Origin of the sequence: Streptomyces sp. UG1 (assembly GCF_049974585.1) — a bacterium.
In the GTDB taxonomy this organism is placed as follows: Bacteria; Actinomycetota; Actinomycetes; order Streptomycetales; family Streptomycetaceae; genus Streptomyces.
Genome location: NZ_JBNGGG010000006.1, coordinates 1 through 113,290, shown reverse-complemented (window position 1 = coordinate 113,290; position 113,290 = coordinate 1). Strand labels below are relative to the sequence as shown.

The 113,290-nt window shown below is 68.5% G+C and carries 113 protein-coding genes and 2 tRNA genes; 61 read left to right on the top strand and 54 right to left on the bottom strand.

From position 1 onward, the window contains the following. The first annotated feature begins 54 nt into the window (after positions 1 to 54). A complete protein-coding gene (locus ACP4J3_RS08770) occupies positions 55 to 423 on the top strand; it encodes a cyclophilin-like fold protein (RefSeq protein ID WP_426532126.1) in 369 nt (122 codons plus the stop codon). A gap of 11 nt (positions 424 to 434) precedes the next feature. On the opposite strand, the gene hisC is transcribed toward ACP4J3_RS08770, so the two are convergent. Further along, on the bottom strand, positions 435 to 1,514 hold the full coding sequence (gene hisC, locus ACP4J3_RS08765) for a histidinol-phosphate transaminase (protein WP_426532124.1): 1,080 nt from the start codon (positions 1,512 to 1,514) through the stop codon (positions 435 to 437). A gap of 452 nt (positions 1,515 to 1,966) precedes the next feature. Here hisC and ACP4J3_RS08760 point away from each other — a divergent pair, with 452 nt between their 5' ends. The 3 genes from ACP4J3_RS08760 (at position 1,967) to ACP4J3_RS08750 (ending at position 5,463) form a co-directional block, all read left to right on the top strand. Next, positions 1,967 to 3,079, top strand: coding sequence for a LacI family DNA-binding transcriptional regulator (locus ACP4J3_RS08760; RefSeq protein ID WP_194043899.1), 1,113 nt, complete (start codon positions 1,967 to 1,969; stop codon positions 3,077 to 3,079). Between the two features lie 242 nt (positions 3,080 to 3,321). Beyond that, positions 3,322 to 4,398, top strand: coding sequence for a metallophosphoesterase (locus tag ACP4J3_RS08755; protein WP_426532122.1), 1,077 nt, complete (start codon positions 3,322 to 3,324; stop codon positions 4,396 to 4,398). A gap of 192 nt (positions 4,399 to 4,590) precedes the next feature. Beyond that, a complete protein-coding gene (locus ACP4J3_RS08750) occupies positions 4,591 to 5,463 on the top strand; it encodes a hypothetical protein (RefSeq protein ID WP_426532120.1) in 873 nt (290 codons plus the stop codon). A gap of 147 nt (positions 5,464 to 5,610) precedes the next feature. Here ACP4J3_RS08750 and thiC read toward each other — a convergent pair whose 3' ends face one another. Further along, positions 5,611 to 7,413: a phosphomethylpyrimidine synthase ThiC gene (gene thiC / locus ACP4J3_RS08745; protein WP_426532118.1), complete on the bottom strand. Its 1,803-nt coding sequence runs from the start codon at positions 7,411 to 7,413 to the stop codon at positions 5,611 to 5,613. Between the two features lie 547 nt (positions 7,414 to 7,960). On the opposite strand from thiC, the gene ACP4J3_RS08740 reads away from it, so the two are divergent. Next, a complete protein-coding gene (locus ACP4J3_RS08740; protein ID WP_426532401.1) occupies positions 7,961 to 9,493 on the top strand; it encodes a YibE/F family protein in 1,533 nt (510 codons plus the stop codon). A gap of 360 nt (positions 9,494 to 9,853) precedes the next feature. On the opposite strand, the gene ACP4J3_RS08735 is transcribed toward ACP4J3_RS08740, so the two are convergent. The 4 genes from ACP4J3_RS08735 to ACP4J3_RS08720 form a co-directional block, all read right to left on the bottom strand. Then, complete coding sequence (locus ACP4J3_RS08735; RefSeq protein WP_426532116.1) at positions 9,854 to 10,291, bottom strand: SsgA family sporulation/cell division regulator; 438 nt, start codon at positions 10,289 to 10,291, stop codon at positions 9,854 to 9,856. Positions 10,292 to 10,388: 97 nt separating this feature from the next. Next, entirely contained in the window at positions 10,389 to 11,186 is a 798-nt protein-coding gene (locus ACP4J3_RS08730) for an IclR family transcriptional regulator (protein WP_426532114.1), read from the bottom strand. A 258-nt stretch (positions 11,187 to 11,444) separates the two neighbouring features. Further along, entirely contained in the window at positions 11,445 to 11,657 is a 213-nt protein-coding gene (locus ACP4J3_RS08725; RefSeq protein ID WP_426532112.1) for a DUF5326 family protein, read from the bottom strand. Between the two features lie 161 nt (positions 11,658 to 11,818). Next, positions 11,819 to 12,136: a cupin domain-containing protein gene (locus ACP4J3_RS08720; protein WP_194043891.1), complete on the bottom strand. Its 318-nt coding sequence runs from the start codon at positions 12,134 to 12,136 to the stop codon at positions 11,819 to 11,821. Between the two features lie 60 nt (positions 12,137 to 12,196). Here ACP4J3_RS08720 and ACP4J3_RS08715 point away from each other — a divergent pair, with 60 nt between their 5' ends. From ACP4J3_RS08715 to ACP4J3_RS08695, 5 genes are all read left to right on the top strand, one after another. Then, positions 12,197 to 12,574, top strand: a complete 378-nt coding sequence (locus ACP4J3_RS08715) for a phage holin family protein (RefSeq protein WP_426532110.1) — start codon at positions 12,197 to 12,199, stop codon at positions 12,572 to 12,574. Positions 12,575 to 12,581: 7 nt separating this feature from the next. After that, positions 12,582 to 13,073: a low molecular weight protein-tyrosine-phosphatase gene (locus tag ACP4J3_RS08710; RefSeq protein ID WP_426532108.1), complete on the top strand. Its 492-nt coding sequence runs from the start codon at positions 12,582 to 12,584 to the stop codon at positions 13,071 to 13,073. Beyond that, a complete protein-coding gene (locus ACP4J3_RS08705) occupies positions 13,070 to 14,218 on the top strand; it encodes a cystathionine gamma-lyase (protein ID WP_426532106.1) in 1,149 nt (382 codons plus the stop codon). Before ACP4J3_RS08710 ends, ACP4J3_RS08705 begins: the two co-directional genes overlap by 4 nt. Before the next feature lie 230 nt (positions 14,219 to 14,448). Next, a complete protein-coding gene (locus ACP4J3_RS08700; RefSeq protein ID WP_426532104.1) occupies positions 14,449 to 15,354 on the top strand; it encodes a LysR family transcriptional regulator in 906 nt (301 codons plus the stop codon). 157 nt (positions 15,355 to 15,511) lie between these two features. Beyond that, positions 15,512 to 15,994 (top strand): NUDIX domain-containing protein, encoded by a 483-nt coding sequence (locus ACP4J3_RS08695; RefSeq protein WP_148000301.1) that lies wholly within the window; start codon positions 15,512 to 15,514, stop codon positions 15,992 to 15,994. Positions 15,995 to 16,027: 33 nt separating this feature from the next. Here the strand turns inward: ACP4J3_RS08695 and ACP4J3_RS08690 are convergent, their stop codons facing one another. Further along, positions 16,028 to 17,629, bottom strand: coding sequence for a globin domain-containing protein (locus ACP4J3_RS08690; protein WP_426532101.1), 1,602 nt, complete (start codon positions 17,627 to 17,629; stop codon positions 16,028 to 16,030). Between the two features lie 415 nt (positions 17,630 to 18,044). After that, positions 18,045 to 18,677, bottom strand: coding sequence for an HAD family hydrolase (locus ACP4J3_RS08685; RefSeq protein ID WP_426532099.1), 633 nt, complete (start codon positions 18,675 to 18,677; stop codon positions 18,045 to 18,047). Between the two features lie 266 nt (positions 18,678 to 18,943). Between ACP4J3_RS08685 and ACP4J3_RS08680 the strand changes: the two genes are divergently transcribed. After that, positions 18,944 to 19,807, top strand: a complete 864-nt coding sequence (locus tag ACP4J3_RS08680; RefSeq protein WP_426532098.1) for a GNAT family N-acetyltransferase — start codon at positions 18,944 to 18,946, stop codon at positions 19,805 to 19,807. A gap of 86 nt (positions 19,808 to 19,893) precedes the next feature. Here the strand turns inward: ACP4J3_RS08680 and ACP4J3_RS08675 are convergent, their stop codons facing one another. Further along, positions 19,894 to 20,316: a GlcG/HbpS family heme-binding protein gene (locus ACP4J3_RS08675; protein WP_426532096.1), complete on the bottom strand. Its 423-nt coding sequence runs from the start codon at positions 20,314 to 20,316 to the stop codon at positions 19,894 to 19,896. A gap of 106 nt (positions 20,317 to 20,422) precedes the next feature. Next, complete coding sequence (locus ACP4J3_RS08670; RefSeq protein ID WP_426532094.1) at positions 20,423 to 21,634, bottom strand: MFS transporter; 1,212 nt, start codon at positions 21,632 to 21,634, stop codon at positions 20,423 to 20,425. 141 nt (positions 21,635 to 21,775) lie between these two features. Between ACP4J3_RS08670 and ACP4J3_RS08665 the strand changes: the two genes are divergently transcribed. Continuing rightward, entirely contained in the window at positions 21,776 to 22,234 is a 459-nt protein-coding gene (locus ACP4J3_RS08665; protein ID WP_426532092.1) for a MarR family winged helix-turn-helix transcriptional regulator, read from the top strand. A 9-nt stretch (positions 22,235 to 22,243) separates the two neighbouring features. Beyond that, entirely contained in the window at positions 22,244 to 22,696 is a 453-nt protein-coding gene (locus ACP4J3_RS08660; protein WP_426532090.1) for an N-acetyltransferase family protein, read from the top strand. 43 nt (positions 22,697 to 22,739) lie between these two features. Here ACP4J3_RS08660 and ACP4J3_RS08655 read toward each other — a convergent pair whose 3' ends face one another. Further along, positions 22,740 to 24,131, bottom strand: coding sequence for a serine hydrolase domain-containing protein (locus tag ACP4J3_RS08655; protein ID WP_426532088.1), 1,392 nt, complete (start codon positions 24,129 to 24,131; stop codon positions 22,740 to 22,742). Positions 24,132 to 24,359: 228 nt separating this feature from the next. Here ACP4J3_RS08655 and ACP4J3_RS08650 point away from each other — a divergent pair, with 228 nt between their 5' ends. Continuing rightward, positions 24,360 to 24,926: a dihydrofolate reductase family protein gene (locus ACP4J3_RS08650; protein ID WP_426532087.1), complete on the top strand. Its 567-nt coding sequence runs from the start codon at positions 24,360 to 24,362 to the stop codon at positions 24,924 to 24,926. Between the two features lie 28 nt (positions 24,927 to 24,954). On the opposite strand, the gene dnaB is transcribed toward ACP4J3_RS08650, so the two are convergent. Then, on the bottom strand, positions 24,955 to 26,433 hold the full coding sequence (gene dnaB / locus ACP4J3_RS08645; RefSeq protein WP_426532085.1) for a replicative DNA helicase: 1,479 nt from the start codon (positions 26,431 to 26,433) through the stop codon (positions 24,955 to 24,957). Between the two features lie 459 nt (positions 26,434 to 26,892). Between dnaB and ACP4J3_RS08640 the strand changes: the two genes are divergently transcribed. Continuing rightward, a complete protein-coding gene (locus ACP4J3_RS08640; RefSeq protein WP_426532083.1) occupies positions 26,893 to 28,230 on the top strand; it encodes an MATE family efflux transporter in 1,338 nt (445 codons plus the stop codon). 160 nt (positions 28,231 to 28,390) lie between these two features. Here ACP4J3_RS08640 and rplI read toward each other — a convergent pair whose 3' ends face one another. The 4 genes from rplI to rpsF form a co-directional block, all read right to left on the bottom strand. Continuing rightward, positions 28,391 to 28,837, bottom strand: a complete 447-nt coding sequence (gene rplI / locus ACP4J3_RS08635; protein WP_194043864.1) for a 50S ribosomal protein L9 — start codon at positions 28,835 to 28,837, stop codon at positions 28,391 to 28,393. Between the two features lie 18 nt (positions 28,838 to 28,855). Next, entirely contained in the window at positions 28,856 to 29,092 is a 237-nt protein-coding gene (gene rpsR, locus ACP4J3_RS08630) for a 30S ribosomal protein S18 (protein ID WP_003949403.1), read from the bottom strand. A 57-nt stretch (positions 29,093 to 29,149) separates the two neighbouring features. Next, on the bottom strand, positions 29,150 to 29,740 hold the full coding sequence (locus ACP4J3_RS08625) for a single-stranded DNA-binding protein (RefSeq protein WP_426532081.1): 591 nt from the start codon (positions 29,738 to 29,740) through the stop codon (positions 29,150 to 29,152). Between the two features lie 78 nt (positions 29,741 to 29,818). Continuing rightward, positions 29,819 to 30,109, bottom strand: coding sequence for a 30S ribosomal protein S6 (rpsF, locus tag ACP4J3_RS08620; protein WP_426532079.1), 291 nt, complete (start codon positions 30,107 to 30,109; stop codon positions 29,819 to 29,821). Positions 30,110 to 30,372: 263 nt separating this feature from the next. On the opposite strand from rpsF, the gene ACP4J3_RS08615 reads away from it, so the two are divergent. From ACP4J3_RS08615 to ACP4J3_RS08605, 3 genes are all read left to right on the top strand, one after another. Then, the gene (locus ACP4J3_RS08615; RefSeq protein WP_426532077.1) at positions 30,373 to 30,678 is read left to right on the top strand and encodes a hypothetical protein; all 306 of its coding nucleotides are present in this window, start codon (positions 30,373 to 30,375) and stop codon (positions 30,676 to 30,678) included. Positions 30,679 to 30,898: 220 nt separating this feature from the next. After that, entirely contained in the window at positions 30,899 to 32,017 is a 1,119-nt protein-coding gene (femX, locus tag ACP4J3_RS08610) for a peptidoglycan bridge formation glycyltransferase FemX (RefSeq protein ID WP_426532075.1), read from the top strand. Between the two features lie 98 nt (positions 32,018 to 32,115). Then, on the top strand, positions 32,116 to 33,147 hold the full coding sequence (locus tag ACP4J3_RS08605; protein WP_194043849.1) for an alanine racemase: 1,032 nt from the start codon (positions 32,116 to 32,118) through the stop codon (positions 33,145 to 33,147). Positions 33,148 to 33,265: 118 nt separating this feature from the next. On the opposite strand, the gene ACP4J3_RS08600 is transcribed toward ACP4J3_RS08605, so the two are convergent. After that, the gene (locus ACP4J3_RS08600; RefSeq protein WP_426532072.1) at positions 33,266 to 34,765 is read right to left on the bottom strand and encodes a glycosyltransferase family 87 protein; all 1,500 of its coding nucleotides are present in this window, start codon (positions 34,763 to 34,765) and stop codon (positions 33,266 to 33,268) included. A 195-nt stretch (positions 34,766 to 34,960) separates the two neighbouring features. Beyond that, positions 34,961 to 37,573 carry a transglycosylase domain-containing protein gene (locus tag ACP4J3_RS08595; RefSeq protein ID WP_426532071.1) on the bottom strand — a complete coding sequence of 871 codons (2,613 nt, stop codon included), beginning with the start codon at positions 37,571 to 37,573 and terminating at the stop codon, positions 34,961 to 34,963. Between the two features lie 352 nt (positions 37,574 to 37,925). Here ACP4J3_RS08595 and ACP4J3_RS08590 point away from each other — a divergent pair, with 352 nt between their 5' ends. The 3 genes from ACP4J3_RS08590 to ACP4J3_RS08580 all read left to right on the top strand — a co-directional run bounded on the left by ACP4J3_RS08590 (position 37,926) and on the right by ACP4J3_RS08580 (position 41,172). Then, entirely contained in the window at positions 37,926 to 38,609 is a 684-nt protein-coding gene (locus tag ACP4J3_RS08590; protein WP_426532069.1) for a PadR family transcriptional regulator, read from the top strand. A gap of 44 nt (positions 38,610 to 38,653) precedes the next feature. Continuing rightward, positions 38,654 to 39,736: an inositol-3-phosphate synthase gene (locus ACP4J3_RS08585; protein ID WP_426532067.1), complete on the top strand. Its 1,083-nt coding sequence runs from the start codon at positions 38,654 to 38,656 to the stop codon at positions 39,734 to 39,736. A gap of 158 nt (positions 39,737 to 39,894) precedes the next feature. Then, a complete protein-coding gene (locus ACP4J3_RS08580; protein ID WP_426532065.1) occupies positions 39,895 to 41,172 on the top strand; it encodes an MFS transporter in 1,278 nt (425 codons plus the stop codon). Between the two features lie 117 nt (positions 41,173 to 41,289). Here ACP4J3_RS08580 and ACP4J3_RS08575 read toward each other — a convergent pair whose 3' ends face one another. Continuing rightward, positions 41,290 to 42,756, bottom strand: a complete 1,467-nt coding sequence (locus ACP4J3_RS08575; RefSeq protein WP_426532063.1) for a CCA tRNA nucleotidyltransferase — start codon at positions 42,754 to 42,756, stop codon at positions 41,290 to 41,292. Between the two features lie 269 nt (positions 42,757 to 43,025). On the opposite strand from ACP4J3_RS08575, the gene ACP4J3_RS08570 reads away from it, so the two are divergent. From ACP4J3_RS08570 to trxA, 7 genes are all read left to right on the top strand, one after another. After that, positions 43,026 to 45,431 (top strand): DUF6049 family protein, encoded by a 2,406-nt coding sequence (locus ACP4J3_RS08570; protein WP_426532061.1) that lies wholly within the window; start codon positions 43,026 to 43,028, stop codon positions 45,429 to 45,431. A gap of 49 nt (positions 45,432 to 45,480) precedes the next feature. After that, a complete protein-coding gene (gene murJ / locus ACP4J3_RS08565) occupies positions 45,481 to 47,712 on the top strand; it encodes a murein biosynthesis integral membrane protein MurJ (RefSeq protein WP_426532059.1) in 2,232 nt (743 codons plus the stop codon). Positions 47,713 to 47,849: 137 nt separating this feature from the next. Next, positions 47,850 to 49,568 (top strand): protein kinase family protein, encoded by a 1,719-nt coding sequence (locus ACP4J3_RS08560; RefSeq protein WP_426532057.1) that lies wholly within the window; start codon positions 47,850 to 47,852, stop codon positions 49,566 to 49,568. A 31-nt stretch (positions 49,569 to 49,599) separates the two neighbouring features. Beyond that, entirely contained in the window at positions 49,600 to 50,340 is a 741-nt protein-coding gene (gene sigM / locus ACP4J3_RS08555; RefSeq protein WP_426532055.1) for an RNA polymerase sigma factor SigM, read from the top strand. Further along, positions 50,337 to 51,266, top strand: a complete 930-nt coding sequence (locus tag ACP4J3_RS08550; RefSeq protein WP_426532053.1) for an anti-sigma factor family protein — start codon at positions 50,337 to 50,339, stop codon at positions 51,264 to 51,266. Before sigM ends, ACP4J3_RS08550 begins: the two co-directional genes overlap by 4 nt. 171 nt (positions 51,267 to 51,437) lie before the next feature. After that, a complete protein-coding gene (gene trxB / locus ACP4J3_RS08545; protein WP_426532051.1) occupies positions 51,438 to 52,406 on the top strand; it encodes a thioredoxin-disulfide reductase in 969 nt (322 codons plus the stop codon). Between the two features lie 41 nt (positions 52,407 to 52,447). Then, the gene (gene trxA, locus ACP4J3_RS08540; RefSeq protein WP_031484651.1) at positions 52,448 to 52,780 is read left to right on the top strand and encodes a thioredoxin; all 333 of its coding nucleotides are present in this window, start codon (positions 52,448 to 52,450) and stop codon (positions 52,778 to 52,780) included. Positions 52,781 to 52,850: 70 nt separating this feature from the next. On the opposite strand, the gene ACP4J3_RS08535 is transcribed toward trxA, so the two are convergent. From ACP4J3_RS08535 to rpmH, 9 genes are all read right to left on the bottom strand, one after another. Then, positions 52,851 to 53,468: a GNAT family N-acetyltransferase gene (locus ACP4J3_RS08535; RefSeq protein WP_426532049.1), complete on the bottom strand. Its 618-nt coding sequence runs from the start codon at positions 53,466 to 53,468 to the stop codon at positions 52,851 to 52,853. A gap of 318 nt (positions 53,469 to 53,786) precedes the next feature. Further along, positions 53,787 to 54,881, bottom strand: coding sequence for a ParB/RepB/Spo0J family partition protein (locus ACP4J3_RS08530; protein ID WP_426532047.1), 1,095 nt, complete (start codon positions 54,879 to 54,881; stop codon positions 53,787 to 53,789). Then, positions 54,878 to 55,948, bottom strand: a complete 1,071-nt coding sequence (locus ACP4J3_RS08525; RefSeq protein ID WP_426532399.1) for a ParA family protein — start codon at positions 55,946 to 55,948, stop codon at positions 54,878 to 54,880. Before ACP4J3_RS08525 ends, ACP4J3_RS08530 begins: the two co-directional genes overlap by 4 nt. Before the next feature lie 329 nt (positions 55,949 to 56,277). Further along, positions 56,278 to 56,994 carry a 16S rRNA (guanine(527)-N(7))-methyltransferase RsmG gene (rsmG, locus tag ACP4J3_RS08520; RefSeq protein WP_426532045.1) on the bottom strand — a complete coding sequence of 239 codons (717 nt, stop codon included), beginning with the start codon at positions 56,992 to 56,994 and terminating at the stop codon, positions 56,278 to 56,280. Positions 56,995 to 57,119: 125 nt separating this feature from the next. Next, on the bottom strand, positions 57,120 to 57,632 hold the full coding sequence (locus ACP4J3_RS08515) for a protein jag (RefSeq protein ID WP_426532043.1): 513 nt from the start codon (positions 57,630 to 57,632) through the stop codon (positions 57,120 to 57,122). Between the two features lie 15 nt (positions 57,633 to 57,647). Further along, positions 57,648 to 58,916: a membrane protein insertase YidC gene (gene yidC / locus ACP4J3_RS08510; protein WP_426532041.1), complete on the bottom strand. Its 1,269-nt coding sequence runs from the start codon at positions 58,914 to 58,916 to the stop codon at positions 57,648 to 57,650. Between the two features lie 3 nt (positions 58,917 to 58,919). Further along, positions 58,920 to 59,273, bottom strand: a complete 354-nt coding sequence (gene yidD / locus ACP4J3_RS08505; RefSeq protein WP_426532039.1) for a membrane protein insertion efficiency factor YidD — start codon at positions 59,271 to 59,273, stop codon at positions 58,920 to 58,922. Continuing rightward, positions 59,270 to 59,641 carry a ribonuclease P protein component gene (gene rnpA, locus ACP4J3_RS08500; protein ID WP_426532037.1) on the bottom strand — a complete coding sequence of 124 codons (372 nt, stop codon included), beginning with the start codon at positions 59,639 to 59,641 and terminating at the stop codon, positions 59,270 to 59,272. Before rnpA ends, yidD begins: the two co-directional genes overlap by 4 nt. 21 nt (positions 59,642 to 59,662) lie before the next feature. Then, a complete protein-coding gene (gene rpmH, locus ACP4J3_RS08495) occupies positions 59,663 to 59,800 on the bottom strand; it encodes a 50S ribosomal protein L34 (protein WP_003956500.1) in 138 nt (45 codons plus the stop codon). Between the two features lie 384 nt (positions 59,801 to 60,184). Between rpmH and dnaA the strand changes: the two genes are divergently transcribed. The 9 genes from dnaA to ACP4J3_RS08450 all read left to right on the top strand — a co-directional run bounded on the left by dnaA (position 60,185) and on the right by ACP4J3_RS08450 (position 73,254). Further along, positions 60,185 to 62,101 (top strand): chromosomal replication initiator protein DnaA, encoded by a 1,917-nt coding sequence (dnaA, locus tag ACP4J3_RS08490; RefSeq protein WP_426532034.1) that lies wholly within the window; start codon positions 60,185 to 60,187, stop codon positions 62,099 to 62,101. Positions 62,102 to 62,981: 880 nt separating this feature from the next. Further along, positions 62,982 to 64,112 carry a DNA polymerase III subunit beta gene (gene dnaN, locus ACP4J3_RS08485; protein ID WP_194049536.1) on the top strand — a complete coding sequence of 377 codons (1,131 nt, stop codon included), beginning with the start codon at positions 62,982 to 62,984 and terminating at the stop codon, positions 64,110 to 64,112. A 290-nt stretch (positions 64,113 to 64,402) separates the two neighbouring features. Then, positions 64,403 to 65,278 carry a phosphogluconate dehydrogenase (NAD(+)-dependent, decarboxylating) gene (gene gnd / locus ACP4J3_RS08480; protein WP_426532032.1) on the top strand — a complete coding sequence of 292 codons (876 nt, stop codon included), beginning with the start codon at positions 64,403 to 64,405 and terminating at the stop codon, positions 65,276 to 65,278. Between the two features lie 124 nt (positions 65,279 to 65,402). Then, complete coding sequence (recF, locus tag ACP4J3_RS08475; RefSeq protein WP_426532030.1) at positions 65,403 to 66,524, top strand: DNA replication/repair protein RecF; 1,122 nt, start codon at positions 65,403 to 65,405, stop codon at positions 66,522 to 66,524. Further along, positions 66,521 to 67,069, top strand: coding sequence for a DUF721 domain-containing protein (locus ACP4J3_RS08470; RefSeq protein ID WP_426532028.1), 549 nt, complete (start codon positions 66,521 to 66,523; stop codon positions 67,067 to 67,069). Before recF ends, ACP4J3_RS08470 begins: the two co-directional genes overlap by 4 nt. A 453-nt stretch (positions 67,070 to 67,522) precedes the next feature. Beyond that, positions 67,523 to 69,595, top strand: a complete 2,073-nt coding sequence (gyrB, locus tag ACP4J3_RS08465; RefSeq protein ID WP_426532027.1) for a DNA topoisomerase (ATP-hydrolyzing) subunit B — start codon at positions 67,523 to 67,525, stop codon at positions 69,593 to 69,595. Positions 69,596 to 69,637: 42 nt separating this feature from the next. Next, positions 69,638 to 72,244 carry a DNA gyrase subunit A gene (gyrA, locus tag ACP4J3_RS08460; RefSeq protein WP_426532025.1) on the top strand — a complete coding sequence of 869 codons (2,607 nt, stop codon included), beginning with the start codon at positions 69,638 to 69,640 and terminating at the stop codon, positions 72,242 to 72,244. Between the two features lie 18 nt (positions 72,245 to 72,262). Further along, the gene (locus tag ACP4J3_RS08455; RefSeq protein WP_426532024.1) at positions 72,263 to 73,066 is read left to right on the top strand and encodes a DUF3566 domain-containing protein; all 804 of its coding nucleotides are present in this window, start codon (positions 72,263 to 72,265) and stop codon (positions 73,064 to 73,066) included. Between the two features lie 111 nt (positions 73,067 to 73,177). Further along, positions 73,178 to 73,254 (top strand) — tRNA-Ile (locus tag ACP4J3_RS08450). A gap of 55 nt (positions 73,255 to 73,309) precedes the next feature. On the opposite strand, the gene ACP4J3_RS08445 is transcribed toward ACP4J3_RS08450, so the two are convergent. From ACP4J3_RS08445 to ACP4J3_RS08400, 10 genes are all read right to left on the bottom strand, one after another. Further along, on the bottom strand, positions 73,310 to 74,467 hold the full coding sequence (locus tag ACP4J3_RS08445; protein WP_426532022.1) for a tyrosine-type recombinase/integrase: 1,158 nt from the start codon (positions 74,465 to 74,467) through the stop codon (positions 73,310 to 73,312). Continuing rightward, positions 74,467 to 74,655: a helix-turn-helix domain-containing protein gene (locus ACP4J3_RS08440; protein WP_426532020.1), complete on the bottom strand. Its 189-nt coding sequence runs from the start codon at positions 74,653 to 74,655 to the stop codon at positions 74,467 to 74,469. Before ACP4J3_RS08440 ends, ACP4J3_RS08445 begins: the two co-directional genes overlap by 1 nt. Beyond that, positions 74,652 to 76,043: a replication initiator protein RepSA gene (gene repSA, locus ACP4J3_RS08435; protein WP_426532018.1), complete on the bottom strand. Its 1,392-nt coding sequence runs from the start codon at positions 76,041 to 76,043 to the stop codon at positions 74,652 to 74,654. Before repSA ends, ACP4J3_RS08440 begins: the two co-directional genes overlap by 4 nt. 7 nt (positions 76,044 to 76,050) lie before the next feature. Further along, positions 76,051 to 76,233, bottom strand: coding sequence for a hypothetical protein (locus ACP4J3_RS08430; RefSeq protein ID WP_426532396.1), 183 nt, complete (start codon positions 76,231 to 76,233; stop codon positions 76,051 to 76,053). Positions 76,234 to 76,323: 90 nt separating this feature from the next. After that, complete coding sequence (locus tag ACP4J3_RS08425; protein ID WP_426532016.1) at positions 76,324 to 76,629, bottom strand: SpdD protein; 306 nt, start codon at positions 76,627 to 76,629, stop codon at positions 76,324 to 76,326. A 14-nt stretch (positions 76,630 to 76,643) separates the two neighbouring features. Then, complete coding sequence (locus ACP4J3_RS08420) at positions 76,644 to 76,799, bottom strand: hypothetical protein (RefSeq protein ID WP_389443966.1); 156 nt, start codon at positions 76,797 to 76,799, stop codon at positions 76,644 to 76,646. A 15-nt stretch (positions 76,800 to 76,814) separates the two neighbouring features. Further along, the gene (locus ACP4J3_RS08415; RefSeq protein ID WP_208783122.1) at positions 76,815 to 77,003 is read right to left on the bottom strand and encodes a mobile element transfer protein; all 189 of its coding nucleotides are present in this window, start codon (positions 77,001 to 77,003) and stop codon (positions 76,815 to 76,817) included. Between the two features lie 20 nt (positions 77,004 to 77,023). Further along, on the bottom strand, positions 77,024 to 77,689 hold the full coding sequence (locus ACP4J3_RS08410) for a DUF2637 domain-containing protein (RefSeq protein ID WP_426532013.1): 666 nt from the start codon (positions 77,687 to 77,689) through the stop codon (positions 77,024 to 77,026). A 78-nt stretch (positions 77,690 to 77,767) separates the two neighbouring features. Beyond that, positions 77,768 to 79,108 carry an FtsK/SpoIIIE domain-containing protein gene (locus ACP4J3_RS08405; RefSeq protein ID WP_426532011.1) on the bottom strand — a complete coding sequence of 447 codons (1,341 nt, stop codon included), beginning with the start codon at positions 79,106 to 79,108 and terminating at the stop codon, positions 77,768 to 77,770. A 2-nt stretch (positions 79,109 to 79,110) separates the two neighbouring features. Continuing rightward, on the bottom strand, positions 79,111 to 79,440 hold the full coding sequence (locus ACP4J3_RS08400; protein WP_043433451.1) for a hypothetical protein: 330 nt from the start codon (positions 79,438 to 79,440) through the stop codon (positions 79,111 to 79,113). Positions 79,441 to 79,602: 162 nt separating this feature from the next. Between ACP4J3_RS08400 and ACP4J3_RS08395 the strand changes: the two genes are divergently transcribed. The 3 genes from ACP4J3_RS08395 to ACP4J3_RS08385 all read left to right on the top strand — a co-directional run bounded on the left by ACP4J3_RS08395 (position 79,603) and on the right by ACP4J3_RS08385 (position 83,527). After that, positions 79,603 to 80,394 (top strand): GntR family transcriptional regulator, encoded by a 792-nt coding sequence (locus tag ACP4J3_RS08395; protein WP_426532008.1) that lies wholly within the window; start codon positions 79,603 to 79,605, stop codon positions 80,392 to 80,394. After that, entirely contained in the window at positions 80,394 to 81,059 is a 666-nt protein-coding gene (locus tag ACP4J3_RS08390) for a YdcF family protein (protein WP_426532006.1), read from the top strand. The genes ACP4J3_RS08395 and ACP4J3_RS08390 overlap by 1 nt, the downstream gene beginning before the upstream one ends. Before the next feature lie 1,724 nt (positions 81,060 to 82,783). After that, positions 82,784 to 83,527, top strand: a complete 744-nt coding sequence (locus tag ACP4J3_RS08385; RefSeq protein WP_426532004.1) for an ATP-binding cassette domain-containing protein — start codon at positions 82,784 to 82,786, stop codon at positions 83,525 to 83,527. 113 nt (positions 83,528 to 83,640) lie between these two features. Here ACP4J3_RS08385 and ACP4J3_RS08380 read toward each other — a convergent pair whose 3' ends face one another. After that, entirely contained in the window at positions 83,641 to 84,018 is a 378-nt protein-coding gene (locus ACP4J3_RS08380) for a DUF6344 domain-containing protein (RefSeq protein WP_426532002.1), read from the bottom strand. Between the two features lie 337 nt (positions 84,019 to 84,355). Between ACP4J3_RS08380 and ACP4J3_RS08375 the strand changes: the two genes are divergently transcribed. Beyond that, positions 84,356 to 84,484, top strand: coding sequence for a DLW-39 family protein (locus tag ACP4J3_RS08375; protein WP_003999697.1), 129 nt, complete (start codon positions 84,356 to 84,358; stop codon positions 84,482 to 84,484). Between the two features lie 308 nt (positions 84,485 to 84,792). Next, a complete protein-coding gene (locus tag ACP4J3_RS08370; RefSeq protein ID WP_426532000.1) occupies positions 84,793 to 86,067 on the top strand; it encodes a hypothetical protein in 1,275 nt (424 codons plus the stop codon). 100 nt (positions 86,068 to 86,167) lie between these two features. On the opposite strand, the gene ACP4J3_RS08365 is transcribed toward ACP4J3_RS08370, so the two are convergent. Next, complete coding sequence (locus ACP4J3_RS08365) at positions 86,168 to 87,961, bottom strand: serine/threonine-protein kinase (RefSeq protein WP_426531998.1); 1,794 nt, start codon at positions 87,959 to 87,961, stop codon at positions 86,168 to 86,170. Positions 87,962 to 88,137: 176 nt separating this feature from the next. After that, on the bottom strand, positions 88,138 to 88,686 hold the full coding sequence (locus ACP4J3_RS08360; protein ID WP_194043786.1) for a helix-turn-helix domain-containing protein: 549 nt from the start codon (positions 88,684 to 88,686) through the stop codon (positions 88,138 to 88,140). A gap of 181 nt (positions 88,687 to 88,867) precedes the next feature. On the opposite strand from ACP4J3_RS08360, the gene ACP4J3_RS08355 reads away from it, so the two are divergent. From ACP4J3_RS08355 to ACP4J3_RS08340, 4 genes are all read left to right on the top strand, one after another. Next, positions 88,868 to 88,940: transfer RNA gene (locus ACP4J3_RS08355), tRNA-Ala, on the top strand. Between the two features lie 162 nt (positions 88,941 to 89,102). Next, positions 89,103 to 89,387: a hypothetical protein gene (locus ACP4J3_RS08350; RefSeq protein ID WP_426531996.1), complete on the top strand. Its 285-nt coding sequence runs from the start codon at positions 89,103 to 89,105 to the stop codon at positions 89,385 to 89,387. Beyond that, on the top strand, positions 89,369 to 89,782 hold the full coding sequence (locus ACP4J3_RS08345; protein WP_426531994.1) for a DNA-binding protein: 414 nt from the start codon (positions 89,369 to 89,371) through the stop codon (positions 89,780 to 89,782). Before ACP4J3_RS08350 ends, ACP4J3_RS08345 begins: the two co-directional genes overlap by 19 nt. 322 nt (positions 89,783 to 90,104) lie before the next feature. After that, positions 90,105 to 90,236 (top strand): hypothetical protein, encoded by a 132-nt coding sequence (locus ACP4J3_RS08340; RefSeq protein ID WP_426531992.1) that lies wholly within the window; start codon positions 90,105 to 90,107, stop codon positions 90,234 to 90,236. 19 nt (positions 90,237 to 90,255) lie between these two features. Here ACP4J3_RS08340 and ACP4J3_RS08335 read toward each other — a convergent pair whose 3' ends face one another. Next, positions 90,256 to 90,912, bottom strand: coding sequence for a response regulator (locus ACP4J3_RS08335; protein ID WP_426531990.1), 657 nt, complete (start codon positions 90,910 to 90,912; stop codon positions 90,256 to 90,258). Between the two features lie 6 nt (positions 90,913 to 90,918). Further along, a complete protein-coding gene (locus ACP4J3_RS08330) occupies positions 90,919 to 93,327 on the bottom strand; it encodes a sensor histidine kinase (protein ID WP_426531988.1) in 2,409 nt (802 codons plus the stop codon). A gap of 43 nt (positions 93,328 to 93,370) precedes the next feature. Between ACP4J3_RS08330 and ACP4J3_RS08325 the strand changes: the two genes are divergently transcribed. The 3 genes from ACP4J3_RS08325 to ACP4J3_RS08315 all read left to right on the top strand — a co-directional run bounded on the left by ACP4J3_RS08325 (position 93,371) and on the right by ACP4J3_RS08315 (position 94,866). Further along, positions 93,371 to 93,997, top strand: a complete 627-nt coding sequence (locus ACP4J3_RS08325; protein WP_426531986.1) for a hypothetical protein — start codon at positions 93,371 to 93,373, stop codon at positions 93,995 to 93,997. Positions 93,998 to 94,081: 84 nt separating this feature from the next. Continuing rightward, a complete protein-coding gene (locus ACP4J3_RS08320; RefSeq protein ID WP_426531984.1) occupies positions 94,082 to 94,369 on the top strand; it encodes a DUF4333 domain-containing protein in 288 nt (95 codons plus the stop codon). After that, positions 94,366 to 94,866 (top strand): hypothetical protein, encoded by a 501-nt coding sequence (locus ACP4J3_RS08315; protein ID WP_426531982.1) that lies wholly within the window; start codon positions 94,366 to 94,368, stop codon positions 94,864 to 94,866. The genes ACP4J3_RS08320 and ACP4J3_RS08315 overlap by 4 nt, the downstream gene beginning before the upstream one ends. A gap of 307 nt (positions 94,867 to 95,173) precedes the next feature. Here the strand turns inward: ACP4J3_RS08315 and ACP4J3_RS08310 are convergent, their stop codons facing one another. The 3 genes from ACP4J3_RS08310 to ACP4J3_RS08300 all read right to left on the bottom strand — a co-directional run bounded on the left by ACP4J3_RS08310 (position 95,174) and on the right by ACP4J3_RS08300 (position 97,631). Beyond that, positions 95,174 to 95,614: a hypothetical protein gene (locus ACP4J3_RS08310; RefSeq protein ID WP_426531980.1), complete on the bottom strand. Its 441-nt coding sequence runs from the start codon at positions 95,612 to 95,614 to the stop codon at positions 95,174 to 95,176. A gap of 299 nt (positions 95,615 to 95,913) precedes the next feature. After that, positions 95,914 to 96,798 (bottom strand): alpha/beta hydrolase, encoded by an 885-nt coding sequence (locus ACP4J3_RS08305; RefSeq protein ID WP_426531978.1) that lies wholly within the window; start codon positions 96,796 to 96,798, stop codon positions 95,914 to 95,916. Then, positions 96,795 to 97,631, bottom strand: a complete 837-nt coding sequence (locus tag ACP4J3_RS08300) for an MBL fold metallo-hydrolase (protein ID WP_426531976.1) — start codon at positions 97,629 to 97,631, stop codon at positions 96,795 to 96,797. Before ACP4J3_RS08300 ends, ACP4J3_RS08305 begins: the two co-directional genes overlap by 4 nt. Before the next feature lie 51 nt (positions 97,632 to 97,682). Here ACP4J3_RS08300 and ACP4J3_RS08295 point away from each other — a divergent pair, with 51 nt between their 5' ends. Then, positions 97,683 to 98,060: a winged helix-turn-helix transcriptional regulator gene (locus ACP4J3_RS08295; protein WP_426531974.1), complete on the top strand. Its 378-nt coding sequence runs from the start codon at positions 97,683 to 97,685 to the stop codon at positions 98,058 to 98,060. 150 nt (positions 98,061 to 98,210) lie between these two features. On the opposite strand, the gene ACP4J3_RS08290 is transcribed toward ACP4J3_RS08295, so the two are convergent. Continuing rightward, positions 98,211 to 98,381, bottom strand: coding sequence for a hypothetical protein (locus ACP4J3_RS08290; RefSeq protein ID WP_426531972.1), 171 nt, complete (start codon positions 98,379 to 98,381; stop codon positions 98,211 to 98,213). A gap of 384 nt (positions 98,382 to 98,765) precedes the next feature. Next, entirely contained in the window at positions 98,766 to 99,038 is a 273-nt protein-coding gene (locus ACP4J3_RS08285) for a hypothetical protein (RefSeq protein WP_426531970.1), read from the bottom strand. Between the two features lie 126 nt (positions 99,039 to 99,164). Between ACP4J3_RS08285 and ACP4J3_RS08280 the strand changes: the two genes are divergently transcribed. Continuing rightward, positions 99,165 to 100,604 carry an MFS transporter gene (locus ACP4J3_RS08280; RefSeq protein WP_426531968.1) on the top strand — a complete coding sequence of 480 codons (1,440 nt, stop codon included), beginning with the start codon at positions 99,165 to 99,167 and terminating at the stop codon, positions 100,602 to 100,604. 127 nt (positions 100,605 to 100,731) lie between these two features. Continuing rightward, positions 100,732 to 101,592 (top strand): helix-turn-helix transcriptional regulator, encoded by an 861-nt coding sequence (locus ACP4J3_RS08275; protein ID WP_426531966.1) that lies wholly within the window; start codon positions 100,732 to 100,734, stop codon positions 101,590 to 101,592. Between the two features lie 25 nt (positions 101,593 to 101,617). Here ACP4J3_RS08275 and ACP4J3_RS08270 read toward each other — a convergent pair whose 3' ends face one another. Both ACP4J3_RS08270 and ACP4J3_RS08265 read right to left on the bottom strand, forming a co-directional pair. Further along, positions 101,618 to 102,427 (bottom strand): 3-oxoacyl-[acyl-carrier-protein] synthase III C-terminal domain-containing protein, encoded by an 810-nt coding sequence (locus ACP4J3_RS08270; protein ID WP_426531964.1) that lies wholly within the window; start codon positions 102,425 to 102,427, stop codon positions 101,618 to 101,620. A gap of 33 nt (positions 102,428 to 102,460) precedes the next feature. After that, on the bottom strand, positions 102,461 to 102,589 hold the full coding sequence (locus tag ACP4J3_RS08265; RefSeq protein WP_426531962.1) for a hypothetical protein: 129 nt from the start codon (positions 102,587 to 102,589) through the stop codon (positions 102,461 to 102,463). Between ACP4J3_RS08265 and ACP4J3_RS08260 the strand changes: the two genes are divergently transcribed. Then, positions 102,580 to 103,074 carry an FAD-dependent monooxygenase gene (locus tag ACP4J3_RS08260; protein ID WP_426531960.1) on the top strand — a complete coding sequence of 165 codons (495 nt, stop codon included), beginning with the start codon at positions 102,580 to 102,582 and terminating at the stop codon, positions 103,072 to 103,074. The two genes, ACP4J3_RS08265 and ACP4J3_RS08260, sit on opposite strands and share 10 nt — an antisense overlap. A 115-nt stretch (positions 103,075 to 103,189) precedes the next feature. Here ACP4J3_RS08260 and ACP4J3_RS08255 read toward each other — a convergent pair whose 3' ends face one another. Continuing rightward, positions 103,190 to 103,903, bottom strand: a complete 714-nt coding sequence (locus ACP4J3_RS08255) for a DUF5324 family protein (RefSeq protein ID WP_426531958.1) — start codon at positions 103,901 to 103,903, stop codon at positions 103,190 to 103,192. Positions 103,904 to 104,230: 327 nt separating this feature from the next. Here ACP4J3_RS08255 and ACP4J3_RS08250 point away from each other — a divergent pair, with 327 nt between their 5' ends. Beyond that, positions 104,231 to 104,764 (top strand): peptidylprolyl isomerase, encoded by a 534-nt coding sequence (locus ACP4J3_RS08250; RefSeq protein ID WP_426531956.1) that lies wholly within the window; start codon positions 104,231 to 104,233, stop codon positions 104,762 to 104,764. 102 nt (positions 104,765 to 104,866) lie between these two features. Next, a complete protein-coding gene (locus ACP4J3_RS08245) occupies positions 104,867 to 105,751 on the top strand; it encodes a rhomboid family intramembrane serine protease (RefSeq protein ID WP_426531954.1) in 885 nt (294 codons plus the stop codon). Positions 105,752 to 106,065: 314 nt separating this feature from the next. Here the strand turns inward: ACP4J3_RS08245 and crgA are convergent, their stop codons facing one another. After that, a complete protein-coding gene (gene crgA / locus ACP4J3_RS08240; protein ID WP_426531952.1) occupies positions 106,066 to 106,320 on the bottom strand; it encodes a cell division protein CrgA in 255 nt (84 codons plus the stop codon). 141 nt (positions 106,321 to 106,461) lie between these two features. Between crgA and ACP4J3_RS08235 the strand changes: the two genes are divergently transcribed. From ACP4J3_RS08235 to ACP4J3_RS08215, 5 genes are read left to right on the top strand one after another with little or no spacing between them, the layout of a single operon-like run. After that, complete coding sequence (locus ACP4J3_RS08235; RefSeq protein ID WP_426531950.1) at positions 106,462 to 107,238, top strand: DUF881 domain-containing protein; 777 nt, start codon at positions 106,462 to 106,464, stop codon at positions 107,236 to 107,238. Between the two features lie 19 nt (positions 107,239 to 107,257). Further along, a complete protein-coding gene (locus ACP4J3_RS08230) occupies positions 107,258 to 107,965 on the top strand; it encodes a class E sortase (RefSeq protein ID WP_426531948.1) in 708 nt (235 codons plus the stop codon). Positions 107,966 to 107,982: 17 nt separating this feature from the next. Continuing rightward, entirely contained in the window at positions 107,983 to 108,180 is a 198-nt protein-coding gene (locus tag ACP4J3_RS08225; RefSeq protein ID WP_426532420.1) for a hypothetical protein, read from the top strand. Beyond that, positions 108,177 to 108,815, top strand: coding sequence for an aminodeoxychorismate/anthranilate synthase component II (locus tag ACP4J3_RS08220; protein ID WP_426531946.1), 639 nt, complete (start codon positions 108,177 to 108,179; stop codon positions 108,813 to 108,815). Before ACP4J3_RS08225 ends, ACP4J3_RS08220 begins: the two co-directional genes overlap by 4 nt. After that, a complete protein-coding gene (locus tag ACP4J3_RS08215; RefSeq protein ID WP_426531944.1) occupies positions 108,812 to 110,008 on the top strand; it encodes a class E sortase in 1,197 nt (398 codons plus the stop codon). The genes ACP4J3_RS08220 and ACP4J3_RS08215 overlap by 4 nt, the downstream gene beginning before the upstream one ends. On the opposite strand, the gene ACP4J3_RS08210 is transcribed toward ACP4J3_RS08215, so the two are convergent. After that, positions 110,001 to 111,233 (bottom strand): RNA-guided endonuclease InsQ/TnpB family protein, encoded by a 1,233-nt coding sequence (locus tag ACP4J3_RS08210; protein WP_426531942.1) that lies wholly within the window; start codon positions 111,231 to 111,233, stop codon positions 110,001 to 110,003. The genes ACP4J3_RS08215 and ACP4J3_RS08210 overlap by 8 nt on opposite strands. Before the next feature lie 172 nt (positions 111,234 to 111,405). Between ACP4J3_RS08210 and ACP4J3_RS08205 the strand changes: the two genes are divergently transcribed. Continuing rightward, positions 111,406 to 112,152: a class E sortase gene (locus tag ACP4J3_RS08205; protein WP_426531940.1), complete on the top strand. Its 747-nt coding sequence runs from the start codon at positions 111,406 to 111,408 to the stop codon at positions 112,150 to 112,152. A gap of 133 nt (positions 112,153 to 112,285) precedes the next feature. On the opposite strand, the gene ACP4J3_RS08200 is transcribed toward ACP4J3_RS08205, so the two are convergent. Further along, positions 112,286 to 113,290 (bottom strand): restriction endonuclease (locus ACP4J3_RS08200; protein WP_426531938.1); only part of this gene is annotated, 1,005 nt, incomplete at its 5' end.

The following is a 113,290-nucleotide window of genomic DNA, read 5'->3' as shown; positions in this document are numbered from 1 at the left end:
CCCATGGCGCCGCAGGACTTTCCAAGCGCTTCAACATCTTGTTGAATTCGCGCCATGCAGATACGGATCTCATGGCCTGCGGGGCACCTCACCGCACGCCTGGACGACACTCCGACCGCACAGGCTCTCGCCAAGGCCCTGCCGATGGCCTCCACCGCCCACACCTGGGGCGAGGAGGTGTACTTCGACACAGGAGTGTCCGTTTCACGTGAAACGGACGCACGACAGGTCGTCGAGCCTGGCACGGTCGCCTTCTGGACCGACGGCGACGCACTCGCCCTCCCCTACGGCCCCACGCCGATCTCGCAAGGCGACGAGTGCCGCCTCGCGAGCCCGTGCAACATCCTGGGCCGTCTCGACGACGACCCCCGACTGCTGGCAACGGTGCGCGACGGCGACCCCGTGCGCGTGGAACTGGCTTAACCGGCGGACGCCTAGAGCTCCTTACGGAACCCTTCCGCCACCTTCAGGAAGATGTCGTTCGCCTCGGCCTCCCCGACCGTCACCCGCACACCCTCGCCCGGGAACGGCCGGATCACCACTCCCGCCTGCTCACAGGCCTGAGCGAAGGCGACCGTGCGCTCCCCCAGCCGCAGCCACACGAAGTTGGCCTGGGTCTCGGGCGCTGTCCAGCCCTGAGCGCGCAGCCCGTCGACCACGCGGTTGCGCTCGCACACCAATGACCCGACCCGGCCGAGCAGTTCGTCCTCGGCACGCAGCGAGGCGATGGCCGCGTCCTGCGCGAGCTGGCTCACCCCGAAAGGCACCGCCGTCTTGCGCAGGGCCGCCGCGACCGGCTCCTGGGCGACCGCGAAGCCGACCCGGAGGCCGGCGAGACCGTAAGCCTTGGAGAACGTCCGCAGGACACAGACGTTCGGCCGCTCGCGGTAGATCTCCACCCCGTCCGGCACCTCGGGGTCGCGGATGAACTCGCGGTACGCCTCGTCCAGCACCACCAGGACGTCACCGGGCACCCGGTCGAGGAACCGCTCCAGCTCGGCCCGCTTCACGACCGTGCCCGTCGGGTTATTGGGATTGCAGACGAAAATCAACCTGGTGCGGTCGGTGATGGCGGCGGCCATCGCGTCCAGGTCGTGCACCTCGCCCTCAGTCAGCGGCACCTTGACGGATGTGGCACCGCTGATCTGCGTGATGATCGGGTACGCCTCGAAGGACCGCCACGCGTAGATGACCTCGTCGCCGGGTCCGGCGGTGGACTGCAGGAGCTGCTGGGCGACGCCGACCGAGCCGGTGCCGGTGGCCAGATGGGAGAGCGGGACGCCGAAGCGCTCGGACAGCTCGTTCATCAGAGCCGTGCACATCATGTCCGGGTAGCGGTTGAAGGACGAGGCGGCGGCCGTCACGGTCTCCATCACGCCGGGCAGCGGCGGATAGGGGTTCTCGTTGGAGGACAGCTTGTAGGCCACCGGGCCACCGGCCGCGGCAGGCTTGCCCGGCTTGTAGGTGGGGATACCCTCCAGCTCGGCGCGCAGCTTGGGGCTCGTCTCGCTCACCGCAGTCCTCCTCGCGACCACCGGCGGCCCATCACCACCGCCGGCTCCAATACTTCTCACCTTATGAGGATTCCGCGCCAATGCGTACAGGTGAGGAAGGGCCGATCCACGCAACCGCGGCGGAACCCCCTGCTGACCTCACCTGTCACACCTGCATCACGGGCATCGTCGTACGAAGGCGTACGAATCGGGGGGCGCGCCATACATATATCTACGCGCCGGTGGCTCACGCCGTAGCGCGCATCCCCCGTGAAGGTGAGTTGAGACCTCTTCGAAACATCGGACACTTGGCAGGCCCATGCGCGCCGACAAGTCACGTCTTGCCATTGGATCGTTCAACTCCCTTGCTTTCAAAGGGATTTGACGGCGGATGACCTTGCAGAAACGTGCCTGTCAACGATTGCATATGCGTCCGCACTACCCCACCGCATGAGCCCTACTATCGGCTCGCCATGACAGCAGCAGGGAAGCACCAGGTGAGCCGCGCGGAAACCTCACGTCGAGGAAGTCGGCCCGGTCGGGCGGGCATCAGAGACGTGGCGGCCGCCGCCGGGGTCTCCATCACGACCGTCTCCGACGCCCTCAACGGCAAGGGCCGGCTCCCCGACGCCACCCGACGCCATGTCCGCGAGGTGGCCGACCGGCTGGGCTACCGGCCCTCGGCCGCCGCCAGAACACTCCGTACCGGCAAGTCGGGACTCATCGGCCTGACCGTGACGACCTATGGGGATGAACCTTTCACCTTCACCGAGTTCGCGTACTTCGCCGAGATGGCCCGCGCCGCCACCTCGGCCGCGCTCGCCCGCGGCTACGCCCTCGTGATCCTCCCCGCGACCTCGCGCCACGACGTCTGGTCCAACGTCGCCCTCGACGGCACCGTCGTCATCGACCCGTCCGACCAGGACCCGGTCGTCAGCGAACTGGTCAGACAGGGCCTCCCGGTCGTCTCCGACGGCCGCCCCGCCGGCTCGCTCCCGGTCACCGCCTGGGTCGACAACGACCACGAGGCCGCCGTACTCGGCATCCTCGACCACCTCGCCGACGCGGGCGCCCGCCGGATCGGCCTGCTCACGGGCACCACGACGGACACGTACACCCATCTGTCGACCACCGCGTACCTGCGCTGGTGCGAGCGCGTCGGCCAGGACCCGGTGTACGAGGCCTACCCGGCGCACGACCCATGCGCGGGCGCCGTGGCCGCCGACCGGCTGCTCGCCCGCCCCGACCGGCCCGACGCGGTCTACGGGCTGTTCGACCCGAACGGCACCGACCTGCTCGCCGCCGCCCGCCGCTACGGTCTGCGCGTACCGGACGACCTGCTTCTGGTGTGCTGCAGCGAGTCCACGGTGTACGCCAACACCGAGCCGCCCATCACCACGCTCTCCCTGAAGCCGCGCCGCATCGGCACGGCGGTGGTCCAGCTCCTCATCGACGCCATCGAAGGGCTGGAGTCGGAGCAGACGGTCGAGCAGGTGATACCGACCGAACTGATCGTGCGTACCTCGTCCCAGCGACGTCCGCCGCGTACCACGGTCAGCCCGCCCCGGTCCCCCGAGGACCGCTAGGAGCACGCCGGGACACGGCACAGCATGGCCGGGGGAACGCGCCGAGCGCGCTCGGCGCGTGGTCGAAGCCCTGCCCAATCGGGGCGAAAGCCGCGTTGAACAGGAGTCCTGCTCCGATTCACCACCCCTGGGTCATCACATGGCGCGATCGGCATTCCTATGATGGGCCCACGACACCCGCGGGCCGCTGCGACCAGGCAGTCCGATGCGGTGCAGATGCGGCGCGATGGTGGAGGGGTCTGATGACTCAGGGGGCCGGTCAGGGACCCGAGGTGGAGCGCACGGCGACGTTGCGCGACTTCCGGGTGCCCGCGTACGTCCACGAGGCCGGTCCGTACGCCCACAGCACGCACCCGGGCGAGGTCGCCCCGCCCCTCGACGAGACCTACCCCGAGGGGTACACGCCCACCGAGCGCGACCTCCCGGTGATCAACCGCGGTGACACGGTGCAGGTCGCCGTCGACCCCGCCGCCCTGCCGACCCCGCAGTCCACGGCCGGTCCCGGCCCGCTGTTCGTCGTCGGTGATGTGCACGGCTATCTCGACGAGCTGGTGGCCGCCCTGAAGGAGAAGGGCCTCATCGACTCGGCGGGGAACTGGTCCGCGGGCACCGCCCGGCTGTGGTTCCTCGGCGACTTCACCGACCGCGGCCCGGACGGCATCGGCGTCATCGACCTGGTGATGCGGCTGTCCGCCGAGGCCGCCGCGGCCGGCGGCTACTGCAAGGCCCTGATGGGCAATCACGAGCTGCTGCTGATCGGTGCCAAGCGCTTCGGCGACACCCCCGTCAACTCCGGCGCGGGCACCGCCACCTTCCAGGCGGCCTGGCTGCTCAACGGCGGCCAGAAGACCGACATGGACCGCCTCCAGGACCACCATCTGCAGTGGATGTCCCGGCTGGACGCCATGGAAGCGGTCGACGGCCATCTGCTCGTGCACTCGGACACCACCGCCTATCTCGACTACGGCGACTCGATCGAAGCGGTCAACGACACCGTCCGCGAGACGCTCACACGCAACGACGCCGACGAGGTCTGGGACCTGTTCCGCAAGTTCACCAAGCGCTTCTCCTTCCGCGACGAGGGCGGCGCCGACCATGTGCGCTCCCTGCTCGATACGTACGGCGGCACCCGCGTCGTTCACGGCCACAGCCCCATTCCGTATCTGCTGGGCGAGGTCGGCTCCGAGGACGACGAGGACGGCAACGGCCCCGTGGTCGAAGGACCGCACGTCTACGCCGAGGGCCTCGCCATCGCGATGGACGGCGGCGTGACCATGGCCGGAAAGCTGCTGGTCCAGCAACTTCCCCTGGATATCTGAACGTTCACCGGGCAGACGTCCCCCACCACGCAGGGACGGAGGACGGCGCAGGCCAGGCCCCAATTTTGGCAAACCCCCTGTCACCGTGTGCCGTCACCGCTCTACCATCGGCTTATCCGTAGCAGGCTCCCCTCCGTTTCTGCCCGACGGCTCGTTGGCATGCGAGCCCCAAGCCCTACGGAGCATCGGGGGATGCACATGAACAGCGTTCCGCAGCACCTGCACAGTGAGGACCGCCAGGAGTACGAGCGGATCCTCGATGAGGCGCTGCGCTCCGCACCACACCGCCCGGAACTGGCCGCTGTGGGACAGCGGCTCAACCCCGAACAACTGCGCACCATGGCGCTGAACGCCACCGCACTCATCACCGCGGCCGCGGCGACCGAGTACCAGCACTACGTGAAGGTCCGCGAGGAACTGCGCCGGCCGGCGCCGTCCACCCCGTCTTCCGCCCGCGATTCCGGCTCCACCGAGTCGGGCACGGGCGGGATGGGGCTCGCCACCACCATGGGAGAAGTCGCCGAGACGGCCGGCCCCGGTGTCGTCGCCGTGGTCGCCGTCCTGGCACCCGTCCTCGCCGGCACCGCCGCGGCGATCTTCCTGCTCGTCGGCTACATCCTGAAGATGTTCAACCCCGAGCCGGCGTTCGCCCAGACGATGCTCACCACCGGATGGGTGTTCGGCGCCGTCGCGGCGGCAGCGATCCTGGTCGCCGCCGTCGGTCTGCTGCTCACCGCTCTGCGCAACCGGCCGGCCTTCGTCTCCGGGCCGTACGGCGAGCTGAGCGAGGAGGTGGCCCGGGCCAGGGAAGCCTGGCGCGAAGCCCTGCTGGAGCGCGGCATCCTGCCCTTCCTGCGGGAGGCACTGGCCGACCCCGGCACGGCGGCGGTCCTGCACCGCACACCACCGTCGACACCGGCGGGCCGGATGCCGAACCTCGGCTACGGCCGCCCCGGTTTCAGCAGCCCGGACGACGGACCACCCTCCACCGGCTCCCGTCCGAGCTTCAGCAGCCCGGACTACACGAGCCCGGACTTCGGAGGGCCGGACCACAAGCCGGAGTAGCCCCTCGACTTGCGCCCCCGCCGTGCGAAGGCCCCCCACCGGGGACCCTCGCCTCGACGGAGCCCCCGGGGAGATCTCCTCGGGGAGGCGCAAGCCGAACAGCACGCCCGGCAGCGGGGCATGGCGCCCTGGGTCAGGACGTCGACGTCAGTCCGCGATCGGCAGGTACACCCGGTTGCCCGCCGCCGCGAACTCCTTCGACTTCTGAGCCATGCCCTCCTCGATCTCCGCCTGGCTGTCGCCGTGCCGACGGCGAATGTCCTGGGAGATCTTCATCGAGCAGAACTTCGGCCCGCACATGGAGCAGAAGTGGGCCGTCTTGGCGGGCTCCGCCGGGAGGGTCTCGTCGTGGAACTCCCGTGCCGTGTCCGGGTCCAGGGCGAGGTTGAACTGGTCCTCCCACCGGAACTCGAAGCGGGCGTCGGACAGCGCGTCGTCCCACTCCTGCGCTCCGGGGTGCCCCTTGGCCAGATCGGCCGCATGAGCAGCGATCTTGTAGGTGATGACGCCCGTCTTGACGTCGTCACGGTTGGGCAGCCCCAGGTGCTCCTTGGGGGTGACGTAGCAGAGCATCGCCGTGCCCCACCAGGCGATCATCGCGGCACCGATGCCGGAGGTGATGTGGTCGTACGCCGGTGCGACGTCGGTGGTCAGCGGGCCGAGCGTATAGAACGGAGCTTCATCGCAGATCTCCTGCTGAAGGTCGATGTTCTCCTTGATCTTGTGCATCGGGACGTGTCCCGGGCCCTCGATCATGGTCTGTACGTTGAAACGCTTCGCGATCTGGTTGAGTTCCCCGAGAGTTCGCAGTTCGGCGAACTGCGCCTCGTCGTTGGCGTCCGCGATCGAGCCGGGCCTGAGGCCGTCGCCCAGCGAGTAGGTGACGTCGTACGCGGCGAGGATCTCGCAGAGTTCCTCGAAGTTCTCGTACAGGAACGACTCCTTGTGGTGCGCCAGGCACCACGCCGCCATGATCGAGCCGCCGCGCGAGACGATGCCGGTCTTGCGGTTCGCGGTGAGCGGTACGTACGGCAGGCGCACGCCCGCGTGGACCGTCATGTAGTCCACGCCCTGCTCGGCCTGTTCGATGACCGTGTCCTTGTAGATCTCCCAGGTCAGCTCCTCGGCACGGCCGTCGACCTTCTCCAGCGCCTGGTAGAGCGGCACCGTGCCGATGGGCACGGGGGAGTTGCGCAGCACCCATTCACGGGTGGTGTGGATGTTGCGGCCGGTCGACAGGTCCATGACCGTGTCGGCGCCCCAGCGGGTCGCCCAGGTCATCTTCTCGACCTCCTCCTCGATGGAGGAGGTGACCGCGGAGTTGCCGATGTTGGCGTTGACCTTCACCAGGAACCGCTTGCCGATGATCATCGGCTCGATCTCCGGGTGGTTGACGTTGGCGGGCAACACCGCCCGGCCCGCGGCGATCTCCTCGCGGACCACTTCGGGGGAAACGTTCTCCCGGATGGCCACGAACTCCATCTCGGGGGTGATCTCGCCGCGACGTGCGTAGGCGAGCTGCGTGACCGCCTCGCCGTCCCGGCCCCGGCGCGGCTGGCGCGGCCGTCCGGGGAAGACAGCGTCGAGGTTGCGCAGACCGCCGCGCGGCGAGGTGTGCTTGATGCCGTCGTCCTCGGGACGGACGGGACGGCCCGCGTACTCCTCGGTGTCGCCGCGGGCGATGATCCAGTTCTCCCGCAGCGGGGCCAGCCCCCTGCGGACGTCGGTATCGGCGAGTGGATCGGTGTACGGGCCCGATGTGTCGTACAGCGTGACCGACTGCCCGTTGGTGAGGTGCACCTGGCGGACCGGCACTCGCAGATCGGGGCGTGAGCCCTCGACGTATGCCTTGTGCCAGCCGATGGACTTCCCGGCCTCCGGGGACGGTTCGCCCTGAATGGGCTGTTCGTCCTGGTTGGAGGCAGGCGTGCGTGCGTCCTTGATGGTCATGAGACCTACTCCCTACGCCGGCATTACCCGGTAACAGGTTCGGCGGTCGACGCAGCCGTATCCGTCTGCCGACGTTTCGTGGGAAACATCACTCGAGATGGGTGATGTTTCATGTGAAACATCGCTGGGACGGAGGTCAGCGCCCTCTCAGCCCGGTGCTCCGAGCTCCCGCGTGTACAAAGGTGGCTCCACGCTAGCGTCAATTCGGGCGCGGTGAACAGAGGGCCCCGGTCGTTCTTGCGATGATCGGTCGGTGACCACGACGCATGAACCTCCGTACCCACCGCCCGAGCCATCCCGTGGCTCGGGCTCCGGAAGCGGCCCCGGAAACGGTCCCGCGCGTGGCAACGGCCGTGCAGACGGCCGGGGTTCAGGGGCTCCCGGAGGCAGATACGACGGTGGATACGGCCGTGGTGCCACGAGCGGCCCCGACGATCTCGCGGCGGAAACCGGAGGCTGGGGCGAGCACGGCACCGGAACCGGTGGCATGCCACAGCCCCGGGGCGGGGCGGGAGCCTGGCATGAACCCGACCCCAGGCCGGGCGGCATGCGGGAGCGCGGGAGTGGCGTCGGCGGCGGGCACGAGCACGGACCCGGCCCGGGTGGTCCGCACGGTCGCGGTGCCGACTCGGGTGGCTCATCGGGCCAGGGGGCCGGCCCCGGCGATGGGCCCGGGTCCGACTCCGGCGGTGGTCATGGTCGCGGCTCCGGATCCGGCGGGTGGCGGGGCGGCGGTGCCGGTGAAGGGCCTGGGCACGGGCACTCGCACAGCCATGCCCACGGTCCGGCGGCCCCCGTCTCCCAGCATCTGCGCAAGGTCATCGCGGCGGTCCTGATCCCGTTCGCCGCGGCGGTGGTGGTGGGGCTCGCGGTGCTGTGGCCGGGCGGTGCCCCGCCGCACGAGCGCACCGGGGTCGGCTTCGACCGGCAGACACAGCAGGCCACGGTCACCAAGGTGGTCGAGCTGAGCTGCAAGGACGTCAACGCCTCGGGAGTGCCGCCGACCGGCGACACCTCCACCGCCGAGGGGTCCTCCGCGGTGCAGCAGGAGAACGGCACCTGCAAGAAGGCGACGATCCGCGTCGACAGCGGCAAGGACAAGGGCCGTACGTTCACGGAGATCGTGCAGCCCGACCAGTCACGGCAGTTGCACGAGGGCCAGGAGGTCGTGGTCGCCTACGAGCCCTCCGCACCCAGGGATCTCCAGTACTCGGTCACCGACGTCAACCGGCGTGTTCCGTTGTCGGTGCTCGCCGGGATCTTCGCACTCGCCGTCGTGCTCGTCGGGCGGCTGCGGGGCGTCATGGCGCTGATCTCGCTGGCCATCAGCTTCCTGGTGCTCAACTTCTTCATCCTGCCCGCGATCCTGCAGGGCTCGAACCCGCTGGTCGTGGCCGTGGTGGGGGCGAGTGCGATCATGCTCATCGCCCTCTATCTGTGCCACGGCCTCTCGGCCCGGACATCGGTCGCGGTACTCGGCACGCTGATCTCGCTGCTGCTGATCGGCATCCTCGGCTCGCTGTTCATCGACTGGGCCGCGCTCACCGGCAACACCGACGACAACACCGGTCTCATCCACGGGCTGTATCCGTCGATCGACATGAGCGGTCTGCTGCTCGCCGGCATCATCATCGGTTCGCTGGGTGTCCTCGACGATGTGACGGTCACCCAGACGTCCGCGGTCTGGGAGCTGCACGAGGCCAACCCGACGATGGGCTGGCGCGGGCTGTACCGGGCGGGTATCCGCATCGGCCGCGACCACATCGCGTCCGTCGTCAACACCCTCGTCCTCGCCTACGCGGGCGCCGCACTGCCGCTGCTGCTGCTCTTCTCGATCGCGCAGAGCGGCGTCGGCACGGTCGCCAACAGCGAGCTGGTCGCTGAGGAGATCGTGCGCACGCTGGTGGGCTCCATCGGCCTGGTCGCGTCCGTGCCGGTCACCACGGCCCTCGCGGCCCTGGTGGTCTCGGCCGACCGGCCGGAGAAGGGCGCGGTGCCGACCGGCGCCCAGCCGGGTGCGACGGGCGCCCAGCCGGGTCCGGCGGCGCGCGGCGGGCGAGGACGACGGCGGAAGCGGTGACGCCCGGCTGAAAGCAGTGACGCCGGCTGAAAGCAGTGACGCTGGGGGCGCGGTGACGCTGGGGGCGACACCGGAGAACCGTGGCGCGGAGCCGACAGAGGGACCGTGACCGTGACGGGGAATCGCCAGGAGAAGCAGTGGCGCGGAGCCGACAGGGGATAGCGGTGACAGCGGCCGAAGCGATGCCGACGGAGGTGTGGACGGCGGAGGCACCGCCGGCCAAGGGGCGCCGATCCGGTCCGGCCGACTTCGCCCATCCGGCGGAGCGCGCATCACACGCGGCGCGAAGGAAGCGCTCCCACGCGCCCCTTGTGCGCCGCTGAAGCGTTACGCCACCCCCACTCGCACCGGAGTAACGCTTCAGCCGGCGCTCTGCTCCTCCGCCAGGATGCGGTCCAGAGCCTCGTCCAGGTGGGCGTCGAAGTCGGCGAGCGCGCCCTCCTGCCCGAGCGGCACCAGCTTGTCGGTGCGGTCCAGGAAGGCCACCAGCGGCGCCACAGAGGAGCGGAACAGCGCCTGGTCGGCACCCACCTGAAGCCGGATCAGCACGTCACCCAGCGTGTCGGAACCGGCCGGCGAGACCCGTACATCACCCTCCCCGCACGGTCTGCCCACCCCGTCGACCAGCAGCTCCCGGCCGAAGGCCCAGGTCACCGGGGCATCGCCGGGCAGGTGGAAGGTCAGCCGTACCGCATAGGGATCACAGGTCTCGTAACGCAACTCCACCGGGATGCGGAAGGAGAGCTCCTCGGAGACGAGAAAGCTCATCATGACCTCTGCCTGTACGGACTCGCGCATCGCCTACCCCGTCGGTTGCCTTCGACTGGCCGGGACCGGACCCCGAGCCTGATGGAATCTTGCTGAACGTACACGAGAGATCACAAGGAGTGAGTTTTCAGATACTGATAGAGATCGCCAGTGACCCCAGGAGCCGCCCGATCTCGTCCTGCAACTGCCGTGCCGCCGGCAGCAGCCGGTCGGCCTGTTCGACGGGCAGGGAAATGGCCATCGTCGCGGCCGTGGTGCCCACCGTGATGGGGATCGCCGCGCACACCGTGCCCAGTGCGTACTCCTGACGCTCGGTCACCGGCTCCATCCTGCGCATCTGTTCCAGACGGCGGAGCAGCGTGCGGCTGTCGCGGACGGTGTACGGGGTGATGGACTGCACGGGATGGCGCTCGAGGTGATCGCGCCGGGCGTCCTCGTCCAACTGGGACAGCAGGCACTGGCCGATGGCGTGTGCATGGCCGGTCTCGCGGAAGTCGGCCCATTCCTCGACCGCCGGATTGCCGGGGGTGTCGGAGACGCACATGACCTCGATATCGCCGTCGCGGTACTGGGCGTAGTACACGGGGACCCCGATGGCGTCACGGCATCGGGCGAGCGCGTCGGCGACCGTGCTGCGACGTTTCTGCTCGGCTCCGCTGCTGCTCAGCCGCACAGCTGCCTCGCCGAGGAAGAACAGGCCCTTGTCGCGGCGCAGATAGCCCTCGTGCACCAGCGTGCGCAGGAGGTGGTACGCCGTGGGCAGCGCCAGCCCCGTCTCGCGGGCCAGTTGCTTGGCCGGGGCGCCGTATGCGTGCCCGGCGACGCATTCCAGCAGGCGCATCGCGCGCTGGACGGATCCGATGAGTGTCGCGGAGTTCGACTGCTCGGAGGGTTCCCGGGAGGCCTGCCGCGGTACCTGGGGCACGGAGGAGCAGGGCCGTCCGGGGGGTGAGTGGGGTTCTGAGGGTGCGGTGTCTACCGTGGCCAAGGGTCACTCCCGAAGCGAGGGGGGCAGCCCGTGCTGGGGAACACGGGTGGGGGTGTACGCCGCTCGCGGGGTCTTCCCCGCGTCGATTTCCGGACTCTATTGGTCCGCCACCGCCCGCAGACGCCCTGTCCGGAAAACTTCCCTCGCCCGAGGGAACCGGTGATTCCTGTTACCGCCCACCGGTCCCCACGGACCTCACCAGTCGCTGCGGGACGAAGAGTTCGACATGAACTTCCGTACGACGTAGATCAGTCCACCGACCAGCGCCACGAAGACCAGGAGCTTGAAGAGCAGTCCGATCACGAACCCGACGACGCTGGCTATCAGCCCGCCGAACACGACCAGGGCGATGACCGGCACCGCAATCCACTTCACCCACCACGGCAATCCTGCGAAGATCTCACGCATCGCCCTCGTCCTACCTCTCCGCCCGTCCTGTGCCGGGTCCTGATGTCCGCGAATCTGCTGATTCCCTGCACTCGATGCTAGAACCGGCAGGTGCCCGCGCGGGGGCCTCGCAGCCCTTGTCCTCCCCTGATCGATCCCCTAGGGAACCCCGAGGCCGAAGGTCAGCTCTCGGGCGGAGAGAACACCACGAGCACCCGCAGGTCCTCGCTGATGTGGTGGAACTTGTGGGCGACGCCGGCCGGCACGTACACCACACTGCCGCGCGCCACCTGCGTGGTCTCCATGCCGACGGTGATCTGGGCACGGCCGCTCACCACGAAGTAGACCTCGTCCTGGTTGTGCGGCTTCTGTGGATCGTGCTCACCGGCGTTGAGCGCGTACAGGCCCACCGACATGTTCTGCTCCCGCAGAAACTGCAGGTAGGCGCCCTCATTGGCGGCGCGCTCCGCCTCCAGTTCGTCCAGCCGGAATGCCTTCATCGCTGTTGTCCGCCTTCATCCCAGTGCTCATGGCCGAGCTCGTCTGCCACGATCAGACACATGAAGAATTTCGTAGTCAAGACGATCGCCAACGCGGGTGCCCTGGCGGTCGCCGTCTGGCTGCTCGACAAGATCACTCTGACCGGTGACAGCACGGGCAAGAAGATCGGCACCCTGCTCCTCGTCGCACTGATCTTCGGCCTGGTGAACTTCCTGGTCAAGCCGATAGTCAAGCTCCTGAGCCTCCCACTGCTCATCCTGACGCTCGGCCTGTTCACGCTGATCGTCAACGCGCTGATGCTGCTGCTGACCTCGTGGCTCGCCGACAAGCTCGACCTGAGCTTCCACGTCGAGGGCTTCTGGACGGCCGTGCTCGGCGGCCTGATCATCTCGATCGTCTCCTGGGCGCTGAACGTCGTCCTGCCCGACGGGGACTGAGCCTCCGATGACCTACCGCGTCTGCTTCGTCTGCACCGGCAACATCTGCCGCTCGCCGATGGCCGAGTCCGTCTTCCGCGCCCGCGTCGAGGAGGCCGGGCTCGACGGCCTGGTCGCGGTCGACAGCGCCGGCACCGGCGGCTGGCACGAGGGCGACCCGGCCGACCCGCGCACCGTCTCCGTGCTCGAGGAGCACGGCTACGGCAGCGGCCACACGGCCCGGCAGTTCCAGCCGTCCTGGTTCGCCCGCCTCGATCTCGTCGTCGCCCTCGACTCCGGCCACCTCAAGGCCCTGCGCCGCCTCGCTCCCTCGCCGCAGGACGCGGCGAAGGTACGGCTGCTGCGCTCCTACGATCCCGCAGCGGGCGACGACCCCGATGTGCCGGACCCGTACTACGGCGGCCGGGACGGCTTCGAGGAGTGCCTGGAGATGGTGGAGGCGGCGAGCGCGGGGCTCCTCGCCGCCGTCCGTGAGCAAGTGGAGGGACAGGCGGCATGAGCGACCCGGGCCCTGAGGGCCTGCCTTCCGGCGACGGCACGCGCGCGGTGCGGGCCGGCCTGCCCGAGCCGGTCAAGCACGAGCCAGCCCTGCCGGGCCCGGTGTTCGCCGCCCACTACCACCTGCCGGGCGAGCCCACGGGGCCGTACACCTACGGACGTGACGAGAACCCGACCTGGAGCCGTCTGGAGCGCGCCATCGGCGAGCTGGAGGCGCCTGGGGAGGACAGCGTCGAGACGCTGGTCTTCGCCTCGGGCATGGCCGCCATCTCGTCGGTGCTCTTCTCCCGACTGCGGGCCGGGGACACGGTCGTCCTGCCCTCCGACGGCTATCAGGCGCTGCCCCTGGTGCGCGAGCAGTTGGAGGCGTACGGCATCGAGGTGCGCACGGCACCGACCGGCGGGGACGCCCAGCTCGGCGTCCTGGACGGCGCGCAACTGCTGTGGATCGAGACGCCGTCCAACCCCGGCCTCGACGTGTGCGACATCCGACGGCTCGTCGCAGCGGCACACGCGCGTGGCGCCCTCGTCGCCGTCGACAACACGCTCGCCACGCCGCTCGGGCAGCGGCCGCTGGAGCTCGGCGCCGACTTCTCGGTGGCCAGCGGCACCAAGCAGCTCACGGGACACGGCGACATACTGCTGGGATACGTCACCGGACGCGACGCCGAGGCCATGGCCGCCGTACGGCGCTGGCGCAAGATCGCCGGGGCGATCCCGGGTCCCATGGAGGCGTGGCTCGCGCACCGTTCCCTCGCCACCCTCCACCTGCGCGTGGAGCGGCAGAACGCCAATGCCCTCGCGGTCGCCGAGGCCCTGCGGGACTGGCCGGAGGAGCTCGGGGTGCGCTATCCGGGGCTCCCGGGCGACCCCTCGTACAAGATCGCCTCGCAGCAGATGCGGCGCCCCGGGTGCGTGGTGTCCTTCACCCTGCCCACGCGCGCGCGTGCCGAGCGGTTCCTGGACGTCCTGCGGCTCGTCGACGACGCGACCAGTTTCGGCGGCGTCAGGTCCACGGCCGAACGGCGCGGACGCTGGGGCGGCGATGCCGTACCGGAGGGCTTCATCCGCATGTCGGTCGGTGCCGAGGATCTCCAGGATCTGGTGGCGGATGTGCTGCGCGCACTGGACGAATCGGCCGAGTGACCGGGGCTTCCCCGCGTCGGTCGGTGTCCCGATACGTGGAACGGGCGGTCCGAGCCTCCCCCCTCGTGGCTCGGACCGCCCTCGGTTCTGCGCGCGAAGAACCGCGCGAACAAGGCTAGTTGACTCTCTGTCAGTGTCCAATCACAGTAGCGACAGCGACCTATCGACTTATTTATAGTTGGGCCCTGCCCTGGGGGTGGGGAGAAGGGCGGGGACTGGGAGGGTAAGGCATGGATCTGGCCTTGTTGCGCACCTTTGTGACCGTGCACCGGGCCGGCTCCTTCACCCGCGCCGCCGCGCTGCTCGGACTGTCGCAGCCGGCCGTGACCGCGCAGATCCGCACCCTGGAGCGACAGTTGGGTCGCCCCCTGTTCCTACGGCAGGCCCGGGGAGTGACGCCCACGACCATCGGCGACGAACTCGCTCACAAGGCCGCACCGCATCTCGACGCCCTGGTGGAGATCACCGAGACGGGACTCGACGACGAGTCCTCCTTACGATCCGTGCACCTCGCCGGCCCTCCCGAGTTCACCGCCGAGCGGGCGCTGCCCGCGCTCACCGAACTGACCGGCGAGGACGGCCAGGGCTTCGCCCTGCGCGCATCCTTCGGCAACGCCGAGGAGACCCTGGAAGGGCTGGCCGCCGGGCATCACGATCTGGCCATCAGTACGGCCCGTCCGCGCGGCGCTCTGCTCACGGCGACTGCGCTCTGCGACGAGGAGCACGTCCTTGTCGCCTCCCCTCGCTGGGTCGACCGGATCGGCGCTGGGCAACTGCGTCACAAGGGGGCGCATGCGCTGGAGGACGTCCCGGTCGTGGAGGTGCACGAGTCCCTCCCGTTCGTCTCCCGCTACTGGGCCTCGGTCTACGACTCCCGTCCGGCCGCCCCCGGCACCGTGATCGTCCCCGACCTCCGCGCGGTCCTCGCCTGCGCGGTCGCTGGGGCGGGGCTGGCAGTACTGCCCCGCTATCTGTGCGCGGACGCGCTGGAGCGCGGCGAGGTCGTCGCCCTGCACGATCCGCCGGTGCCGCCGCTGCGGACGTACTTCCTGGTGGTCCGCACGGGCACGCTGGCGATGCCGCATATCGCGCGGGCTCACGAGTGGCTGCTGCGAGCGGCTGTGGACTGGGCCTGAGCAGCGGCTTCGGACCGGGCCTGACCAGCGGCTTCGCGAGCCGGCGGGCATGGGTTTCAGCGGGCCCGAGCAAGGCTTTCGAGACCGTCACACCATGAGCTCGGCCGGTGACGTTTCGCAATGTTTCACGTGGAACCAGCCGGGCCACATTTCTCCCATGACCGTCCGACCCGTGGTCAAGCGCACCGCCCGCGCCGTTCTGCTGGACGGCGACGACCTGATCCTGATCAAGCGCACCAAGCCCGGCATGGATCCCTACTGGCTCACGCCCGGTGGCGGGGTCGAGCCGACGGACTCCACCGTCGTCGACGCCCTGCACCGCGAGGTCTATGAGGAGCTCGGTGCCAAGATCACCGATGTGGTGCCCTGCTTCGTCGACACCGTCGAGCACATCGGCGAGGACGGCGGGGCGACCGGTGTGAAGGTGCAGCACTTCTTCGTCTGCCGACTGGGATCCATGGACACGTCCTTGCGGCACGGACCCGAGGTGGACGAGCCCATCGGCGAGTACGAGATCGTGCGCGTGCCGTTCACCCGGGTCGGAATCGCCTCCGTCCATCTCGTGCCGCTGTCGCTGCGGCACTACCTCGACGGAAACATCGAGGGCGTCCGCGCCATGCACGCCCCCGACCTGGGCTGACCACCGACCGCGGTACCGCCGTCGGCATGCAGGTCAGTTGGCGGCGACGAGTTCCTCCACCGAGTCATGGCGTATGCGCTCGGACGGGATGCCGATGTCTCGCAGTACGTCGACACCGCTGCGGATCATGCCGGGCGGGCCGGAGACATAGGCGTCGTACCCGGTCCAGGGCCCGTACTGTCGTATGGCGTCGGGAAGCTGGAGCAGTCCGTGCCGGTCCACGACCGGACGGATCTCCAGCCAGGGGTGGGACTGCTTGAGCCTCAGCATCGTGTCGATGTCGTACAGGTCCTGGTCGGTGCGTGCGCCGTAGAAGACCTCGACCGGCCGCCGCTCGCCGTGTTCGGCCACGTCCTCGACCAGTGCCTTGATGGGCGCTATGCCGGTGCCTCCGCCCAGGCAGAGCAGACCGCTGTCGGTGGTGTGGTCCACGGTCATCGAGCCGCCCGGCGGACCGAGCCGGATGATGTCGCCCGGCCGGGCGCGGTGCACCAGCGCGTTGGAGACCCAGCCGGCGGGGACGGCCTTCACATGGAACGTCAGCAGGCCGTCGGAGCGGGGCGCGGAGGCGAAGGAATAGTGCCGCCAGATCCTGGGCCACCAGGGGGTCTCCAGGCTGGCGTACTGCCCGGCGAGGAACGGATAGGGCTGGTCGGGGCGGACGGTGATGACGGCGATGTTCGACGTTCTGAGGTCGTGCGTCACGACCTCCGCGTACCACCAGGCGGGGGCGCGCAGTTCGTCCGCCGCCGCCGCGTCGATCATGACCTGCGAGATCGTCGTGTAGGCGCGGACCCAGGCAGCCTCCATCTCGCCGTCCCAGACACCGCCGGCGTACTTGCTGAGCGCGCCGATGAGGCACTCACCGACGGCCGGGTAGTGCTCGGGCCGGGTGCCGTACTTGCGGTGACCGCGGCCGAGGTTTTGCAGGTAGTCGACGAGAACCGGGGTGTTGTCGATGTGCTCGGCGGCGGTGAGCAGGGCTTTGAGCAGCCGGTCGCGCTGGGTGTCCATCGCGGCCGGGAACAGGGAGCGCAGGTCGGGGTGGCGTACGAAGAGCAGGGCGTAGAAGTACGACGTGACCTTGTCGGCCACGGGGGCGACCTCCGCCATCGTCCGACGGATCAGGATGGCGTCCGGGGAGGCGGGCTGGGCCGGGGCGGGGCGCTGGGCCGGGACGTGCGGCTGCGGGGCGGGTTGTGCGAGAGAGGTCGGCGGCGCGGGTGAGGCCTGGAGTGCTTGGCCAGGGGCCAAGGTGGTGGCTGCGTGCGGCGCTTGGCCTGGAGGCGGGGCGGTGGTGGCAGCCTGTGGTGCCTGGACCGGCATCGAGGCGGAGGCGGGAGTGCGGGGTGCTTGCCCTGGCGTGGTGGCGGGCGCGGGCGTCGAGGGCGCGGGCGGTATGTGACCCGATGTGGGCGGTTCGGGGGTCGGTATCGCGGCCGGGGTCGACGGGGGTGCGTCGTCGCCGTTGGCCGAAGCCGTCCTGCCCACCGGACGCAGCGCGGCCAGGCGTTGGCCTTCGACCGTCTCCGGTTCGCTGCCCTGGGTCGTCGCCGGCTGCTTGCGCGGCGTGAACCAGCCGTCCCCGCCGCCGGAAGTGCCGTTGTCGGCCGACGTGGTGGTCGGAGCGTCCATGGTGTGCCTCGCCTCGAACATCTCTCGGTCGGTCTGCGCACTTCCTCGGTCGGAAGGTGCCTGCTTCCCCCGTTATGCCTTGCAATCCCCGTTCGTTGCCGCGATCCAATACGGCCACATTCAACCCACATTCACACCGTGTACGGACAAGTAGGGCGAGAGTGTGACATTGGCCGCAGTACTCTCGCCGCAGCCTCCCATCGCACGCCGGCGCCCGGACTCCATAACCGAGAATGCGGGTCTTCGATCTCTCCGTCCCATTAGGCTGCTTTGCCTTGCGCTCGGTCCACGCCGGGAGCTTGCATCACAGCTCGGACACGAACCGGAGTCGACCCTACCGGCCGTCGCCCCGATCACAAGTCCCGCCTTCCTTCGTCACGAAAGGGGAGAGGGGACGAACGGCCAATTCCTTCGATTACCGGCCGCTGCGCACCAGTTCATAGGCTTCCCACAGATCCATCCCCATGTAGGAGTGCGTCGCGAGTCCGGCCAGATGCCGGTCCGCGTTGACCGCGACGGATACCGGGACGACTCCGAACAGCGCCTTGTCCGACAGCGAGTCGCCATAGGCAACGCATTCGTCCCGCGTCACCCCGAACTCCGCACAGAGCAGATCGGCGATGTGAACCTTCGCCTCGGCGCTGAGGACTCCGGCCGGATCGACGGGCTCGGTGAACGGCACGGCCGGAAAGCGGGAACCGTACGCCGCGTGTGCGCCCCAGCCCGTCAGCCGCTCCACGAAGAAGGAGGGCGAGAGCGAGACGACGGCGCAGTAGTCGCCCTGTCCCCTGATCTCCGCCCAGACCTCACGGATTCGGGCCAGCCAAGGAGCACCGTCGAAGGCGGCCACCACATGGGCCTCGGTGAGGTCGGCCCAGAGCGCGTACACCCGCTTCGCGTACTCCGGAGGGCCGATCAGCCCTGCCGAGATCTCCCGGTCGAGCGCAACGGTCTCCTCCTCCAGCCCGAGCTGTCGTGAGATCTCCACGGGCGCGGATGTTCCATGCAGGAGCGTGCCGTCCAGATCGAAAAGATGAAGTCTCGCCATGGGGGTTGAGGCTAATGGCGTGTGCCCTCGGTCCTTCGGGCGGAGATCCCACGAGATCGACGCTCGCTGCTGGCTGATGGCTGTCCGCCGTTGGCCGTTGGCTATTCACCGTTGGCCGTTCGCTGTTCGCTGTTCGCCCATGTTTCACGTGAAACACCCAGCATCTGCCGGCACACTTTGCGGTCGGCCATGACATGGCCAAAAGCTCGTACGTCTCCCTGGAAACAGGTGGACGACCAGGGCAGTCGTCAGACAGCCTGACCTGCGTGCCGACTCCTTCCCCCGCCGCTCTGCCCATCCGCCGTCTGACGCCTCGCGACCTCACCGCCTGCGCCGACTTGTCCGAGGACCGGGGTTGGCCCCGTGAGGAACACAAGTGGGGGTTCCTCCTCACAGCCGGGAAGGGCTACGGCATCGACGACCCCGCCGGTGGACTCGTCAGCGCCTGCGTCGTCACGGAGTACGGACCGCAGGAGCGCCCCGACCTGGGAGCCATCGGCATGGTCCTGGTCGCCGAGCGCCATGCCCGCCGAGGCATCGGACGCCGGCTGATGCGTCACGTCGTCGACGCGATGGGCACAACACCACTGACGCTGCACGCGACGCCGTACGGACAGCCGCTCTACGAAGAACTCGGCTTCAAGGTCGCCGGCCGGGCGGAGATGCTGCGCGGGCACTTCACAGGTACCTCGGCACCCACGATCACCACGCGTGCGGTCACCGCCGAGGATCTCGGCGCCATCGTGCGGCTCGACGAGGAGGTGTTCGGCAGCGATCGCACGCACATCATCACGCGGCTGCCCGCCTTCGCCGACCAGCTCCGCGTCGCCGAGGAGCACGGGCGGATCATCGGGTACGCAGGTGCCTGGCCCAACATGGAAACGCAGGTCGTGGGCCCTCTGATCGCCCGCGACACCGAGACCGCGAAGGCTCTCATCGCCTCCCTCGCCGCCCACACCGACCGCCCGCTGCGCACCGACATCGACGTACGCCATGAGGAGCTGCTGGCGTGGGCGAAGGGGCACGGTCTGGCCTCCGTCGCCTTCAACTCGGTCATGACGTACGGCATCCCGGAACTGCCGGGCGACTGGACCCGGCGTTTCGCTCCGCTGACGGTGGCGGCGGGCTGAGGCTGCTCGACGGCAGGCTGGAGCGCGCAGAGATAACGCCGGGCCACATCGGGGACCGGCGTCACCTCATCGATCGGAAGGTACGGTCAGGCAAGCGCCTCGATGGCGGTCGTCGCGAACCGGTGATCCTGCTCCGGCGCGCCGCCGCCGACACCGATCGCTCCGATCAGCCGGCCGTCCCTGTGGAGCGGCACACCGCCCGCGATGAACAGCAGTGGCCGGTCCAGCGCGGTCGGCAGGGTGTGGAAGAGCGCGCCGGGCTGTACGGCCTCGACGAGATCGGCGGTCGGGGCGCCGAGTTGGAGTGCCGTGTAGGCCTTGCGGGTGCTGGTCTCCCCGGAGATCAGCACGGCTCGGTCGTCCCGCCGGAAGGCGAGCAGATGGCCTCCGGCATCCAGGACCGTGACGCTGACGGTCACCCCGGCCTCCTCGGCGGCCCGGTGTGCGGCGGCGACGAGGAAGTCGGCGTCCTGGGTGGTCAGGGGGGCGACTGCGGTGGCGGTGCTCATGGGGGCTCCTTGCGGTTTCGTGCTGAGGTGGAACGGTGTGGTGCCGACGTGGACTGTCACGGGTCCGGATGTGCGAGGGCGGCCCTGACCCCGCACGGGGGTCGGCTCAGTGGTGTATGGCGGCTCGCTGCTCGGCGGGCACGGTGCCGGTGACGACAGTGCTGGAGGCGGCTTCATCACGGCGCTCCAGCACGGCCGAGAGGAATGCCAGCAGCAGCGCGGCCGCGGCGAGGGCGGCGCCGACCCAGTTGGGGGACGTGTAGCCGAAGCCGGCCGCGATGACGAGGCCGCCGAGCCAGGCGGAGAGCGCGTTGCCGAGGTTGAAAGCGCCGATGTTCACGGCCGAGGCCAGCGTCGGAGCACCGTGTGCCTGGTCCAGGACGCGCTTTTGCAGCGGGGGGACGGTGGCGAAGCCCAGGGCGCCGATCAGCGTGATGGTGACGGCCGCGAGGATCTTGTTCTGCGCCGTGAGCGTGAAGAGCGCGAGCACGACGGCGAGGGCGCCCAGGGAGACGTAGAGCATGGGCATCAGCGCGCGGTCGGCGTACTTGCCGCCGATCAGGTTGCCGCCGACCATGCCGAGCCCGAAGAGGACCAGGAGCCAGGTGACGGAACCGTCGGCGAAGCCGCCGACGTGGGTCATCATCGGCGCGATGTAGGTGATGGCCGCGAATACACCGCCAAAGCCGAGGACCGTCATCGCCATGGCCAGCAGGACCTGGGCGTTCTTGAAGGCGGCCAGCTCATGGCGCAGCCGTACGCCCTGCGGCTTGGGCATGTCGGGGACCAGCTTGGCGATGCCGGCCAGGCCGATGACGCCGAGAGCGGCGACGATGCCGAAGGTGACGCGCCAGCCGGCGGACTGGCCCACGAACGTGCCCAACGGGACGCCGACGACATTGGCGACGGTCAGGCCGGTGAACATCATCGCGATGGCTCCGGCCTTCTTGTCCGGAGCGACCAGATCGGCCGCGACGACCGACCCGATGCCGAAGAAGGCACCGTGGGCGAGCGAGGCGACCACGCGGCCGATCAGCATGACGGAGAAGACCGGCGCGACGGCGGACAGCAGGTTGCCGGCGATGAAGAGCCCCATCAGCAGCATCAGCATCTGCTTGCGGGAGACCTTGGTGCCGAGCACGGTCATCAGCGGAGCGCCGAGAACCACACCGAGCGCGTAGCCGGTCACCAGGAAGCCGGCGGTGGGGATGGAGACCCCGAAGTCACCCGCGACCTCGGGCAGCAGGCCCATGATCACGAACTCGGTCGTTCCGATTCCGAAGGCCCCGATCGCGAGGGCCAGAAGCGCGAGAGGCATGGAGAGGTGACACCTTCCGAGGATTGCAGGGGCGCTTTACGCTCGAAGACAATAGTTGCATACGCGCTATATCTGCAAGCGCCGACTATTGCGTCTCTGCTCTATCCTGGCTTCAAGCCGCTCCGGGACGGAGGAATCGACATGACAGCGACGGAGCCCGCGCTCACCGCCCTCGCCCAGGGCTGGTGCGCCCTCTCCCTGCTGCACAGCAGGATCGAGACGCACATCGAGCGCGCCCTGCAGGCCCGGCACGACCTGAGCGTGCGCGAGTACTCCCTGCTCGATGTCCTCAGCCGCCAGCACCACGGCGAAGGCGGCCACCTCCAGATGAAACAGGTCGCCGACGCCGTCGTCCTCAGCCAGAGCGCCACCACCCGCCTCGTCACCCGGCTCGAAGACCGCGGCCTGCTCTCCCGCTACCTCTGCCCCACCGACCGCCGCGGCATCTACACCGACGTCACCGAAGCCGGCCTCGAACTCCTCCACCAGGCCCGCCCCACCAACGACACCGCCCTGCGCGAAGCCCTCGACGAAGCCGCCAAGAACCCCGAACTGGCCCCCCTGGTCCGAGCCGTCGAGACACTCCGCGCGCCCGCATAGGGTGCAGACATGGGAGATCTTGAGATACGGCCCGCTGTCGCCGACGACATCCCCGCGATCGTCGGCATGCTCGCGGACGACCCACTGGGCGCCCAGCGTGAGTCCCCCGACGACCTGACCCCCTACCTGGCCGCGCTCGAGCGGCTCAGCAGCGATCCGAACCAGCACCTGGTCGTCGCCGTCCGCGAGGGCCGCGCCGTCGGCACCCTCCAGCTCACGGTCATTCCCGGGCTGTCACGGCGCGGCTCCACCAGGTCGATCATCGAAGCCGTCCGCATCCACGCCGACGAGCGAGGCAGCGGCCTGGGCACGCAGCTCATCGAGTGGGCCATCGACGAATCCCGGCGACAGAACTGCCAGTTGGTGCAGCTCACCTCCGACAAGAGCCGTACGGACGCCCACCGCTTCTATGAGCGGCTCGGTTTCACCGCCTCGCACGTGGGCTTCAAGCTCCCGTTGTGAAAGAAGCGCCTGTTTCACGTGAAACAGGCGCTTCGCCGGACCTTCAGAACGAGTCGCTGCCGCGCCAGCCATCGGGATCCACACCGCCCGGCACGGCAGCCCCCTCGTCGTACGGCTGACGGGTGAAGACGAACGAGCCGAGGTCCAGATGGTCCACGGTTCCGTCCGGGCACCGGACGGCCTTCAGGAGCTCGCCCGCGTAGTAGCCCTCCAGACCCGTCCATGTGCCGTCGCCGTTGACGCGGAACCGCGAGCGGCGCCCCTTACCGGACAACGGCTCCAGCGAGACGAGTCCGTCCGCGGTCAGCCTCAGGGCGAAGGCGTACGTCCCCCAGTACCAGGGTCCCGCCAACTCCAGGACCGCCGTGTCGACCTCGGGCATCGGCCGCCAGGGCTCGGGAATCCGCGGCTCGGCCTCAGCGACGATACGGACCAGGTCGGCGGCGACAAGGGAGACCGGCGGGCCGGAGGTGCAGTTGGCCAGCACCACGGCCGCGACATCGTCCTCCACGCTGAGAGTCAGACTCGCGAGGAAGCCCGGCAACGACCCACCGTGCCCGAAAAGGAGCCGTCCGTCCCTGCGCTGGACCTGCACGCCCAGACCGTATGCGGCACCATCCACCACGTCGACAGCCTCGGGCGGCGCCGCAGGCGTCCGCATCTCCAGTACGCTCTCAGCGCTCAGCACCCGGTCGTCGCCCCGGGCAAGAAAGGCGGCGAACCGCGCCAAGTCAGCTGTCGTCGACCACAGTTGCCCAGCCGGCGCCATCCGCCCGAGGTCCTCGACAGGTTCGGGAAGCATCGCATCGGCCCAGGGATGCACCGCCCAGCCTCCCGCGTGCGGCTCCTGCGGTCGCGTACTCGTACGCTTCAGGCCCAGGGGTTCGAGCACTTCACGCCGGAGTACCTCCTCCCACGGAGCGCCACGCAGCTTCTCCACCAGCGCACCCAGCAGCGTGTAGCCGGGGTTCGAGTAGTGGAACCGGCGGCCGGACGGATGCAGGAAGGGCTGCTCGCCCACGACGTCGGACAGTTCGGGCCGCAGGGATCCGGAGGTCCGTTCCCACCATGGGCCGGGTGACTCGGCCGCCAGCCCACTGGTGTGCGCGAGGAGTTCAACGATGGTGGCCTCCCCCACGCCGGTGCCCGGCAGATGCTTCTCCAGCGGATCACCGAGATCGAGCAGGCCCTCGTCACGCAGTCTCAGAACGAGAACAGCGGTGAAGGTCTTGGTGATCGAGCCGATGCGGTACTGCACGTTCTCGTCCGGGGCATGCCCCTCCAGCGAGGTACGCGAGCCGTGCCACACGGTCCGCCCGTCCCGTACGACGGCGGCGACCAGCGAGGGCGCACGCCCTTCGGCCTGGGCCACGGCGATGCGGTGCAGCAGCGCCCGGCGTGTGGTGGGAAGCAGCTCTTCCTGAGGTGTCGTCATGCCTCCAGTCCACCCGGTGGCCGCTCGGGAGTCGAGCGCATATCCCCCAAGGAACTGTGGCGTCTCGCCGCTCGTGACGCCGAGATCAGGCGGCTTGCCCGTGTCGGCCGAGCACACCACGCTGAGCCCCGAGCACGAGGACTAGCGGCGAGCCCAGATCGCGCACCGATGAGTCTCCCGCGCCACGCTGGTCTATACGCCGGACACCCACGGACGGAAGGCTGGACCATGCGGAAACTGATCTACGGCATGAACCTGACCCTGGACGGCTATATCGCCGCGGTCGGCGACGACATCGGCTGGAGCGGACCGCCGAGCCCCGAGCTGTTCCAGTGGTGGCTCGACCACGAGCAGGCGAGTGGCCTGTCGCTGTATGGGCGCAAGCTCTGGGAGACGATGAGTTCCTACTGGCCGACCGGCGACCAGCAGCCCAACGCCACCCCGGCGGAGATCGAGTTCGCGCGGAACTGGCGGGACACCCCGAAGGTGGTGTTCTCCTCGACGATCGACAAGGTCGACTGGAACACCCGCCTGGTCACCGGCGACGCAATCGCCGAGATCACCCGGCTCAAGGCCGAGGACGGCGGCCCGATGAACATCGGCGGCGCAACGCTCGCCGGTGCGGCCATGCGCGCCGGGCTGATCGACGAGTACGTGATCGCCACCCATCCGGTCCTGGTGGGCGACGGCACGCCGTTCTTCACCGCGCTGGACAGCTGGGTGAACCTGAACCTGGTGGAGACGCGGACGTTTCCCGGCGGCGTGGTCCTGACCAGGTACGAGACGAGGCGCTGAGCAGCTTCCCGCTGTCTCGCGGGGGCGGTCAGGTCTGCGCCATGTCCACGAACCGCGAGTAGTGGCCCTGGAAGGCGACCGTGATCGTCGCCGTCGGGCCGTTACGGTGCTTGCCCACGATGATGTCCGCCTCGCCGGCGCGCGGTGACTCCTTCTCGTAGGCGTCCTCACGGTGCAGCAGGATCACCATGTCGGCGTCCTGCTCGATGGAGCCGGACTCACGCAGGTCGGACACCATCGGCTTCTTGTCCGTGCGCTGCTCGGGACCACGGTTGAGCTGCGAGAGCGCGATCACCGGGACCTCCAGCTCCTTCGCCAGGAGCTTGAGGTTACGGGACATGTCCGAGACCTCCTGCTGACGGCTCTCGGCACGCTTCGAACCACCGGACTGCATCAGTTGCAGATAGTCGATGATCACGAGCTTGATGTCATTGCGCTGCTTCAGCCGACGGCACTTCGCGCGGATCTCCATCATCGACAGGTTCGGGGAGTCGTCGATATAGAGCGGCGCAGCGGTGACCTCGGGCATCCGCCGCGCCAGCCGGGTCCAGTCCTCGTCCGTCATGGTTCCGGAACGCATGTGGTGCAGGGCCACGCGTGCCTCGGCCGACAGCAGACGCATCGCGATCTCGTTGCGCCCCATCTCCAGGGAGAAGATGACGCTCGCCAGGTTGTTCTTGATCGACGCCGCTCGCGCGAAGTCCAGCGCGAGGGTGGACTTACCCATCGCGGGGCGGGCCGCGATGACGATCATCTGACCCGGGTGCAGACCGTTGGTGAGCGAGTCGAGGTCCGTGAAGCCAGTGGGCACACCGGTCATCTCACCGGTGCGCGAGCCGATCGCCTCGATCTCGTCGAGCGCGCCCTCCATGATGTCGCCGAGCGGCAGATAGTCCTCGCTGGTGCGCTGCTCGGTGACCGCGTAGATCTCGGCCTGGGCGCGGTTGACGATCTCGTCGACGTCGTCGTCGGCGGCGTATCCCATCTGTGTGATGCGGGTGCCGGCCTCGACCAGGCGGCGCAGCACCGCGCGCTCATGCACGATCTCCGCGTAGTACTCGGCGTTAGCCGCCGTCGGCACCATCTGGACGAGGGTGTGGAGATACGAGGCGCCGCCGACCTTGTTGATCTCGCCGCGCTTGGTCAGCTCGGCGGCGATGGTGATGGGGTCGGCCGGCTCACCCTTGGCATAGACGTCGAGGATCGCCTGAAAGATCGTCTCGTGCGCGGGCTTGTAGAAGTCGTGGCCCTTGATGACCTCGACGACATCGGCGATGGCGTCCTTGGACAGGAGCATGCCGCCGAGGACGGACTGTTCGGCGTCGAGGTCCTGGGGCGGGACCCGCTCGAAGGCCGAACCGCCGCCGTCCCACTCTCCGCTGTCCCGACCGCGGTCATGCTGATCGTCGCGTCCTCGACCACCGTCGCCGCGCCGGCGGGAGGCGGGCAGACGATCACTGGGGCCGCTGTCGGCCCACGGGTCGTCCAAGGGCTCGGAAATACTCACCGAGCCACCTCCTCCCGTCCGCCGAGCGGACCTCGCCGTGCCCCTCTGTTCTACGGCACGCCACTGACAAATAAGAGGCCCAACTCCGGTTCTGGCACGTCGGTTTTGTGACGCTTTCACGGCCGACGAACGGAGCGGGCGCCGGACCACGGTAGGCCCGCGGGCACCGTCAGCCAATCTGGTTATCCACAGGCCATGTGGACGACGGCCCGGATGCTGTGGAGAACTCCACAAAACCTGTGCACGACCCGGTGGACAGCCCTGTGAACAAGCCTGGCGAGACTCGCAAGGACCGGCCTTGACCTGCGACTTTGCCGTCCACCGGCTGTGCAGAAGAAAAACTTCCCCAGTCGGACCAAGATCGCTTCGAACGGTGCACGAAAGCGCACGACGCGAGACCAGGAGTAAGGGTCAGTAAGGGATTGCATCTCTTACCTGTGGACGATTAGATTGGTGGCCATGACACAGGCTCCCGCGAGACCCAAGGCCGTCCGGCGACAGCACGATCGAGAGATCGTCGCTCTGGCCGTTCCGGCCTTCGGCGCACTCGTCGCCGAGCCACTCTTCGTCATGGCCGACAGTGCGATCATCGGCCATCTCGGCACGGCACAGCTCGCTGGGCTCGGGGTCGCCTCGGCCCTCCTCATGACAGCCGTCAGTGTCTTCGTCTTCCTCGCCTACGCCACCACCGCTGCCGTCGCCCGACGCGTCGGCGCCGGCGACCTCCAGGCCGCCATCCGCCAGGGCATGGACGGCATCTGGCTGGCCCTCCTCCTCGGCCTCACCGTCGTCGCGGTCGTCCTGCCCACAGCGCCGTTTCTCGTGGAACTCTTCGGCGCCTCGGACACAGCGGCCCCGTACGCAACCACCTACCTACGGATCTCGGCACTCGGCATCCCGGCCATGCTCGTCGTACTCGCCGCCACCGGAGTCCTGCGCGGCCTACAGGACACCAGGACCCCGCTCTACGTCGCCGTCGCGGGCTTCATCGCCAACGCCGCCCTCAACGCGGGCCTCGTCTACGGCGCCGGCCTCGGCATCGCGGGTTCCGCATGGGGCACCGTCATCGCCCAGTGCGGCATGGCCGCGATCTATCTCATGGTCGTGGTCCGCGGCGCGCGCGAACACGGCGCCTCTCTGCGTCCCGACGCGGTCGGGATAAGGGCCTCCGCACAGGCCGGAGTGCCCTTGCTGGTCCGCACCCTCTCACTGCGGGCGATCCTGATGATCGCGACGGCCGTCGCAGCCCGCCTCGGGGACGCCGACATCGCCGCGCACCAAATCATCCTGTCGCTGTGGAGCCTGCTCGCCTTCGCCCTGGACGCCATCGCCATCGCCGGTCAGGCCATCATCGGCAGGTATCTCGGCGCCGGTGACGCCGAGGGCGCCCGGGCCGCCTGCCGCCGCATGGTGGAGTGGGGCGTCGCGGCCGGCGTCGTCCTAGGCCTCCTCGTGGTGATGAGCCGGCCGCTCTTCCTGCCGTTGTTCACCAGCGATTCGGTCGTCAAGGATGCTGCCCTGCCCGCCCTTCTCGTGGTGGCGCTCTCCCAGCCGATCTGCGGCGTCGTCTTCGTCCTGGACGGCGTTCTGATGGGAGCGGGCGACGGCCCCTATCTCGCCTGGGCCATGGTGCTCACCCTGGCGGTCTTCACTCCGGTCTCGCTGCTCGTCCTTGTGGTCGGTGGCGGCCTCACGGCAATCTGGGCCGCAATGACGCTGATGATGACGGTGCGCATGCTGACGCTCTGGCTGCGCTCCCGATCGGGCCGCTGGATCGTCACGGGCGCGACGCGCTGACTGTTTCACGTGAAACACGCTGTTCCACGTGAAACCGACGCGGCCCCTGCTCCGGGATCCGCCTCCGCTTCCTGGTACGCGGCCGTTCGCTGCACAGTGAAGGGGCCGTACCCCAGCGGGTACGGCCCCTTCATTCAGCTACTCAAGCCGAGCGCAGCGATCAGGCCGCGATGACCTCGATGTTGACCTTGGCGGCAACCTCGGGGTGCAGACGCACGGACGTCTCGTGGGCGCCCAGGGTCTTGATCGGCGCGCCGAGCTCGATGCGGCGCTTGTCGACCTCGGGGCCACCGGCAGCCTTGATCGCGGACGCGATGTCGGCCGGAGTGACGGAACCGAAGAGACGACCGGCGTCGCCGGAGCGGACGGCCAGACGGACCTTCACACCCTCGAGCTGGGCCTTGACAGCGTTGGCCTGCTCGATGGTCTGAATCTCGTGGATCTTGCGAGCACGACGGATCTGCTCGACGTCCTTCTCGCCACCCTTGGTCCAACGGATAGCGAACTTCCGCGGGATCAGGTAGTTGCGAGCGTAACCGTCCTTGACGTCGACGACGTCGCCCGCGGCACCGAGGCCGGAGACCTCGTGGGTGAGGATGATCTTCATGTGTCGGTCACCCTTCCCTTAGCGCGCGGTGGAGGTGTAGGGCAGCAGCGCCATCTCACGGCTGTTCTTGACGGCCGTGGCGACGTCACGCTGGTGCTGCGTGCAGTTGCCGGTCACGCGGCGGGCACGGATCTTGCCGCGGTCGGAAATGAACTTCCGCAGCATGTTCGTGTCCTTGTAGTCCACATACGTGACCTTGTCCTTGCAGAAAGCGCAGACCTTCTTCTTCGGCTTGCGCACAGGCGGCTTCGCCATGGTGTTTCTCCTGTGTGATCAAGAAGTTTGGGTGCGGCCCACCCCAGACCCGAAGGCCTAGAAGGGGGGCTCTTCCGAGTAGCCGCCGCCACCGCCGCCGGAGTTTCCACCCCAGCCGCCGCCACCGCCGCCGCCCTGGTTGCCACCGGCGGGAGCGCCGGTCGCCCACGGGTCGTCGGCGGGAGCACCGCCGCCCTGCTGGCCGCCACCGGGGCCACCGCCCCAGCCGCCGCCACCCTGGCCGCCACCGCCGCCGTAACCGCCCTGGCCACCGCGGGCGCCACCGGAGGTCTTGGTGACCTTCGCCGTGGCGTTCCGCAGGCTGGCGCCGACTTCCTCGACGTCCAGCTCGTAGACCGTGCGCTTGACGCCCTCACGGTCCTCGTAGGACCGCTGCTTCAGCCGGCCCTGCACGATGACGCGCATGCCTCGCTGGAGCGACTCGGCGACGTTCTCCGCCGCCTGACGCCAGACCGAGCAGGTCAGGAACAGGCTCTCGCCGTCCTTCCACTCGTTCGTCTGACGGTCGAAGGTGCGGGGAGTGGACGCGACACGGAACTTCGCGACCGCCGCACCGGACGGGGTGAAGCGCAGCTCGGGGTCATCGACAAGGTTGCCGACGACCGTGATGACGGTCTCGCCTGCCATGGGGGAACCTCTCGGCGGGTTTGCTCTGGCTGCTTGGTTGCTGCTACTCGAATCCCGAGATCAACTGAGCGGGAGAGCTCAGTGGGTCTCGGGGCGGAGGACCTTGGTCCGGAGGACCGACTCGTTCAGGTTCATCTGGCGGTCGAGCTCCTTGACGACCCCAGGCTCGGCCTGCAGGTCGATGACCGAGTAGATGCCCTCGGGCTTCTTCTTGATCTCGTACGCGAGACGACGACGGCCCCAGGTGTCGACCTTCTCCACCTTGCCGTTGCCCTCGCGGACGACGGAGAGGAAGTTCTCGATCAGGGGGGCGACAGCGCGCTCCTCCAGATCAGGGTCGAGGATGACCATCACCTCGTAGTGACGCATGTGGAACCCACCTCCTTTGGACTCAGCGGCCACGGTCGTTCCGTGGCAGGAGGGTTGTGATGCGTACGCAACGGTATCGGCCGCCACTGACAATCGGGGGTGACCTCGCGGTTCCCCGAGCTGGCCCGGGCAGACACCGGTGCAGACGCTACACAGTACCCGCACACCGGCGTCCGGTTGAAATCCGGCCGCCGTCGCCCACAATCTGTACACATCGGGTGTGTATGGCGCTACGATGCGCCGCCTTCCGCAGGAGGTGCCCTATGGCACAGGCAATGCGACCCAACACCGTCGGAGGCCTTTTCGCCACGGACGGAAAGCCTCACCCTCTCCAGGACACCCTGCTCGCGGTGACCCTGGTGCTGGGCATCACGTCCTTCGTCACAGCCCAGTTCCACGACCTGAACCTACTCACCTCGTGGACCGGTCTGGTAGGCATCCTGACCGGTGCGTACGGCCAGTGGATCTCGGTGACGACCCGTGAGCGGTTCGGTCTGATCCTGGGCCTCGGTGCCTCTGGAGTCGGCTTCTTCCTCGGTATGGCGCACGGCGGGCTCTTCGGCGGCTGACGCCTGCCACCGCTCCCTCCTCGCGCCGGCCGCGGAGACCGCGCCCTCCGAACACCGGTAGAACACCGCATAGAACGCCCTCGAACGCTCCGGCGGCTCACAAGACCGGAGCGAAGCTGTCGTACGCCCAGTCGGGGCGCTCCCAAGGCGCAGTAGGCTTCGGCGCGAGAGCCGGAGCCCCTGTACCCATGGGGACACACCAGCCCGAGGAGCGCCCCGAATGAGCCTGACCCTGAGGACGATCAGTCGCGAGCAGCATCTGGCATACATCCAGAGCCTGCCGTCGGCGAGCCACATGCAGGTCCCGGCCTGGGCGGACGTGAAGGCCGAGTGGCGCTCGGAGAGCCTCGGTTGGTTCGACAGGAGCGGTGAACTGGTCGGCGCCGGCCTCGTCCTCTACCGCCAGCTTCCCAAGATCAAGCGCTACCTCGCCTATCTGCCCGAGGGCCCGGTCATCAACTGGTTCGCGCCGAATCTGACCGAGTGGCTGGAACCGATGCTCGCGCATCTGAAGAACCAGGGCGCTTTCTCCGTGAAGATGGGCCCGCCGGTGATCATCCGGCGCTGGGAGGCGGGCTCCATCAAGCAGGGCATCCAGAACCCCGACGTGAAGCGGCTGCGCGACATCGAGGCCGACTTCATCGAGCCGCGCGCCTTCGAGGTCGCCGACAAGCTGCGTCGTATGGGCTGGCAGCAGGGCGAGGACGGCGGGGCCGGCTTCGGCGACGTACAGCCCCGCTATGTCTTCCAGGTGCCGCTGGCCAACCGATCCCTGGAAGAGGTCCACAAGAACTTCAACCAACTGTGGCGGCGCAACATCAAGAAGGCCGAGAAGGCCGGCGTCGAGGTCGTCCAGGGCGGCTACCAGGACCTCGAGGAATGGCAGCGCCTGTACGAGATCACGGCCGTGCGCGACCACTTCCGGCCCCGCCCGCTGTCGTACTTCCAGCGCATGTGGACGGCCCTCAACACCGAGGACCCCAACCGCATGCGGCTGTACTTCGCCCGCCACGAGGGCGTGAACCTGTCGGCGGCGACCATGCTGATCGTCGGAGGCCATGTCTGGTACTCCTACGGCGCTTCCGACAACATCGGCCGTGAGGTCCGGCCCTCGAACGCGATGCAGTGGCGGATGCTGCGCGACGCCTACGCCCTCGGCGCGACCGTCTACGACCTGCGCGGCATCTCCGACTCGCTGGACGAGACCGACCACCTCTTCGGCCTGATCCAGTTCAAGGTGGGCACGGGCGGGCAGGCCGCCGAGTACCTCGGCGAATGGGACTTCCCGCTGAACAAGCTGCTCCACAAGGCGCTCGACATCTACATGTCGCGTCGCTGACCTCTCGTTCTCTGCTTCGATACCGTCCATAGCTGCACTGTCGATAGCTTCCACATCTCTGATACACCGCAGCCACGAGAAAGGTTCCAGGTCCGGCCATGGCGCTCACGCTCTACGTCGACACCGCGCGCTGGCGGGCGCATCACAAGCACGTGCAGGAGCAGTTCCCGGGCCTCGTCCCGGTCTGCAAGGGCAACGGCTACGGCTTCGGACACGAACGCCTCGCGGAGGAGGCCACCCGGCTGGGCTCCGAGGTCCTCGCCGTGGGCACGACGTACGAGGCCGCGCGCATCAAGGACTGGTTCGGCGGTGATCTGCTGGTTCTGACGCCGTACCGACGCGGCGAGGAGCCCGTGCCGCTGCCCGACCGTGTCATCCGCTCGGTGTCGTCGGTGGACGGCGTGTACGGCCTCGTGGGCGCCCGTGTGGTCATCGAGGTGATGTCCTCGATGAAGCGGCACGGCATCAGCGAGCAGGACCTGCCGCAGTTGCACGCCGCCATCGAGAACGTCCGGCTCGAGGGCTTCGCCATCCATCTACCGCTTGACCGCACCGACGGCTCGGACGCCGTCGAGGAGGTCATCGGCTGGATGGACCGGCTGCGCGCCGCCCGCCTGCCGCTGCACACGATGTTCGTCAGCCACCTCAAGGCCGAGGAACTCGCCCGCCTGCAGCAGCAGTTCCCGCAGACCCGCTTCCGCGCGCGCATCGGCACCCGGCTGTGGCTGGGGGACCACGAGGCCACGGAGTACCGCGGCGCGGTCCTGGACGTCACGCGCGTGTCCAAGGGCGACCGCTTCGGCTACCGGCAGCAGCGGGCGGCCTCCGACGGCTTCCTGGTGGTCGTAGCGGGCGGTACGTCGCACGGGGTGGGTCTGGAGGCCCCGAAGGCCCTCCACGGCGTCATGCCGCGCGCCAAGGGCGTCGCCCGGGCCGGCCTCGCCACGGTCAACCGGAACCTTTCTCCCTTCGTGTGGGGCGGCAAGCAGCGCTGGTTCGCGGAGCCGCCGCACATGCAGGTCTCGATCCTGTTCGTCCCCGCGGACGCCCCCGAGCCGAAGGTCGGCGACGAGCTGGTCGCCCATCTGCGGCACACCACCACGCAGTTCGACCGGCTCGTCGACCGCTGACAGCCCCGCCCGGCAACCGAACGGCCGTCGGCGACACCGCAACGACGAAAGGCCGTACACGGCCCCCTTCCGTATACGGCCTTTCGCGTACGCCCCTACGCCCCTACGCCCTGTTCGCTCAGAGCGAACCGCCGGGCGCCCCTCGGCCGCCCCACTCCACCTGCGGCTCCTCGAAGTGGGCCGCATGCCGCGGCGGACGGGCCGCGTGACCGAGCACGAACACGTCCTCGGCCTTGTCGAGAACGCCGCCCGAGGGATCGTCGTCACCTGTCCGGCGTACCGGATCGCGCTCCGGCATGAGGATGTCCCGCACCACGACGGCACACAGGTACAGCGTCCCCAGCAGATGGACGCCGATGGCCCAGTGGTAGCCGTCCGGCGGCAGTCCCTTGTGGGCGTCCCCGCTGGTCGTGTACGCGAGGTACAGCCAGATCCCGAGGAAGTACGCCACCTCGCACGCCTGCCAGATGAGGAAGTCCCGCCACCTCGGCCGGGCCAGCACGGCCAGGGGCACCAGCCACAGGACGTACTGCGGCGAGTAGACCTTGTTGGTGAGGATGAACGCCGCGACGATCAGGAAGGCCATCTGCGCGAAGCGTGGACGTCGCGGCGCGGTGAGCGTGAGCGCGGCGATGCCGGCGCAGCACAACAGCATCAACAGCGTGGCAAGCGTGTTGACGGTCTCGGTGCTCAGTGGATCGTTGGAGTTCTGGGCCATGATCAGCCAGAAGGAGCCGAAGTCGACGCCCCGCTCCTGGCTGAACCGGTAGAACTGCGACCACCCGTCCCAGGCGAGGAGCATCACCGGAAGGTTCACCACCAGCCAGGCGAGGACGGCGCCGCCCAGCGCCTTGCCGAAGTCGCGCCACTTGCCCGCGCGCCAGCACAGGACGAACAACGGGCCGATCAGGAAGACGGGATAGAGCTTCGCGGCCGTGGCGAGCCCCAGCAGGATGCCGAAGGCGAGGGAGCGGCCGCGCGACCACATCAGCATCGCGGCGGCCGTCAGGGCGACGGCCAGCAGGTCCCAGTTGATGGTCGCGGTCAGCGCGAAGGCGGGCGCCAGGGCGACCAGCAGGCCGTCCCAGGGGCGCCGGGCGTGCGTGCGGGTCACGCAGACGGCGATGACGGCCGCGCACACCATCAGCATCCCGGCGTTGACCATCCAGTACCACTGCTCCTGGTGCTGAATGGTGCCGCTGCCCGTCGTGAGCCAGGAGGCGACCTCCATGAACACACCGGTCAGCACCGGGTATTCGAGGTACTCCATGTCGCCGGGGAGCTTGTCGAAGTACGGCACGAGTCCATCGGCGAAGCCGCGCCCCTGGTAGAGGTGCGGGATGTCCGAGTAGCAGGCGTGTGTGTACTGCGAGCTGGCGCCGAAGAACCAGGCGCCGTCGTAGCAGGGCGCCTTCTGGACCAGCCCGAGAGCGAACATGCCGATCGCCACCAGCGCCACGATCCGCACGGGAGTCCACCAGGACGTCCCGAGCAGGGCGCGCCGTCCGATGGGACCACCGATCAGCTCGCTCCCGTTCGCGGCGACCTCGTCCTCCTTGGTCGGCCGCACCAGGTCCGGCTCGTGCACGCTCGTGGGCGTCGTCTCTGCACTGGGCATGGGGCACATCCTGCCGTACCTGTCTGAGAACGGTGCGAGGACGACGGGGGTGTGACGGCCGAGTGTTTCACGTGAAACCGACGTTTCACGTGAAACAGGCCGCCGCCCGAGCCCTCCGTCCAAGCGCCAAAGGCCGGTGGCCGGCACCCATCTGTGGGTGCCGGCCACCGGCCTTCTCACATCTGATCGTGTCGATCAGCCTGAGGGTCCACCGAAGATGCCTCCGCTGCCGTTGCCGTTGCCGTTACCTCCGCCGTTGTCCTCCTCCGTCTCCGTAGGCGTCGGCGACGAGGTCACGCCTCCGTCCGTACCGCCGCTGTCCGAGCCTCCGATGTCATTGCACTGGAAGCCGAAGCAGGTTTCGGTAGGCGTCGCCGTCGGCGACTTCTCCGGCTTCGAGGGCTTCTCCGTCGGTGTCGGACTCTCCTCGACAGTCTCGGTGGGCGTCGGCGCCACGGTCGGGGTCGGAGTGTCGTTGATGATCTCGCCGATGGGCTCGGCCTCCGGGAAGGGCTCGAGGGTGCCATAACTCTTCATGGCCTCGGCCATGTAGTCCTTCCAGACCTGCGCCGGGATGTCACCACCGTGGATGGAGGGCACGTCACCGGTGCCGTTCATGGACAGCAGCTTGCCCTTGTCGGGATCCGTCCGGAACAGGGTCACAGCCGTGGACAGCTCCCTGGTGTACCCGACGAACCACGCCGACTTGTTCTCATCGGTCGTACCCGTCTTGCCGGCCACCGGGAACCCGATGTCCGCGACCTTCTTACCGGTGCCGTTCTTGACCACGTTCTCCAGGACGTCCGTCACGTTGTTCGCGACGTTCGCATCCATGGCTTTCTGCTCCTCCGGGGCATCAAACCCGTCGAGCGGCTGACCGTCCTTGATCACCTTGGTGACCGAGTACGGCTCGAGGTGCATGCCCTCGTTGGCGAAGCTGCCGTACGCGTCGGCCATGCGGATGGCGCTGGGGGTCGACGTACCGAGCGAGAAGGACACGTTCCTGAGGTTGGCCTTGTCGAAGAAGTTGGACGTGATGCCCATCTTGTTCGCCATCTCCCGGGTCTTGGACAGACCGACGTCGATGCCAAGCTGCGCGAACGGGCTGTTGATCGACTGCTCCATGGCCTTCCTGAGTGTCACCTCACCCCAGGCCGTGGTGCCCTCGTTCTTCTGCCGGAACGGCTTTCCGTCATTACCCATGATCGGGTCGCCGTTCTGGTCCTTGATCTCCAGGAGGTCGTTGCCGTTGTACTTGGCCAACGGCGAGAGCGGCTCCGGCGTCGTCTTGTAGGTCCCGTACTGCATCGCGGAGGCCAGCACGATCGGCTTCCAGGTCGAGCCGACCGGCACACCCAGGGTGTTGGCGTTGTTGGAGTAGTGGCCCTTGTCGTAGCCCGCGCCGCCGTACAGCGCGACGATCGCTCCGGTCTTGGGGTCGACCGACGCCCCGCCGAACTGAACGTGCTTGTCCTTCTCCCGCTTCTCGGGTTCGAGGAAGCTCTTCCGCGTCTTCTCGACGGCCGCAGCCAGCTCGTTGACCTTGTCCTTGTCGAAGGTCGTGTAGATCCGGTAGCCGCCCTTCTCCAGATCCTCGGGGGACAGGCCCGCCTTTTTGGCGACGTACTCCTTGGCGATGTCGATCAGATAGCCGGACTGCCCGGACAGGTTCGAGCTCTGCTTCTTGAGCGTGGGGAAGTCGCCGACCTTGGCACGGTCCTCCGGGGTCATACGCCCCACCTCGACCATGCGGCCCAGGATCCACGACCAGCGGTCCTTGGCACGCTTGATGTTGGCCTCCGGCGTAGCACCAGCTCCCACACCACCGTCGGGGTTGTAGAAGTTCGGGCCCTTCAGCACCGCCGCGAGGAAGGCGCACTGCGAGGGGGTGAGCTTCTCGGCGTCCACGCCGAAGTACGCCTGGGCCGCCGCCTGGATGCCGTATGCGTTCCGGCCGTAGTAGGCGATGTTGAGGTAGTTGGCCAGGATCTCGTCCTTCGACATCTGCTGGCCGACCTTGATGGAGATGAACAGTTCCTTGAACTTACGGGAGAGCGTCTGTTCCTGGCTCAGGTAGGCGTTCTTCACGAACTGCTGGGTGATGGTCGAACCACCCTGCGTCTCGCCGCCCCTCGCCATGTTGAGAACGGCTCGTGCGATACCCGCCGGGTCGATGCCGTTGTCCTCGTAGAAGGACGCGTTCTCGGCGGAGACCACCGCGTCCTTCATCTCCCTCGGGATCTTGGCGTCAGGCACGAGTTGGCGGTTCGTCTGGCCACCGGTCGCCGCCATCTGCTTGTTGTTGGACCAGTAGAAGACGTTGTTCTGCGCCTTGGCCGTGTCCTGGGCCTTCGGGATGCCCACCATGGCGTACCCGATGCCCGCCGCGGCGACCAGACCGCCCATGAAGGCGAGGAAGACGCCCGTGACCAGTCGCCACGACGGCACCCAGCGCGCCAGGCCGTACTTGCCCGCGCGCGGATAGTCGATGAACCGCTTCCTGTCCGGCGGCGCCCCACGCCCTCTGCCGCCGCCGGGAGCCGCCCGACGGCCACCCCTGGCCGGTTCGGCCGCTCTGCGGCGGCTGCCGCCGCTTCTCTGGGCCGCGCGTCGTGCTTCGGCGCGGCCGCCGTAGGGACGTTCCTCGCTCACCGAACCGGCGGAACCCGACCCGTACGAGTCGGAGGGAGACCCGGTGGCGCCACGCGGTGCCGCTCGGCGGCCGGAGGACAAGCCGGCCTGACCGCGTCGGGCCGCGGCACGTCCGCCTCCCTGCGGCTGCGGCGGTTTGCGACGGTGCTCGCTCATCGAACGACTACTCCTCGGGCAGGCGCACCCCTGGGCGCCTGTCAACGGCGGCTGATTTCCGGTCCCCCCGGAGTACGGATGCGGTCGGTTCCGCATTCACCCGTACTGCACCGAGGATGACGACGCTCACGGGCGTCACTCGGTTCCCAGTGCTTTTCATGGCGCACAGACTACGCACCGCCAAACCCCACCTAGCCCAGAACTTCACCCCAAATCAGGCAACTCGCTCCACATGAATCCTTGATGTGACCCCGTTCACCGTCCCCCCACTTGTCGCGTCCGGAAGGCCGTTCTATCGTCGTGATGTATCGAGTCGATACATCAGCGCGACATACGACGAGGAGGCGAGGGGATGAGCCGACGTGCCGGAATCCTCGAGTTCGCCGTACTCGGACTGCTGCGCGAGTCCCCGATGCACGGCTATGAGCTGCGCAAACGACTCAATACATCACTGGGCGTGTTCCGGGCCTTCAGCTACGGCACGCTCTATCCCTGCCTCAAGACGCTGGTCGCCAACGGCTGGTTGATCGAGGAACCGGGGAACACCGCCGAGGACGCGCTCGCCGCACCACTCGCGGGCCGTCGCGCCAAGATCGTCTACCGGTTGACGGCAGAAGGTAAGGAGCACTTCGAGGAATTGCTCTCCCAGACCGGGCCCGACGCGTACGAGGACGAGCATTTCGCTGCCCGATTCGCCTTCTTCGGACGCACACCACAGGACGTGCGCATGCGCGTGCTGGAGGGACGCCGCAGCCGGTTGGAGGAGCGCCTGGAGAAGATGCGCGCCTCTCTGGCACGCACGCGGGAGCGCCTCGACGACTACACGCTCGAGCTTCAGCGCCACGGGATGGAGTCCGTGGAGCGCGAAGTGCGCTGGCTGAACGAGCTCATCGAGAGCGAGCGGGCCGGGCGGGACCTGAAGGGTTCCGCCTCCGGGGGGTCCGACTCGCGGGACACCACATCTGGAGCGCCGGGCGGCCTGCCCCGGCCGGGGGACGATCCCAGGCCGGATACGCCCGACGACACCGCCACGTGAGCGCCCACTCAGGGCCTCACTCGTACACACAGGGAGCAACCGGAATGGGTTCGGTTCGCGTAGCCGTCGTCGGCGTGGGCAACTGCGCCGCGTCGCTGGTTCAGGGAGTCGAGTACTACAAGGCCGCCGACCCGGCGTCGAAGGTACCCGGCCTGATGCACGTGCAGTTCGGCGACTACCACGTGCGCGACGTCGAGTTCGTAGCCGCCTTCGATGTCGACGCGAAGAAGGTCGGCCTCGACCTCGCGGATGCCATCGGCGCCAGCGAGAACAACACCATCAAGATCTGCGACGTGCCCCGCACCGGCGTGACCGTCCAGCGCGGCCACACCCTCGACGGCCTGGGCAAGTACTACCGCGCCACCATCGAGGAGTCCGCCGAGGAGCCGGTCGACGTCGTCCAGGTCCTCAAGGACAAGCAGGTCGACGTCCTCGTCTGCTACCTGCCCGTGGGCTCCGAGGACGCGGCCAAGTTCTACGCCCAGTGCGCCATCGACGCGCGTGTCGCCTTCGTCAACGCCCTGCCGGTCTTCATCGCCGGCACGAAGGAGTGGGCGGACAAGTTCACCGAGGCGGGCGTCCCGATCGTCGGCGACGACATCAAGTCCCAGGTCGGCGCCACCATCACGCACCGCGTCATGGCGAAGCTGTTCGAGGACCGCGGTGTCATCCTCGACCGCACGATGCAGCTCAACGTCGGCGGCAACATGGACTTCAAGAACATGCTCGAGCGCGAGCGCCTGGAGTCCAAGAAGATCTCCAAGACGCAGGCCGTCACCTCGCAGATCCCCGACCGGGAGCTCGGCGAGAAGAACGTCCACATCGGCCCGTCCGACTACGTCGCCTGGCTCGACGACCGCAAGTGGGCCTACGTCCGCCTCGAGGGCCGCGCCTTCGGTGACGTCCCGCTGAACCTGGAGTACAAGCTCGAGGTCTGGGACTCCCCGAACTCCGCCGGCGTGATCATCGACGCCCTGCGCGCCGCGAAGATCGCCAAGGACCGCGGCATCGGCGGCCCGATCCTCTCGGCGTCCAGCTACTTCATGAAGTCCCCGCCGGTCCAGTACTTCGACGACGAGGCCCGCGAGAACGTCGAGAAGTTCATCAAGGGGGAAGTCGAGCGGTAGCTCGACACAGCGCAACGCGGTAGCTCGACACAGCGCAACGCGCTGGCTCTACCGGCCACAGCGCGCCAAGGCTCGCTCAGAAACGCTCCTGCCAGAGCTGCCGAGGGCCCCCGGGTTGTAGCGCCCGGGGGCCCTCCCCATATGTGAGGCTGTGCCCCATGTCCGTCGTACGCGACCTGCGGGTCCTGCTGCGCTTCCGGAACTTCCGGCGCCTGCTGGTCGTACGCCTGTTCTCGCAAGGAGCCGACGGCGTCTATCAGACCGCGCTCGCCACGTACGTCGTCTTCTCCCCGGAGCGACAGACCTCGGCCGCCGCGATCGCCTCCGCCATGGCGGTACTGCTCCTGCCCTACTCCCTGATCGGCCCCTTCTCCGGTGTCCTGCTGGACCGTTGGCGGCGCCGTCAGGTGCTGCTGTACGGCAGCCTGCTGCGCACTGTGCTGGCCACGGCCACCGCCGCCCTGATCGTCACCCAGGTCCCGGACTGGCTCTTCTACGTCTCCGCCCTGTGCGTCACCGCCGTCAACCGCTTCGTCCTGTCCGGCCTGTCCGCGGCGCTGCCCCGCGTGGTCGACGAAGAGCGGCTCGTGATCGCCAACTCCCTCTCCCCGACCGCCGGGACGCTCGCCGCGACCGCCGGTGCCGGCCTGGCCTTCCTCGTACGGTTGCTGATCTGGGACTCCGATGCCGCCGTGGTGCTGCTGGGAGCGATCCTGTACCTGTGCGCGGGCCTGGCATCACTGCGCATGACCCCGGAACTGCTCGGGCCCGAGCGCGAGTTGGTGACGCCGCGGCTCGGCACGGCGCTCTCCGGCACCGCACGTGACCTGGCGGCAGGCGTACGCCATCTCTCCACGCCGCCACGCCGACAGGCGGCCTGGGCGCTGTTCGCGATGACGCTGATGCGGTTCTGCTACGGCGCCCTGCTGGTCATGCTGCTGATGCTGTGCCGGTACGCCTTCTCCTCCAACGCCGATGACGGGCTCGCCCTGCTGGGGCTGGCGTTGGGCATCTCCGGCGCCGGCTTCTTCGCGGCGGCGCTGGCAACCCCCTGGGCGGCCGCACGACTCGGGCCCGGTGGCTGGATCGTCGTGTGCGCGGGAGCGGCAGCCATCCTGGTGTCCGCCCTCGGACTCCCCTTCGCCACAGCTCCCACGCTGGTCGCGGCATTCGTCCTGGGCCTGACGACGCAGGGCGCGAAGATCGCGACAGACACGATCTTGCAGTCCTCGGTCGAAGACGGCTTCCGTGGCCGGACCTTTTCCGTCTACGACGTGCTGTTCAACGTCGCCTTCGTCGGAGCCGCCGGAGTGGCCGCCCTGATGCTGCCGCCGGACGGGCGTTCAGCGGCCCTCGTGATCACAGTCGCCGTGATCTATGCGGGCGTTGCGGGGGCTATGGCCCGCTTTGAGTATCGGTCTGTGTCACATCAATGACACAGAGCCACTCCCGGCTACAGCCAGACGCCGAGGGGCGATGTTTCACGTGAAACATCGCCCCTCGGCGTCTCCCGTGGACATGTTTCACGTGAAACAGCCCGCGAGTGTCGAGTCTCAGCCCTGCTCGGCCCACCACTCCTTGAGCGCCGCCACCGCGACATCATGCTCCATCGGCCCGTTCTCCAGCCGAAGCTCCAGCATGTGCTTGTACGCACGGCCGATGACCGGCCCGGGCCCGACGCCAAGGATCTCCATGATCTGGTTCCCGTCGAGGTCGGGCCGGATGGCGTCCAGCTCCTCCTGCTCCTGAAGCTGCGCGATCCGTTCCTCCAAGCCGTCGTAGGCCCGGGACAGCGCCGCCGCCTTGCGCTTGTTCCGCGTCGTGCAGTCCGAGCGGGTCAGCTTGTGGAGGCGGTCGAGAAGCGGTCCGGCGTCACGGACGTATCGACGGACGGCGGAGTCCGTCCACTCTCCCGTGCCGTAGCCATGGAAGCGCAGGTGGAGTTCGACCAGACGAGAGACGTCCTTCACCAGCTCGTTCGAGTACTTGAGCGCCGTCATGCGCTTCTTCGTCATCTTCGCGCCGACCACCTCGTGGTGGTGGAACGAGACCCGGCCGTCCTTCTCGAAGCGACGCGTGCGCGGCTTACCGATGTCGTGCAGCAGCGCGGCAAGCCGGAGGGTCAGGTCGGGACCGTCCTCCTCCAGCGCCATCGCCTGCTCCAGGACGATCAGCGTGTGCTCGTAGACGTCCTTGTGACGGTGGTGCTCGTCGCTCTCCAGTCGCAGGGCCGGCAGCTCGGGCAGGACATGCCCGGCGAGCCCGGTGTCGACCAGCAGTGTGAGGCCCTTACGCGGGTGGGCGGAGAGGATCAGCTTGTTCAGCTCGTCCCGGACCCGCTCCGCCGAGACGATCTCGATGCGCCCGGCCATCTCCGTCATGGCCGCCACCACCTCGGGAGCCACCTCGAAGTCGAGCTGCGCCGCGAACCGCGCCGCGCGCAACATGCGCAGCGGGTCGTCCGAGAAGGACGCCTCCGGCGTACCCGGGGTCCGCAGCACACGGGCCGCGAGGTCCTCCAGTCCGCCGTGCGGGTCGACGAACTCCTTCTCCGGCAGCGCGACGGCCATCGCGTTGACCGTGAAGTCGCGCCGGACGAGGTCCTCCTCGATCGAGTCGCCGTACGACACCTCGGGCTTGCGCGAGGTCCGGTCGTACGCCTCCGAGCGGTAGGTCGTCACCTCGATCTGAAAGCATCGATCAGCGTCTCCGACGCGAGCGTTCTTCTGCGCACCGACCGTGCCGAAGGCGATCCCGACGTCCCACACCGCGTCCGCCCACGGGCGCACGATCTTCAGCACGTCCTCGGGACGGGCGTCGGTCGTGAAGTCCAGGTCGTTGCCGAGCCGGCCGAGCAGCGCGTCCCGGACCGACCCGCCGACCAAGGCGAGTGAGAACCCGGCTTCCCGGAAGCGGCGGGCAAGGTCATCGGCGACAGGCGCGACCCGCAGCAGCTCGCTCACCGCGCGGTGCTGCACCTGGCTCAGGACACTGGACTTGTCTTCGTTGGCGTTCGGCACAACAGAAGAGGGTACGTGGCCCTGGCGACCGCAGGCGCCTCCATTAAACCTGCACACCACGGGCACAGTCGCCGCCACCGGAGCGGGTCCGAGGGCTGTCCTTACGACTTGGTGAAGGGCCCCCTTTTATACCCGTACATACGGGACAGGCCGACAATGCGGGCCGATCTTGTGGGGCACTCCGCGGCACTTCCTCTCAGCGCGCATCGTTACCATGCGTGGACGCACATTCCGACGACCACTGACGACGACGAGGGACGGGCGAACGCGTGGCCGAGGCGGCAGACTTCCAGGGGATGAGTCCCTCACCTGCCCGCCGCTGGCTGCGGCGCACCGGAGCACTGCTCGCCGGGGCGCCTCTGCTGGCCGGTCTGCTCCAGTTCCCTGCCGCGGCGCCCTCACAGGCGGCCGGACAGGACTCCTTGAAGGCCGCGTCCGGCTCGAACACCGTGTCCGTCGCCGTGGACTCGCTCACCCCCACCGTCCCCGGTGAGGGCGACACCCTGACCGTGTCCGGCACGGTGACCAACGAGAGCAAGCAGACCGTCACCGACGCCCAGGTGGACCTGCGTCTCGGATCGCCCGTGAACACGCGCTCGGACATCGACACGGTCGGCCGGCGCACCGGTTACCAGCCGGGTCTCGACGGGTCCCCGGTGGGCGGGAAGTACATCAAGGAGTTCGCCAAGCTCACCCCGGGCGTCGCCCAGAACTTCAGCATCTCCGTGCCGGTCGACAAGCTGGATCTCGGCGGGGACGGGGTCTACCAGTTCGCCGTCTCCTTGTCCGGCGAGACACCGGCGCAGCCTTACCAGGTGCTCGGCATCCAGCGGACCTTCCTGCCGTGGCAGCCGGACGGAGCCGACACCAAGACGCGGACGACGGTTCTGTGGCCGCTCATCTCCACGTCCCACATGACGGCACAGACAGGCTCGGACGAGTCGCAGACGCCGGTCTTCCGTGACGACGATCTCGCCAAGGAGATCTCCCCGGGCGGGCGTCTGCAGCAGTTGGTGTCCCTCGGCAAGGACCTCGACGTCACCTGGGTGATCGACCCCGACCTGCTGGCCTCCGTGGACGCGATGACCGAGAGCTACGACGTCCAGGGCGAGGGCGACACGCCCACGCCGGGCACCCATCAGACGGTCGCCAAGCAGTGGCTGGCCGAGCTTCAGGAGGCGGTGCAGGACAAGGAGGTCGTCGCCCTGCCCTTCGCCGACCCCGACCTGGCCTCCCTGGCGCACAACGGCACCAATGTCACCGGTTCCCTCAATCACCTCAAGGAAGCCGCCGACGTCGCCGCCGACACCGTCGACTCGGTGCTCCATGTGGAACCGACCACCGACTTCGCCTGGCCCATGAACGGCGCCATCGACCCGTCCATCGTCAAGGTCGCCACCTCCGCAGGCGCGGACAAGGTGATCGCCCGCAGCGACAGCCTGGTGGAGACGGGCGGCCTGCCCTACACGCCGTCCGCCGCCCGCCCCATCGGCGGCGGCACGACGGCCGTGGTCGCGGACGCACGGTTGTCGACGGCGTTCCAGGGCAACCTGACCCGGGCTTCGACCTCGACGCTCGCCGTCCAGAGATTCCTCGCCCTGAGCCTGGCCCTGAACCTCCAGTCGGACAGGGAGCGCAGCATCGTCGTCGCCCCGCAGCGGATGCCGACGGCGAGCCAGGCCCAGGCGCTGGCCGAGGCGGTGACGGCGCTCCAGGGCGGCGCCTGGTCCGAGTCCCAGGAACTCACGGCCGCCGCCGCGGCCAAGCCCGACTCCGGCGCCACCACGAAGGTGCCGGCGATCTCCAAATACCCCTCCTCGCTGCGCAAGCAGGAGCTGCCGCGATCGGTGTTCGAACAGATCGCGACCACGCAGGACAAGCTCGACAACTTCAAGGTGATCCTCAGCAACAAGGACCGCGTGGTGACCCCCTTCGGGCGGGCCATCAACCGCGAGATGTCCACGTCGTGGAGGAGCCGTTCCGCGGAGGCGGCCGACTACCGCAACGGCGTCGAGGCGTACATCGACTCCCTGGCCGGCCAGGTCACGCTGATCGACAAGTCCGAGACCAAGCTCTCCGGACGCAGCGCCACGATCCCCGTCACCGTGCAGAACAACCTGGTGCAGGGCGTGGAGCACCTGGTGCTGCGGCTCACCTCGTCGAGCCCGAGGCGTCTGGAGATCGGTGGCGAGGCCTACGACGAACAGCACGTCACGGTCTCCGGCGGACACAGCCAGACGGTGAAGTTCACCACGTCGGCTCAGGCCAACGGCCAGGCCAGGGTGCGGGCCCAGCTCTACACCGAGGACGGCCAGCCGTACGGCGCACCCGTCACGTTCGACGTGAAGGTCACCGAGTTCACGGCCACGGTGATGCTGGTCATCGGCGGCGGTTTCCTGCTGCTGGTCCTCGCCGGGTTCCGGATGTACACGCAGCGCAAGCGCGCGGCGGCACGTGACGGCGGGGAGGACGACGCCCAGGAGACGGGCGAGTCCGACGGTCTTCCGGAGAACCCGGAGGAGCCCGAGGAACGTCTCACTCCGGAGGACGTACTCAAGGAGGAGTCCCCAGCCGGTACCCGGGCAGGCGCCTCGGAGCAGCCGAGTGACCCGACACCGGACACCGCAGCGGAAAGCGCCGACCCGTCCGGCACGGGTGAGAGAGTGGACCGTTGAGCGAGCGATGTCGTGGCCGGTGGGCCCGGGACGATGAGGTGGGGTAACCATGAACGCGCCGTACGACGGTGACCGCGGCCAGGCCGCGGGCAGCTCGGGGCACCCCGAGGGCGCGCCGCCCGAGCCCGGCCAGGTGCCGCCGCAGCACCCCGCGGACATGTACCTCCAGGACGCCTATGACCGCGACCCCTACCGGGGCCAGGAGCTCTCCGCCCAGGACCCGGTCGCCGAGGCGCTCTACGACCGTGCCGCGCACCCGCCGCCCGCGCCGGGCACCTATCAGCCCCAGCAGCCCCTCTACTCTCAGCCGCCCCAGTCCCCGTACGCCCCCGACCCGCACGTGTGGGCCCAGACCCCGGCACCCGAGCCGGAGGGGCCGACCCAGTACCTGCCGTACGGTGACGACCCCCGTACGACCCAGTACGTGGGCGTCGACGACCTTGTCTCGCACTCCACCGAGGAGCGTCCGGAGCACGACGCCTTCGCTCATCTCTTCCGGGACCAGCAGCAGGGCGGCCATCCGCAGCACCAGCCGCCGCCCATGGTCCCCGGCCCCTCACCGGCGCCTGCCGCGGGCCCTACGCCGCCCGCGGGAGCCGAGGCGACCACGCCGGCGCCCGCTCCGGCCCCGGAGCCTGCCGCCAAGAAGGGCGGGCGGGCCGGCGGTCTGCTGAAGTCGAGCGCCGTGATGGCGGCGGGCACGATGGTGTCCCGGCTCACGGGCTTCATCCGCTCGGCGCTGATCGTCTCGGCCTTGGGCGTCGGCCTCCTGGGTGACACTTTCCAGGTCGCCTACCAGCTACCGACGATGATCTACATCCTGACTGTCGGCGGCGGCCTGAACTCCGTCTTCGTGCCCCAGCTCGTGCGCGCCATGAAGGAGGACGAGGACGGCGGTGAGGGCTACGCCAACCGGCTGCTGACCCTCGTCATGGTGACGCTCGGCACGCTCACCCTGCTCACGTTCTTCGCCGCACCGCTCCTGGTCCGCGCACTGTCCGACTCGGTCGCCGGCGACCCGGCGGCCAACGAGGTCGGCGTCACCTTCACCCGCTACTTCCTGCCCTCCATCTTCTTCATGGGCATCCATGTGGTGATGGGGCAGATCCTCAACGCCCGCGGCAAGTTCGGCGCGATGATGTGGACTCCGGTCCTGAACAACATCGTCATCATCGTGACGCTGGGGATGTTCATCTGGGTCTACGGGACCGCCGCGAACTCCGGCATGCAGGTCACGACCATCCCGCCGGAGGGCCAGCGGCTGCTCGGTGTCGGCATTCTGCTCGGCATGGTCGTCCAGGCCCTGGCGATGATCCCCTACCTGCGCGAGACCGGGTTCCGGCCGCGGCTGCGCTTCGACTGGAAGGGGCACGGCCTCGGCAAGGCCGTGACCCTCGCCAAATGGACCGTCCTGTTCGTCCTCGCCAACCAGGCGGGCGCGCTCGTCGTCATCCAGTTGTCCACCGCGGCGGGCGACACCTCGCCCATCGACGGCACCGGCTTCGCCGCCTACGCCAACGCCCAACTGATCTGGGGCCTGCCGCAGGCCATCATCACCGTCTCCCTGATGGCCGCCCTGCTGCCGCGCATCTCGCGCTCGGCGGTCGAGAACGACACCGGCGCCGTCCGTGACGACATCTCCCAGGGCCTGCGCACGACGGCGGTGGCGATCGTGCCCATCGCCTTCGGATTCCTCGCGCTCGGCATCCCGATGTGCACGCTGATCTTCGGCTCCTCGGGCACCAGCGAGGCCACCAACATGGGCTACATGCTGATGGCCTTCGGCCTCGGCCTGATCCCGTACTCGGTGCAGTACGTCGTCCTGCGCGCCTTCTACGCCTACGAGGACACCCGGACCCCCTTCTACAACACGGTCATCGTGGCCGCGGGCAACGCGAGCCTCTCGGCCCTGTGCTTCTTCGTCCTTCCGGCCCGCTGGGCGGTCGCCGGCATGGCCGCGGCGTACGGGGTGGCCTACGCGATCGGCGTCGGCGTCGCCTGGCGCCGGCTGCGCAGACGGCTGGGCGGCGATCTGGACGGCTCGCGCGTACTGCGGACGTACACGCGCCTGTGCATCGCCTCGGTACCGGCCGCGCTTCTCAGCGGCGCCGCCTGCTACGGCATCGGTCAGACCCTGGGTCAGGGCGTCGTCGGTTCCCTCGCCGCGCTGCTGGCCGGCGGATCCGTCCTGTTCGGGGTCTTCTTCGTCGCCGCCCGCCGGATGCGCATCGAGGAAGTGAACTCACTGGTCGGCATGGTGCGCGGACGTCTGGGTCGCTGACGCAGGGGTAAGCGCACAACCATCGTCCGCCATCGTGTGTCGTGCATAGCGGCGGACTGTGGGCACAATTGGTTTCGGCGTCGGACGGCGCGCTCGAGGTCGTACGGCGCGCAAAGGATGGGGAGGCAGGAACGACGGTGGCGGAACGGAGCACGGCTGCCGTCGACGTGGCAGACAACAGCGGCGACGAGCCGCTGACCGCACAGGCGGACCAGTCCACGGCCGACGGGGTGGCCAAGAATCGGGAGCGGGACACGGACATCGACGAGGCACAGGGGAGTGGCGGGACCGAGGGTCCCGGGAAGGCCTCACCGCCCGAACTGCACAGCGGCCACAAGCTCGCCAGACGCTACCGCCTCGAGGAGTGCGTCACCCGTCTGGACGGTTTCAGCAGTTGGCGTGCGGTCGACGAGAAACTCCGTCGTGCCGTCGGCGTGCACATCCTGCCCGCAGATCACGCCCGGGCCCGTTCCGTTCTGGCCGCGGCCCGCTCCTCCGCGCTGCTCGGTGACCCTCGCTTCGTCCAGGTGCTGGACGCCGTGGAGGAGAACGACCTCGTCTACGTCGTCCATGAATGGCTGCCCGACGCCACCGAGATGACCACGCTCCTCGCCTCGGGACCGCTGGAGGTGTACGACGCCTACCAGATGGTCACCCAGGTGTCCGCCGCCATGGCCGCGGCCCATCGCGAGGGCCTGGCCCATCTGCGGCTCAACCCGAACGCCGTGCTGCGTACGTCGACCGGCCAGTGGCGCATCCGCGGCCTCGCGGTGAACGCCGCGCTGCGGGGCATCAGCTCCGAAACCCCGCAGCGCACCGACACGGAGGCCATCGGCGCCCTGCTGTACGCCGCGCTCACCCAGCGCTGGCCGTACGAGAGCGACGCCTACGGCCTGTCCGGGCTGCCCAAGGACGTCGGTCTGATCGCCCCGGACCAGGTGCGTGCCGGTGTCCACCGTGGGCTGTCCGAGCTCGCCATGCGCGCGCTGGCCAACGACGGCGCGACCGCCTCCCGCCACGAGTCCGCGTGCACCACGCCGGAGGAGCTGGTGAAGGCGATCGGCGAGATGCCCCGCATCCGCCCACCGGAGCCCTCTTTCGCGGCGCCGCCGGACTATCAGCGCACGACGTACCAGCAGGGCACGTACGGCCGCCAGGCTGCTCATCCTGGTGCCACCCAGCCGGTGCCGACCCCACCGCCCCCGCTGCAGAGCCGCACCGGCAAGGCCCTGAAGTGGGCCGTCTCGGCCTTGCTGATTGCCGCCCTGGGCCTTGGCAGCTGGCAGCTCGCGGACGCGCTGATGGACCAGGGCAACGAGTCCGGGGACAGCAATCAGACGCAGACGACGGACGACAACGACAAGAACGGCGACAAGCCCAAGCCGACCCAGCCGATCAAGATCCAGGACGCCCAGGAGTTCGTCGCCAAGGGCGACGCCCAGGCACCGGAGGATGTGGGCAAGACCTACGACGGTGACAGCTCGACCTACTGGCGCACCAGGAGCTTCGTCGAAGGTCCGGACATGAACCCCGCCTTCAAGCCGGGTGTCGGCATCGTCTACGACCTCGGATCGGCCCAGAAGGTGTCGGCCGCTTCGATAGGGCTGCTGTACTCCGGCAGCCACACGACCGTCTCGCTCTACGCCTCTGACTCCCTGACGCCCGCGTCGCTGGACTCGATGGAGAAGATCGGCACCGTCACGACGAGCGGTAACAGTGCGACGGTAAAGGTCACCAAGTCGGTGAAGACCCAGTACGTTCTCGTCTGGTTCACCGCCATGCCCCACGCGGACCGTGACGACTACAGCGGCCCCGGATACAAGCAGGCCATCACCGACCTGAAGTTCACGGAGTAGAACTCACCAGATCCAAAGGGGAGGGGGTCCGATGGCAGATGGCACCGCACACCGCGACGCGAGCGACCAGGATCTCCTGGCTCTCCATGTGAAGGGCGACCCCGACGCCTTCGGTGAGCTGGTGCGCCGGCACCGCGACAGACTGTGGGCCGTGGCCCTCCGGACGCTCGGCGACCGCGAGGAGGCCGCCGACGCCGTTCAGGACGCCCTGGTGTCCGCCTACCGGGCCGCGCACACCTTCAGGGGCCAGTCGGCCGTCACGACGTGGCTTCACCGCATCACGGTGAACGCCTGCCTGGACCGCGCCCGCAAGGCGGCCTCCCGCAAGACCTCGCCGGTCGACGACACCGAGCGTCTGGAGCAGCTCCTGGAGCCGCATGAGTCGGCCTCGGCGCCCGCGGAGCGCAACGATCTGCACCGCCAGCTTCTCAAGGCCCTCGGCACACTGCCTCCAGACCAGCGGGCCGCCCTCGTCCTGGTGGACATGCAGGGCTACCCGGTCGCGGAAGCCGCCCGGGTCCTCGATGTGCCGACTGGCACGGTCAAGAGCCGATGCGCACGTGGCAGAGCCAGACTCCTGCCTCTTCTCACCCATCTACGGCCGGAAAGCGCCGGCGACGGCAAGGATCCCGGCGAGAGACGGAACCGGACGCAGGGGACATCCGTCCCACCGGCAGCGGGTCCACCTGCCAAGGGGCCACAAGCCAAGGATCCGCGCGATACCGGGCCGAGTGATTCAGCACCTGTGAAGGGCGGAGGTGGGCGAGCGTGACATCCACGACGGACACGGCCGGGCACCCGGACGTCGCCGAGCTCTCCGACCTCGCCGAGGGCCTTCTCTCCGCGTCCCGGACCGCCGATCTGCGTCGGCATCTGGAGGAGTGCGAGCTGTGCGATGACGTCCACGCCTCGCTGAAGGAGATCCGGGGACTGCTCGGCACCCTGCCCGGCCCGCCGCGGATGCCCGACGATGTCGCGGGACGCATCGACGCCGCCCTGGCCGCAGAGGCTCTGCTGAATGCGACGGCACCCGCTGACGCCGATGTGCCGGCTCAGGCCGGAGACGCTCACACGGTCTCCGCCGCGGACAACGGCACGCATGTTTCACGTGAAACGTCGGCAGCCGGGGACCGTCCGGCAGGCCACGCCCGTTCTTCCACCACCGGACCCGGCCGTAAGGGCCGCAAGAAGGTGGGCCGACGCAAGGTCGCCGTCTTGAGCGCCGCATTCACGGCCGCCGCCGTCGGGCTTGGCTCTGTACTGCTGACCTCCCTCATGGGCGGTGGAGGATCCGGTCCCTCGGCCGAAGGCGGGCAGACCGCCGACACCTTCTCCGCAGCGAAGCTGGAGACGCGCGTCGACGATCTCCTCGCCAAGAACCAGAGTGAGAGCACCCTCGGCAAGTCCCTCGGTCCGGATCACAGCATGGGCGTGGAAGGCGGACCCGACACCAAGAGTCCTCAGACCCTCCGCGGGATCACGGTGCCCGAGTGCATCCAGAAGGGCATCGGCCGCAACGACGGGGCACTCGCCACCGAGGAGGGCATCTACAAGGGCAAGGACGCACTGCTCGTCGTGCTACCCGATGCCTCTGATGACACCAGGGTCACCGCCTACCTCATGGACGCGACCTGTGTGAAACACCCGTCGACCGCCACGGCGAAGGTCCTTCTGACGAAGTCCTACGCGCGTTCCTGAGAACCCCGGCGGCTCGTCTCCGTCCGGCGCACCAACGCCTATGGTGTGGCGACACCGTGTGCCCGGACACAGTGGGAATGCGCGCCCCTTAGTATCCGTTGGGTGGGGTGAGAGTTCTGAAAGGGGCTCCCACCGGTCCGACGACGTATTCCAGAGACGAGGAATCAAGCCGTGAGCGACGTCCGTAACGTGATCATCATCGGCTCCGGGCCCGCCGGCTACACGGCGGCGCTCTACACCGCGCGCGCGTCGCTGAAGCCGCTGGTGTTCGAGGGCGCCGTCACCGCCGGTGGCGCGCTGATGAACACCACCGAGGTGGAGAACTTTCCCGGCTTCCAGGACGGCATCATGGGCCCCGAGCTCATGGACAGCATGCGCGCCCAGGCCGAGCGCTTCGGCGCCGAGCTTGTCCCGGACGACGTCGTCAATGTCGATCTGAGCGGTGAGATCAAGACCGTCACGGACACCGCGGGCACGGTCCACCGCGCGAAGGCCATCATCGTCGCCACCGGCTCCCAGCACCGCAAGCTCGGCCTGCCCAACGAGGACGCCCTCTCCGGCCGCGGCGTCTCCTGGTGCGCCACCTGCGACGGCTTCTTCTTCAAGGACCAGGACATCGCCGTCATCGGCGGCGGCGACACCGCGATGGAGGAGGCCACCTTCCTCTCTCGCTTCGCCAAGTCCGTCACCATCGTCCACCGCCGCGACACCCTGCGTGCCTCCAAGGCCATGCAGGAGCGCGCCTTCGCTGACCCCAAGATCAAGTTCATCTGGGACAGTGAGGTCGCCGAGGTCCAGGGCGACCAGAAGCTCTCCGGCCTGAAGCTGCGCAACGTCAAGACCGGCGAGCTCTCCGACCTGGCGGTCACCGGCCTGTTCATCGCCATCGGCCACGACCCGCGCACCGAACTGTTCAAGGGCCAGCTCGACCTGGACGAAGAGGGCTACCTCAAGGTCAGTGCCCCCTCCACCCGCACCAACCTGACCGGAGTCTTCGCCGCCGGCGACGTCGTCGACCACACCTACCGTCAGGCCATCACCGCCGCCGGCACCGGCTGCTCTGCCGCCCTCGACGCCGAACGCTTCCTCGCCGCCCTCAGCGACGAGGAGAAGGCCGAGCCCGAGAAGACCTCTGTCTGACCCTCACCCACCCCACGCAACACACCATTAAGGAGCCCGCCGTGGCCGGCACCCTGAAGAACGTGACCGACGACTCCTTCGAGCAGGACGTCCTCAAGAGCGACAAGCCCGTCCTGGTGGACTTCTGGGCCGCCTGGTGCGGACCGTGCCGCCAGATCGCGCCGTCCCTGGAGGCGATCGCCGCCGAGCACGGCGACAAGATCGAGATCGTCAAGCTCAACATCGACGAGAACCCGGGTACGGCCGCGAAGTACGGCGTCATGTCAATCCCGACGCTGAACGTCTACCACAACGGCGAGGTCGCCAAGACCATCGTCGGCGCGAAGCCGAAGGCCGCGATCCTCCGCGACCTCGAGGACTTCATCGCCGAGTGATGTTTCACGTGAAACACGAATGGGCCAACCCTCTCGGGTTGGCCCATTCGCTTTGGAGTCACAGCTCCCTCTAGAGCGGGCGCAGCACCGGCTCCTTCTGCACGGCCCCCAGCAGCCGGTCGATCGCCATCTCCACGTCTTCCTTCCAGGACAGCGTCGTCCGCAGTTCCAGCCGTAGACGCGGAGAGGTGGGGTGGGGGCGAACCGTCTTGAAGCCCACGGCCAGGAGATGGTCTGCGGGCAGAACACACGCAGGCTCTTTCCAGCGTGCGTCCCCGAAGGCCTCGATCGCCTTGAAGCCGCGCCTCAGCAGATCCTTGGCAACCGTCTGGACCATCACCCGGCCCAGCCCCTGGCCCTGATAGCCCGGCATGATGAACGCCGTCATCAACTGCACCGCGTCCGGCGAGACAGGGCTCGTGGGAAACGCCGTCGAGCGAGGGACATAAGCCGGGGGCGCGTAGAGCACAAAGCCGACCGGCACCTCATCGACGTAGACGACTCGACCGCAGGATCCCCAGTCCAGCAGGACGGCGGAGATCCAGGCCTCCTTCTCCAGGGCGGCAGTGCCGGCCTTTACCGCGGCCTCGCCACTGACCGGGTCCAACTCCCAGAAGACACACGAGCGGCAGCGCTTGGGAAGGTCCGGAAGGTTGTCCAGCGTGAGCGGTACGAGCCGACGGCCCATGAAGGCTGTTCCTCGCTTCCTTCGCCCGCGGCATCACGAGCGGCTGTCAGGGCGCTTCGTTCCCTGAGCAGGCTGCCGACGAACCCGCCGACCGCGCCCAGCCCAAGACCCGCGCTCACCAGTCCGGTGCGGCTCACCGTTCGCATGGACCCCGCCTCCCCTAAGAGGTCTGCCAGGTGGATGCGCCATACCCGATCGCATCGTATCCACGATGCGATTCCATCGATACCGCCAGAAAGCAAAGCGCGGGCCGTGTTCCGATACACACCGGACACGGCCCGCGTACATGGTCGGAGAGCGGCCCCGACCGGTCAGGCCTCAGTCCTCGGAGTCCTCCGAGTCATCGCCCAGAAGGCTCTGCTGAAGGGCGAGCTTCTCGCCCGGAGCGAGCGTGCTGAGGATCCGCTCAAGATCCTCCGGAGAGGCGAACTCGACGGTGATCTTGCCCTTCTTCTGACCGAGTTCGACCTTCACCCGCGTCTCGAAACGATCCGAGAGCCGGGTCGCGAGGTCGGACAGAGCCGGGGAAGGCACGGAGCCGGCCCGGGGTCCCCTGGGGCGCGAGGTCTTCTGCGGCCGGGAACCCATCAGGGTCACGATCTCTTCGACAGACCGGACCGACAGTCCTTCGGCCACCACGCGGTAGGCCAGCCGCTCCTGCTCCTCCGGGTCCTCGACGGAGAGAAGAGCCCGCGCATGCCCGGCGGAGAGCACCCCGGCGGCCACCCGGTTCTGAACCTTCGGCGAGAGCTTCAGCAGCCGCAGGGTGTTGGAGACCTGAGGCCGGGAACGGCCGATCCGGTCCGCCAACTGATCATGCGTGCAGTTGAAGTCCTTCAGGAGCTGATCGTAGGCAGCCGCCTCTTCGATCGGGTTGAGCTGAGCGCGGTGCAGGTTCTCCAGCAACGCGTCCAGAAGAAGCTTCTCGTCGTCCGTGGCCCGCACGATCGCCGGGATCGCCTCGAGGCCGGCCTCACGGCAGGCCCGCCAACGACGCTCACCCATGATGAGTTCGTACCGGGCGGGGCCGAGCTGCCGTACGACGATCGGCTGGAGGAGACCGACCTCCTGGATGGAGGTGACGAGTTCCTGTAGGGCATCCTCGTCGAAGTTCTCACGCGGCTGCCGCGGGTTCGGCGTGATCGCATCGAGGGGGATCTCCGCGAAGTGAGCACCCATGGGAGCTGCGGGCGTCTCCGCGGCACCGTTCGGCGACGGCTCCTCGGTTTCATGTGAAACAGGCGGCAGCGTGGCCACCTTGGCCGCGGCCACCCCTCGATCGTTCAGCACCGGGACAGCCGCCGGAGATGCGGCAGCGCCCCCCAGTCCAGCTGGGGGCACCGCCTTCTCCGTCGGTGCAGCGGGGATCAGTGCGCCGAGACCACGGCCCAAACCCCTCCGTCGCTCGCTCACTGCATCCCCTCCGCCATGCTCGGGTTTTGGGCGCCGAAGTGGGCGTTGGTCGGGTCGTAACTGACACCGACGCCCTTCAGCGCGATTTCTCGTGCCGCCTCAAGATAGGAGAGGGCACCGCTCGATCCGGGATCGTATGTCAGCACCGTCTGCCCATAGCTCGGCGCCTCGGAGATACGGACCGAGCGGGGAATGCTCGTCCGCAGCACCTCGTCACCGAAGTGATTGCGCACCTCGTCCGCGACCTGGGACGCGAGCCGTGTCCGGCCGTCGTACATGGTGAGCAGGATCGTCGAGACATGCAGGGCGGGGTTGAGGTGCCCCCGCACCAGATCGACGTTGCGCAGAAGCTGTCCTAGGCCCTCCAGCGCGTAGTACTCGCACTGGATCGGGATCAGGACCTCCTGCCCGGCCACGAGAGCGTTGACCGTCAGCAGGCCGAGCGAGGGCGGGCAGTCGATGAGGACGTAGTCCAGCGGCTGCTCGTAGGCCTGGATCGCCCGCTGGAGTCGGCTTTCGCGGGCCACCAGCGACACCAGCTCGATCTCCGCACCGGCGAGATCGATCGTGGCGGGGGCGCAGAAGAGGCCCTCGACATCGGGCACCGGCTGGACGACTTCGGCGAGCGGCTTGCTCTCGACCAACACGTCATAGATGGAAGGGACTTCGGCGTGGTGGTCGATGCCCAGAGCAGTGGACGCGTTGCCCTGCGGGTCAAGGTCGACCACCAGCACGCGGCCGCCATGCAGGGCAAGCGACGCGGCAAGGTTCACCGTCGTTGTCGTCTTGCCCACGCCCCCCTTCTGGTTGGCGACCACCATGACACGGGTCTGCTCGGGCCGTGGCAGGCCCTCGCCGGCGCGGCCCAGAGCCTCCACCGCCAGTTGGGCAGCACGACCGATGGGAGTGTCGTCCATCGGGGGCGGTGTTTCACGTGAAACATCCTCCCCCATCGACTCGGTACGGGGACCGGGGACCGGATCGGTCATCGGTCCCGCGATGTTGGCGTCGGACCGCAAGGATTCACTCTCCTCGACTTCAGGCTCGCAATGAACAGAGCCTCCCATGTCTTCGGGGTCGTGAACCAGTGAGGCCTGTTGTTCTGTGGAGAAATCCACCTCTGTGGAAAACTCCGTGCCCCTCCAGGGGGACGGAGAGTCATCAGAGGCACCCTCTCCGAGGGATCCAAGGGGCTTGCGGTCGCGCGGTTCGGCCGCAGCGCGGCCACGACTGATGATGCCGTGCAGCAGTGAGCGACGTTTCACGTGAAACACGATGCACAGCAGCCGGGGCCGAACTGTCGCGACACTCCGGCATGGGTAGGTTTGCCAGCTTGTGTGGAGTACGTCTCGTCGTCAGGACGGATCAGCCGTCGGCACTGACCCCGCCCAATGAGTCAGCGTCGTCGACGCGCCCGACCGGTCCTGGCCGCCTTCGCCCGCTTCGCCGCGAAGCGCACACCGCCCGGGCTCTCCCCGACCTCGACGCGCACAACCGTGGACATCGGATCGACCACGCCCTCCCCGACATGGAGGATCGATGTCTCCACCGCGCCCAGCTTGCTCAGAGCCGTCGCCGCGCTCTTCAGCTCTTCCTCCGCGGTGTCCCCCTTGAGCGCCAGCATTTCGCCGTAAGGGCGCAGCAGCGGGATGCCCCAGGTGGCCAGTCGGTCCAGCGGAGCCACGGCACGAGCGGTCACGACATGCACCGGCGGCAGCTTCCCCATGACCTCCTCGGCCCGACCACGGACGACCGTCACATGGTCCAGCCCCAGCAGCTCCACGACCTCGGTCAGGAAGGTCGTACGCCGCAGCAGAGGTTCCAGCAGGGTGATCTTCAGATCCTCCCGGACCAGCGCCAGCGGGATACCGGGCAGGCCGGCGCCCGAGCCCACGTCGCACACCGTCACGCCCTCGGGAACGACCTCCGAGAGCACAGCGCAGTTCAGCAGATGCCGCTCCCACAGACGGGGCACCTCTCTCGGCCCGATCAGGCCGCGCTGCACACCCGCCTCGGCGAGCAGTTCGGCGTAGCGGACCGCATCGGCGTAGCGATCACCGAACACCTCACGTGCCTGCTCAGGCGCAGGGGGAAGCTCCGCTGCCTCCGTCACGGGGACCGTCCTTCCGTACCTCGCCGGCGCCCGGAGCGCCGACACCAGAACCACCAGAACTAACAGGCTGACAAAGTTCGGCCCCGCCTGCGGACAGACGGGGCCGGTGGAGACGTACGGGCCGATCAGGCGGGAAGCACGACGACGAACCGCTGCGGTTCCTCGCCCTCGGACTCGCTGCGCAGGCCCGCCGACTTCACCGCGTCGTGCACGACCTTGCGCTCGAACGGCGTCATCGGCTTGAGCTTCACGGGCTCGCCGGTGTTCTTGACCTCGGCGGCGGCCTTGGCGCCCAGCTCGGACAGCTCGGCGCGCTTCTTGGCGCGGTAGCCCGCGATGTCCAGCATCAGCCGGCTGCGGTCCCCGGTCTCCCGGTGCACGGCCAGGCGCGTGAGCTCCTGGAGCGCTTCCAGCACCTCGCCGTCGCGCCCGACCAGCTTCTGCAGGTCTCGGCTGCCCGTGTCGCTGATGATCGAGACAGCGGCGCGGTCGGCCTCGACGTCCATGTCGATGTCGCCGTCGAGATCGGCGATGTCGAGCAGACCCTCGAGGTAGTCCGCCGCGATCTCGCCCTCCTGCTCCAGGCGGGTCAGGGTGTCTGCACCCTCGGCAGCGGCGGAGGTGGTGCCTTCCGTCACGGGATGGGCTCCTTCTTACTTCTTGGACGGGGACTTGGGGCGCTGCGGACCGCCCTTGCGCTGCCCGGACTGGGCCTTGCTACGGGTGCCGCTGCCGGGCTTCTGCGCGGACTTCTTGGCACCGCCCGGCTTGGCGTCCTCGGGGGCGTCGGACTTCTCCAGCGACGTCGGCTCGCCGGCCGCCTTCGGGCCGCCGGACTGACGCTGGGCCTTGGACTGCCGCTTCGGCTGCTGGCGCTTGGGGGCCGCGGCAGTGGTCGGCGTACCGTCCTCGGCCACGGTGGCGACGGCGGCCTCGCTCTTCACCACGGTGCCGTCGGCCTGCGCCGCGAGGCCGGCCTTGCTCAGGCCGTTGATGAACTTGCGCTCGTACTCGTTGCGGTCGCGGCCCTTGGCGACGATGGCCTTGACGACGGCGCGCTCGCCACGGCCGCGGGTCTTGCCGTGGTGCGTGACGTGCTTGGTCAGGCGCTCCAGGTACGCGGCCTGGGCCTTGGAACCCGGGGTCGGGTTGTTGTGGATGACGTACATCTGCTGGCCCATGGTCCACACGTTGGTGGTCAGCCAGTAGACGAGGACACCGACCGGGAAGTTGATGCCGAAGACAGCGAACATGACCGGGAAGATGTACATCAGCATCTTCTGCTGCTGCATGAACGGCGTCTTCACCGTGGTGTCGACGTTCTTCGTCATGAGCTGGCGCTGCGTGTAGAACTGCGACGCAGACATCAGGACGATCATGACCGCGGTGACGATGCGGACCGTGGTCAGCGACGCGTCGAGCGCGGCGACCTCGGACGTGCTGTCGGTGAACTTCGCGGCCAGCGGGGCCCCGAAGATGTGCGCCTTCTGCGCGCTCTCCAGCAGGCTCTGGTTGATGACACCGACGGTGTCGTTGTTCGCGATGCTGTTGAGCACGTGATACAGGGCGAAGAAGAACGGCGACTGCGCCAGGATGGGAAGGCACGAGGAGAGCGGGTTGGTGCCCGTCTCCTTGTACAGCTTCATCATCTCTTCGGACTGACGCTGCTTGTCGTTCTTGTAGCGCTCCTGGATCTTCTTCATCTCAGGCTGCAGCGTCTGCATGGCCCGGGTCGCCTTGATCTGCTTCACGAAGAGCGGGATCAGGCAGATACGGATCAGAATCACCAGGGACACGATGGACAGGCCCCAGGCCCACCCGGAGTCGTCGCCGAAGAGGGCGCCGTACACCTTGTGGAACTGGACGATGACCCAGGAGACGGGTGTCGTGATGAAGCTGAAGAGGCTGGCAATCGTGTCCACTAATCATGCTCCTTGGGCATGGGGCGAGGTCTCTGCGGCCGGGCTCGAAGAAACATTCTCCTCGGTGGCCGTTTCGGCGGCGGAGGGCCCGCCCTTCCGTGCGCGCCACGCGTTGCGCAGCATCTCGTGCCACCGCGGACGCTTGCGTGGCGGGACATGGTCCACACCGCCCAGCGACCACGGGTTGCACCGCAGGATGCGCCAGGCGGTGAGCGCCGTGCCCTTGATCGCACCGTGCCGGTCAATGGCCGTGTACCCGTAGTGGGAGCACGACGGGTAGTACTTGCACACCGGCCCGAGCAGCGGACTGATCGTCCACTGGTACAGCTTGATCAGAGCCAGCAGTGGGTACTTCATCGCGCGCCCCCTCCCAGCAGCCGCTGCAGAGCGGCATCCAGGTCTTGGGCCAGCAGTGCATGGTCGGCGTCACCCGCACCGGGCAACGCTCGTACGACTACCAGGCTACCGGGGGGCAGCCGGTCGACTCGGTCGCGCATCAGATGGCGAAGCCTGCGCTTCACCTTGTTCCGCACGACCGCGCCACCGACAGCCTTGCTCACGACGAAACCCGCACGCGTCGGGGGAGCGCTCTCCCCAGGCGCGTGCGGGTCCGTGGCACCGCTACGAAGGTGGACGACGAGGTGCTGGCGTCCTGCCCGGCGTCCTCGTCGTACCGCGGTCGCGAAGTCCTCGCGCCGCCTCAGCCGGTTCTCGGTGGGCAGCACGACGTCATGACCTGATCGGGATCAGGCGGACAGACGGGCGCGACCCTTGCTACGGCGGGACGCGAGAATCGCGCGGCCGGCACGGGTGCGCATACGCAGCCGGAAGCCGTGGGTCTTCGCGCGACGACGGTTGTTCGGCTGGAAGGTGCGCTTGCTCACTCGGGGGCTCCAGAAAGAATCGGTGTTTGCGGGGTGCCGTCCTGGCTGTCACCGTGCGCCCACGAGTAGCTCGCAGTTACGCCCGAGTGCACCGCTTACCGATCACCTTGACGCGATCTGTGCCCATCGGAGGCAGGCGGCAGCAGCCATCGACAACTCGACCTGGTTACGGTACGCGCGGCTACGCCATCCGGTCAAACCAGAGGTCACGGGGAGACACTATCCACAGGCTGGGGACAACAACTTGAACCGCACCCGCCGCCCTGACTACCGTGGCTGAACTCCGATTCGTTCCCTTGTCCCCCTGAATCTGGCTCCGCCCGTTTTGAATCCCGACCCGTCCCACCATCACACGTTCGTGGGACCTGTGAGAGAGCGTGCCCTGTGGCTGACGTACCTGCCGATCTTGCCGCAGTGTGGCCACGAGTACTGGAGCAGCTTCTCGGTGAGGGCCGCGGACAGGGTGTCGAGGCGAAGGACGAGCACTGGATCCGGCGTTGCCAGCCGCTCGCGCTGGTCGCGGACACCGCCCTGCTCGCCGTACCGAACGAATTTGCGAAGGGCGTACTGGAGGGCCGTCTCGCCCCGATCGTCAGCGACACCCTGAGCCGCGAATGCGGCCGCCCGATCCGCATCGCGATCACCGTCGACGACTCCGCCGGCGACCCCCCGGCCCCGCCGATGCCTTCCTCCCCCAAGCGCTCGACGTCGTTCGAGCAGGCAGGCCCCCCACCGCCCCAGCCCCGCTACGAGGAGCCCGAGCTCCCCTCGTACGAGGGCTACGGCCGCCACCGCGCCGACGACCAGAGGCCCGGCTCCTCCGCCGACCCGCTGCCCACCGCGCGCCCGGCCTACCCGAGCGAGTACCAGCGCTCCGAGCCCGCCCCCGGCAACTGGCCGCGCCCGACGCAGGACGAGTACGGCTGGCAGCAGCAGCGGCTCGGCTTCCCCGAGCGGGACCCGTACGCATCGCCGTCGCAGGACTCCTATACACAGGACGCCTACGGCTCCCCTTCTCAGGACTACCGCCCGCAGCCGATGGAGCGGCCGTCCTACGACGGGCACCGCCCCGACTACGAGCAACAGCGGCCGGAGTACGACCAGCCGCGCGCCGACTACGACCAGGGCGCCCGGCGCGAGCTGCCCGACCCGCCCGTCGGCTCCGGCCATGTGCACCGCGGCGGCCCCGTCGGCACGAACCTGCCGGCCACCGGCGCCCCCGGCCCGCTGGCCGCGCAGCCCGCGCCGGCGCCCGGCCCAGGCGAGCCGACCGCGCGCCTGAACCCGAAGTACCTCTTCGACACGTTCGTCATCGGTGCCTCCAACCGCTTCGCGCACGCGGCCGCGGTCGCCGTCGCCGAGGCACCCGCGAAGGCGTACAACCCCCTGTTCATCTATGGGGAGTCGGGACTCGGCAAGACGCACCTGCTGCATGCGATCGGGCACTACGCGCGCAGCCTGTACCCCGGCACGCGCGTGCGGTACGTGAGCTCCGAGGAGTTCACCAACGAGTTCATCAACTCCATCCGCGACGGCAAGGGCGACAGCTTCCGCAAGCGCTACCGCGAGATGGACATCCTGCTCGTCGACGACATCCAGTTCCTGGCGGACAAGGAGTCGACGCAGGAGGAGTTCTTCCACACCTTCAACACGCTCCACAACGCCAACAAGCAGATCGTGCTCTCCAGCGACCGGCCGCCCAAGCAACTGGTGACCCTGGAGGACCGGCTGCGGAACCGTTTCGAGTGGGGCCTGATCACCGACGTCCAGCCGCCCGAGCTGGAGACGCGCATCGCGATTCTGCGCAAGAAGGCCGTCCAGGAGCAGCTCAACGCCCCGCCGGAGGTACTGGAGTTCATCGCCTCCCGTATCTCGCGCAACATCCGCGAGCTGGAGGGCGCGCTGATCCGGGTGACGGCGTTCGCCTCGCTCAACCGGCAGCCGGTGGACCTGGGCCTGACGGAGATCGTCCTGAAGGACCTGATCCCCGGTGGCGACGACGCGACGCCGGAGATCACCTCGACGGCCATCATGAGCGCGACCGCCGACTACTTCGGCCTCACGGTAGAGGACCTGTGCGGCAGCTCGCGCGGCCGCCAGCTCGTCACGGCCCGGCAGATCGCCATGTACCTGTGCCGCGAGCTGACGGACCTGTCGCTGCCGAAGATCGGCGCGCTGTTCGGCGGCCGCGACCACACCACGGTGATGCACGCCGACCGCAAGATCCGCAATCTGATGGCCGAGCGACGCTCCATCTACAACCAGGTCACCGAGCTCACCAACCGCATCAAGAACGGTTGAGACAGCCACCGGCGAGCGGGCCGGCCGAGCCGGTCCTACGCCACTGAGGGCGCTCCGGGACGAGATCCCGGGGCGCCCTTCGTCATGCCGCGGCCGTCGGCTGTTCGAATACCTGCCGCGTTACGGCCACTCTCCACAGATTCGGTGAGTTTTTCCCGTCCACACCCTGGGGACTGGGAAGTTGTCCAGACTGTGTCCACAGCGACCCCTGTTGAAAGACGATCAGACCAGGTCACCGGCATGTGGATTCGTGGACGAACGATCTCCACAGACTGTGGACAGAGCGGAGATCCACAGGCTGTGCACGGAGTTGTCCACCGACAACCCACAGGCTGGGGCCGGTTGTCCCCAGCGATCTCCAGCTTCTCCACATCGCTGTCCACTGTTCGGCAACGCGACGCGCCTCCTCACCGGGTCGAGTGAAAGGCGTCACACAAAGCTGCCGGATTGGGCTGTGGGAAAGGTGGGTAAAGCTGGGGACGGCGTTGGGGAGAAGTCGCCTCAGGCTGTGCATGGGGTGTGCAGAACTTTCCGTTCTCCACAGACTCACCTGGTTGTCCACTGCCGCCGCCCACAGGGCCCGTGGACAAAATCTCCGCTCTGAGCTGGGCAAACGTGGTTATCCACGGTATCCACAGGCCCTACTACTACTCCCGACCAGAGAGAGCGGGGAATTCGTTTCGAAGGGGGTCCTGTGCACAACTCGCCGTCCGGCTCCCGGCTGCCCCTCGTCACGACTTGACCCCGAGAGGCACCTACTGTCAGTGGGGTGCGTCAGACTGTTCCCGGTGTCCTTCCCCTCACCGGGCCCGACGACACCGACACAGACGACGAAGCCAGGCAGGCCGAGAAGCGCCGGCAACAGCAGGAGGCGGCAACAGTGAAGATCCGGGTGGAACGCGACGTACTCGCGGAGGCAGTGGCCTGGGCGGCGCGCAGCCTCCCGGCCCGTCCGCCGGCGCCTGTCCTCGCCGGCCTGCTGCTGAAGGCCGAGGACGGGGCTCTGAGCCTGTCCAGCTTCGACTACGAGGTCTCCGCGCGCGTGTCGGTGGAGGCGGAGGTGGACGAGGAGGGCACCGTCCTCGTCTCCGGCCGGCTGCTCGCCGACATCTGCCGCGCGCTGCCCAACCGCCCGGTGGAGATTTCCACAGACGGTGTACGGGCGACCGTGGTCTGTGGCTCCTCGCGCTTCACACTCCACACCCTGCCTGTGGAGGAGTACCCGGCCCTGCCGCAGATGCCGAACGCCACGGGCACCGTCCCCGGCGAGGTCTTCGCCTCCGCGGCCGCCCAGGTCGCCATCGCCGCCGGCCGTGACGACACCCTGCCCGTCCTGACCGGTGTGCGCATCGAGATCGAGGGCGACACGGTGACGCTGGCGTCCACCGACCGCTACCGCTTCGCCGTCCGCGAGTTCCTGTGGAAGCCGGAGAACCCGGAGGCCTCCGCGGTCGCCCTGGTCCCCGCCAAGACGCTCCTGGACACCGCCAAGGCGCTCACCAGCGGCGACAGCGTGACGCTGGCGCTGTCGGGCTCGGGTGCGGGCGAGGGCCTGATCGGCTTCGAGGGCGCGGGCCGCCGTACCACGACCCGGCTGCTGGAGGGCGACCTCCCGAAGTACCGCACGCTGTTCCCGACGGAGTTCAACTCCGTCGCCGTGATCGAGACCGCCCCCTTCGTGGAGGCCGTCAAGCGTGTGGCCCTGGTCGCCGAGCGGAACACCCCGGTGCGCCTGAGCTTCGAGCAGGGCGTGCTCATCCTGGAGGCCGGTTCCAGCGACGACGCACAGGCTGTGGAAAGGGTCGACGCCCAGCTGGAGGGCGACGACATCTCGATCGCCTTCAACCCGACGTTCCTGCTGGACGGCCTGAGCGCCATCGACTCCCCGGTGGCCCAGCTCTCGTTCACGACGTCCACCAAGCCCGCGCTGCTGAGCGGCAAGCCGGCGCTGGACGCCGAGGCGGACGAGGCCTACAAGTACCTGATCATGCCGGTGCGTCTGAGCGGCTGAGCTCTCGAGCCGACTCGGAGTGGACGACTGCTGGGGGTGTGGGGGTTATCCCCCACAAGATCGCAGTATGCCGGTGCGCCTGAGCGGCTGAAACAGCCGACAGTTGTCCACAGGCCGGTGGAGAGGTGACCTCGGCCTGTGGGAGAAGCCGCAGGTGAGGGCGTACGTCTGAGCAGGTATGCCCACAGATGTGCGCGTGCGTCCGGGTTTAGGCTCGGACGTGGGTACGAAGGTGCCCCAGGGGTGCGAGGGGTGCCCCGCACGCCACACAGCGACCTAAGGAACAACTGATGGAGCTCGGTCTCGTCGGCCTCGGCAAGATGGGCGGCAACATGCGCGAGCGGATCCGCCGCGCGGGCCACACCGTCGTCGGATACGACCGCAACGCGGACCTCGCGGATGTCCACAGCCTGGAAGAGCTTGTGGGCAAGCTCTCGGGCCCGCGCGTGGTCTGGGTGATGGTCCCGGCCGGTGCCGCGACCCAGTCGACCATCGACGAGCTCGCGGAGCTGCTGGAGCCCGGTGACGTCGTCGTGGACGGCGGCAACTCCCGCTGGACGGACGACGAGAAGCACGCCGAGGAGCTGGCGGCCAAGGGCATCGGCTTCGTCGACTGCGGCGTCTCCGGCGGCGTCTGGGGCCTGGAGAACGGCTATGCGCTGATGTACGGCGGCGACGCGGAGAACGTCGCCAAGGTGCAGCCGGTCTTCGACGCCCTCAAGCCGAAGGGCGACTTCGGTGCCGTGCACGCCGGCAAGGTCGGCGCGGGGCACTTCGCGAAGATGGTCCACAACGGCATCGAGTACGCGATGATGCAGGCCTACGCCGAGGGCTGGGAGCTGCTGGAGAAGGTCGACTCCGTCACGGACGTCCGGGAGGTCTTCCGCTCCTGGCAGGAGGGCACGGTCATACGTTCCTGGCTGCTGGACCTCGCGGTGAACGCCCTCGACGAGGACGAGCACCTGGACAGGCTCAAGGGTTTTGCACAGGACTCCGGTGAGGGACGCTGGACCGTGGAGGCCGCGATCGACCACGCGGTGCCGCTGCCGGCGATCACCGCGTCGCTGTTCGCGCGGTTCGCCTCCCGCCAGGACGACTCGCCGCAGATGAAGATGATCGCGGCGCTGCGGAACCAGTTCGGAGGCCACGCGGTCGAGAAGAAGTGACCGTCGGAAACGAGAAGAAGTAATCCACACCCTGGGGATGCCGACCTGGCACCCTCGGGAGTGGCCCGGTTGTCCACAACTGGGGAAAGCGGAACCACACGTTGGGGGAGGTCGGCGAACGACCATGCACGTCACGCATCTGTCGCTGGCCGACTTCCGCTCGTACGCCCGGGGCGAAGTACCGCTCGACCCGGGCGTCACCGCCTTCGTCGGCCCCAACGGCCAGGGCAAGACGAACCTCGTCGAGGCCGTCGGCTATCTCGCCACCCTCGGCAGCCACCGCGTCGCCTCCGACGCCCCCCTGGTCCGCATGGGCGCCGACCGGGCGATCATCAGGGCGCAGGTACGGCAGGGCGACCGGCAGCAGCTCGTCGAGCTGGAGCTGAACCCGGGCAAGGCCAACCGGGCCCGCATCAACAGGTCCTCGCAGGTCAGACCCCGTGACGTGCTCGGCATCGTGCGGACCGTCCTGTTCGCGCCGGAGGACCTCGCCCTGGTCAAGGGCGACCCCGGCGAGCGGCGCCGCTTCCTCGACGAGCTGATCACCGCCCGTTCCCCGCGCATGGCGGGCGTGCGCTCCGACTACGAGCGGGTCCTCAAGCAGCGCAACACCCTCCTGAAGTCGGCCGCGCTGGCCCGTCGGCACGGCGGCCGCGCGATGGATCTGTCCACACTGGACGTCTGGGACCAGCATCTCGCGCGCGCGGGCGCCGAGTTGCTCGCCCAGCGCCTGGACCTGATCGCGGCGATCCAGCCGCTGGCCGACAAGGCGTACGAGCAGCTCGCCCCCGGCGGCGGCCCCGTCGCGCTGGACTACAAGCCGTCGGCGCCCGGCGAGGCGCACACGCGCGAGGATCTCTTCGAGCAGCTCATGGCTGCGCTCGCCGAGGCCCGTAAGCAGGAGATCGAGCGGGGCGTCACCCTCGTGGGCCCGCACCGGGACGATCTGCTGCTCAAGCTCGGTCAGTTGCCCGCCAAGGGATACGCCTCCCACGGCGAGTCCTGGTCCTACGCGCTGGCGCTGCGCCTGGCCTCGTACGACCTGCTGCGGGCCGAGGGCAACGAGCCGGTGCTGGTCCTCGACGACGTTTTCGCCGAGCTGGACAGCCGGCGCCGTGAGCGCCTGGCGGAGCTGGTCGCGCCCGGCGAGCAGGTCCTGGTGACGGCCGCGGTCGACGACGACGTACCGCACGTGCTGAGCGGGGCGCGGTACTCGGTGTCGGAGGGGGCGGTGGAGCGCGTATGAGCGAGAACCCGTCCGAGAACGCCCCCGAGGCGGCCGAGAAGACCCCTGAACCGTCCGGCGTCGACCTCGCGCGCGTGGCGCTCAGGGCGGCCAAGGAGCAGGCACGCGCGCGTGGGGACGCGGCGCGGCAGAAGAAGCAGGCGCGGCGCGGGGGCCTTCGCTCCGGCGCGCGGGCCGACGGACGCGACCCCATGGCGCTCGGCTCCGCCATTAACCGCTTGATCACCGAGCGGGGCTGGGAGACCCCGGCCGCTGTGGGCGGTGTGATGGGCCGCTGGCCCCAGATCGTCGGCGAGGACGTCGCCAAGCACTGTGTGCCGGAGAAGTACGACGAGGACGAGCGGGTCCTGGTGGTGCGCTGCGACTCGACGGTCTGGGCGACGAACCTGCGGATGCTCGCCCCGACGCTGGTCGCCCGGCTCAACGAGGACCTCGGGCATGGCGCGGTGAAGCAGATCAAGGTGCAGGGTCCCGGGGGTCCCGCCCGCCGCTACGGCCCGCTGCGCGCGCCCGGCAGCACGGGGCCCGGCGACACCTACGGGTGAGCGCAACGGCGGGACGCGCGACAAAGGGCATGTCGGGCCGCCGTCACAGCAGTCCCTGCAGCCCCGTCAGTCCCAGGTGACCGACATCACATCAGCAATCGTCGGCGGTCACGGAGCGCGGTCGGCGCCCGCCTTGTCGTACCCCTGCGTGCGGTTGTGAATCATGACCTGACTCGTAAGTAGCCAAGGGTTGACGGCCGGAAGCGCTGAGTGGCTCTGTGAGCCTCTTGGAGCCCCCATCCGCATATCGGGAGTCGCGCGAGCCGGATTCAGGGCGGCACATGCGGACTCAGGTACCGGCAAACCCCCATCACTGTCGGCGCTACCGGTAGACTGGAGCCCAATCCCGCCCCAATCGTGGGGACCGTCCGGGAAAAGCTGAGCAACGCTGATCAAGGCTTACCAACGCAACATGCCGCAGCCGCTCCGGCAACCCGCCGACGAGCCCGGCTCGTGCTGTGCCAGAAAGGGCGCTTCGTGGCCGATTCCGGCAACCCCAACGAGAACATCCCGTCCACCGAGGCCGCGGCCGCAGTCGCCGAGGCCTCAGTCACGGCGTCCTACGACGCGAGTGCCATCACCGTCCTCGAGGGTCTGGACGCGGTTCGCAAGCGACCCGGTATGTACATCGGTTCGACCGGCGAGCGCGGCCTGCACCACCTCGTGTACGAGGTGGTCGACAACGCCGTCGACGAGGCGCTGGCCGGCCACGCGGACACCATCGACGTGACGATCCTGGCCGACGGCGGCGTGCGCGTCGTCGACAACGGCCGTGGCATCCCGGTCGGCATCGTTCCGTCCGAAGGCAAGCCGGCCGTCGAGGTCGTGCTGACCGTGCTGCACGCGGGCGGCAAGTTCGGCGGCGGCGGCTACGCGGTCTCCGGTGGTCTGCACGGCGTGGGTGTGTCCGTCGTGAACGCGCTGTCCTCGAAGGTCGCCGTCGAGGTCAAGACCGACGGTCACCGCTGGACGCAGGACTACAAGATGGGCGTCCCGACGGCCGCGCTGGCCAAGAACGAGGCCACTCAGGAGACGGGTACGTCGGTCACCTTCTGGGCCGACGGCGACATCTTCGAGACCACGGACTACTCCTTCGAGACGCTCTCGCGGCGCTTCCAGGAGATGGCGTTCCTCAACAAGGGTTTGACGATCAAACTCACCGACGAGCGCGAGTCGGCGAAGGCGACCGCCGGTGCGGACGAGGCGGGTGCGGACGAGAAGGACGAGGTCAAGACCGTCACGTACCACTACGAGGGCGGCATCGTCGACTTCGTGAAGTACCTCAACTCCCGCAAGGGAGACGTGGTGCACCCCACCGTCATCGACCTGGAGGCGGAGGACAAGGACAAGAGCCTGTCCCTCGAGGTCGCCATGCAGTGGAACAGCGGTTACAGCGAGGGCGTGTACTCCTTCGCCAACATCATCCACACGCACGAGGGCGGCACCCACGAGGAGGGCTTCCGCGCGGCCCTCACGAGCCTGATCAACAAGTACGCGCGCGACAAGAAGCTGCTGCGCGAGAAGGACGACAACCTCACGGGTGACGACATCCGCGAGGGTCTGACCGCGATCATCTCGGTGAAGCTCAGCGAGCCGCAGTTCGAGGGCCAGACCAAGACCAAGCTGGGCAACACGGAGGCCAAGACCTTCGTGCAGCGGGCGGTCTACGAGCACCTCAACGACTGGCTGGACCGCAACCCGAACGAGGCGGCGGACATCATCCGCAAGGGTATCCAGGCGGCCACCGCGCGCGTGGCGGCCCGCAAGGCCCGCGACCTGACCCGCCGCAAGGGCCTGCTGGAGAGCGCCTCGCTCCCGGGCAAGCTCTCCGACTGCCAGTCGAACGACCCCACCAAGTGCGAGATCTTCATCGTCGAGGGTGACTCCGCCGGCGGCTCGGCCAAGTCCGGCCGCAACCCGCAGTACCAGGCGATCCTCCCGATCCGAGGCAAGATCCTCAACGTCGAGAAGGCGCGGATCGACAAGATCCTGCAGAACCAGGAGATCCAGGCGCTGATCTCGGCCTTCGGCACCGGTGTGCACGAGGACTTCGACATCGAGAAGCTCCGCTATCACAAGATCATCCTGATGGCGGACGCCGATGTCGACGGCCAGCACATCAACACCCTGCTGCTGACCTTCCTGTTCCGCTTCATGCGGCCGCTGGTCGAGGCCGGTCACGTGTTCCTGTCGCGTCCCCCGCTGTACAAGATCAAGTGGGGTCGGGACGAGGTCGACTACGCGTACTCCGACCGCGAGCGCGACGCGCTGATCGAGATGGGCCGCCAGCGCGGAAAGCGCGTCAAGGAGGACTCGATCCAGCGCTTCAAGGGTCTCGGTGAGATGAACGCCGAGGAGCTGCGCGTGACGACGATGGACCAGGAGCACCGCGTCCTCGGCCAGGTCACCCTCGACGACGCCGCCCAGGCCGACGACCTGTTCTCGGTCCTCATGGGCGAGGACGTCGAGGCCCGCCGCCAGTTCATCCAGCGCAACGCCAAGGATGTCCGCTTCCTCGACATCTGAGTCGGTCCGAGCTGACCGCACCAGGAAGGACTTTCACCAGCAATGACCGACGAGAACACTCCCGTCACGCCTGTCACGCCTGAAGAGGCCGACGAGGCCGGGCTGCGCGTCGAGCCCGTCGGCCTCGAGACGGAGATGCAGCGCTCGTACCTCGACTACGCGATGTCCGTCATCGTCTCGCGTGCGCTGCCGGACGTCCGCGACGGCCTCAAGCCCGTCCACCGCCGCGTCCTGTACGCCATGTACGACGGCGGCTACCGACCCGAGCGCGGCTTCTACAAGTGCGCGCGCGTGGTCGGCGACGTCATGGGCAACTACCACCCGCACGGCGACTCCTCGATCTACGACGCGCTGGTCCGCCTCGCGCAGCCGTGGTCGATGCGGATGCCGCTGGTGGACTCCAACGGCAACTTCGGCTCTCCGGGCAACGACCCGGCGGCGGCCATGCGCTACACCGAGTGCAAGATGGCGCCGCTGTCGATGGAGATGGTCCGTGACATCGACGAGGAGACCGTCGACTTCACGGACAACTACGACGGCCGCTCCCAGGAGCCGACCGTCCTGCCCTCCCGCTTCCCGAACCTGCTGATCAACGGCTCGGCCGGGATCGCGGTCGGCATGGCGACCAACATCCCGCCGCACAACCTGCGCGAGGTCGCGGCCGGCGCCCAGTGGTACCTGGAGAACCCCGAGGCGTCGCACGAGGAGCTGCTGGACGCCCTCATCGAGCGCATCAAGGGCCCTGATTTCCCGACGGGCGCCCTTGTAGTGGGCCGTAAGGGCATCGAAGAGGCCTACCGCACCGGCCGCGGCTCCATCACCATGCGCGCGGTCGTCGAGGTCGAGGAGATCCAGAACCGCCAGTGCCTGGTGGTCACGGAGCTGCCCTATCAGGTCAACCCGGACAACCTCGCGCAGAAGATCGCCGACCTGGTGAAGGACGGCAAGATCGGCGGCATCGCGGACGTCCGTGACGAGACGTCGTCGCGCACCGGCCAGCGCCTGGTCATCGTGCTCAAGAGGGACGCGGTCGCCAAGGTCGTACTCAATAACCTCTACAAGCACACGGACCTGCAGACGAACTTCGGCGCCAACATGCTGGCGCTCGTCGACGGCGTCCCGCGCACCCTCTCTCTGGACGCGTTCATCCGCCACTGGGTGACGCACCAGATCGAGGTCATCGTCCGCCGTACGCGCTTCCGCCTGCGCAAGGCCGAGGAGCGGGCGCACATCCTGCGCGGCCTGCTGAAGGCCCTGGACGCCATCGACGAGGTGATCGCGCTGATCCGGGCCAGTGAGACGGTCGAGGTCGCGCGTACGGGCCTGATGGAGCTCCTGGAGATCGACGAGATCCAGGCCAACGCCATCCTCGAGATGCAGTTGCGCCGACTGGCCGCCCTGGAGCGCCAGAAGATCATCCAGGAGCACGACGAGCTCCAGGCGAAGATCACCGAGTACAACGAGATCCTGGCCTCGCCGATCCGCCAGCGCGGCATCGTCAGCGAGGAACTCGCCGCGATCGTCGAGAAGTACGGCGACGACCGCAAGACCATGCTGGTGCCCTACGACGGCGACATGTCCATCGAGGACCTCATCGCCGAAGAGGACATCGTGGTCACCGTCACACGCGGCGGCTACGTCAAGCGCACCAAGACGGACGACTACCGGGCGCAGAAGCGCGGCGGCAAGGGCGTGCGGGGCACGAAGCTGAAGGAAGACGACATCGTCGACCACTTCTTCGTCTCCACGACCCACCACTGGCTGCTGTTCTTCACCAACAAGGGCCGTGTGTACCGGGCCAAGGCCTATGAGCTCCCGGACGCCGGGCGGGACGCGCGCGGGCAGCACGTCGCGAACCTGCTGGCCTTCCAGCCGGACGAGGCGATCGCCGAGATCCTCGCGATCCGCGACTACGACGCGGCGCCGTACCTGGTACTCGCCACGAAGGCGGGTCTGGTGAAGAAGACGCCTCTGAAGGATTACGATTCGCCGCGCTCCGGCGGTGTCATCGCGATCAACCTCCGTTCAATGGAGGACGGTTCCGATGACGAACTGATCGGTGCCGAGCTGGTTTCGGCCGACGACGATCTGCTTCTGATCAGCAGGAAGGCGCAGTCGATCAGGTTCACCGCCACGGACGAGTCGTTGCGCCCGATGGGCCGCGCCACCTCGGGTGTCAAGGGCATGAGCTTCCGCGAGGGCGACGAGCTGCTCTCGATGAATGTTGTTCGACCCGGTACGTTCGTGTTCACTGCCACCGACGGTGGGTACGCGAAGCGGACCGCCGTCGACGACTATCGCGTCCAGGGTCGCGGCGGCCTCGGCATCAAGGCCGCCAAGATCGTCGAGGATCGCGGTTCGCTCGTCGGGGCGCTGGTGGTCGAGGAGACCGACGAGATCCTCGCCATCACGCTGGGCGGCGGTGTGATTCGTACGCGAGTCAACGAGGTCAGGGAGACGGGCCGTGACACCATGGGCGTCCAACTGATCAACCTGGGCAAGCGCGATGCCGTCGTCGGTATCGCACGTAACGCCGAGGCGGGACGCGAGGCGGAGGAGGTCGACGGCGACGTGGCCGTCGACGAGACCGCCGAGGGTGCCGCCGAGACCATCGGCACGGACGAGGGTGAGTCGCCCTCGGCCGAGTAGCACGAGGAGAGAGTCATCGTGAGCGGAGCCACGGGCGCCGGATCGTCCAGTACCTCGACCGGTTCTACGGCCGGTAAGGACACGGACGGCGGCGGCCGTGGCTCCGCCGCGCCCGCGCCGGACACGCACACCACGCAGTTGAAAGCGATCAAGCCGTCGGCGAAGGGCTCTTCCTCGCCCGACGCACCCGGATCCCAGGGGGGAACCGTGACGGACACCCGAGGCTCGCAGCCCCAGCAGTACGCGGCCGGTGCGGGCTCGGCCGCTGCGGGCGCCCAGCCGCAGCCTCAGCCCGCGGCGGCGCAGCAGGCCCCCGCGGCGTCGGCGTCGCCGCTGCCCGGGGAACGGCAGCAGCAGGCCGCCGGGCCCTACCACCCGCCGCAGGCCTATCAGACGCCCGCTCCCGGGAGCGCGGTGCGCCGGCCCCGCACAGGGGCGCGCACGACGCCGCGCACCCGCAAGGCGCGCCTGCGGGTGGCCAAGGCCGACCCGTGGTCGGTGATGAAGGTCAGCTTCCTGCTCTCCATCGCGCTGGGCATCTGCACGATCGTCGCGTCCGCGATGCTGTGGATGGTCATGGACGCCATGGGCGTGTTCTCGACGGTCGGCGGCACGATCTCCGAGGCGACCGGCTCCAACGAGTCGAACGGCTTCGACCTGCAGTCCTTCCTGTCGCTGCCGAACGTCCTGATGTTCACGTCGATCATCGCGGTCATCGACGTCGTCCTCGCGACGGCGCTGGCGACGCTCGGCGCGTTCATCTACAACCTCTCCGCCGGCTTCGTGGGCGGCGTCGAGCTGACGCTGGCCGAGGACGAGTGACCTGCGGCTGAACCGCGGCTGACGGTCCTCCGACAACCGATTTTGGGACTGCCCACGTCGTGCGCTAATCTTCAGGAGTCAGCGCGCGGGACATACACCGCAGAGCGCGGCGGGGCTATAGCTCAGTTGGTTAGAGCGCATCCCTGATAAGGATGAGGCCACAGGTTCAAATCCTGTTAGCCCCACCAGCGAAAAGACCCCCAGGTGATCTTCCCTGGGGGTCTTTGACATCTGCGGCTGACATCAACCGATGAGTGGATCTTCCAGAAGCTCGGCGAGCATGCCGACCGCTTCCCGCTCGCTGTCGCCGACCACGTGCGTGTAGACGTCCATGGTCATGCTGATCTGGCTGTGGCGGAGGATCGCCTGGGCGACCTTGGGGTGCACCTTCAGGAAGGCGAGCAGGGTGCCGCAGGTGTGCCGGGCGAGACGGACCGTGATTCGGCGCACACCGGCCCGCTTCACGAGGCGATCGAAGGTGCGGGAGAAGCCCACCGGGTCGATCATGCCGCCGTGCTCCGACGAGAAGATCAGGTCATGGTCCGGTTCCTGCGACCAGTGGTCACCAGCGATCTTCCGTTCTAGCTCTTGGAGCTCCCGGCGCTCTTCCAGGGCGCGGGCGCAGAACTCCGGCAGGGGGAGCACCGCCTGTGACGACTCGGTCTTGAGGTCCTTGAGGACCAGGCCGACGCCCTTGACCCGCTGCACCTGCTTGACCGGGGTGAAGTGCCGCGCCTCGAAGTCGACGTCTTGCCAGCGCAGGCCCAGGAGCTCACTGCGGCGCAGGCCGAGCACGAGGACCAGGACGCAGGCCGCGTAGAGGCGGTGGGCCCGAGTCGCGCGAAGGAACGTGACCGCCTCACGGGCGTTCCATGCTTTGCCCTTGTCCTTGGTGACCTTGGGCATGTCGACCAGGAGCGCGACGTTGCGCGTCAGCAGCTCCTCGCGGATGGCCCGGTTGAGGGCGTTGCGAAGCACGCGCAGCACCTCGAACCGTGTGGAGGCGCCGACCTTCTCGCGCTTCAAGGCAGCCATGAACGTGCGGACTTGGGCGGGCGTGAGCTTGACCAGCGGCTTCTTGGCGAGATGCGGCATCAGGTAGAGCCTGACCTTGGACTCGTACTTGACGTACGTGTTGTGCTCGCGCTCCGGCTCGACAATGTGCTCCAGCCAGTACGTCAGCCACTCGCCGAGCGACCAGGACCGGGACGGCACCGGGACGCCGTTGCGCTCCTGGTCTTGGAGCTTGTCGAGCTTTTCGTTCGCCTCATCCCAGGTGGAGCCATAGACGTACTTCCGGACTCGATTGCCGTCGGTGTCGGTGACGTAGGCAGCGCCTTGGTAGCGGCCGTCCTTGCGCTTGGTGATCGTGCCACCGCCGTTGGGCCGACGCTTGGCCATCAGGCAGCCTCCCCGATCTGGCCAATGATGAAGTCGCGGACGGCGTCGTCCGGGATGCGCCGGCACCCGTCGACCTTTATCGAGACGAGGCGGTGAGTCCGGATCAGGTCGTAGACCTTGGTCCGTCCGACTTTGAGCCGCGCCATGACCTGCGGCACGGTGAGCAACTCGGATGTGGCGGTGGTCATGCGGCGGCTCCTTCCAGTTCGAGCAGGGCGGGTAGTTCATCGCGGGCGGTCTCGCGGTTGTGCTGGATGTCCCGGCGGATGTTGGCGGCGAGCCAGGATTCGCCGGGGGTGTGGCCATGTCCGGTGTAGGACCAGTGCGCGAGGGTCAGCGTGGTTGCCTCCGTGTCATCGGGGTCGGGCAGGCCCAAGGCTTCGCGTTGCTGGGCAGCGCGGTAGTCGGCGCGGACCTGGCGGAGGGCGCCGAGGGTGGTGGAGTACCGGCGGGACTTCGTGGAGAAGTGGCCGCGGAAGCCGAGCATGTGAGCCCAGTCCCGCAGCTTGCGGTCCGGGTAGAGCGCGTGCAGGTCGAGGCAGGCGGCGATGAGCCGGGCGGGGTGGTCGGGTACGCCGAGCAGGGCGAGGGCCTCTTTGTTGCCGATGCGGCGGTCCACCGTGCCGGTGGTTTCGGCAGCCTTGGTGGCGTACTTGGCGACGTAGGAGGCGACGGCCGCTTCGGTGATCTTCTCACCCTGGCCGAATGCGCCGATCGGCTGCACATCGAGCTGGGCGCCCCAGCGCAGGGTGCGGGCGGGCTGGTCACCAGCCGGGGGCACGTCGACGGCCACGCGGGCGGCTGCGGCTTGGATCGCGTCCGTGAGGAGATCCAGCGTGGCCCAGGCGGGGGGCGGGGAGTCCGGCCCTTCCGGCCCGTCGAAGCGGATCACGGCGTGGAAGTGGACCGCTCCGCGCTTCTGGTACTCCGCGACCTTGCCGAAGGACACGCGGGACTGCTCGCGGGCTGCCTTCTGGGTGAGCCCGGCGCGGCGGGCGATCTCGCGGCGGAGGTAGATCGTGAAGTAGCGCCACAGGTCGGAGGCGTGGTTATTCCACAGCACGGCGCCCGCGTAGTCGTACGACTCGGGGTCGAGCGGGGTGCCGAGTTCGGGTGCGTCCTCGGTGTGACGGGTGCCGCAGCGGCAGGGGCGGGCGCCAGGGCGGTTGTGGACGGGGCCGAAGGAGGGCGCGGTGAGGGTGGCGAAGACGCGGGGGTGATCTCGGATGGTGTGTGGGGTGCCCTTGGCGGGGTCGCCGGTGAGGCCTGCGCGGATGAGGTGGTAGGTGTCGCCTGCGTAGGTCCAGGCGCAGGACGGGCAGCGCGAGGCGCGGCGGTTGCCGCAAGCGATCCGGAGTCGACCGCCGGGCTCGGTGTCGGTCGAGTAGGAGTGCAGGACGTGGCCGGTGGCTGCGTCGCGGGTGACGGTGGTGCCTTGCAGGTGGATCGGGTCGGAGCAGCCGCCGGTGCGGCGGATCTGTTCTTGGATGCGGTCGAGGTCCGGAGACCCGGCCAGCCTCAGCACGTCGGCGAGGGTGGCCGGGTCCAGGCCCGCCATGGTGGCGGTGTCGGTCACGCGGTCGTCACCGTCCGGTCTTGGTGAGTGCGGAGGCGGGGACGGTGTGGCCGGTGCCCTTGCAGGCCCGGCAGGTGACGCGGAGGGTGGCGCGGGTGCCGTCGGCGTGGCGGGGGCCGGTGGTGATGGCGGCGGTGGCGAAGCCGTCGCAGTCGCGGCAGACGCGCGTGTTCTGGGCGTGCTGGGGCATCATGAGGCTTCCCTTTCGGGTCCGATGGGTCTGGAAGGGGTGCAGGCGCCGGGGTGGCGGTCTTTGGCGAGAGAGCCGCCCCGGGGCCGTTCAGTGCTTGTGCAGGTCCTTGATGAGCAGGCGCAGGACGACCGCGACCACGGCGACGGAGACGCCGGTGATGGCGACCGCGAGCAGGAGCGAGACCACGACCGCGCCGACGACGAGGACCACGGCGCCGCCGCCAGCGGCGAGGGCGAGAGCGCTGCCGGGGGTGAGCTGGACCGTCGGCCGGTTCGAGGCCGGGGCGACCGGGGCCGGGGCCGTCGGCTGGAGGGGGACCGGGGTGTAGACGGCCGGGGCGGTGGCCGTGGCGGGCGGTGCGGTGTCCTGGGGCGGGTACTTCGGCGTGAACACGAGGCGGTTCCCTTCTACTTGAGGACGGAGCCGAGGGCGGGGGCGAGGAAGCTTCCGGCGACGAGGTAGCCGCCGACCAGCAGCACGGCGACCAGCCACCACGGCGGGCGGGCGAGCTTGACGCCGAGCCATCCGACGACGAGCAGGGCGAGCCAGAGCGGTACGTCCATGGCGGGCTGTCCCTTCTAGGCTTTGCAGCGGTGTGTACGGGCGGCGAGCTCGGCGCCGGCGCGGGTGTCGTAGTCGGCGGCGAAGCCACAGCCGGGGGCGGTGCAGGCGGCGGTGTGCTTGTCGCGGCCGCGGCCGTCGTAGGCGGTGGCGACCTGAACGGGTCCGATGCGGATCACGTTGCGGAAGCGGCGGTAGGCGGTCACGGGCGGCTTCTCCCTTCCGGTCAGGTGAGCTGGAGTTCGGCGGCGATGGCGTCGGCCATCGGGGCGGGCAGTTGGAGCCGGGCGGACAGAGCGTCGGCGGGCATCGGTGAGCCCGTGGAGGCCCGGTGTGCGTCGGCGATCTTGCGGGCGTGATCGAGCAGCGCGGCCGGAACGGCGGGGGCGCTGGGGGCGGGCTGCGGCGGAGCCGGGGTCAGTTCCGGCACGGTCGCGGCGGGAGCCGGGTCGGAGGCGGGTTCGTCGGTGCGGTGCATCTCGACTTCCGGCGCCGACGGTTCGTCCCCCGGCTGTGCGAGAGCGGCCGGGTCGACGGGCGAGTGGACCAGGAGGGTTCCGCCGAGGAAGGCCAGGGCGGGCCAGCCAGCCACGAGGATGCACAGCCAGGCGGGCACATGGGCCAAGTCGAGGAGACCGGCGGTCGCGATGTTCGCGCCGAGGGACGCGGCCAGCGCGATCACGAACCAGGTCCAGGCGGACCGGTCGCGGCGGGCCGTGCGCAGCCGACGCCAGGCGGCGACCAACAGCAGGTCGACCGAGACTGGATAGGCCCAGGCCTTCCAACCGGACTGTCCGGCAGCGGCGGCGAGGTCATGCAGGTGGGCGAAGGACAGCGCACCGGCGATGACGGCCTGCACGAGCACGGGGTCCGGGCGGATTGAGCGAGACATGTGGGGCACCTCCCTTCAAGGGAGTCGGGCCAGGGGCGTGCCGGGGAGCATTCCCGACCGCCCGAGGCGGAGCGGGCGCTACTCGGTGACCGGGCGGGGCTTGACCAGCGACGGACCGGCCGTCGGCGCCGGGGCGGGCACATGAGGGCGGAACGGGTCGAGGAACGGCAGATCCGGGACCAGGTGGGCGAACTCCTGGCAGACCGCGACCACTTCGTCCCGCGAGGTGTTCGGGGTGCGGATCTTCGACCAGCCGCCGGAGGAGTCCGCCGCGACAGCGGTTCCGGGACGGTTCATCGGGATCATGCTCGCGGCCGGGACCGCGTCCGGGGCCACGTCAGCGAGACCCATTTCGGCGGTCTGCTTGTCGTTGACGCGGTGCACCACGCGGCCGGTGAGCTGAGCACGGAGCATGGTGGCGCCCTTGCCCAGGTCGGATCCGAAGCGCTGCCCGCAGATCTCCAGGTAGATGCCGATCGCGCGGGCCATCTGAGCCAGCCGGATCAACGCGGTGACGATCCGTTCCCGACGCTCCTCATCCTTCCTGGAAGAGATCAGGAACAGTTCCGCCACCTCATCGACCAGGACGACGACCGGCACCGGCCGCACCTCGGCAGGCAGTTCCCACATGTCCGAGACGCCGTGACGGCTCAGCAGGTCGAAGCGGGCTTCCATCTCCGCGACCAGGACACCGAGCAGGGAGGCGGCGTCGTCGGGGTTGGTGACCAGGGCCGACAGGCGGGGCGCGAAGGTGGACTGTTCCACCCCGCGCTTGCAGTCGACTCCGACCAGGGCCACCGGCAGTTGCGCCAGTCCCTTGATGAGGTTGCGCTGGTACATGGACTTGCCGGAGTGGTTGGCGCCGAGGGTGAGCGCCATCGGTGCCTTGCGGTAGTCACGCTCGAACGCGGTTCCGTCCTCCCGCACCGCGACCGGAACGGCCATGCCGTGTGGTCGGGCCTTGCGGGGCATCCGCACCTGGCGCAGCACGTCATATCCGGTCATCCGCAGTTCCACGAAACCGGGCTTCGTCTCCATCACGGTCACCGAGTGGACACCCCAGGCGTGCCGGAGCCGCTCCGATGAAGCGATCACGTCGGCGGGCTCCAGGCCAGCGGGAAGCCGCAGGGTCACCCGCAGTCCCGTCGACGTACCGCGTACCCGGCGGATCTTCGGCGGGACCGGCTGAACCTCACGGCGAGCGACGTTGCGGGTCATGAACGCCCGCAGGCCCGACGGCTGCACCGTGAGCCCGCACACGTCCATCGTGGAGCGGTACGAGAGAGTGAAGCGCCCCCAGGTGACCGGCATCCCGACCAGCGACCAGTACACGCGCGGTGCGCGTACCTTCGCGTAGCCGAGGCCACCGGCACCGGCCAGGGCTCCCGTGGCCTCCAGCCACATCGTCAGGTCGGTCATGGTCAGGCCGCCGGGGTGATCGCGACCGCGCGGAACGAAATGCCGTGCCGCTTCTGACCGTTGAACTCGTTCTCCCAGTCACGGGCCTTCAGGCCGATGACCTTGACCGGCATGCCCGGCGCCAGACCCTCGGGGAGGCCGGTCTCCGGCACGGTCACCTGGTAGAGGTTCCCCTCCCCCTCGTCCGAGACCAGCAGACCCACGGTCGAGAGGCTCGCGTTGGTCTCCCGGTCCACGGCCCGCTCACCGGTCTTCTTGTTCACCATCTTCGGCTCCGGCGCGGTCGCCACGAACACCACAGCGGTCGAAGTGTCGATCTTGAAGGACGGCATGAAGTACTCCCTGAGTCGATGCTTTGGAGCAGCCCAAAGAAGGCCCTCCATGCCCGCTGTCCTAGGACTGCGAGCGACTTAGGAAGACTGTGGCACGCAGTCCTGGGACTGTCAACAGTCCTGGGACTGTGCTTGACTTGTCTCATCGAGAGGAGTCGTGAAATGGCGCCGAAGTGGCGGGAGCTGGCCGACAAGCTGGCTGAGGAGATCAAGAGGGGTGTGTACGCGCCTGGCCAGCAGCTTCCGCAGATCAGGGAGCTTGTTGCGGCAGGCGAGGGCTCCAAGTCCACCGTCCACCAGGCCTACAAGGCTCTTGAGGCCGAGGGCCTAGTGACGTCGTCCCGCGGGCACGGCACCGTCGTACGGCAACGAGTCCCGCTGAAGCGGCTCGGCATCGGCAGGTACGACAAGGCGAAGTGGCGCGATGGCGACGAGGTGGCTTTCATCGCGGACCGCGTGGCCTCTGGTCGCAGTTATCGCCGGAACGAGCAGACTCAGACCGTCAGCCGCGTGGAAGCCCCGCCGGCGGTCGCCGCTGCGCACGGCCTGCCCGAGGGGGCGGAGGTGTACGCGCGAGCGCGGCTGGTTAAGGAAGGCGATCAGCCGACCCACACCCTCACCAGCTACTACCGGCCCGAACACGTCGAGGGCACGCGACTGGTGGACCCGACACCGGGGCCCGCCGGTCGCGGCGGCGGATTCCGCGTGCTGTACGACGCGGGATACGAGATCGACCACATGAAAGAGGAGATCTTCGCCAGGGCGGCCACGGCCGACGAAGTGAAGCTCTTGCAGTTGCCGCCGGGCGAACCTGTCGTCGAGCTACACCGGACGACGTACACGGCCTCTGGCACAGTGGTGGAGTTCGCCATTGGTGTGCACGCGGCTTCGCGCTTCGCCTGGGAGTACGACTTCAAGGTGCCGGACTCGGCGAAGGGCGAGAAGGGGCAGTAATGATCTCCACTCAGGCATGGACCGACGCACGGCGACTGTGGGACTACCACCAGATGGGCCATGCCTTGCGGCCGTGCTCAGTCGCGATCGGGTTGGGTAGCCATGACCTGGGTGTAGCCGATACGGCGGTAGACCTGTACAAGCGCGGCATGGCTCCCCTGCTTCTGTTCACGGGAGCCACCAGCCCGACGACGCGGGAACGCATGCCGCGGGGGGAAGCTGTCCACTACCGCGAACGAGCCCTCGAACTCGGTGTTCCCAGCTCAGCCGTGTTCGTAGAACCCAACGCCCGCAATACCGGCGAGAACATCCGCCTTTCCATGGCCGTGCTTGAGGCGGCTGGAGTGGAGGTCTCCTCCGTGCTGCTCATCAGCAAGCCGTACGAGGAGAGGCGCGCGTACGCCACGGCGCGCAAGCTGTGGCCCGAAGTCGAGATCGTCAGCGCATCCACTCCGATGACGTTGGAGGAGTACGCGGACTCCATCCAGGATGCTCGGTTGGTCATTGACATGTTGGTGGGGGCACTTCAGCGTCTCCTGATCTATCCGGAGCAGGGATTCATGATCAGCCAGCCCGTACCGGGTGACGTGTTGGAGGCGTACGAGCGGCTATGCCGCGAGGGTTTCACCAGCCGACTTCTCGCCACCGACCAGCACTCTGCCTGATGACGCTGTTGTGCGGCCCAGCCAGCACGAAGGAGGAGCGGCGATGAGCGAGGTCTACGCGGCGCGCATCATGGACGCTTCGCGCGACGAGGCGCCGCACATCCGAACGCATGACGACCGCGAGCTGACACCGCCACTCGGCAAGTGATCTTCGACCGGGACCCGGTGACCGGGACCCGGGACCTGTTACAGGTTTCTCTACCTCATCAAGTGATCTTCGACCGGGACCCGGTGACCGGGACCCGGGACCTGTTACAGGTTTCTCTACCTCATCAAGGCACCCGGCTGCGCTCCGCTCCGCCGGGCGCGCTTCCCGGCTCCGCTGCGCGCTGCGCTCCTGCCTTCGGCCCGCTCCGCGCACGCTGCGCCGACGCGCGCCCACTGTGGATAGGGCCGGAGGCCATGAGTCGATCACCGCATAGAGCGGCCTTCGGTCAAGGCAATGCCTCCGGCGGGGGATCGGCCGACACCGGGATGGAGGGGGCGCCGTTCCCGGCCGCGGGCCCGTAGCGGTGTGCGTGGGGAGCTCCCATCCCGTCCGCCGTCGACCCACACACCGTGGAGCAGACGCGGCCCATGGCGTCCAGGTCGTTCGTACAGTGGCGCGCTCCACCTGGACGCCATGGACCACGCCCGCTCCACGGTGTGTGGGTCGACGGCGGACGGGATGGGAGCTGGGGAGAGTGGTGGGTTGGTGTGGACGGGTCAGCAACCAATCATCTTTCAGCCAAGTCTCCGTGCGCGTTTTGCCGCTTAAGTGCACCGAACTGCGCTGATGGCAACTGCTTTGCGATGAGTGCAATTCTTTGCGATGATCGCAAACCGATATAAGCGCACGTCAGACGCCTGTAGAGGGGTCTACAGGTGGACGTGGTGGACACTTTTCCGGGGTGGTCCGTACGAAGCAGAAGCGCTTCTCGAAAGAAGCGGGGGCGGGCGTATCCACTGCTAGCTTCGTGGCCTGATGCGGACCCCATCTCGGTCCGCACTGTCCGTATTGCGGCATTTTTTAAAGTTCATCTAGCCTGATCAAACGGCGAGAGCTTTGGGGGCTGGTTTCACGTGAAACGACGGCCTCGTTCAACTTCCGCATGCACTACTGGAGTTGGGCCCCGCTTTTGTCAGTGCCGTGCCGTAGAACTGGACGCGTCCACCAGTTGGGGCGCACTCGGACACTTTGGCGAGAGACGAGTGCGCCCCATGAGAACAAGGAGTACTGAACGTGACCTCCTCGCTCCCCAGTACCTCGCTACCTACGGGCAGCGTGGCCACCAACGAAACTCTCCCACATGTCGCTGACAACGCCCCGTGGCCTGCTGCTGCGGTCGTAGCGAGCTGCGTGATCGGAGCTGAGTCCATCGCGGCTGCTCTCGACTCCGCAACTCAGTTGATCACCGTGGTCATCGTGCTGATTCTCGTCCGGGCGCACCTTCGTCGAGGCGCTACTACTGGCCATGAGACCTGTCAAGCTGCCGGTTGATGTCTGACACCAGTGCCTGACACCAACAGCGGCGGACGGCGGCGGTCGAAGCCGAACCCCGACGGATAGCCAATCAAGGCGCAGGGCCGGTTGACCGACGTCGCCAACCACCCATGATCGACCTGATAAGGATGAGGCCACAGGTTCAAATCCTGTTAGCCCCACCAGCGAAAAGACCCCCGGTCCAGACGGACCGGGGGTCTTTGCATGCCCGATTGTCAGTGCCGGGTGAGAGCCTGGCGGCATGATCGTCGAACGGGCGTACGCGCATGTCGCCGAGGGTGAGCGGGCGGAGGGCGGGCAGTGGCCGTGGTCGGTGCCGTGCGTGCGGCAGCTTGCGGACGACGGCCTGAGATTCACCGCGCCCGTCACGTTCCTGGTGGGGGAGAACGGCTCGGGCAAGTCGACCCTCGTCGAGGCGCTGGCGGAGGGCTTCGGCCTGGACTCCTGGGGCGGATCCGCGGGCTACAAGTACGCCAGTTGGCGTGAGCCGTCGGCCCTGGGCGGTCGCATACGGTTCGAGGCGACGGCTGCCGGCCGCCGCATGCTGCGCGGGCCTCGGACGCGCCGCAGAGGCTTCTTCCTGCGGGCGGAGACGGCGCTGGACGCGCTGGGCCGGGAGCAGAAGACGGGAAGGCTGTCCGGGGCCGCGGACGAGATGAGCCACGGCGAGGGCTTTCTGATGGCCTTCCGCGAGCGGTTTCAGGAGCCTGGGCTGTACGTCCTTGACGAGCCCGAGGCCGCGCTGTCCTTCGCTTCTTGTCTTCAACTCGTGGGTCTGCTGCACGAACTGGGGCGTTGTGGCGCACAGATCGTCTGCGCGACGCACTCACCCGTGCTGACGGCGCTGCCGGGCGCCGAGATCATCGAGGTGGGTGACCACGGAATGCGTCCCGCCGACTGGCGGGATCTGGAACTCGTCGACCATTGGCGGCGGTACCTCAACGACCCGTGGGCCTATCTCCGGCACATCGTCGAGCCGGGATGAAGCGCGCCGCAGTACTGCTGGAGGGACTGTCGTCATGAGCGGTGCCGTGTACGCAAGCTCGCTGTGACGGCGGGGGTGAAGCAGAGGGTTACGGCTTGGGGGCGAGCCCGGGTTCAGCGTTGGTGCGGGACGAGCGGCCGGTCCGGAGCCTCGGCGTCGGCGCACTCGCGGGTGGTCGAGGCGGAGGTGGCCGCTTCCGTCTCCGTGAGCGGGCGGTGGCGGCAGCCGGGGGTCTTGCCGTGCGCCTCGGCGCGGATGCGCTGCTTCATCGTGGGGGGCAGGGCTCTGGCGTAGGACCAGGCCCAGTGGGGCATCGCCGGCACCGTCAGCTCGGCGCTGCGGTTGTTGTCGTCGCCATTGCTCCGGCGGCTCGTCTCGGTGTGCGGTACGGCCGCGGCGGCGGTGTTGCTGACGAATCCGAGCGCCGTGCACAGCGCGAGGAAGGCGGTGACGATGGCGGTCCACAGGTTCATGACCTTGTTCCGGGTCATGGCCCCTCACTTTCGGGTTGGGCGATTTGCGTACTTTCCTCATGATGTGTATGGGGGTCGAGAAGTCATGGACCGACGCCCGTGGCGCGTCGATCTTCAGATGAACACCACTCGAATGGGTGCAGGAGCCGGGGCGAGTGAGGAAGCTGGAGAAAAGGGATGAAAGGTCACCGTCCGTCGGGGTGTGATCATCCTCCGACGGGAGCGGTGGCGTCCGCTTCTACTGGGGTGTGCCGGGCGGCAGTTGAGCGCCTATGTAGGTCACCGATTGGTATCGGCCGGTGTGTATAGTCGGGCGCCAGAGGTCCCCTACGTCAAGGAAAGACGAGGTCGCGCGGTGAAGAAGCTTCTCCTGGTCGCACTGGCCGCCATCGGCGGGCTCCTCGTGTACCGCCAGATCCAGGCGGATCGCGCCGAGCAGGATCTGTGGACGGAGGCGACTGACTCCGTGCCCACGGGTTCGTGAGCCACGACATCGGATTGCACACAGACCCCGGTCGCCCGAGCGGCCGGGGTTTTGTGTACCCCTCCGACGGCAGAGCGTCGCCGCATCGAGTTGCGGAAGCGGCCCGCAGGCCTTAGAACCGCAGACCTCGGAGCCGGGCGTTTCGGACGACCGTACGGATTGCGGGGGTGACCCGCGGCCGGGCTGGGCAGGATGGGCGACGGCCATGGTCCGACGGCGACGAGGAGCGGCACGTGATGAGGCGGCGGCGTACGGCGCGGTGGCGCCCCGCGAGGAGGTGGCGCGGTCATTCCCCGGCACGCGCGCGTGTGGCCGTCATAGCGGCCCTGCTGCTGTGTACGACGGCCGCCCTGGCGGACGGGCCCGCGCTCGCCGCCGGCACACCCGGCCCCTACGCCTTCGCACCGGACGCCCGGACCGTCACGGGCGCGACGAGCACCGCGGACGCCGTACCCCTCGCACCCGGCACGACGTACAAGAGCTCCCTGCCCGGCGAGGGAGAGATCCACTACCGCCTCGACCTCGACGACACCTCGGACGCGTATGTCTCCGTGATCGCCGTCCCCCCTCCCGGCAGCACGATCAAGGCGGGCGACGGCATTGAGGTGTCGGTGCGCGACGCGGACAACCGCCCCTGTTCCCAGGACACCGCGACTTTTCGCGCCGTCCACAGCCCGCGCCCGATCGGGGCATGGGGCGCGCGCGAGATCTCGGCCAACCGGAATGGCTGTGACAGCGCGGGTGCCTACGACGTGATCGTCGAACGCCTCGCCACGACGGGCTCGTCGCCGGTCTCCTGGGATCTGGAGCTCTTCGCCGCCTCCGAGCCGCCCCGGCAGCAGATCGGCGAGACCAGCGCCCCCAAGGCCTGGGACTCCGCCTCACCCGCGCCCCTCACCGGCAAGGCCGAGCCCCGCCTGGGCGGCTCCGGCTTCGCCTCGGCGGCGCCCCTCGGCGAGGGCGTGTGGACCACCGACATCGAGCCCGGGCGGACGCTCTTCTACAAGGTGCCGCTCGACTGGGGCCGCCAGGTGTACGCCACCGCCGAACTCGGCGACCCGAACGCCGACAACGGCTACGCGGTCACCGCCCTGAATCTCGCCCTCTACAACCCCGTACGGGGCTTCGTCGCCGACGCGAGCGCCGCCTACACCGGCAGCCGGAAGGCCGCCGCACTCACCCCCCTGCCACCGGTCGCCTATGAGAACCGCTACGCCGTGCTCGACCGGCTCAGCGCCATGCGGTTCGCCGGGTCCTACTACCTCGTGGTGCACCTGTCGGCCGAGGTGGCCGAGAGGTACGGGGACGGGCCGTTCGAGCTGACGCTGCACGTGCGCGTGGAGGGCTCGACGCAGGCCGGGCCCGGGTACGCGGGGGAGTCCGAGCCGGCGGGCGTCTTTGACATCACCGCGGGGGACCAGGAGGCGGCTGCGGGGGACGCGGTCGGCGGCGGCGACGGCGGAGGCGGTGGGGACGCTGCGATGACCGTGCTCGCGGTGAGTGGGATCGGGGCGGGGACCCTGGTGCTGGTGGTGTTGGGGGTGTGGGTGGTGGTGGCTCGGCGGAGAGTCGGGGTCGGGTAGGACGCGGGTGGGGGCATTTGGGGACGCGGGCGGGTCTAGGGGTACCTCGGGCGCGGGCGGGTGAGGGCGCCTTCGGTGGCTCAGTCGGCTCAGATCCGGGTCAGATCCGAGTCAGTGCCCAGAAACCGACGGCGTAGCAGACCAGCGCTAGCAGCAGGAGCGGCACCGCCACCTTGGCGGGCGGGCCGGGGCGGCGGGCGACGCTGCGGGCCGCGCGTCGGGTGGCGCGGTGGCCGCCGCGGTGGCGCGACTGCGGAATTGGGGGCGCCGAAGGTGGAACCTGCGGGCTCTGAGCGGTGTACGAAGCAGTAGAGGTGTCGACGCGCTGGTGCTGTGCCGGCGTCGTCGGAGACTGCGTCGGGTACTGAGGGGCGCGTGACTGCGGGGAGGACAGGACGTGGGTGGTGTCGTAGGGCGAGCTGTGCGCCGGGGTGTGGTGCTGGACGTTCTCGTGTGCCTGGCCACCTGCCTGGGCCTGGCTTTGTGGATGTGCGTGAAAGTGCGCCGGCGCTTGGAGCGGTGCTTGGGCCTGGAGTGGTGGTGGCGGTGCCTCGGTGGGCTGTGGAGGCGGTGTATGCGTCTGCGGGGAGGAGCCAGTGGGCTGGGGCAGCGGCAGGTGGAAGCTGCCGGTGTCCGACATGGGGAAGTCCGAGGCCGGATTCGGCCCCGCCATGCGCCGGCGCGGATCGTCGGCCACTGCGTCCGAGCCGGGGCCGGCCATGCCGAGGCCGGCCGTGCCGGGACCGGTGTCGGCTGTCCCTTGTCCGGTGCCGGTCTCGCCCTGCCCGGAGCCGGTCGATACGGAGCCGATGTCCCCCGGAGTAGTCGATACGGAGCCGACGTCCCCCGGAGTAGCTGCGGCGCCCGTCGACGCGGACCCGGCGCCGGCCCTCTCAGCCGAGCCTGTCACTCCGGCGGACCCTGTCACCGCCGCCGAGCCCCTCGACCTCTCACCGATCAGCGACGGGGCGCCGCCCGAGCCGCCCGTCCCCCCTTCGACCCCCGGCGCCCGCTTGAGCGGCCCGCTCGCCGCGAACCCTGGTGGCAGTGGCCCGAGTTGGTCGAAGATCTCGATGAGCTCGTCGTCGGGGCCGGGTTCCGGCAGGAGCTCGGCGGCCGAGGCGAGGGCCTTGCGCGCGCCTGTCGCGGTGCGGAACCGCGCATGCGGATCAGGCTGCAACAGCGAGGCCACGACCTGCCACAGCGGTTCGGGAACGCCCTTGGGCGCACCGGGTGTTCCGTGCGCGGCGAAGTACTGGACGAGCGCCTTGGCGTCAGGCTTGGCGCCCTCCAGCAGATACAGCGCGACCAGCCCTACGGCGAACAGGTCGGCGGGGAAGTCCGGTTCCGCGCCCATGAGTTGCTCGGGCGCGAGGTAGCCGGGCGTGCCCACCACGAGGTTGGTCTCGGTCAGCCGGGGGTCGCCGAGCCGCATGGCGATGCCGAAGTCGGACAGCCGCAGCCGCGGGCGACCTGTGCCGGTGGCTTCGAGGAGCAGGTTGGCGGGCTTGATGTCGCGGTGGACGACGTCCTCCGCGTGCACCGCGGCCAACCCCGCGAGGAGTTGGTCGAGAAGGGTGCAGACGAACGTGGGCGGCAAGGGGCCGTAGTCCCCGACGAGGTGGACCAGCGAACCGCCGGCCACGAGATCCATGGTGAACAGGACCTTGTCGTCGTCGGCGGCCCAACTGGCGGGCGCGAGCACATGCGGGTGATCGATCCGGAGGGCCTGCTCGCGGACGAACCGCAGCAGCGAGTGCGCGTCGCTCTGCTGCAGCACCTTGGCGGCCACGTATCGACGGCGGCGATGGTCCCAGGCACGCCAGACGGCACCGACGCCTCCGCGCCCGATCGGGTCGACCAGTTCGTACCGCCCGGCGAAGACCTCACCCATGGTTGTGCGTTGCTCCTCCCCCTTCGGCTACCCCCCTTGCTTCCCCCACGACGAGCGATACGACTCCCCCTCGCTGACCGTCCTTCGCGGACTCCCCCGGCACGACCCCCTCGTGCCCGCCCCGGACGTGGACCGTCGGCCCGGCTGCCGAACCCCCGCGGCACCGGGCCTCGGGGTCAGTTCTGGTGGGACTGGTAGTGCGCGACCGCGTCGGAGGTGCGGCCGGCGCCGTACACCCGGAGGAACTCTGCCAGTTCCGGGTGGGTGGGGGCGAGGGTGTCCGCGGCCTCGATGATGTCGCCCGCGGCCGCCACCGAGCGCAGCAGCGACTGGATCTCGCGGACCACCCGCTTGACCGTGGGCGCGCCCGAACTGTTCGTCGTCTGCGTGGTGTTGCTGAGCACCGAGCCCCCCTGTGACTTCTTGATCTCCTCCATGCGCTCGGTGGCCTCGGCCGCGCTCACGCTGCCGTCCGCGACCTGTCCCGCCAAGTCCTGCAGCAGCTGCACCCGCTGGACCACGGCGGGATTGCCGATCTTCGCCCGCTGTCCGCTCATGAGCTGCGACAGCATCGGTGCGGACAGTCCCAGAACCCCCGCGAGACGAGCCTGGTTGAGACCAAGATCGTCGATGAGCTTACGGAAGAGCGTCCCCAGCGGCTCCCCGTACCAGTTCCGCTGCAGATCCCGCGCTCTTGCGGTGGCTTCCTGCTGTGCGGCGTCCATTGCGTCTCCCCATCGCTTCCCCAGAACCGTGGTTCGCTGTAGCGAACCACGCCGAGCATCTTACGGAGAGTGGTCGTTTACCGGGACCCCCAATCCTTTTGCGGGATCCGGGGGGCGACCGGGTACTCTGGTCTGGGCGCCCGCCGGTGTGGGGTTTCTTCCGGTCGGACGCTCCTTTTGAGGGGCCTTAGCTCAGTTGGTAGAGCGCTGTCTTTGCATGGCAGATGTCAGGGGTTCGACTCCCCTAGGCTCCACACATTTGCACCCCTCTGACCTGCGGAAACACAGTCAGGGGGGTGTTTTTTGTCCCTATTTCCCGTGCTGACGTGTCAGCGCAGTGATGCTGACGCAAGCTCGCAGTGGCCTGGGGGCCGCAGGGCTTTCTTGGTTTCCTACTCGTTTGACACAATGGGGTCATGCCCGAGACGACGCACAGCATCGGTGAGGGGCCGGCGACCAGGGTCAGCCTGTCTCTGCCCGAGGGGACCGCGGAGGCGATCCGGGCGCGGGTCGGTAAGCGGGAGTTCTCCGCGTTCATCGCCGCGGCCGTCGAGCGGGAGCTGCGGGGGCAGGTGCTGGACGAGTACCTGGCCGACTACGAGAGCCGCAACGGGCAGGTCTCCGAGCAGGCGCGGCAGCGGGCGCGGCAGGTGTTCGACGAGGTGTTCGCCGAGGAAGACCAGTGGCCCGCCGTAAGCTGAGCCACGAGGGGACGCTGGTCCTGGACAGCGAGGGACTCTCCAAGCTGCTCGCCGATGACGAGACCGTGGTGGCGCTGGTCGCGGAGGCGCGGTCGCGGGGCATGGAGGTGGTGATCTGCGCACCCACCATCATCGAGGCCGTCCACGCCCGTACGAACAAGGCTCGGCTGAGCTGGCTGCTGTCGGGACTGCGTGTGATCCCGGTGGGCGATGAGGAGGCGAAGACGGCCTCGGCGCTGTTGGTGGGGTCCGGGCTGCACGGTCACAAGTACGCCATCGACGCGGCAGTGACCGAGGCCGCCCTGCGGCAGCAGCGTCCGGTGGTCATGCTGACGTCCGACATCGACGCCATGACCAAGCTCTGCGGCGACCGGGTCCGGCTCGTAGCTGTGTGAGGCACGCACCGTGCGACCGCGGTGTCCTGAACTTGAGTTGGAGAAGGCTCTATGTGAACCGTGTCCTGATCCTGGAGGAATGGCCACAGGGCACCGATGCCTGGGACCACCTCGAGCAGGCCCTGCGCAGACCGAACTCGGCCTTGCTGGTCAGCGGCGAGCGGATCCTGGAAGCCGAATTCCCCACGGAGGCGCAGGCCCGCACCGTGCTGGGTGCCATCGGGCACGGCGAGCGCACGTTCACCCTGATCGGCCGGGCCGCTGGCGGCCGCAACCGTGGTCCGTGCAGGCCGGGGACTTCAACACTTTCGAGGAGCCGGCCGTGCTGGAGGACGAGCTCTTCATCGCGGACAGTGGCAGGACACTCCGGTCCATGGAGCCGCAGACCGGCAAGGAGATCTGGCGGTCCGAGGAACTCGCGGACGGCCGGAAACCGCACGCGCTGCCCGGCTGAGGGCGCGCAGCGAATCAGCTCAGAGGTCGTCCACGTCGACCAGCCCGTCCTGGATGGCGCGGGCGACCAGGCTTGCCTTGGTCCGCGCAGGGCGGCCGACGTTCGCGTACTTGATCCGCACCCGGTCCAGATACGAGTTGACGGTCCGTACGGAGATGCCGAGACGCTGTCCGACCAGTTCCTTGGACTCCGACTGGAACCACTCGATGAGTACGTTCTCCTCGCGCGCGGAGAGCTGGGGCCGGTCGGCGCGGACGTTGGTCCCCAGCGCGCCGGCCAGCGCGGGTGGCATGTAGGGCCGTTCATCGGCTGCTGCCAGTGTCGCCTCGACCAGGTGCTGTCGGCCCTCGTTCTTGGTCAGGAAGGTCGCGGCTCCCAGGTCCAGGCAGTTGAGTGCGGTCTTCTCGTCGTCCCGCATGGTGTAGACGACCACCTGCCGCCCGGCGTCGACGAGTCTTCGGAGGTCGCCGAAGGCGGCGCCGGCCTCGCCCAGTTGCAGATCCAGGACGACGACGTCGGCCGTGCTGCCGGGCGCGGTCCAGGCTTCCCGTACGGAGCCGCCGGCCGCGACCACGGTGATGGGCCGCTGTGATGCGGCGTACCACGCCTCGATGCCGGAGAGGATGGCGGGATGGTCGTCGACCACGACGACGCTGACCGGTGCGTTGTCATTCATGTCAGGTCAACTCCCGGAGGGCGCCGGCCGTCTCCAGCCGGTCTCCACCCACACACTTCCGCCGTGAGTCGTTCTGGTCACGGACACCTTCGCGTTCGTGGCACGGTCGTGCGCGTGAGCGTCCTGTGGCGTGCCATGGCCGCCGGCACCGTTCTCGCTGACCACGCTCACCCGGACCGTGCGGGGTGTCCACACGACAGTCACTCGCGCGGTCGAGCGGGTACGGCCGAGAATCACCGCCACCGGGTCGATCAGCTCCCTGCGTACCTCCACAGGCACCTCACCCTGCCGGCCCCGTACGGCCAGGTTCACCGTCGCCCCCTGGTGCTCAGCCACCTCTACGCACGCCCGCAACTCGTTCAGCAGTGGGTCGGAGACGGCATCGCTCTCCGCGAACAGGCGGCGCATACGGGCGGCCTCCACGCCGCACCGCAGCCTGACCTCTTCGTCGTGCGGGCTGAGCACATTGTGGCCCAGCCCCACGAGCAGCGGCACGGTCGTCGCCGTCAGGGCGAGGTAGCGCTCCTTGTGAGCACGCTGCATGTCCTCGCGGATCCGTTCCCGGGTACGCAGTTCTTCCTCCCGCGCGGCCGCGATTCCCGCTGCCGGCGCCGTACCGTGGAGCAGGTGCGTCAGCAGTACTCCGACGGAGAGCTGGAGGCCGCAGTTGGATATCGCGGCGACCCCTATGACGGCCGTCTCCGTGGCGGTCGGCGTCCCCGACAGGAGTATCGCGGTCACGTAGAGCCCCATATGCGCCCCGAGGAACGCCGCGAACGCCCTGACCCGCAGGTCTCCCAGCAGGACCAGTGCATGCCAGCCGACCAGTCCGAACCCCCAGTCCGCCGCACCTGTCAACCGCTCCGCCGGGAGCGTGAACGCGCATGTCGCCGATACGGCCAGCACCGCGCCCAGGCTCCACCAGCGCACTCTCGGCGGGATCTGCCTGCCACGCAGCAGATAGGCGGCCGCGATCGCCGCGACGGCGGCCAGGCAGACGAAGGCCGCCGTCTGCGCCCACGCGGGGCGGTACCCGCCCTGGTGGGCCGTGAGCTGGTGCAGCGACAAGGTGAACTGCGACAGCAGGCCGATCAGCAGCGCGGCCAGCTGGGCCCCGTGCAGCAACTGCCCGCGGATGAGGCGGACGACGGCCGTGTGCGCCGGGACGCGCGGCGGGTGCGGCATACTGCCTGCCGCCTGTGCTCCGCCCCTGGCCTGTGACGCCCCGGCCTGGGCGTGCCAGCGCCACTGCACGCGGGTCCCGGCGCCCGGATGTGAGGTGACCGTGGCGGAGCCTCCGACCGTGTGCATCCGGCCGATGACGGAACGGGAGATGCCCCGGCGCCGCGCGGACACGGACTGCGGGTCGAAGCCCCGTCCCGCGTCGGACAGTTCGACGACAACGCCGTCCCCCTCCGCCCATGCCCTGAGCTCCGCTTCCTGCACCCCGGCATGGCGGGCCACATTGGTGACGGCCTCCCGGACCCCGCTGAAGATCGCGAGCCCGGGGCCGGACGGGAGCGCGAGCGGGCCGTCGATGCGCGTTCTGAGCCGCACCATGGCCTGCCCCTCACCCTCTGGACCCCCGGGCACGCAGCGGAGAAGTGCCGCGAGGTCGACACTTCCCGTCTCGAATCCGGGCACGGCGGACAGTGCCTCCAGGTCCTGTCTGGCACGTGTGGGCAGCCACGACCAGTCCCGGGCGTCGCCCTGGGAGACCATCAGCAGCGTCGCGCTCGCCGTGTCGTGCAGGGTCGCCAGGTACTCGCGCTCGGTCGCCCTGCGCGCGGCGGCGACTTCGGCCTCCCGGCGCGCCGCCGCCCTGAGGGCGGCCGACCGGTCGGCCGCCCTGGCACGCGCTCGGACGATGAGGTAAGCGGCCCGCGACAGGCCCGCCAGGAGGACTACGCGCACCAGGGGCACCAACTCCGGGCTGTGCCCGGGGGAGGAGAGGATGTCGCCCAGCGCACAGGCGACCACCCCCGACGCGGCCAAGGCAGCCCCGGCCACCGGGCGCGTCGCCCATTCGTGCTGGAAGGTGATGACACAGATGCTGACGACCGCCTCCACCACCACATCCGCGCCGTCGCCGCCGAGCACCGGCTGGGACAGCCCCGTCAGCACCATCACGGCTGCGTCCAGCGTCCACAGCGGGGCGAGGGGCAACGGGCGGCGCAGCGCGTAGAGATGCACACCGCAGGCGAGGACGGCGGGCAGCAGCAGAGACATCGCCAGGACGATCTCCGCCCCGTCCGCCGCGACGACGCCCAGCACACCGCACAGACAGACCACGGCGGACCTGAGCCGCACTCCGTACCGTTCGAGCGCCGAAATCAGCAGTCGCTCGCCAGACCTGGGGCCCTCCACCGGCTCAGCGGCTCCGCCCCCGTTGACCTCGTGTCCCCCGAGCCACATGGATTCGAGGGTAGTTGACCGGCAAACAAGGTAGCGCCCTCCTGTGGGGCGAACGACCGGCACACTCACCGACCGGGCCGGACTACGGTGCCCGTCGTGCGGGGTTGGCGGCTTTCTCGGTGCTGATTCTTCACCACCGGGAAATGCTTTGAATCCGGCACGCGAAGACCACGCTCAAACACGGGGAATTTTCATTCAGAGACTACAGGGGCGGCTTACGCTGCTTCTCTCCTACTCGTCGGACGTCCGAGATTATTTCGCGGGAGAGCAGTGGAAGGGAAACCTGCTCACCTTCACCTACTACAAGGACAGCAAGAACTGCTCTTACAAGTACCCCGGCAACCGCTACAATTCCACCAAGGAGAATGGTAAAAAGGCCGATGTCGTCACGCTTGGAACCCCGCACGCCGGAATCAAAAAAAGCAGGGTGGCCGGCTGCGGAGAGGCCACGCAGTGCGACTGGACCGTCACCGAATCATCCGGCATCGCCGGCACTGCGAACCATGAAGTCCAGTACAAGGCCGGAATCAACCACGGCCAGCTCATAACCAAGGACTCCGGAAAGCACTATGGCAGGATCAAGTACTCCACCACGTGGACTACTTGGCACAGGCGTATCCATCCCGTGAGGCAGGCATACCTGGCGGTGTACTGGCACGCCACGACCTGATATCCGCTGAATCTCAGCGTAACGGGAGGTGCGGTCGTCGCATGAAGGCGACCGCACCTTCATCACCACAACAAGGGGGACGGAATGCAGTGCGCGGGGCGTAGCAGGATCGCGGCCACCGTCGAGGAGAGCCCGGCCGAGGAGCAGCCGACGGCTGGGCGGACGCCGACGGCTGACGCCCCCACGGCACCCGGGAACACAGGCGTCAGCGTGGGCTGGTATGTCAACAAGGTCCAAGGCGCGCGGACGATCTCCAACAAGCTCGCCGCGAACATCGGCAAGCGTCCCGACAACGTCACCTGCCCTGTGCACCTCCCGGCTCGGGCCGGCGCCACGATCCGCTGCGAGCTCACCGCCGGCGGCGTCCAGTGAACAGAACTTCTCGGAAGCCGCTGAGCACCGGCAAGAAGATACTCGTCTGGACACTGGCCTTGTTTTCACTGGCCGTGGTCTGCCTAGGCGGCCTGAGCCTCATCGCCGACGGTCTTGGTGGGCGGCGGGCTCTGTCCGAGGGCCCGGTAGGCACCTTCACCCCCACCGACAGAGAGTGCGAAGACTCCTGCACGTGGGTGGGAACGTTCACCAGCGCCGACGGCACAGTCACCGCCGAGGACGTGAAACTCAACGACGCCGTGACAGTCCACTACGGCGACCCCATGCCGACCAGCATTGATGACGTACACCTGGACGACGAAGCCACCCGCCCGGCCGCCTACACCGCCGACTACAACTGGCGCGCGCCGGTCATCAAAGGAGTTGTCCTGGCCCTGGTTCTACCGCTACTCGCGGTGTTCTTCCTCATGCTCGTGAGGCGGCGACGGAGACTGCGGATGGTCGGCCACCAAGGTTTCGACAGGTCCTGTTCATGAGGGCGGTTCGGTGCTGCGGCGGCCGCATGGGGATCGGTGGAGGGCGACTGTGCCGAGGCGGTCTTCTGCGATGACCTCGACCTAGGAACTGGAAGTACTTGTTGCGGCCGCCGCGGCGCACCTGGGGCATCGGGGCCGGCGGTTCGATGGACTTCACGTCGATCTGCACCCGGTGGCCGGGCAGCTGCTTCTCATACCGCTTGGAGATAGACGATCTTCCCGGCCACCTCGACGTGGGTCGCATTCGGGGATGTCTTCGGGGCCTGCCGGCTGACCTCTTCGACGTGGCGTATGACGGCCAGGCGCATCATGGAGTGTCCGACCGGTATACGCCCCAGTAGTGGATGCGCTTCTGGCTGGTCCCGGTCAGCCTGTAGAACTCGATCCGATACGTCCCCGACGGCTGATATGACCAGGTGCGGGTGAGGTAGCTGCGGCTGGTGCTGCACCAGATGCGCGAGGTGCCAGTTTGCACGACCCAACTGCCATTCACGCGCTTTTGCAGCCGGACGAAGAACGACCCGGTCGAGGTCGCGCATGACCGCTGCAGGTAAATCTTCATGTAGCCGCCGGTAGAGTTGCTGAACGCGGGACTGTGAACGCTTTGCGCGAAGCTGTACGTCACGCCACCGTTCGTCGCCAGATAGACCGACGATGCCGCCGCTGGCCCTGCGTTCCCGACCAGCCCGGCCGACAACCCCACAATGAGCGCCGGGATCATGAGGAACGATCTCAGCAGGTTCTTCACGATGTCGAGCCTCCATAGTTTGCGTGCGCAGATGGCCGTGTCTCGGCCAACCCGGGTGGGTGCGGCTCCTTTGGAGGCCACCTGCGAGGCACCAGGTCACGGTGTCCCCCCGAAGGAGGAGCCACACCCAAAGTGAATGTGAGGCCATGTGCTCCCGCCATGGCCGGTGTCAGCCCCGTACGACGAGCAAAGTAGCCCGACCCGCTCGCTGAGTGTGCCGGTCGTTTGCCCCACAAGGAACGGTGGGTGCCCCTCCAAAGGAGCCACACCCCGCGAGGATGTCCCGCCCGCGGGCGTGCTCAGCCCAGGTGGCGATGGAGGAAGGCCGCGGTCGCCTGTACGGCCTGCGCTACATGAGGCTCCGCGTCGTACAGGTCGATGTGCTGCTTGCAGCCGAGCCACCGGATCTCCTTCTGCCCGGTGGCGCGTTCGTACATCGCGCGGGCAAGGTCCGGCGAGCAGTAGTCGTCCGTCTCACCGTGCACGATCAGCAGAGGCGTGGCGCCCAGCAGATCCGCGGCGCCCAACGCGTCGAAGGTCATCAGCGAGTGCAGCGAACCCCGGGTGACCTCGTTGGCCCAGGACGGTGCGGCGCCGCGTTCGGTGCCGTAGTACGCGTACGGCTCCTCGCCGGCCATCGCCGCCTCGGCGCCGTCGGGGGCGACCGCGGGAAGCGAGTCGTCGTAGCGGTCCAGGAACGAGGCCAGGGCGGTGCGGTAGCTGTCGATGCCCATCCCCTGCGCGAACCGTGCCGGGCTGTTGTAGGCCCCGGCGATCCCGGCCACCGCCCGCACCCTGGGGTCCGTGGCCGCCGCCCTCATCGCATAGCCGCCGCCCAGGCAGATGCCGACCAGGCCGATACGGTCCTCGGCCACCTCCGCACGGGCGGCCAGCGCGGCGACGGCGGCCCGCAGATCCGCCAGTTTGCCCTGGCTGTCCTCGTGGCCGCGCCTGCCCTGGCTCGCACCGAAGCCGCGGTGGTCAAAGGCGAGAGTGACGAACCCGGCCTGCGTGAGCCGTTCCGCGTAGGCTCCGGTGACCTGCTCCTTCACCCCGGTGAACGGACCGGTCAGCGCCACTGCCGGGAACGGCCCCGGCCCGTCGGGCAGCCGCAGATGCCCGGCCAGTGCCAGCCCGTCGCCCGGTCCGTCCGCGGTGAGGGTGATCCGCTCCACCACCGTCATTTTCCCGCCCCTTCGGCCAGCTCCCGGGCGACCGCGTCAGAGCCGAGCCCCACCATCCAGGGCAGCGAGGCCTGCGGCAAGAACGCCTCCATCAGACCGGTCAGCTCGGCCTTCTGAGCATCCGTCAACGAAGGGCGGCCGTCGGCGATGCGGAGCACCGCCTGGCGGAACGCCAGCAGATACCGGCGCTGGGCGGACAGCAGCCCGATGTCGCCGGGGGCGCCGTGCCCGGGGTGGAGCCGCACCGCGGCCAGCTCCTGCTCCAGCCGGTCCAACAGCGCCAGCCACGCGCCGGTATGGCCGTCCGCGGTGTAGGGATGCATCAGGTCGCCGAAGGCGAGATCGCCGATGAAGGCCGCCCTCTCGGTGCCGGCCTCGACCAGCAGGTAGGAGTCGGCGTGACTCTCCCCCACGCCCAGCTCGTGCAGGGTGATCCGCAGCCCGTCCAGCTCCACGCTGGCTCCGTCGCCCAGGGTCCGCTCCGGTATCCGGTGGCGGTCCGGCCACTCGTCGCCGTACACCGGCCGCCACTGCTCCCGCTTGGGTTCGGCGATCTCCGCAATGGTCTTGGCCACCGACACGCTCGCGTACACCGGTACGTCGTCGCCGACCGCGTACGGCAGCCCGTTGAAATGGTCGGGGTGGGCATGGGTGACGAAGGCCGCGAGGACCGGGCCGCTCAGCGCGGCGGCGCGCTCGGCGATGGCGCGGCCGTCGGACACCCGCAGCCCGGCGTCGATCAGTACCACGCCGTGCGGGGTCTGCAGCAGATAGGCGTTGGCGAAGATCCCGGATTCGTCGGCGGTAAAGGTATGAATGGCAAAATCGGTCATGAGCCCGACGCTAGGGGCGCGCAACGCCGCTGGAACAGAAGGCACTTGGAAGTGCCCTCCACGGAAGGAACCGTGATCGTCATGGCGCTGGTCATCCCCGACGTACTCGAACCCGCTTGCGCGACACGGCAGGCACTGGAGCGACTCGGCAGCAAGTGGCGCGTCCTGCTGGTCTACGCGCTGCTCGCCGGCCCGCAGCGCCACGCCGAGCTGCGCCGCCGGCTGCCGGGCATCACCCAGAAGATGCTCACCGAGACGCTGCGCGGCATGGCCGAGGACGGACTGGTGGAGCGACGCGTCCTCAAGCCGGACCCGCCCGCGCACGTGGAGTACGCCCTCACAGAACTCGGCAAGACCCTCCGGGAGCCCCTGGCCGCGATCTGCGACTGGGCCACCACCCACCGCACGCGCCCCGAGCCACCGGCATGAACCGTGCCGCACGGGCAGCAGATACCGATCCCTGGCCAGGTCGGCGACCGCACAGGTACACGCACGGTGGAAGACGGCGGTCCGGACGATCCGGGCCGTCCGGACGGCCCGGACGGTCCGAAAGACGCCATGACCGCGTGTTCCCGGTGGTCAGGAGGCGGGCTTGGATCCGGAGCCCGCGGTAAGCGCGGTGACCTCGTTCCCCTCGTCGGTCCGGCCCAGCACCAGCAGGCTCTCGTGGACCGCAACCCGATCGACCAGCAGGTCCCGGGTGCCGTCACACGTGCCGCGGTCCAGATCGGTACGGCTGGTGTGCGGCACGGTGTAGTCGACCTGGCCGGACGATCCGTCACGACGGGCTGGAACGCACGCATCCGCCCCAGCTCCTCGGCCAGGAGGCCGTCGAGGAGGTGGATCACGACGGGGAGCCCGTGCGTGATCGCGGGGTTTCAGGCGGCTGGTCATCCCCTGCGGATCCCCTAGGACCTGCTGAGTGCGGACCGACCCGGGTACAGGCCGCAGGGCCTGTGCGGGCGGGGGAGCACGCCAGCTCCCCTGGGCTTCGGAGTCTCTCTCCGAAAAACGCGAGACGATGGCGGACAGATCCAGCAGCAGCGGCCCGTGGCGACGAGGCGGTTGCCGGAGCTGGGAAATGCAGGCGAGCCCTCTCGGTCGCCGAGCCGTCTGCCTGGTCGGCGCACCCCGTCAGTCCCCGGCGACGTGGTCCCCCGCCGTACGGGGGCGTAGCAGGACGGCTGCATTGACCGCGGTGACGATCAGGTCGGCCGTCGCGATCACCGCCATGGTGGTGAAGCCGCTGTCGTGCGCCTGCCGGGCCGCGTTCAGTACAGCGCCCGCGGTCGGGGAGGGCAGGTGTGCGACGAGATCCTCGGCCGCGGCGAACGACTCCCGGTTCGCCGTGGTGAACCGGCCTGCCCCGCAAGGCTGTCGGCCCAGGACGCCACCAACGCAACGCAACGAGAAGAGCGCGCCGGAGGCGGTCGCCCGCTGCCCCCCGAAGGTGGCACTGCCAGTGACAGTCTCCGCAGTGCTGCCGTCAAGGGGGATCTGGCTGGCGCGGGCCGGGCGCCGGAGGCTTTGGGCATGACCACCGCTGATACCACCACGAGCGCCGCCGCCGCTCAGTCAACGCCCGTCCGGATGACCGGACGCCAGGTCGCCGCCCTGGTGGTGCTCCTGGCCTCGCAGTTCATGATGGCCGCCGACTTCTCCGTCCTGAACGTCGCGCTGCCCGAGGTGGGAACCGCCCTCGGCTTCTCCACCGGCAACCTCCAGTGGATCACCACCACGTTCGCCCTGTGCGCCGCCGGATGCACCCTGGCCTTCGGGCGCGTGGGCGACTACGTGGGACGCCGACGCATCTTCACCGTCGGAATGGCCGTCCTCGCCGTCTCCTCCCTCGTCGGCGGTGTCGCCGAGTCCGCCACGACCCTGCTGATCGCCCGTACTCTCCAGGGCCTGTCGACGGCCGCCGTCACCCCCGCCGCGCTCGCCCTGCTCACCACCGCCTTCACCGAGCCGACCCTGCGCACCCGCGCGCTCGGCCTGAACAGCGTGATGATGAGCTCCGGCTTCAGCGTCGGCGCCATCCTCGGCGGCTTCCTGACGGACGTCTTCTCCTGGCGCTGGGCGTTCTTCATCAACATCCCCGTGGCCATCGCGGCCATCCTCGTCGTGCCGCTGGTCGTCGACGAGAGCCGGGCCGAACAGCGCACCCGCATCGACCTGCCCGGCGCCCTGCTCATCACCCTCGGCCTGTTCTCCGGGATCTACGGCGTCACCCGGGTCGGCGAGGAGGGCTTCGATCTCGTCGCCGGCGTGTCCCTGATCGCCGCCGCCGTCCTGCTGGGCCTCTTCTGGGCCGTGGAGAGCCGCACCACCGACGCCTTGGTGCCCATGCGGGTGCTGAAGAAGCCCGACCTCGCGTTCGGCAACCTGGCCGCCCTGTTCATCTTCGGCGGCGAGACCGCGCTGATCTTCTTCACCGGCCTCTACGTCCAGGACGTGCTCGGTCTGTCGTCCCTTGTCGCCGGCCTGGTGCTGCTCGGCATCGGCGTGGGTCAGATCATCGCCGGCACGGTCGGCCCCCGTATCCTCCAGCGTGTCCAGCCGCGCACCCTGCTCGGGCTCTCCCTGTTCCTCCAAGGCGCGTTCATGCTGCCCATGCTCTGGGCGACCTCCGACTCGCGCTGGTTGATCCCGCTGATCGCCACCCAGTTCGTGAACGCCTTCTTCTCCATGACCGCGGCGCTGTCCTTCATGGTCATCGCCACCTCCTCCGTCGGCTCCGACATGCAGGGCATGGCGACCGGCATGGCCACGCAGAGCCAGCAGGTCGGCATCGCCATCGGCATCCCGCTGATCAGCGCGGTGTTCGCGGCCGTCATCGGCCACGGCACGGTGACCGCCGCGGAGGAACTGAGCGGCATTCACACGGCGATCGGCGTCGCCGGCGGCTGCCAGGTCGTGGTCGGCCTGCTGCTGTGGGTGGCACTGCGCCGCAGGACGGCCCTGCCGGGCTGAGGCCCGGGCAGCGGCCCGCGGCCGGGAAGGCGGCTCTCCCCCGTCCCGCCTTCCCGGCCGCCATGGCATACGTCACGCCGCTCCGGGCGGCATTGCCGATCCTGTAGGGCACCTCATAATCGAAACGGTGGAGCACATCGTGAACACGGATCTCGGCAGCTATCTGCGTCAGATGCGCGAGCGCGTCCGGCCCGAGCAGATGGGACTGCGATCCAGCGGCTCCCGGCGGGTTCCGGGGCTGCGGCGCGAGGAGGTGGCCGCGCTCGCGGGGGTGAGCCAGACCTACTACACGAGGCTGGAGCAGTCGCAGACGGCGCACGCCTCGCCGCAGGTCCTGCTCTCCATCGCCCGCGCCCTGCAACTGAGCTCCGACGAACGGGACTACCTGCTCAAGATCGGTACGCCGGTGCAGAACCCGCAGGAGCCGGCGCCGCGCATCGACCAGGTCAGCCCGTACACGAGGATGCTGGTCGCCTCGCTCGGGAACGTGGCGGCGGCCGTGCTGAACTACCGCTGCGACATCCTCAGCTGGAACTCCCTGTACCACCGGCTGTTCGCGCCGCACCTCGGCTTCGAGGCCCCCGAGCACGCCGAGCAGCGGCCGAACATCATCAAGATGAACTTCCTCGACGACGAGGTCCGCGCGCTCTACACGGACTGGGCCACCGAGTCGGAGTCGAACGTGACGTATCTGCGGTTCATCTCCGGAAGCCACCGGCACGATCCGCAGCTGGCCGAGCTGATCGGTGAACTCACCATCCAGAGCGAGGAGTTCGCCGAGCTGTGGTGCCGCCAGCGGGTGTCCAACTGCATCGAGGGCACCAAGCTCTTCGACCATCCGGTCGTCGGCGAGCTGGAGTTGATGTACCAGTCGGCGGACCTTCAGGACGGCAACATCCTGAAGTTCTACCACGCGGAACCCGACTCCCCGCACGAGGCGGCGCTCCAGCTGCTGACGGTGGACCTGAACTCGGTACACCAGCACTGACCTGTGAGAACGACCGGGCAGGCCGTCAGGTCCGCCGCAGCGCCGTGACGCCCCAGGTGAAGCCCGAGCCGGCCGTCGCAACGATCACGAGGCCGCCGGAGCCGACGCGTTCCTCCTGCTCCAGTTCCTCAAGGGCCGAAAACGGGTCGGCGCCGCCCAGGTGACCGTCGCGCTCGTACTGGAAGACGCTGCGGGAGGCGTCCACCCCGAGCGCGGCGAGGTACTTGCGGTGGGTGTCCTGGTTGCCGTGCGTGACGAGGAAGTACGCCACGTCGGGCACGTCGGCGCCGATGCCGGCGAGGACCTGGTGCGTCAGGGTCGTGAAGTTGTCCAGGAAGGCATCGCCGAGGCCGTCCAGCTTCTCGCCCCGCTCGACCTTGATCTCGCCGTTCTTGAACTCGCCGTAGTAGGAGTCCACCCACTGCGGGTCGGTGTGGTGGGCCCCGCCCAGCACCTCGTACCGGGTGGCCGAGGGGTCGGCGGTGAGCAGTACGGCCGCCGCACCGTCCGCGAAGTTGAACAGTTCGATGTAGCCGGTGCCGTACTCGACGAGCTCGCTGAGCCGGTCCGCGGCACATAGGGCGCCTGCAGCCGGGCCGTTTCGGTCTCGTCGAGCTCCAGTTCCAGGGCGGCCACCGCATCCTTGAGGTGATGCGGCTTCGTCGCGCCGACGACGGGCGGTGATGGCCGGCCGGCGCAGCAGCCAGGCCAGGGCGACCTGCGCCATGGGCACGCCCCGCTCGGTGGGGCCGTAGAACCGCTCCTGGATCGGGTCGCCGGCCGTGCGTGCCGACTGCGCGCCGCTGAGGCCGGCGTCGGCGGTCGGTGTCCGCATACGCCGGTGACGCCCTGCCGCCCATTCGGCCGCTCACGAGGAGACAGCTCCCCAAGGCGTGGCGCGGTCGAGGATCGCACTGGTGCGCAGGGGGAGGGTGGCCGGGCCGCGCAGGACGACGTGCGGGCGGTAGCCGGGCGGGCCCTCGGCGAGTGACGGCACACGACGAGCTGTTCCCGCAGCCCATCTACGACTTCACGGCATCCCGATACGCGGTGGGCCGAGCCCTGCTCATGGGCGACGCGGCCACCGTCGCCCGTCCGCACACCGGCGCGGGCGCCGTCAAGGCGCTGCAGGACGCCACGGTCCTGGAACCGGCCCTGACGTCAACGGCCACCCGGCCACAGGCCCTGGCCGCGTACGACGCCGACCGCGCGCCGTACGGCCGCGTCATGGTCGACCTGGAGCGGCGGCTCGGACGTGCCCTGGTCCAGCAGACCCCCAACTGGCGGGAACGGGGCGGTAGCGCTCCGCTGGAGGCCGCAGTCGAAGGCCACGCGGCCTCCAGCGCAGGAGACGAAGTGAATTGCCATGGTCGCGAAACCGAAGGGACGGCGGCTGAGCGAACTCGTACCCGGAGCCATGAACTGCGCCTACGGACTGATGAACCCGGGCCAGTCGACCGAGGTCCACACGCACCCCGATGACGGCCCCGCACTCGTTCACGGCGATGTTCCACGTGAAACATCGCCGTGGGGCGGAAGACCCTCAAGTCTCCCGCCCCACGACACAGTTCGATACCCGGCCGACGCAGGTCTCACCTCACTGACCCTCGTCGCGCCGCGCGGCCTCCTCCTCGGCCTCCTTCGCCTGGACCTCCGGATCCAGCTCCGACCGGCCACTGCCGTCCACCGAAGTGAGGTGGCCCGACTCGGGTACCTCCGTCGCGGCCGGCGGCTCGACCAGCCAGTCCGGGTTGGCCTGCTTGTCCCACCACTTCCACGCGGCGAAAGCACCGCCCGCCAGAGCGCCGAGCACCGCCAGCACCTTCACGGCACGACCGGCCCTGGCGCGCCGCTCATGCCTGCGGACCAGCTTCTCGATCTCCTTCGGCGAGACATGTCCACGCAGCGCGGCCAGCGCCGCGACACCACGCGCGGCGGCCTCGTCCCTCATGGGCCCGGCCGCGGCCACTGCCTGCTCGATCCTCGGCCGGGAGTAGTCGGCGGCCTGCCGGGCCGCCTTGCGGGTACGGACCGCGGCCTCCTGCGCGGCCAGGTCGACCTTCGGCGGCACATGCGAACGAGCCTGTTCCAGTCGCGGCGCCACATGTACGCCGTACTGAAGACGGGCCTGGGCGCGGGCCTGCTCGGTGGCGTGCGACACCTTCGGCGTGAGCCGTACGCGTGCCTCGTGCGCATACTGCGCGGCCCTGTCCTTGGCGGTGTCGGCGTAGGGCGCCACCACTTCCGCGGCGTGCAGCACGCTGTCCTTCGCCGAGCCGGTCGCGGCGCGCACGCTGTCAATGCGGGTCACGGGATCCTCCTCCTCGGTGGCGTACGGTAATTCGACTTTCCACCCTTTTACGGATCATGCCTGCCGGAACGCTCCCCGGCACGTGAGGGCGGGCATATGGGTGCCGATGAACTTGATCAAACCCAATAACGGACCAATGCGGTGCAACTGTGGCTTGTCGTCGACAATGCCACGGTTCGCCGTCCCGCGCTCCCGCCACGTACCCACTCGACCACTTTTATGCGAGCGAAGCGCCCCGGTTGTGTACCTGTGAACGAGTGCCGGGCGACGGATCCCCTCGTCCATGCGAGGATCGGGGGGTCACAGGAAGACAACGGAAGGCAGATCGTGGCTGAGCAGCTTTACGCCACCCTGAAGACCAACCACGGCGACATCGAGGTCCGGCTCCTCCCGAACCACGCGCCGATCACGGTCAAGAACTTCGTCGAGCTCGCCCAGGGCGAGCGTGAGTGGACGAACCCCGCCACCGGAGAGAAGTCCACGGCCAAGCTCTACGACGGCACGGTCTTCCACCGGGTCATCAGCGGCTTCATGATCCAGGGCGGTGACCCGCTGGGCAACGGCACCGGCGGTCCCGGGTACCAGTTCCAGGACGAATTCCACCCGGACCTGTCCTTCGACAAGCCGTACCTGCTGGCCATGGCCAACGCCGGCCCCGGCACCAACGGCTCGCAGTTCTTCATCACGGTCGCCCCCACGACCTGGCTGAACCGCAAGCACACCATCTTCGGTGAGGTCATCGACGGGGCCAGCCAGAAGGTCATCGACGGCATCGCGACCACCCAGACCAACCCGCGCACCGACCGTCCGCTCAAGGACGTCGTCATCGAGTCGGTCGTCGTCGAGACCCGCGAAGGCTGAGTCCGACACCTCCCACAGGGAACCAATCGCCCCGCTCGTCCGTAAGGATGAGCGGGGCGATGCATGCGGACGTGCGTCGCGTACGACGACCTAGGGGATCTCATGGACCAGCCGGCAGGCAGCCCGCAGGACGCGCAGAGCCTGCCCGTCTGCTACCGCCACCCGGACCGCGAGACCGGCATCCGCTGCACCCGCTGCGAGCGGCCCATCTGCCCACAATGCATGGTCAGCGCCTCCGTGGGCTTCCAGTGCCCCGACTGCGTCCGCGGCGGCTCCGGCACCGGACACGCCCCGAGCGCCTCCCAGCCCCGCACCATCGCCGGCGGCACCATCACCGCCGACCCGCGACTGCTCACCAAGATCCTCATCGGGATCAATGTCGCGGTCTTCATCGCCGTCCAGACCAGCACCTCGCTGGTGAACGACCTCTTCCTCATCGGCGCCTGGCCGCCCGCCCCCTTCCAGCCCACCCAGGGCGTCGCCGACGGCGAATGGTGGCGGCTGGTGACCTCGATGTTCGCCCACGAGGCCATCTGGCACATCGCCTTCAACATGCTCAGCCTCTGGTGGCTCGGCGGCCCCCTCGAAGCCGCCCTCGGCCGGGCCCGCTACCTCGCGCTCTACTTCTGCTCAGGCCTCGCCGGCAGCGCCCTCACCTATCTGCTGGCCGCCCCCACGACCGCCTCCCTCGGCGCCTCCGGTGCCATCTTCGGCCTGTTCGGCGCCACCGCCGTCCTCATGCGCCGGCTCCAGTACGACATGCGGCCGATCATCGCCCTGCTGGTGATCAACCTCATCATCACCTTCAGTTGGAGCAACATCGCCTGGCAGGCCCATATCGGCGGCCTGGTCGCCGGCCTCGTCATCGGCTACGCCATGGTCCACGCCCCGCGTGAGCGCCGTGCGCTGGTCCAGTACGGCACATGTGCGCTGGTCCTGGCCGCGGTCGTGCTGACGACCGTGCTGAGGACGCTCCAGCTCACCTGAGCCGAGCGGTTATCCACGTGAGCGGCACTGTTGTCCACAGCGTGTGGCGGATCTTGTGCGCACTGTGTGGTAATGGCTACGCCCCCTGTGGCTGACCGGTGTTTCCGCAGGTCAGACAGGGGGCGTACAGGCATTCGAGCGGGCGCCGGGTCGCCGGTGTGGCAGTCATACCGGCGTCAACGCTCGATGGGTTATCCACAGATCGTCGTCTTTTCCCCAGTCAGCTTGTGGAAATTGCTGCAAGGCTGTGGATAACTCAGCGGATAGCCCTGGGCAGAGCTGTGTTCACCGCGCGGTGGCCGGCGGTTCGGCCGCTACTTCCACTGCGTGGAGACGCCGAATCCGGCCGCGATGAAGCCGAAGCCCACCACGATGTTCCAGTTGCCCAGCGCGTCGATGGGCAGCGAACCGTCGGTCACATAGAAGACGACGATCCAGGCCAGGCCGAGGACGAACATGGCCAGCATCACGGGCGCGACCCAGGCGCGGCTGTTCAGCTTGATGGTGGCCGCCTGCTTCGACGGCGGCGGCGTGTAGTCGGCCTTCTTGCGGATACGTGACTTCGGCACGAGGGTCTCTCCTGTCGATGCGCTGCGTGGCCGCGCAGGGAACTGTGGCTGGCTCCGGGGCAGCGTACAAGGGGACTCTATGGCTCCCCCGGGCGTCCGTTAGCGTAGTGCTTCCGCGGCGCCGAAGGAGATAAGGGTACGTTGAGCAATTCTGCCGACTCTCCCCGGACGGGATCCAGTCCCGTCCGCAGCCGTTTCCGGCCGGTGCGGGTGCTGACCGCGGCTGTCTTCGCTCTCGCGGGGCTCATTTTCTTCACCAGCTTCAACACGGCCAAGGGCACCAATATCCGCTCGGACACCTCACTGCTGAAGCTTTCGGACCTGATCCATGAGCGCAGCCATGAGAACGGTGAGCTGGATGAGTCCAATGCCGCCCTGCGTGGCGACGTGGAGGCGCTCGCGGAGCGGGACAACGGCAGCACCGAGGCCGAGGACGACAAGCTGGCGGCGCTGGAGCAGAGGGCGGGGACCCAGAAGCTGACCGGTGAGGCGATCACGGTCACGCTCAACGACGCCCCGCCGGACGCCACCGCCAAGCTCCCGGGCTATCCCGAGCCGGAGCCGGACTATCTGGTCATCCACCAGCAGGACCTCCAGGCTGTGGTGAACGCGCTGTGGCAGAGCGGCGCCAAGGGCATCAAGGTCATGGACCAGCGGCTGATCTCCACCAGTGCCGTGCGCTGCGTGGGCAACACCCTGATCCTCCAGGGCCGGGTCTACTCACCGCCGTACAAGATCACGGCTGTCGGTGATCCGGAGAGGATGCAGAAGGCGCTCGCGGCCTCGCGGGCGATCCAGAACTACATGGTCTACGTCAATGTCTACGGGCTCGGCTGGAAAGTCACCGAGGACGGGACGGTGACTCTGCCGGGTTACTCGGGCACAGTGGATCTGCAGTACGCCAAGCCCGTGGAGTGAGCCCTCTGTGGAGCGGCCGGTGCGTGTCGTCGTCAGGTCCGTCAGTGAGCTGTGCATCACCGTCGGTACGGTGATCGTCCTTTTCGTCCTCTATGTACTGTTCTGGACCGGCGTGAAGGCCGACAACGTCATGGACGACCAGATCGATCAGTTACAGGAGCGGTGGGCGCACGGGGCGATACGCCCGCCGGACGGAGTGCCCGGCGGGGAGGCGAGCCCGGGGGCGGCCGCCGGTCCGCCGAAACCGGGGCCGTACGAGACGGACAAGCCCTTCGCGATCATGTACATCCCGCGTCTTGGTTTCACGTGGAACAAGCCGGTGCTCGAAGGCACCGCCACCAAGACCCTGAAGAAGGGCCTCGGCCACTACGCGGACACCGCCCAGCTCGGTCAGAAGGGGAACTTCTCGGTCGCCGGCCATCGGCGCACGTACGGTGATCCCTTCAAGGATTTCCCCAGGCTGCGCCCCGGTGACGCGGTGGTGCTGACCGACGGCACGACCTGGTTCACGTATCGGATCGACAAAGGGCCCTACAAAACACTGCCCACGGACATTGAGGTGATTGACCCTGTGCCTCGTAAGTCGGGGTACAAGCGTGAGGGCCGCTATCTGACGCTGACCACGTGCGATCCGGAGTGGGGGCACAGTCATCGGCTGATCGTGTGGGCCCATCTGGACTCCACCCAGCCTGTGGAGGCCGGGAAACCGGAGGCGTTGCGCCGTTAGTCTGTTGGCTGTACGGCGTGAGTCTGGTGCCGTGGTGCGACGGAAGGGACGGCATGTACGGCTGGATCTGGCGGCATCTGCCGGGGAACGTGTGGGTGAAGGCGCTGCTCTCACTCATGCTCGTCATGGCCGTCGTCTATGTCCTGTTCAACTACGTCTTTCCGTGGGCCGAACCGCTGCTGCCCTTCAACGATGTGACGGTGGACAACCAGTGAGCGCGCGCATTCTGGTCGTGGACAACTACGACAGCTTCGTCTTCAACCTGGTCCAGTACCTGTATCAGCTGGGCGCCGAGTGCGAGGTGCTGCGCAACGACGAGGTCTCGACGGCGCACGCCCAGGACGGCTTCGACGGCGTGCTGCTGTCGCCGGGCCCGGGGACGCCCGAGGAGGCGGGCGTGTGCGTGGACATGGTCCGGCACTGCGCCTTGACCCGGGTGCCGGTCTTCGGCGTCTGCCTCGGCATGCAGTCCATGCAGGTGGCGTACGGCGGTGTCGTGGACCGGGCGCCGGAGCTGCTGCACGGCAAGACCTCGCTGGTCGAGCACGAGAGCAAGGGCGTCTTCGCGGGCCTGCCCTCGCCCTTCACGGCGACCCGCTACCACTCCCTCGCCGCCGAACCGGAGACGGTGCCGGCCGACTTGGAGGTCACCGCGCGCACGCACGACGGCATCATCATGGGCCTGCGCCACCGTGAACTCCTGGTCGAAGGGGTGCAGTTCCACCCCGAGTCGGTGCTCACCGAGCACGGGCACCGGATGCTGGCCAACTGGCTGGTGGAGTGCGGCGACCAGGGCGCGGTGGCGAGGTCGGCGGGGCTCGCCCCGGTGGTGGGCAGGGCCACGGCGTGACCGCCCTGCGCCCTGAGCGCGAGTCCGGCGCCGCGTACGGGGAGTCGTTCGCCGACTCCTACGGCGACGCCGGCGACCGGCCGACCTCGTACGGGCAGCAGCCGTACGAGGAGCCCGGTGCGCTTGGGGAGTGGTACGGCGGGGAGAGTTACGTCACTCAGGGCTATGGGGAAGCGGCGTCCGCCGACGCCCAGGAGCCGTATGAAGCGGCGTCCGCGGCCTCCCAGGGGCCGTATGCGGAGCCGTACATACCCCCCGTGGACGACGAGACCGTAGCCCTGCGGATCCCCGATCCGCCGCCACCCTCCGGCGAGTCCATATCGCCTTCTGCCGCCTCCTCCACCACTTCAAGCCCTTCCACCCCGACGGGTGGACGTGCGGCCCGCAGAAAGGCCGCCAAGCGCCGTCACGGACGTCATGGGGGCGCCCGTCAGGCGACGGAGGCCGCCGAGGCGGACTCGGAGAGCTCCGGAGCCCCGCTCTCCCGCGTGGAGGCCCGCAGACAGGCCCGGGCGCGCAAGCCCAGCCCGGCCACCGTCGCCAGCCGCGCGATCGGTGAGGTGTTCATCACCACCGGCGTGCTGATGCTGCTGTTCGTGAGCTACCAGCTCTGGTGGACGAACATCCGGGCGCAGGCGCAGGCGAACAAGGAGGCCAGCAGCCTCCAGGACGACTGGGCGAGCGGCAAACGCGCCCCGGGGTCCTTCGAGCCTGGGCAGGGCTTCGCCATCCTGCACATCCCGAAGCTGGACGTCGTCGTCCCGATCGCGGAGGGCATCAGCAACAAGAAGGTGCTCGACCGGGGCATGGTCGGCCACTACGGCGAGGGCAAGCTGAAGACGGCGATGCCGGACGCCAAGACCGGCAACTTCGGCCTGGCCGGCCATCGCAACACGCACGGCGAACCGTTCCGTTACATCAACCGGCTGGCTCAGGGCGATGCGATCGTCGTGGAGACGCAGAACAAGTACTACGTGTACAAGATGGCGTCGATTCTCCCGGTGACGTCGCCGAAAAACGTGAGCGTGCTGGATCCGGTTCCGCCGGGGTCGGGTTTCACCGGGCCGGGCCGCTACATCACACTCACCACGTGCACGCCGGAGTTCACCAGTAAGTACCGAATGATCGTCTGGGGCAAGATGGTCGAGGAACGGCCGCGCAGCAAGGGCAAGCCGGATGCGCTCGTCAGTTAAGGGCAGTTGACTTCCTTCCCCTCCTCCGGGAGGGGAATTCCTGCGGCTCGCGCCGTAGGGCTTCCTGCTTCATCGCCGACTGCCCGCCCGGAGTGCTCCGTTGAGGTCTTACACCGGCTCCACAGGCCGACACCGCCAGCCCGGCGGCCAAGAGGTTCTTCGCTGCGTTCACGTCCCGGTCGTGGGTCGTGCCACAGCTGTCGCACGTCCATGTACGGACGTTGAGCGGCATCTTTTCCTGCAATCTGCCGCAGGTGGAGCAGAGCTTGGACGAAGGGAACCAGCGGTCGACCGCGATCACTTCGCGGCCGTACCAGTGGGCTTTGTACTCCAGCAGGCTCCTGAACTCGCTCCACGCCGCATCGGAGATGGCACGGGCGAGGTGGCCGTTCTTCAGCAGGTTCCGAACGGTGAGGTCCTCGATCACGATCGTTTGGTTCTCACGAACGAGCCGAGTGGTGATCTGATGCAAGTGGTCACGCCTTCGATCGGCGATCCGGGCGTGGACCTTGGCGACGTTCTGGCGTGCCTTCTCCCGGTTGTTGCTGCCCTTGGTCTTGCGAGCATGCTGCCGCTGGGCCTTGGCCAGGCGGTTGCGGTCGCGCCGCCCATGCCTGGGATTGGTGATCTTCTCTCCGGTCGACAGGGTCAACAGGTGGTCGAGCCCAGCGTCCACACCGATCGCCGTGCCGGTGGCCGGGAGCGGCTTGACGGACGGATCCTCGCACAGCAGGGACACGTACCAGCGCCCCGCGCTGTCCTGGGACACGGTCACCGTGGACGGCGACGCGCCTTCCGGGAGGGGACGGGACCAGACGATGTCCAGCGGTTCCGCCATCTTGGCCAGGGTCAGCTCACCGTTCCGGAACCGGAACGCGCTGGAGGTGTACTCGGCCGATTTGCGGGACCTCTTCTTCGACTTGAACCGCGGGTACTTGGCCCGCTTGGCGAAGAAGTGGGTGAACGCGGCCTGCAAGTGCCTCAGACACTGCTGGAGAGGGACGGAGGAGACGTCGTTGAGGAATGCGAGTTCCTCAGTCTTCTTCCACGCGGTCAGCATCGCCGACGTCGCGTTGTAGTTGACCCGTTCCTGCCGCCCCGCCCAAGCCTCAGTACGTGCCGAGAGCGCCAGGTTGTAGACCTTCCGCACGCATCCGAACGTGCGCGACAGCTCGGCTGCCTGCGTGTCGGTCGGATAGAAGCGGTACTTGAACGCCCGCTTCACATGAGTGGCATGGCTCACAAACTATCATATCAACTTGTGAACGCCTGGCGGATTATCAGTGGTGGATGCCGAATCGTCCTGGCGGCGACCCGGCTCTCCCCGCCCTGTTCTGCAGGAGTACGTTTCCTTCCCGGTCAGAAGGCCAGGGCATCCACGGAGGACCCCGATGAACGTGGCAGCGACTACCGAAGGCGCACCAGAGGAAACCAACGCGCCCCCGGCACGCCGCCGGGGCAGGGGCCGGATCGCGGCGGCGGTCAGCGTCTTCGGCGAACTCCTGATCACGGCGGGCCTGGTGCTGGGCCTGTTCGTCGTCTACTCGCTCTGGTGGACGAACGTCATCGCCGACCGTGAGGCGGACAAGCAGGCCGACAAGGTCCGTGACATCTGGGCCCACCAGGACGAGGACACCGGCCGTCCCCCCGAGTACGACGCCAAGAACGGCATCGGCTTCCTCCACGTGCCCGCGATGACCAAGGACGAGATCCTGGTCGAGAAGGGCACGACATCGAAGATCCTCAACGACGGAGTCGCCGGCTACTACACCGACCCGGTCAAGTCGGCGCTGCCCACGTCCGGCAAGAAGGGCAACTTCTCCCTCGCCGCGCACCGGGACGGCCACGGCGCGAAGTTCCACAACATCCACAAGCTCAAGAACGGCGACCCGATCGTCTTCGAGACGAAGGACAAGTGGTACGTCTACAAGGTCTACGCCGTCCTTCCCGAGACCTCGAAGTACAACGTCAAGGTCCTCTCCGCCGTCCCGAAGGAGTCGGGCAAGACGAAGGCGGGCCACTACATCACGCTGACGACGTGCACGCCGGTGTACACGAGCCGGTACCGGTACATTGTGTGGGGGGAGCTGGAGCGGGTGGAGAAGGTGGATGGGGAGCGGACTCCGCCGGAGGAGCTGCAGTAGTTTTCCCGAGAGTGACGTGCTGTCACTCTCGAAACTGGGTCCGGAGCCGCAACCATTCCTTGCGGCTTCGGACCCTTCTGCGTCACGCCTTGTCTACTCCAGGACCCTGAGCGGCTCGCTCGCGCTCCACTCCTCAAGTACCCCGCGGCGTACGGCGGTGATGCCGGTCTCGGCGGCGATGCACCTCCGGGGTGAAGGGGCGCGCGTAGAGCGCCACATCCGCGCCGTACAGAACCTTCGCCGACCCGACGAACTTCTGTACGTCCGGGCTGGTGATGGAGAGGTAGGGCGCCAACCTCTTGCACTGGGTGACGAGGCGCCGTCCGTCGGCCGTGAGCGCGATGATGTCGACGTCCCGGTCGCCGCGACCGCCTTGTACGACGACGTTCGTGCAGCTGTCACGGCTCAGGAGTTTCGCAATGTGACGCTCGAACGCGTGGCCGTTCATGGCAGCCATGACTCCGGCGGCGGGGCGGTCGTCTCGCACCCCTTCGAACCTCTGCAATCGGGCGTGGTGCTGATGGAGCCGTCGCTCGATGCGCTGGATACCTGCGCGGAGCGCGATCAGCTCCCTGCGGTGCTTGCCAGACGTTTCGATCAGGGCGTTGAACATGGGGACGACAGTCTTGCCGAGGATGTGGGTGATGCGTTGGTCGATGCGGTCGTCGAGGGAGACGACGTCAGTGGGGGCCGGGCTTTCCACAGGCTGTGTGCGCGCCAGATACTCCATGTCGAGGAGGTACGTGCGTACCTGACGAGCGACATCGCTGTCTCGGAGGAGCATGGCGACGTTGAGGACAGCGCGGCGTGACCAGATGGCCAAGCTGGAGCGGGGCTGTGGATAACCGCTTTGATAGAAACTCAAGTTGAGTTCCTTAAATTCTCGCAGCTCAGGGCCACGAAGTACTCGCAGCCCGTTGGACTCCAGCTCCTGCCGGTGGCGATTGAGCAGGTTGTTGATGACTGTCTCGGCGACCTCGAAGTACGCTGCCACCATCGCCGTCGTCACATGCATCCCGTCCGGCAGCAGTGACAGCGCCTTCACTCTGTCGAGGACGTCGGGAGCAATAGTCAAGAGCTGTGGATCAAGCCATGGTGAGCTCCTACCACCATGAGGCTGGCGGATCTCGGTCGTTGG

Coding starts and splice junctions, on each gene's coding strand:
- ACP4J3_RS08245 (WP_426531954.1), top strand. CDS start 104,867: ATGGACCAGCCGGCAGGCAGCCCGCAGGACGCGCAGAGCCTGCCCGTC.
- ACP4J3_RS08330 (WP_426531988.1), bottom strand. CDS start 93,327: ATGTGGCTCGGGGGACACGAGGTCAACGGGGGCGGAGCCGCTGAGCCG.
- ACP4J3_RS08640 (WP_426532083.1), top strand. CDS start 26,893: ATGACACAGGCTCCCGCGAGACCCAAGGCCGTCCGGCGACAGCACGAT.
- ACP4J3_RS08280 (WP_426531968.1), top strand. CDS start 99,165: ATGACCACCGCTGATACCACCACGAGCGCCGCCGCCGCTCAGTCAACG.
- recF (WP_426532030.1), top strand. CDS start 65,403: ATGCACGTCACGCATCTGTCGCTGGCCGACTTCCGCTCGTACGCCCGG.
- ACP4J3_RS08600 (WP_426532072.1), bottom strand. CDS start 34,765: ATGCCCAGTGCAGAGACGACGCCCACGAGCGTGCACGAGCCGGACCTG.
- ACP4J3_RS08270 (WP_426531964.1), bottom strand. CDS start 102,427: ATGCGGACACCGACCGCCGACGCCGGCCTCAGCGGCGCGCAGTCGGCA.
- ACP4J3_RS08740 (WP_426532401.1), top strand. CDS start 7,961: ATGCGGGAGCGCGGGAGTGGCGTCGGCGGCGGGCACGAGCACGGACCC.
- ACP4J3_RS08700 (WP_426532104.1), top strand. CDS start 14,449: ATGGATCTGGCCTTGTTGCGCACCTTTGTGACCGTGCACCGGGCCGGC.
- ACP4J3_RS08685 (WP_426532099.1), bottom strand. CDS start 18,677: ATGGCGAGACTTCATCTTTTCGATCTGGACGGCACGCTCCTGCATGGA.
- ACP4J3_RS08385 (WP_426532004.1), top strand. CDS start 82,784: ATGATCGTCGAACGGGCGTACGCGCATGTCGCCGAGGGTGAGCGGGCG.
- ACP4J3_RS08670 (WP_426532094.1), bottom strand. CDS start 21,634: ATGCCTCTCGCGCTTCTGGCCCTCGCGATCGGGGCCTTCGGAATCGGA.
- ACP4J3_RS08655 (WP_426532088.1), bottom strand. CDS start 24,131: ATGACGACACCTCAGGAAGAGCTGCTTCCCACCACACGCCGGGCGCTG.
- ACP4J3_RS08725 (WP_426532112.1), bottom strand. CDS start 11,657: ATGCGTGAGATCTTCGCAGGATTGCCGTGGTGGGTGAAGTGGATTGCG.
- ACP4J3_RS08695 (WP_148000301.1), top strand. CDS start 15,512: ATGACCGTCCGACCCGTGGTCAAGCGCACCGCCCGCGCCGTTCTGCTG.
- ACP4J3_RS08300 (WP_426531976.1), bottom strand. CDS start 97,631: ATGACCGATTTTGCCATTCATACCTTTACCGCCGACGAATCCGGGATC.
- sigM (WP_426532055.1), top strand. CDS start 49,600: ATGGCAGATGGCACCGCACACCGCGACGCGAGCGACCAGGATCTCCTG.
- ACP4J3_RS08350 (WP_426531996.1), top strand. CDS start 89,103: ATGCCCGAGACGACGCACAGCATCGGTGAGGGGCCGGCGACCAGGGTC.
- ACP4J3_RS08595 (WP_426532071.1), bottom strand. CDS start 37,573: ATGAGCGAGCACCGTCGCAAACCGCCGCAGCCGCAGGGAGGCGGACGT.
- yidD (WP_426532039.1), bottom strand. CDS start 59,273: ATGAAGTACCCACTGCTGGCTCTGATCAAGCTGTACCAGTGGACGATC.
- ACP4J3_RS08660 (WP_426532090.1), top strand. CDS start 22,244: ATGGGAGATCTTGAGATACGGCCCGCTGTCGCCGACGACATCCCCGCG.
- ACP4J3_RS08675 (WP_426532096.1), bottom strand. CDS start 20,316: ATGAGCACCGCCACCGCAGTCGCCCCCCTGACCACCCAGGACGCCGAC.
- ACP4J3_RS08735 (WP_426532116.1), bottom strand. CDS start 10,291: ATGCGCGAGTCCGTACAGGCAGAGGTCATGATGAGCTTTCTCGTCTCC.
- ACP4J3_RS08720 (WP_194043891.1), bottom strand. CDS start 12,136: ATGAAGGCATTCCGGCTGGACGAACTGGAGGCGGAGCGCGCCGCCAAT.
- ACP4J3_RS08625 (WP_426532081.1), bottom strand. CDS start 29,740: ATGGCAGGCGAGACCGTCATCACGGTCGTCGGCAACCTTGTCGATGAC.
- gnd (WP_426532032.1), top strand. CDS start 64,403: ATGGAGCTCGGTCTCGTCGGCCTCGGCAAGATGGGCGGCAACATGCGC.
- ACP4J3_RS08705 (WP_426532106.1), top strand. CDS start 13,070: ATGAGCGACCCGGGCCCTGAGGGCCTGCCTTCCGGCGACGGCACGCGC.
- ACP4J3_RS08760 (WP_194043899.1), top strand. CDS start 1,967: ATGACAGCAGCAGGGAAGCACCAGGTGAGCCGCGCGGAAACCTCACGT.
- ACP4J3_RS08615 (WP_426532077.1), top strand. CDS start 30,373: ATGGCACAGGCAATGCGACCCAACACCGTCGGAGGCCTTTTCGCCACG.
- rpsR (WP_003949403.1), bottom strand. CDS start 29,092: ATGGCGAAGCCGCCTGTGCGCAAGCCGAAGAAGAAGGTCTGCGCTTTC.
- ACP4J3_RS08440 (WP_426532020.1), bottom strand. CDS start 74,655: ATGACCACCGCCACATCCGAGTTGCTCACCGTGCCGCAGGTCATGGCG.
- ACP4J3_RS08750 (WP_426532120.1), top strand. CDS start 4,591: ATGCACATGAACAGCGTTCCGCAGCACCTGCACAGTGAGGACCGCCAG.
- ACP4J3_RS08690 (WP_426532101.1), bottom strand. CDS start 17,629: ATGGACGCTCCGACCACCACGTCGGCCGACAACGGCACTTCCGGCGGC.
- ACP4J3_RS08605 (WP_194043849.1), top strand. CDS start 32,116: ATGGCGCTCACGCTCTACGTCGACACCGCGCGCTGGCGGGCGCATCAC.
- ACP4J3_RS08755 (WP_426532122.1), top strand. CDS start 3,322: ATGACTCAGGGGGCCGGTCAGGGACCCGAGGTGGAGCGCACGGCGACG.
- ACP4J3_RS08710 (WP_426532108.1), top strand. CDS start 12,582: ATGACCTACCGCGTCTGCTTCGTCTGCACCGGCAACATCTGCCGCTCG.
- murJ (WP_426532059.1), top strand. CDS start 45,481: ATGAACGCGCCGTACGACGGTGACCGCGGCCAGGCCGCGGGCAGCTCG.
- ACP4J3_RS08650 (WP_426532087.1), top strand. CDS start 24,360: ATGCGGAAACTGATCTACGGCATGAACCTGACCCTGGACGGCTATATC.
- ACP4J3_RS08525 (WP_426532399.1), bottom strand. CDS start 55,948: ATGGGAGGCTCTGTTCATTGCGAGCCTGAAGTCGAGGAGAGTGAATCC.
- ACP4J3_RS08430 (WP_426532396.1), bottom strand. CDS start 76,233: ATGCCCCAGCACGCCCAGAACACGCGCGTCTGCCGCGACTGCGACGGC.
- gyrA (WP_426532025.1), top strand. CDS start 69,638: ATGACCGACGAGAACACTCCCGTCACGCCTGTCACGCCTGAAGAGGCC.
- ACP4J3_RS08535 (WP_426532049.1), bottom strand. CDS start 53,468: ATGGGCCGTCGGCTCGTACCGCTCACGCTGGACAACCTTCCGGACCTT.
- ACP4J3_RS08590 (WP_426532069.1), top strand. CDS start 37,926: ATGAGCCGACGTGCCGGAATCCTCGAGTTCGCCGTACTCGGACTGCTG.
- ACP4J3_RS08405 (WP_426532011.1), bottom strand. CDS start 79,108: ATGACCGACCTGACGATGTGGCTGGAGGCCACGGGAGCCCTGGCCGGT.
- ACP4J3_RS08395 (WP_426532008.1), top strand. CDS start 79,603: ATGGCGCCGAAGTGGCGGGAGCTGGCCGACAAGCTGGCTGAGGAGATC.
- femX (WP_426532075.1), top strand. CDS start 30,899: ATGAGCCTGACCCTGAGGACGATCAGTCGCGAGCAGCATCTGGCATAC.
- ACP4J3_RS08715 (WP_426532110.1), top strand. CDS start 12,197: ATGAAGAATTTCGTAGTCAAGACGATCGCCAACGCGGGTGCCCTGGCG.
- ACP4J3_RS08665 (WP_426532092.1), top strand. CDS start 21,776: ATGACAGCGACGGAGCCCGCGCTCACCGCCCTCGCCCAGGGCTGGTGC.
- ACP4J3_RS08580 (WP_426532065.1), top strand. CDS start 39,895: ATGTCCGTCGTACGCGACCTGCGGGTCCTGCTGCGCTTCCGGAACTTC.
- ACP4J3_RS08365 (WP_426531998.1), bottom strand. CDS start 87,961: ATGGGTGAGGTCTTCGCCGGGCGGTACGAACTGGTCGACCCGATCGGG.
- rpsF (WP_426532079.1), bottom strand. CDS start 30,109: ATGCGTCACTACGAGGTGATGGTCATCCTCGACCCTGATCTGGAGGAG.
- ACP4J3_RS08305 (WP_426531978.1), bottom strand. CDS start 96,798: ATGACGGTGGTGGAGCGGATCACCCTCACCGCGGACGGACCGGGCGAC.
- ACP4J3_RS08470 (WP_426532028.1), top strand. CDS start 66,521: ATGAGCGAGAACCCGTCCGAGAACGCCCCCGAGGCGGCCGAGAAGACC.
- ACP4J3_RS08380 (WP_426532002.1), bottom strand. CDS start 84,018: ATGACCCGGAACAAGGTCATGAACCTGTGGACCGCCATCGTCACCGCC.
- ACP4J3_RS08360 (WP_194043786.1), bottom strand. CDS start 88,686: ATGGACGCCGCACAGCAGGAAGCCACCGCAAGAGCGCGGGATCTGCAG.
- ACP4J3_RS08335 (WP_426531990.1), bottom strand. CDS start 90,912: ATGAATGACAACGCACCGGTCAGCGTCGTCGTGGTCGACGACCATCCC.
- ACP4J3_RS08320 (WP_426531984.1), top strand. CDS start 94,082: ATGCAGTGCGCGGGGCGTAGCAGGATCGCGGCCACCGTCGAGGAGAGC.
- rplI (WP_194043864.1), bottom strand. CDS start 28,837: ATGAAGATCATCCTCACCCACGAGGTCTCCGGCCTCGGTGCCGCGGGC.
- ACP4J3_RS08420 (WP_389443966.1), bottom strand. CDS start 76,799: ATGGACGTACCGCTCTGGCTCGCCCTGCTCGTCGTCGGATGGCTCGGC.
- ACP4J3_RS08770 (WP_426532126.1), top strand. CDS start 55: ATGCAGATACGGATCTCATGGCCTGCGGGGCACCTCACCGCACGCCTG.
- ACP4J3_RS08585 (WP_426532067.1), top strand. CDS start 38,654: ATGGGTTCGGTTCGCGTAGCCGTCGTCGGCGTGGGCAACTGCGCCGCG.
- ACP4J3_RS08400 (WP_043433451.1), bottom strand. CDS start 79,440: ATGCCGTCCTTCAAGATCGACACTTCGACCGCTGTGGTGTTCGTGGCG.
- thiC (WP_426532118.1), bottom strand. CDS start 7,413: ATGACCATCAAGGACGCACGCACGCCTGCCTCCAACCAGGACGAACAG.
- ACP4J3_RS08390 (WP_426532006.1), top strand. CDS start 80,394: ATGATCTCCACTCAGGCATGGACCGACGCACGGCGACTGTGGGACTAC.
- ACP4J3_RS08410 (WP_426532013.1), bottom strand. CDS start 77,689: ATGTCTCGCTCAATCCGCCCGGACCCCGTGCTCGTGCAGGCCGTCATC.
- ACP4J3_RS08445 (WP_426532022.1), bottom strand. CDS start 74,467: ATGGCCAAGCGTCGGCCCAACGGCGGTGGCACGATCACCAAGCGCAAG.